The sequence below is a fragment of the Hymenobacter negativus genome (assembly GCF_017571495.1).
Lineage (GTDB): Bacteria > Bacteroidota > Bacteroidia > Cytophagales > Hymenobacteraceae > Hymenobacter > Hymenobacter negativus.
In genome coordinates, this window is the sequence record NZ_JAGETZ010000016.1 from 1 (window position 1) to 115343 (window position 115343).

The 115343-nt window shown below is 59.3% G+C and carries 73 protein-coding genes and 1 pseudogene (1 of these 74 running past the window's edge); 25 read left to right on the forward strand and 49 right to left on the reverse strand.

What is annotated here, in order from left to right; genetic code table 11:
* Positions 1–359: 359 nt before the first annotated feature.
* Together J4E00_RS24515 and J4E00_RS24520 are read right to left on the reverse strand one after the other, a co-directional pair.
* Entirely contained in the window at positions 360–2471 is a 2112-nt protein-coding gene (locus J4E00_RS24515) for an IPT/TIG domain-containing protein (RefSeq protein ID WP_208178016.1), read from the reverse strand.
* A gap of 448 nt (positions 2472–2919) precedes the next feature.
* A complete protein-coding gene (locus tag J4E00_RS24520; RefSeq protein ID WP_208178017.1) occupies positions 2920–10842 on the reverse strand; it encodes a beta strand repeat-containing protein in 7923 nt (2640 codons plus the stop codon).
* 1080 nt (positions 10843–11922) lie between these two features.
* Here J4E00_RS24520 and J4E00_RS24525 point away from each other — a divergent pair.
* The 3 genes from J4E00_RS24525 (at position 11923) to J4E00_RS24535 (ending at position 30515) form a co-directional block, all read left to right on the forward strand.
* A complete protein-coding gene (locus J4E00_RS24525) occupies positions 11923–21555 on the forward strand; it encodes a beta strand repeat-containing protein (protein WP_208178018.1) in 9633 nt (3210 codons plus the stop codon).
* Positions 21556–22058: 503 nt separating this feature from the next.
* The gene (locus tag J4E00_RS24530) at positions 22059–29423 is read left to right on the forward strand and encodes a T9SS type A sorting domain-containing protein (RefSeq protein ID WP_208178019.1); all 7365 of its coding nucleotides are present in this window, start codon (positions 22059–22061) and stop codon (positions 29421–29423) included.
* A gap of 171 nt (positions 29424–29594) precedes the next feature.
* On the forward strand, positions 29595–30515 hold the full coding sequence (locus J4E00_RS24535; RefSeq protein WP_208178020.1) for an NAD(P)/FAD-dependent oxidoreductase: 921 nt from the start codon (positions 29595–29597) through the stop codon (positions 30513–30515).
* Between the two features lie 78 nt (positions 30516–30593).
* Here the strand turns inward: J4E00_RS24535 and J4E00_RS24540 are convergent, their stop codons facing one another.
* Positions 30594–31148 (reverse strand): RNA polymerase sigma factor, encoded by a 555-nt coding sequence (locus J4E00_RS24540; RefSeq protein ID WP_208178021.1) that lies wholly within the window; start codon positions 31146–31148, stop codon positions 30594–30596.
* 345 nt (positions 31149–31493) lie between these two features.
* On the opposite strand from J4E00_RS24540, the gene J4E00_RS24545 reads away from it, so the two are divergent.
* Positions 31494–32201, forward strand: coding sequence for an alpha/beta fold hydrolase (locus J4E00_RS24545; RefSeq protein ID WP_208178022.1), 708 nt, complete (start codon positions 31494–31496; stop codon positions 32199–32201).
* 14 nt (positions 32202–32215) lie between these two features.
* Here the strand turns inward: J4E00_RS24545 and J4E00_RS24550 are convergent, their stop codons facing one another.
* The 5 genes from J4E00_RS24550 to J4E00_RS24570 all read right to left on the reverse strand — a co-directional run bounded on the left by J4E00_RS24550 (position 32216) and on the right by J4E00_RS24570 (position 38358).
* Entirely contained in the window at positions 32216–34525 is a 2310-nt protein-coding gene (locus J4E00_RS24550; RefSeq protein ID WP_208178023.1) for a patatin-like phospholipase family protein, read from the reverse strand.
* Between the two features lie 145 nt (positions 34526–34670).
* Entirely contained in the window at positions 34671–36080 is a 1410-nt protein-coding gene (locus J4E00_RS24555; protein WP_208178024.1) for a histidine kinase dimerization/phospho-acceptor domain-containing protein, read from the reverse strand.
* A 56-nt stretch (positions 36081–36136) separates the two neighbouring features.
* Positions 36137–36829 carry a response regulator transcription factor gene (locus J4E00_RS24560; protein ID WP_208178025.1) on the reverse strand — a complete coding sequence of 231 codons (693 nt, stop codon included), beginning with the start codon at positions 36827–36829 and terminating at the stop codon, positions 36137–36139.
* A 107-nt stretch (positions 36830–36936) separates the two neighbouring features.
* Complete coding sequence (locus J4E00_RS24565) at positions 36937–37755, reverse strand: hypothetical protein (RefSeq protein ID WP_208178026.1); 819 nt, start codon at positions 37753–37755, stop codon at positions 36937–36939.
* A gap of 228 nt (positions 37756–37983) precedes the next feature.
* Positions 37984–38358 (reverse strand): DMT family protein, encoded by a 375-nt coding sequence (locus J4E00_RS24570; RefSeq protein ID WP_208178027.1) that lies wholly within the window; start codon positions 38356–38358, stop codon positions 37984–37986.
* A 357-nt stretch (positions 38359–38715) separates the two neighbouring features.
* Here J4E00_RS24570 and J4E00_RS24575 point away from each other — a divergent pair, with 357 nt between their 5' ends.
* Positions 38716–39912 carry a hypothetical protein gene (locus J4E00_RS24575; protein ID WP_208178028.1) on the forward strand — a complete coding sequence of 399 codons (1197 nt, stop codon included), beginning with the start codon at positions 38716–38718 and terminating at the stop codon, positions 39910–39912.
* A gap of 32 nt (positions 39913–39944) precedes the next feature.
* On the forward strand, positions 39945–40856 hold the full coding sequence (locus J4E00_RS24580; RefSeq protein WP_208178029.1) for an ion channel: 912 nt from the start codon (positions 39945–39947) through the stop codon (positions 40854–40856).
* A gap of 50 nt (positions 40857–40906) precedes the next feature.
* On the opposite strand, the gene J4E00_RS24585 is transcribed toward J4E00_RS24580, so the two are convergent.
* The 3 genes from J4E00_RS24585 to ruvX all read right to left on the reverse strand — a co-directional run bounded on the left by J4E00_RS24585 (position 40907) and on the right by ruvX (position 43254).
* Positions 40907–41884 carry a zinc dependent phospholipase C family protein gene (locus J4E00_RS24585; RefSeq protein ID WP_317196669.1) on the reverse strand — a complete coding sequence of 326 codons (978 nt, stop codon included), beginning with the start codon at positions 41882–41884 and terminating at the stop codon, positions 40907–40909.
* A 232-nt stretch (positions 41885–42116) separates the two neighbouring features.
* Positions 42117–42725: a peptide deformylase gene (gene def / locus J4E00_RS24590; RefSeq protein ID WP_208178030.1), complete on the reverse strand. Its 609-nt coding sequence runs from the start codon at positions 42723–42725 to the stop codon at positions 42117–42119.
* 103 nt (positions 42726–42828) lie between these two features.
* Positions 42829–43254: a Holliday junction resolvase RuvX gene (ruvX, locus tag J4E00_RS24595; protein ID WP_208178031.1), complete on the reverse strand. Its 426-nt coding sequence runs from the start codon at positions 43252–43254 to the stop codon at positions 42829–42831.
* Positions 43255–43793: 539 nt separating this feature from the next.
* Here ruvX and J4E00_RS24600 point away from each other — a divergent pair.
* Complete coding sequence (locus tag J4E00_RS24600) at positions 43794–45470, forward strand: S41 family peptidase (protein ID WP_208178032.1); 1677 nt, start codon at positions 43794–43796, stop codon at positions 45468–45470.
* Between the two features lie 51 nt (positions 45471–45521).
* Here the strand turns inward: J4E00_RS24600 and J4E00_RS24605 are convergent, their stop codons facing one another.
* The 10 genes from J4E00_RS24605 to J4E00_RS24650 all read right to left on the reverse strand — a co-directional run bounded on the left by J4E00_RS24605 (position 45522) and on the right by J4E00_RS24650 (position 62124).
* The gene (locus J4E00_RS24605; RefSeq protein WP_208178033.1) at positions 45522–46808 is read right to left on the reverse strand and encodes a cation:proton antiporter; all 1287 of its coding nucleotides are present in this window, start codon (positions 46806–46808) and stop codon (positions 45522–45524) included.
* Positions 46809–47015: 207 nt separating this feature from the next.
* Positions 47016–48179, reverse strand: a complete 1164-nt coding sequence (gene uxuA / locus J4E00_RS24610) for a mannonate dehydratase (protein ID WP_208178034.1) — start codon at positions 48177–48179, stop codon at positions 47016–47018.
* 156 nt (positions 48180–48335) lie between these two features.
* The gene (locus J4E00_RS24615) at positions 48336–49157 is read right to left on the reverse strand and encodes an SDR family oxidoreductase (protein WP_208178035.1); all 822 of its coding nucleotides are present in this window, start codon (positions 49155–49157) and stop codon (positions 48336–48338) included.
* Positions 49158–49223: 66 nt separating this feature from the next.
* Entirely contained in the window at positions 49224–51485 is a 2262-nt protein-coding gene (bglX, locus tag J4E00_RS24620; RefSeq protein ID WP_236050137.1) for a beta-glucosidase BglX, read from the reverse strand.
* Positions 51486–51725: 240 nt separating this feature from the next.
* Entirely contained in the window at positions 51726–52802 is a 1077-nt protein-coding gene (locus tag J4E00_RS24625; RefSeq protein WP_208178036.1) for an endo-1,4-beta-xylanase, read from the reverse strand.
* A 33-nt stretch (positions 52803–52835) separates the two neighbouring features.
* The gene (locus tag J4E00_RS24630) at positions 52836–53705 is read right to left on the reverse strand and encodes a sialate O-acetylesterase (protein ID WP_236050138.1); all 870 of its coding nucleotides are present in this window, start codon (positions 53703–53705) and stop codon (positions 52836–52838) included.
* 114 nt (positions 53706–53819) lie between these two features.
* The gene (locus J4E00_RS24635; RefSeq protein WP_208178037.1) at positions 53820–55232 is read right to left on the reverse strand and encodes a hypothetical protein; all 1413 of its coding nucleotides are present in this window, start codon (positions 55230–55232) and stop codon (positions 53820–53822) included.
* 54 nt (positions 55233–55286) lie between these two features.
* Positions 55287–57161: a glycoside hydrolase family 2 protein gene (locus J4E00_RS24640; RefSeq protein WP_208178038.1), complete on the reverse strand. Its 1875-nt coding sequence runs from the start codon at positions 57159–57161 to the stop codon at positions 55287–55289.
* A 129-nt stretch (positions 57162–57290) separates the two neighbouring features.
* Positions 57291–58808, reverse strand: a complete 1518-nt coding sequence (locus J4E00_RS24645; protein WP_208178039.1) for a RagB/SusD family nutrient uptake outer membrane protein — start codon at positions 58806–58808, stop codon at positions 57291–57293.
* A 100-nt stretch (positions 58809–58908) separates the two neighbouring features.
* The gene (locus tag J4E00_RS24650) at positions 58909–62124 is read right to left on the reverse strand and encodes a SusC/RagA family TonB-linked outer membrane protein (protein WP_208178040.1); all 3216 of its coding nucleotides are present in this window, start codon (positions 62122–62124) and stop codon (positions 58909–58911) included.
* Positions 62125–62429: 305 nt separating this feature from the next.
* Between J4E00_RS24650 and J4E00_RS24655 the strand changes: the two genes are divergently transcribed.
* Positions 62430–63443 (forward strand): LacI family DNA-binding transcriptional regulator, encoded by a 1014-nt coding sequence (locus J4E00_RS24655; RefSeq protein WP_208178041.1) that lies wholly within the window; start codon positions 62430–62432, stop codon positions 63441–63443.
* 82 nt (positions 63444–63525) lie between these two features.
* Here J4E00_RS24655 and J4E00_RS24660 read toward each other — a convergent pair whose 3' ends face one another.
* Positions 63526–65160: a T9SS type A sorting domain-containing protein gene (locus J4E00_RS24660; RefSeq protein ID WP_208178042.1), complete on the reverse strand. Its 1635-nt coding sequence runs from the start codon at positions 65158–65160 to the stop codon at positions 63526–63528.
* Positions 65161–65402: 242 nt separating this feature from the next.
* Positions 65403–70772, reverse strand: coding sequence for a carbohydrate-binding protein (locus J4E00_RS24665; RefSeq protein ID WP_208178043.1), 5370 nt, complete (start codon positions 70770–70772; stop codon positions 65403–65405).
* Positions 70773–71279: 507 nt separating this feature from the next.
* Here J4E00_RS24665 and J4E00_RS24670 point away from each other — a divergent pair.
* Positions 71280–72485, forward strand: coding sequence for a homogentisate 1,2-dioxygenase (locus tag J4E00_RS24670; protein ID WP_208178044.1), 1206 nt, complete (start codon positions 71280–71282; stop codon positions 72483–72485).
* A gap of 112 nt (positions 72486–72597) precedes the next feature.
* Here J4E00_RS24670 and J4E00_RS24675 read toward each other — a convergent pair whose 3' ends face one another.
* From J4E00_RS24675 to J4E00_RS24695, 5 genes are all read right to left on the reverse strand, one after another.
* Positions 72598–73329: a hypothetical protein gene (locus J4E00_RS24675; RefSeq protein ID WP_208178045.1), complete on the reverse strand. Its 732-nt coding sequence runs from the start codon at positions 73327–73329 to the stop codon at positions 72598–72600.
* A 107-nt stretch (positions 73330–73436) separates the two neighbouring features.
* Positions 73437–74189 carry a hypothetical protein gene (locus J4E00_RS24680; protein WP_208178046.1) on the reverse strand — a complete coding sequence of 251 codons (753 nt, stop codon included), beginning with the start codon at positions 74187–74189 and terminating at the stop codon, positions 73437–73439.
* 121 nt (positions 74190–74310) lie between these two features.
* The gene (locus J4E00_RS24685; protein WP_208178047.1) at positions 74311–75873 is read right to left on the reverse strand and encodes a hydroxymethylglutaryl-CoA reductase; all 1563 of its coding nucleotides are present in this window, start codon (positions 75871–75873) and stop codon (positions 74311–74313) included.
* Between the two features lie 88 nt (positions 75874–75961).
* Positions 75962–76396: a TonB family protein gene (locus tag J4E00_RS24690; RefSeq protein ID WP_208178048.1), complete on the reverse strand. Its 435-nt coding sequence runs from the start codon at positions 76394–76396 to the stop codon at positions 75962–75964.
* Between the two features lie 387 nt (positions 76397–76783).
* The gene (locus tag J4E00_RS24695) at positions 76784–77518 is read right to left on the reverse strand and encodes an energy transducer TonB (RefSeq protein WP_208178049.1); all 735 of its coding nucleotides are present in this window, start codon (positions 77516–77518) and stop codon (positions 76784–76786) included.
* Between the two features lie 346 nt (positions 77519–77864).
* Here J4E00_RS24695 and J4E00_RS24700 point away from each other — a divergent pair, with 346 nt between their 5' ends.
* Positions 77865–78680: a phytanoyl-CoA dioxygenase family protein gene (locus tag J4E00_RS24700; protein WP_208178050.1), complete on the forward strand. Its 816-nt coding sequence runs from the start codon at positions 77865–77867 to the stop codon at positions 78678–78680.
* 80 nt (positions 78681–78760) lie between these two features.
* On the forward strand, positions 78761–79543 hold the full coding sequence (locus tag J4E00_RS24705; protein ID WP_208178051.1) for an SDR family NAD(P)-dependent oxidoreductase: 783 nt from the start codon (positions 78761–78763) through the stop codon (positions 79541–79543).
* A 506-nt stretch (positions 79544–80049) separates the two neighbouring features.
* Here the strand turns inward: J4E00_RS24705 and J4E00_RS30100 are convergent.
* Positions 80050–80763: a phosphatase PAP2-related protein gene (locus tag J4E00_RS30100; protein WP_208178052.1), complete on the reverse strand. Its 714-nt coding sequence runs from the start codon at positions 80761–80763 to the stop codon at positions 80050–80052.
* A gap of 161 nt (positions 80764–80924) precedes the next feature.
* On the opposite strand from J4E00_RS30100, the gene J4E00_RS24715 reads away from it, so the two are divergent.
* On the forward strand, positions 80925–82241 hold the full coding sequence (locus J4E00_RS24715; protein WP_208178053.1) for an amidohydrolase: 1317 nt from the start codon (positions 80925–80927) through the stop codon (positions 82239–82241).
* 219 nt (positions 82242–82460) lie between these two features.
* On the forward strand, positions 82461–84923 hold the full coding sequence (locus J4E00_RS24720) for a M4 family metallopeptidase (RefSeq protein ID WP_208178054.1): 2463 nt from the start codon (positions 82461–82463) through the stop codon (positions 84921–84923).
* A gap of 161 nt (positions 84924–85084) precedes the next feature.
* Here the strand turns inward: J4E00_RS24720 and J4E00_RS24725 are convergent, their stop codons facing one another.
* On the reverse strand, positions 85085–85825 hold the full coding sequence (locus tag J4E00_RS24725) for a hypothetical protein (RefSeq protein ID WP_208178055.1): 741 nt from the start codon (positions 85823–85825) through the stop codon (positions 85085–85087).
* A 126-nt stretch (positions 85826–85951) separates the two neighbouring features.
* Positions 85952–86725: a tetratricopeptide repeat protein gene (locus J4E00_RS24730; RefSeq protein WP_208178056.1), complete on the reverse strand. Its 774-nt coding sequence runs from the start codon at positions 86723–86725 to the stop codon at positions 85952–85954.
* Positions 86726–86905: 180 nt separating this feature from the next.
* Between J4E00_RS24730 and J4E00_RS24735 the strand changes: the two genes are divergently transcribed.
* Positions 86906–87799, forward strand: coding sequence for an alpha/beta hydrolase (locus J4E00_RS24735; RefSeq protein WP_208178057.1), 894 nt, complete (start codon positions 86906–86908; stop codon positions 87797–87799).
* Here J4E00_RS24735 and J4E00_RS24740 read toward each other — a convergent pair.
* The 7 genes from J4E00_RS24740 to J4E00_RS24770 all read right to left on the reverse strand — a co-directional run bounded on the left by J4E00_RS24740 (position 87791) and on the right by J4E00_RS24770 (position 95218).
* Positions 87791–88282, reverse strand: a complete 492-nt coding sequence (locus tag J4E00_RS24740) for a methylated-DNA--[protein]-cysteine S-methyltransferase (protein ID WP_208178058.1) — start codon at positions 88280–88282, stop codon at positions 87791–87793. The two genes, J4E00_RS24735 and J4E00_RS24740, sit on opposite strands and share 9 nt — an antisense overlap.
* On the reverse strand, positions 88279–89517 hold the full coding sequence (locus J4E00_RS24745; protein WP_236050140.1) for an amine oxidase: 1239 nt from the start codon (positions 89515–89517) through the stop codon (positions 88279–88281). The genes J4E00_RS24740 and J4E00_RS24745 overlap by 4 nt, the downstream gene beginning before the upstream one ends.
* Positions 89518–89700: 183 nt before the next feature.
* Entirely contained in the window at positions 89701–90630 is a 930-nt protein-coding gene (locus J4E00_RS24750; protein WP_208178059.1) for a cation diffusion facilitator family transporter, read from the reverse strand.
* A 59-nt stretch (positions 90631–90689) separates the two neighbouring features.
* Positions 90690–91625, reverse strand: a complete 936-nt coding sequence (locus J4E00_RS24755) for a cation diffusion facilitator family transporter (RefSeq protein ID WP_208178060.1) — start codon at positions 91623–91625, stop codon at positions 90690–90692.
* A gap of 122 nt (positions 91626–91747) precedes the next feature.
* Positions 91748–92683 carry a cation diffusion facilitator family transporter gene (locus J4E00_RS24760; protein ID WP_213017985.1) on the reverse strand — a complete coding sequence of 312 codons (936 nt, stop codon included), beginning with the start codon at positions 92681–92683 and terminating at the stop codon, positions 91748–91750.
* A gap of 232 nt (positions 92684–92915) precedes the next feature.
* Entirely contained in the window at positions 92916–93719 is an 804-nt protein-coding gene (locus J4E00_RS24765; RefSeq protein WP_208178061.1) for a hypothetical protein, read from the reverse strand.
* A gap of 77 nt (positions 93720–93796) precedes the next feature.
* The gene (locus tag J4E00_RS24770) at positions 93797–95218 is read right to left on the reverse strand and encodes a hypothetical protein (RefSeq protein WP_208178062.1); all 1422 of its coding nucleotides are present in this window, start codon (positions 95216–95218) and stop codon (positions 93797–93799) included.
* A gap of 209 nt (positions 95219–95427) precedes the next feature.
* On the opposite strand from J4E00_RS24770, the gene J4E00_RS24775 reads away from it, so the two are divergent.
* The 3 genes from J4E00_RS24775 (at position 95428) to J4E00_RS24785 (ending at position 98140) form a co-directional block, all read left to right on the forward strand.
* A complete protein-coding gene (locus J4E00_RS24775) occupies positions 95428–96828 on the forward strand; it encodes an APC family permease (protein WP_208178063.1) in 1401 nt (466 codons plus the stop codon).
* Between the two features lie 114 nt (positions 96829–96942).
* Complete coding sequence (locus tag J4E00_RS24780) at positions 96943–97638, forward strand: helix-turn-helix transcriptional regulator (RefSeq protein WP_208178064.1); 696 nt, start codon at positions 96943–96945, stop codon at positions 97636–97638.
* Positions 97639–97738: 100 nt separating this feature from the next.
* Entirely contained in the window at positions 97739–98140 is a 402-nt protein-coding gene (locus J4E00_RS24785; protein WP_208178065.1) for a VOC family protein, read from the forward strand.
* A 102-nt stretch (positions 98141–98242) separates the two neighbouring features.
* Here the strand turns inward: J4E00_RS24785 and J4E00_RS24790 are convergent, their stop codons facing one another.
* Positions 98243–98890: an NAD(P)-dependent oxidoreductase gene (locus tag J4E00_RS24790; protein ID WP_208178066.1), complete on the reverse strand. Its 648-nt coding sequence runs from the start codon at positions 98888–98890 to the stop codon at positions 98243–98245.
* 690 nt (positions 98891–99580) lie between these two features.
* Here J4E00_RS24790 and J4E00_RS29680 point away from each other — a divergent pair.
* Complete coding sequence (locus J4E00_RS29680; protein WP_236050141.1) at positions 99581–100282, forward strand: hypothetical protein; 702 nt, start codon at positions 99581–99583, stop codon at positions 100280–100282.
* 150 nt (positions 100283–100432) lie between these two features.
* Here J4E00_RS29680 and J4E00_RS30340 read toward each other — a convergent pair.
* A pseudogene (locus J4E00_RS30340) lies at positions 100433–100588 on the reverse strand (winged helix-turn-helix transcriptional regulator); the annotation flags it as partial.
* Positions 100589–101091: 503 nt separating this feature from the next.
* Between J4E00_RS30340 and J4E00_RS24800 the strand changes: the two are divergent.
* Positions 101092–102858 carry a glycosyl hydrolase gene (locus J4E00_RS24800; RefSeq protein WP_208178067.1) on the forward strand — a complete coding sequence of 589 codons (1767 nt, stop codon included), beginning with the start codon at positions 101092–101094 and terminating at the stop codon, positions 102856–102858.
* A gap of 48 nt (positions 102859–102906) precedes the next feature.
* Here the strand turns inward: J4E00_RS24800 and J4E00_RS24805 are convergent, their stop codons facing one another.
* The 9 genes from J4E00_RS24805 to J4E00_RS24845 form a co-directional block, all read right to left on the reverse strand.
* Positions 102907–103413: a GNAT family N-acetyltransferase gene (locus J4E00_RS24805; RefSeq protein ID WP_208178068.1), complete on the reverse strand. Its 507-nt coding sequence runs from the start codon at positions 103411–103413 to the stop codon at positions 102907–102909.
* 160 nt (positions 103414–103573) lie between these two features.
* Positions 103574–105421: a vWA domain-containing protein gene (locus tag J4E00_RS24810; RefSeq protein ID WP_208178069.1), complete on the reverse strand. Its 1848-nt coding sequence runs from the start codon at positions 105419–105421 to the stop codon at positions 103574–103576.
* 197 nt (positions 105422–105618) lie between these two features.
* Positions 105619–106569 carry a DUF6745 domain-containing protein gene (locus J4E00_RS24815; protein WP_208178070.1) on the reverse strand — a complete coding sequence of 317 codons (951 nt, stop codon included), beginning with the start codon at positions 106567–106569 and terminating at the stop codon, positions 105619–105621.
* A 16-nt stretch (positions 106570–106585) separates the two neighbouring features.
* Positions 106586–106900 (reverse strand): hypothetical protein, encoded by a 315-nt coding sequence (locus J4E00_RS24820; RefSeq protein WP_208178071.1) that lies wholly within the window; start codon positions 106898–106900, stop codon positions 106586–106588.
* A gap of 248 nt (positions 106901–107148) precedes the next feature.
* On the reverse strand, positions 107149–108135 hold the full coding sequence (gene hemB, locus J4E00_RS24825; RefSeq protein WP_208178072.1) for a porphobilinogen synthase: 987 nt from the start codon (positions 108133–108135) through the stop codon (positions 107149–107151).
* A 99-nt stretch (positions 108136–108234) separates the two neighbouring features.
* The gene (locus tag J4E00_RS24830) at positions 108235–108768 is read right to left on the reverse strand and encodes a hypothetical protein (RefSeq protein ID WP_208178073.1); all 534 of its coding nucleotides are present in this window, start codon (positions 108766–108768) and stop codon (positions 108235–108237) included.
* Positions 108769–108825: 57 nt separating this feature from the next.
* Positions 108826–109965, reverse strand: coding sequence for an NAD(P)/FAD-dependent oxidoreductase (locus J4E00_RS24835; RefSeq protein ID WP_208178074.1), 1140 nt, complete (start codon positions 109963–109965; stop codon positions 108826–108828).
* A 93-nt stretch (positions 109966–110058) separates the two neighbouring features.
* A complete protein-coding gene (gene rocD / locus J4E00_RS24840; protein ID WP_208178075.1) occupies positions 110059–111312 on the reverse strand; it encodes an ornithine--oxo-acid transaminase in 1254 nt (417 codons plus the stop codon).
* 66 nt (positions 111313–111378) lie between these two features.
* A complete protein-coding gene (locus J4E00_RS24845) occupies positions 111379–111885 on the reverse strand; it encodes a hypothetical protein (protein WP_208178076.1) in 507 nt (168 codons plus the stop codon).
* A gap of 79 nt (positions 111886–111964) precedes the next feature.
* Here J4E00_RS24845 and J4E00_RS24850 point away from each other — a divergent pair, with 79 nt between their 5' ends.
* The 6 genes from J4E00_RS24850 to ftsY all read left to right on the forward strand — a co-directional run.
* Positions 111965–112147 carry a DUF5522 domain-containing protein gene (locus tag J4E00_RS24850; RefSeq protein ID WP_208178077.1) on the forward strand — a complete coding sequence of 61 codons (183 nt, stop codon included), beginning with the start codon at positions 111965–111967 and terminating at the stop codon, positions 112145–112147.
* 84 nt (positions 112148–112231) lie between these two features.
* Positions 112232–112471, forward strand: a complete 240-nt coding sequence (gene rpmB, locus J4E00_RS24855) for a 50S ribosomal protein L28 (RefSeq protein ID WP_044003635.1) — start codon at positions 112232–112234, stop codon at positions 112469–112471.
* Positions 112472–112732: 261 nt separating this feature from the next.
* Positions 112733–114367, forward strand: a complete 1635-nt coding sequence (locus J4E00_RS24860) for an aminopeptidase P N-terminal domain-containing protein (RefSeq protein WP_208178078.1) — start codon at positions 112733–112735, stop codon at positions 114365–114367.
* 246 nt (positions 114368–114613) lie between these two features.
* Positions 114614–114796, forward strand: coding sequence for a 50S ribosomal protein L33 (rpmG, locus tag J4E00_RS24865; protein WP_046245291.1), 183 nt, complete (start codon positions 114614–114616; stop codon positions 114794–114796).
* An 8-nt stretch (positions 114797–114804) separates the two neighbouring features.
* Complete coding sequence (locus J4E00_RS24870) at positions 114805–114969, forward strand: DUF4295 domain-containing protein (protein ID WP_208178079.1); 165 nt, start codon at positions 114805–114807, stop codon at positions 114967–114969.
* Positions 114970–115155: 186 nt separating this feature from the next.
* On the forward strand, positions 115156–115343 hold the 5' end (the start) of the coding sequence (gene ftsY, locus J4E00_RS24875; RefSeq protein ID WP_208178080.1) for a signal recognition particle-docking protein FtsY. Its footprint extends 784 nt past the window's final position; 188 of the gene's 972 nt are visible here — the first part of the coding sequence; the start codon lies at positions 115156–115158; its stop codon lies off the right edge, out of view.

Consider the following 115343-nt stretch of genomic DNA (forward strand, 5'->3'; position numbering starts at 1 on the left):
AACCAGTAGCGCTACTGGCCCGGTCCGGCTTTCGGTTTTTAATAGGCTGTCGAACCGGTGTATGAGCTTTCCTGCAGTGCGCGCGGTGTGCGCGGAGCATTTTTGCGGCGCATTACGATAAGAAGCCGTGACTTTTCAGCGCTTATATAATCGAACAGCCGTAAGGCGGCGACAGAATTAATAGCTGGATGATAAAGCGGTGGGCAGGGTAGCAAAGCGGAGGTGCTTTTTGTAGGTGAAGCGTGCCGCTTAAGTGTTATACATCCCAGACTGCGCTGAAGACACAAGGCCCCGCCCAGATATCCGGACGGGGCCTTATGCAATGTGGGCTACTATTCGGACGATTGTCCGAACAGGCTTTAGTTTTTCTCGATGCGACGGAGGGCAGTTACGTTACCCTGACGCACTTCCAGCAGGTAAACACCGGCCGCTAAGCTAGCGGGCAGACGCAGTTGCTGGTCAGCCGCCAGGGTAGCCGGGGCCAGTACCATGCGGCCGGCGAGGTCGCGCAGTGCTACGGTAGCCGCACCCGGCTGGGGCAGCGCTACTGTCACCCGGTCGGTGGCGGGGTTTGGGAATACGGTCAGGCCGGGCATTGCCTGGCTGGCCACTACTGCCGACACCAGGCTAAATGGCGTGGCGCTGGTAGCGGTGCCACCGGGCGTCACCACCGTCAGAAAACCGTTGACACTGCCCGTACCAGTAGGCAGTACAAGGGTAATGCTGGTAACCGAAACTACTGTGTAGTTGGGCACTGCGAAGCTGCCGATGTTTACCGCTGTGGCTCCGGTGAAATTGGTGCCCGTAATAGTGACGGTGGTACCAGGGCCGCCGGTGGCAGGCGTGAAGCTGGCAATTGTAGGAGCCGGAACGGTCACGGTGAAGGTAGAGGCCACCGAAGTGCCGCCACCTGGGGCTGCATTTGTTACAGTCACAGGATAAGCTCCGGCGGTAACAACCGCAGTGGCAGGAACCGTTGCTGTAAGCTGCGTAGCCGACACGAAGGTGGTCGTCAGGTTCGTCCCATTGAAGGATATTACCGAACCGCTGTAGAAGCCTGTGCCATTAAGCGTGAGCGTAAATGCAGCACTACCGGCAACGGCCGTGGCCGGAGCTAAGCTGCTGATAACAGGCAACGGATTTGGCGCAATTACTGTGAACGTGCCGGTGCTCACGGCCGTGCCGCCTTGTGTGGTAATGGCAATGGTGCCCGAAGTAGCCCCTGCTGGCACCACAAAAGTGATGGTTGCTGCATCGACCACGGTGAAACCGGTAACGGCTACTCCATTTAGGGTGACGGCGCTTGCGTTGGCGAAGTTGGTACCCGTCACGGTGACTGTGGTGCCTACCGGCCCACTGGCGGGCGTGAAGCTGGCAATGGCTGGTGCAGGTGCTACCGGTGCGAAAGCGATGCCTCGAAAAGCCGTATTCGTGCCCGCCGTAGCAATGGCAGTTGGTAAGGCCGTGAGGCTGGGAGCAGTGTTGTAGCCCGAGTTGTCAGTCATGAAAAACAGGCTGCCCACGCTGGTCGCGGCCAGCGAAACGCTGGTACCGGTGGTGCTGCCGTTCAGGCCGCGAATGGTAGAAGTGGGCGTACCGGCAATTAGGCCGTTCAGCACCCAGGTACCTGATGCCAAGCTCCATTTCTGGATGCCGCCGGCCGTGGACCGGTCGTCGCTCACGTATACCACGTCCACGCCGGGTACGGTGGGGCTCAGGTCGGCAAAGTAGAAGCTGTAAGGGCTGGCTCCGGGCGTAGTGGCTGGAAAACCAGGCAGAGCGGTTACTGTTTGATTGCCGGTGGTGGGCAGTCCAGTACCTACCTGGCTCAACCCACGGTAGGGGCTGACGGCCGTTGAGATGTACAGGTTGCCATCTGCGATATTGATGCCGCGGATGTCGGTTGGAGCAGTATCAAGTGGGGTGCTCGTGACGCTGCCAAAGGCTTGGTACTGCACGCCCGAATTGCCTCCAACAGTGTAAAAGCTCGTGCCATCGACCGTGGCCGCAGCGCGGATGCTGACGCCGCTGAATGTATCGCCGACGCTCGTGCTGGTGTTAAAAGTGCCATCGGCGGCCACGCGGCCAATCACACGGGCCACATCAGTTGCCAGCGAAGTGATTACGCCGGTAGTACCTGGGGCCGCGCTGTAGCCCGTCAGGACCAGGTAGCGGCCGTCGACCGAGCGGGTCAGGCCAAGCTCAGAAGTCGCGTTGCCACTGGCCGTGAGAATGCGGTTCACGCTGCCTACTGAGGTCGGCATGTCAATAGTCTGAACCAAGGTGCCACTAGGGGTGTACTCGTCCAAAAAAACTGCCGTAGCTGCCCCCGATAGGGGCGCGGTGCCGTCGCCTACGCGGGCCACCACAATGTTGCCGGGAGTAAACGGTGATGCTTGGCATAGAGCCGGCCATAACAGTAGCGCGGAGGCTTGGCAGACTAACCGCCGAAATGAATAAAAAGGTCTCATAATAAGAAAGGAAGAAAATGTAAAAATACAATTACGAAGAACAGGTTATACTCTTCTGGCCCCAAAGATACCGCCATGGTGGCTTATATAACATCATTTTTGATTTAACATTGGAAAATGCTTGCTAGGAAAAATCCATATCTATTTTATAGCTGGCCTAAGTTTTGGATTGGTGATATCAGCCACGAAATGATAGTATGCTGGTCGGTTTTTAGCAAGGGCCAAGTTCAGAGACACTAAGCGGCACTACAGTGGTGAATAAGAGTGCTACTCTGCGGCAGTACCAGTTAGCTGCTTAAGTCATCCACCACAATACTGTATTCAGCTGAATCTCGCGGCTAAAGTGTTAGACTAGAAAGCAATTCAAAACAGTGTCGTAGGGCGGCAACGAAAAAGCCCCGGCTGCACAAGCGTGCAATCGGGGCTTTCTGTGAGTGGAATCCCGTGCTTATTCCACGGTTACTTTGGTGGTCAGCTTCGTGCCATCGGCCGTTTGCCAAGTCACGAAGTACAGACCGGTAGCCAGGGGACGAGCGGGCTGGATAGTGGTTTCCACCGCACCCGCTGCTGCTACGTGGGTCAGCACGAGGCGACCAACGTTATCGAACATCGTGACAGTGCCGCCGGTGGTGCCCAGGTTAGTGGTGAGCAACTGGAAGCCCTGGCCCGAAGCCGGGTTCGGATAAGCCGCCAGGCTGGGAGCCTGATGCTCGCCCTCGAAGCGCACCGCTACGATAGGCGAGTAAGCGTCTTTGCCATCGCGGTCCACTTGGCGCAGGCGGTAATAGCTCAAGCCACCCATGGGCTTGGTGTCGAGGGTAGCGTAATTGTGGCGGGTGTTGCTGTTGCCTTGCGCTTCCACGCGTTCGATGGTGCTGAAGGTCCGGCCGTCAACCGAGCGCTGCACCTGGAAGTAGGCGCTGTTTTTTTCCGAAGCCGTGGCCCAGGCAACGGCAACGGCCAAGCCCTGACGGACAGCCGTGAATTGCAGCAGCTCAACGGGCAGCGGAGCCGTGCCAGTCAGCGGGTTGTCAACTTTGTTGGTAGAGGCTAGGGCGAAGAACGATGTGCTGTTGATGACAGTGGGGGCCGAAATGGTGTAGCCGCGCGGGGCATCGGGCGAGAATACACCGCCGCCACCTGCTGTGCTCCAGGGGCCGCTAGGACCCGACGATTGCGCGACACGCAGGTTACCAGGCACGTTCACTTGCTCGTCCACCACGTCGGTGTTGAAGCTGAGCTGCACGGTGGGCTGGTTGATGGTGCCGGATAGGAGTTGGATGCGGTAGTAGCGGTTGGCCGAGAGGTTCGACAAGGTGGCATCGACGCTACCTGCCGGGGCACCGTTGAAGATTTCAACCAGAACCACCGGGTTAGCCGACACGCCCTGCGGCTTAATCGTAACCGGGCGGTAGCGGCTACCCGCGCCTACCGGGAACACGCGGATGCTGGCAGCCTCGTTGGGCAGCGTCATGGCCAAGCGGCCAGCTACGTACGACGAAAGGTTTGTGCCAGTGATGGGCTGCGTGGTGGTATTGGTGAGGCTCAACTTGTTGGCAGCGCCCGTCACAATAATGCCGCTTTGCATGGTCATCATATTGGCTACGGTCACATCGGTGCTAGTCCCAAACAGCAGGGCACTGTTGCCCAGTTTCTGTAAGTTATAGAACGTGGTTGCACCAGTCAGGGTCCGGTTGGCATCGGTGATGAGCTGTACCAGGCTGGTACCGGGGTCAAAGTAACCGGTGTTGGTGAAGTTGCCGCGCAACACAATGTTGCTAACATCAGCTATGAAGCTACCAGTGCTTTGGTTGTTGAAGTCACCGGCAATCCGCGTGATGTTGGCGGCGCCGTTGTAAGTACCGGCGTTCGAGAAGCTGCTGTTGGCTGTTACATCGCCGCTGGAGGCCGTGAACGTACCGGTAGCCGTATTGCTGAAATTTCCGGTAGCAGTCAGCGCGCCCATGCCTGCTACATAGTTGCCGCTGTTGGTAAAGGTGGTACCTACCGTGAGGGTACCCGTGCCCACATTGGCGTTGTAGTTGCCGCTGTTGCTGAAGGCTGTGCCTGCGCTCACATTGCCATTGCCGTTGTTGAGCGTTCCGCCGTTGGTGAGGGCCGTACCGATATTCACATCACCTGCACCCAGTACCAGAGTGCCATTGTTGGTGAGGAAAGCGCCTGTGGTCAGGACACCATCGTTGAGGTTGAGGCGGCCGCTGATGGTCGCACCGCTTGTAGCCGAGGTCAGGGTAATGTTCTGGCTAGTGGGGTTGTCGACAATGCTGCCGGTGCCAACGGCCAGTGAGCCGTTAATGGTCAGGTCGAGGTTGCTCAGCTGCTTGGTCGTGTTGCCCGAGAAGGTCAGGTTGTTGTAGGTGTCGCGGGCCGGCAGCTGTACTGCGCCGGTGTATTCCACCGTGCCACCACCAGCGGCCACGAAGGCCGAGTAGTTACCGGCGGGGAACAAAGCCGAGCCAATGCGCAGCGTGCCCGAGCCGGTGATAGTGCTGAAGTTGTTGGCCACGTTGGTGCCCAGGTTCAGCGTGCCCTGCAACACTAGGTTGGCCGAGCCCCGGCCTGCGCCGTTCGAGTTGATGAGGTGGTTGGCCCGAATAACAACGGGGTTTGCCAGGGTCGGGAAGGAAGTAGGCAATGCCAGGGGACCATCCGAACCATCGGCGTTTAAAGTCCAGGCAGTCGGGTTGTCCCAGTTGGCACCAACGGCTAGGCCGGCCGTGGCGTTGCGGCTATAGAACGTAGGCACCGCGCCGAATTCCGAGGTCTCGCCGCCGGTGTAGTCACCGTCGAAGTAAGTAACGGCTGCGTTGGTCAGCGTGTTGGAGCTTGGGAGTACCGCGCTGGTGGTAATGCCACCCTGCGGGGTCCAGGCCCCGTTCAGGAAGCGGCCCAGTTTATAAGAAGCTTCCGTGCCATTCACGTCGTTGCCGACACCGTTGTCGATGTAAGTGAACACCTGCGTCACCACGGGCGCATTGAAGCCCGTGCTGCGTACTTTCCAATAGTAGCCCAATTCCTTGGCAGCCACGTCCGTAGTAGAAGGATGAGCCAAGTCGACGGGTTGCACTGTGAGGGTACCCAGGGCCGTGTTGCTCGTCACGTTCATTTGCACGGGGGTGTACTTGCTGGCTGCGCCAATGGGGAACGTGAAGTTCGAAGCCCCAATGGGGTAGCTTTTGCGCACGCCTTGGTCGGCCACGATACCGTTGGTCCGGATGAAGTTCGTGCTGCCGAAAGTGCCAGCTACTGCGCCAGCAGCCGTATTGCTCAGCCACAGCAGGTTCGAGCCAATGCTTAGTACGCCGCTGGTCAGGGTCAAAACGTTGGTGATTTCCTGGTTGGCCGTGGCGGTGGCACCAGCGGTGTTGTTCAGAATTACGTTGCCGAAGCGGCCTGTGCCATTACCGCCAATGTTCTGGTTGGTGGTGCCGGCCAGGGTTAAACTACCGCTGCCGCTGCTGGTGTGCAGGGCTGAGTTGTTCACATCGCCCAGGGCCGTCAGGGTCTGGCCGTTGTCGGCTAGGGTGCCTTTGGCAATGGTCAGCGAGCCGATAACGCGGGCGTTGCGGCCCAACTGGAACGTGCCACCCGTTTGGGCGTTGTTCACCACTAGACTGCCAAATACAGTTAGGTTAGCCGAGGTGCTTGTGAGTTGCTGCAGCACTGGGCCATTGCCGGTAAAGGTTGTGGTTTGGGTAGCTGTGCCAGGCTGGAAGCCACCGTTGGTCAGGCCCGTATTGGTCGAGGGGTTGTTGTTAACCAAGTTCTGGTCAATGTTCAACCCCAGGCCATTTGCATTGAAATAGGCAAAGTCGTTGGCAATGGTGAGCGAGCCTTTCAGGTTCAGCGGGCTCAGGCCCGTGAGCAGGCCGGTATTGGTGCTGGTGGCATTGAGACCGGACTCTACTTTCAGGTCATACAGCGGGACCAGCGACTCAACGCTGACCGTTACGTTGCCGCTGGTAGTAGTGCCCAGCACCACGGTGCCGGCTGTTACCACCGTGGAATCGGGGCGCAGGTACAGGTCGGCTATGATGGTCGGGCGGGTGTTGGTACCGCGCAGGGCTAGCGTGCCGCCTGTCATCCGGAAGATGCTGCCGGGGCCCTGCACTTCCAGCAAGCCACGCTCGTTGTTCTGGTACACTTCAGCCCGGGCACCGCCGATTTCGACAGTACCGCCGCTCTGGTCGTAGCGCAGCGAGCCGTTAGTATTGGCCGTGGTGCGGCGAATCTGGCCGTTCACATACAAAGTGCCGCCATTGCCTACCCGAATGGTGGGCGTGCCGGCACTAGCGTATTCGAGGTCGTTGCCCAGGCCCGTGGTGGTGCCTACGCTTAGCTTGCCTTGCAGCACTTTCAACTGGCCGGCCAGTTTCAGGTCGGCCGCAGCGCTGGTACCGGTAGCGGGTGCCGTTACGGTGGTAGCCACCGTCACATCAGCGCCGGGAGCGTCCACGGTCAGGCCAGCGTTGTCTGGAATAAGGTACGGGCTATCGGCGTTATGAATGGTGAGGGTACCTGTGCCTTTGGCGTAGCGTAGCGTGCCATTGGTCAGGGTGAGCCAGTTGCTGATGGGTGTGGTCAATGTACCAGCAACGTCTAGGTTTAGGATTGCAGCTTGACCCGTGCCCTTATTCATCGTAAGAGTATACAGGTCGGTGAGGGTACCCGTGGTGCCGGTGAGGCTAGCGTCGTTTTTACCCACAAAGGTCAGCGTGGTACGGCGGCTGCCTGTAATGTTAAAGTCCAGCGTGCCGTTGTTCGTCAGCGAACCGCCTACGGTCAGCGTGTTGGTCACAGCCGTACCGGTGGTGTTTTCGTCAAAGGTGGCCCCAGCGTCTACGCGTACGTCGGTATCGGCAGTCAGGGTGCGTGCCACGACGTTGGCGAAGCGGAACGCGCCGGCCTGTACTGCAATCAGCGAATCGACGCGCAGGTTGCCGTTGGTAGTGCTGCTCAGAAATACAACGCCTGTGCCACCAGAAGAACCTGTTTTCAATTGAGAAAACACACGTAGGTTAAGGTTGGGCAGCGTGATGGTCCGACCCGAAGCCGCATTCAACCACAGGTAGCGGTAGGAATTCAGCGTCAGTGTGCCAGCTTGAGAAGAAATCGGCAGCGTGAAGTTGACCGTGCCGGTGGTATAGTATTCCACCGTGCCGCCGTTTTCTTGTAGGAAGGAGCCGAAGTCACCACCAGGGAAAATTGCGGTGGTAGCGGAAGAACTTACGCGCAGGCGGCCCGAGCCACCCACTTTAGCATCCGGCAGGGCACCGAAATTGTGGCCTGTAGTCGTACCCACATCCATTACCGAGCCCCGGTCAATTACCAACGAGCCCGAGTTGGCGGCGTTAGCAGCTACCGTCACGGTATGGAAAATGCTGGCACTAGCTGAGCCGATGAACACGGGGTTACCAGGACCAGGGAAATTGACGCCAGCAGCAGTGCCAGTAGGCACGGCCGCCCCGGTGTTGCTTGTGGTGCTCCAAGTAGTATTGGTTGCCCAGTTGCCATTTGTGCGGCTGTAAAAGGCCGTTACGGCACCGAAGGCAGCGGGCAGGCCGGCAGTGAACTCACCTTCAAACTGGCCGAGGTTGGTGAATCGGATAGAAGAAGTAGGGTTGCCTTCTACAACAAGGTTAACATCATTGTAGGACGTCCAAGACACTGGCTGGTAGCGGCCGGGAATGTAGTTGGTGAGTGTACCGCTGGCGTCGGCATTGGTCATGGTGAAGCGCATGTTGATAGCCGAGCTCGGAATAGTTCCAAAGCCCGTGCTGCGCACCTTCCAGTAGTAATTCAACGAGCCAGTCGTACCATTAGTCACGAAAGGGTTACGAGTACTTACCGGGCTCACGCTGACTTGGCCGTATTTGGCCAGTGAGGTGGCCAAGGCAAGCTGTATAGTAGCTGGCGCGTACTTGGTGCCTGTTCCTACTGGGAAAATAAAGTTATCGGCCCCACCATAGGTCTTCTGCAGGCCTAAGTCGCTTTGGTTACCGGCGGTTTGGATGAAGCACTGGGTACCAAATGGGCCAGTGATTGCATCAGATGGGCTCACATTGGTTAGTGACAGTCGGTTGGCGCCAATGGCCAGGATGTGGGTACTCTGCAGCGTCAGAGAGTTTGCCACGCTCATATTAGCCGTCATCGTTACGGCCACAGCGCCCACGGCCATGGAGCTGTTGACGTTCAAATTGCCGAACACACCAAGGTCGTTGCCGCTGATGGTTTGAAGCACACTGCCCGCCATGGTAATGCTGCCCGTACCACCCCCGCTGGTGTGTGAGGCCGAGTTCACCATATTGCCCAGTACGTTGATGGTTTTGCCACCGTCGTTGAGCACCCCGTTGAGGAGGCTAAGCGTGCCAGCTGCTGCTACAGTGTAAGTGTTAGCCGTGCCGCCCAGTGTGAGTGTACCCGCCGACTTGTCGACTACCCAGGCATAAAAAGTATTGGGCGTGGCTGCTACCCCAATGCTGCCGTTGTTGGTCAGCACTTGGTCCTGCCCGCCGCTGAACGTAGTAGTGTTGGTGCTAGGCAGATATTTGCCATTCGTACCAATCGTGAACGAGCCTTGGATGTTGACGTTCTGTGCAGCCGCATCGAACGTAGTCGAACTCGTGCCATCAATAACGAAGTTGTTGAGTACCGTCAGCGGCTGCAGGGTTGCGGTTGACCCAGCAGGCGATGTGATGTCCGATAGAATGGCTTTGCTGGAACCAGCAGCGAAGTTCTTCCGAATTGACAGGTTCCACAGCGGGGCCGTCGTCAGGATTTTGCCATTAATGTTAGTGCCCGGCAATACCACCTCGATGGTGCCGCCTGTCACAATGGCGTTGTTGGGGTCTACCCCAATGTGGAATAGGCCATCGGTCCCCTCGGGGTTTTGCACGCGGATGGTGCCACCCGTCATCCGAAACGACTGCGTCGTGTAGGGAATCGAAAAGCGCGAAAACTCTTCTCCAACATTCGACATATCAGTACCCCGGCAGTCAAACAAGCCGCCTGTAATGATGAACGAGCCCCGGTGGTTGAGGGCCGTGCTGGAAGGACGGAATTTCTGCACGTTCACCGTGCCGCCTTCAATGAGCACTTGGCCATCTTCCCGCAATACGGTGGAATAAGACGTGAGGCTTTCAAACAGGCCGCTGCTAACGCGCAGTCGGCCGTAAATAATGGTAGCTAGGGCGGTATTGTTCAGGATAGTTGCGCCAGCCACCCAGAGGGTAGGGCTGGTGCTGGAAGAGCCCAACTCGTAATAGCCGGTGCCAGCTACACCGTTGTTGGCCACCGTACCAATGTGGATTTTCGGCAGGTAAACGTTATTGCCAAACTTCGCAATCCCGTTTATTAATACGAGCACCCGCCCATCGCCAACGTAATTCAAGTGCAGGTTGCCCGTGCCATTGTTAGGGTTTACAGTTGAGGTTACATTTAGTAGCACTTGGCTGTCAATGCCTTTGTCGACTTGCAGACGCCCCAAATCTGTAGGGCCGTTGCAGGCAAAGTTGGCATCGGTTGTGCCCGTGAAATTGAGCAGAGCCACTTGGTTGTCATTAGTGGTCCCGTTGTGCAGATTCACGATGCCGTTGTTAACGAAGCTCCCGCCTACGTTCAACACGTGAGCACCGGTAACGGCTGTCACTCCCATCGACGTGCCTGCACCTACAGTCACGTTACCTTCTACGGTCAGCGTGCGGTTGTTGCTGGCCGTCCTACCCAAGTTGAAGTTCACCAGCGGCGTGGTCACCGTGGTATTAGTTCGCACCAGCGTCAGGCTGCCTTTCAGCGTCAGTAGGCTATTGTCCAGCTGGGCGGTATACGCCGTAGCAGTCGTGTTGAGGAGGCGCAGGTTGTTATACTGGCCCGATACTGGCTGCGGCAGCACAGTAGAGGCCGTTGGCCAGTTATAAAACTCGACGGTGCCAGTGTTGGCATCATCAAAGTCATTGGCATTAGCGGCCACCACTGGGAAATACGGTGCCGCAACGCGCAGGGTGCCTTGCCCAGCTAAGCGGGCCAGGGTGTTGGTGAAAGCGGGTGCTGCTGCAGTATAAGTGGCGTTGTTCAGGTCCAGCACACCACCTTTCTGAATGGTCACGCTGAGGCCGGAGGTCGTAACTGCCGTGTTTACATAGACAGTGAAGCTGTTCGTCACGACCACATTATTGAAAGTCGCATCCGGAACCCTAGCCCCAACACTAGTAGAGCCCGTTGGGTCAGTTGTCCAGGTAGATACGTCGTTCCAATTGCCGGTGGTGCCACCGCCATTGAACGTATACAAGGTTTGTCCTATTGCCAGATTACTCCAGAAAATAGTTAATAGTCCAAGTAGGAATGCTTTCATGAAACTAAAGTTTTGGTAGTAAATATTGAAAAAACGTTATTGTTAAGCCTGTCAGATGGTGTCTTAGATTAAGATTATACGAAGTTCAGGCATTTTATCGAGTATAAAAAATAAGTCGTACCAAGGAAAAGTTAAATTTGATATTATCTACAATTTAGTAAGTACTAACTTGTAATAATGCAACATTATCGAATGTGTTGCGCGTGTTAAAAATTTGAATTAATCATATAATTAATTGGGGTAAATCTCATAATGGCATTGATTCCGTCATGCCGTGTGATGCTGGGAGTGGAAGCTGTTTCGCAAAGCGCAGTTGCTCGCTTGTCCGCACGAAACTCTTCTGATGAGTGCCTCCAAATGGGTTACCTGTTATGTCCGTTGCTACCCCTAGTGGTTGCCATCGCTTGCTCCTGTTTGCATGCCACGACGGTGCTACTATCCTCTGATTGGAATAGCAATAAGTATCATTTATAAATCCGATAAAGCTCCTTTTTCGTTTGTTGTCAAGCTCAAAAAAAGATGTAGTATAATATGGCTTTTCTTATTTTGATTTATGTAAAACAAATAGGCTTGTTCATTAATGACAATTGCTTGATAAAATGATAAACTAGGAAGTCGTTAATGTCAATTTAGTCTGTGAATTTTAATATTTATTCTGTACAGAGCTTTAAGACAAGGTTTTCCAACTAATCAAGAAGCGCATACTGAATGAATATTATCAGCCCACCGCCTCATCCATTCGCCGGGCAAAACGATTGATTCGACGAAAAATCGGTATAGCAGCTTCTCTGCAGAAATAAATTTGTAGAGCCTAAAAATGTGACTTTATCCAGTGCTTAAATGATGCAATTGTTTTTAATACAAAAAGAAAATGTATTCATACACAATACTGAGCGCTAGTTGCATATAAGTTAATACGCAAACATGGTTTAAAGCAATAATTCCTATTTGTACCCTAGTTAAAGACTGCAAACTGTGTACAGCAGGGATATTAACAAGCATGCAAATGACTTGCATTCAGAATTTTAACTTTAAAAATCAATTTTATTTTCACTCTTAAACCTTTCAAATTGAATTGATATGAATTCAATCTTACAATTCCTCAAGCCTGCGCTTAGGCGAGCCTCGTACGCGTCGGGGTGGGGTGCAGCGCTACTGGGGTTCTTACTAACTTGCGGCCCAGCCAGCTGGGCCCAACAAGGCAAGAACGGTCCTGGTACTATCACGGCAGCCAGCACTGTTGTCAACACTTACACCAGTCTGAGTGCTGATGCTACTACAGGGGCTAGCACTATTACAGTCGCAAACAGCGCACTGACTGGCGGCGCCTTTGGCGCCACACCGCTGGCGCCGGGCGACTTCGTGATGCTGATTCAGATGCAGGGCGCTACCATTGATACGGGGACCGGCGCCAGCACTTACGGTGCCATTACCGCCTATAACAACGCTGGGCGCTATGAATTGCTGGAAGTAAAAGCTGTACCCAGCGCCACTTCCATCACGTTTCAATGTGCTCTGACCAATAGCTACACAGCAGCTGGTCAGGTACAGATAGTACGCATTCCACGTTACACAGCGCTCACATTAAACGCTAATACCAGCATTGTGGCGCCAGCTTGGAATGGTAGCACAGGCGGTATTGTGGCGCTCGATGTACAAGGTGATGTCATCTTTAATAACAGTGCGAAGATTGATGTAAGCGGTCTGGGCTTCCGGGGCGGTGCCGTTACCAATGCATCGACTTATCCCAGCGGGGGGACTGCTTATGCTACTACTTCCAATACGCTGGGTGCGGAGAAAGGCGAAGGCATTGCCGGTAGCCAAACGACGTACGATGGCCTGACTGGTCGTTACGGCCGCGGCGCGGCAGCCAATGGCGGCGGCGGTGGCAACACTCACAACGCTGCTGGCGGTGGCGGCTCCAACGTGGGCACCGGCACTTGGACCGGCAATGGCAATCCGGCAGCGGGCTATACCACTTCCTGGAACCAGGAAGCCGCAAACTTTGCCACCACAACTTCGCCCGGTGGCGGTCGCGGCGGCTACTCTTACTCCATCAACAACGCTGATGCAACCACGCAGGGACCTGGCAATACGGCCTGGGGCGCCGACAACCGCCTGAATCTCGGCGGCCTCGGCGGCCGCCCTCTGAATGTGACGAATCGTCTGTTCTTCGGCGGTGGCGGTGGTGCCGGCGATGCCAACAATGGCGGTGGCACTGCTGGTGGTAACGGTGGGGGTTTGATATATATCCTGACAGGCGGCAAGATTGGTGGTGGCCCAAATGCTTCGCTGCTGGCCAGTGGTGCGGCTGCGGCAAATAACACCAATGGCACTGATGCCCCTGGCGGCGGCGGCGGCGGCGGTACCATCGTACTCAATGCAGCCGTCAACATAGAATCGGTGACGGTATCAGTAGCTGGTGGCCGAGGTGGCAATCACGGCGTAGGGACTTCTAATGCAGAAGCCGAAGGCCCGGGTGGTGGCGGCGGCGGCGGTTACTTAGCCTATACGGCGTTCAATGCGGGTGGCCCTCCCACAGTCAATACGACAGGTGGCGCGAACGGTACTACTACTTCAACGTCACTCACGGAGTTTCCACCCAACGGTGCTACTATTGGTGGGGCTGGTCTAACAGCAACATTTACTTATAATACCCAGTGCCGCATTGTGGCCGATGTGGTGACCACGTTGGCCACTGCGCAAACGACGGCGCTGATGGGTACCAATGTTACTTACACAGCCACTGTGCGCAATAGTAGTGCGACTGTGGCTGCCACCGACGTAGCGCCCACCGTACAACTCCCCGCAGGCCTGCTGAATGTGGTGGTAAAAGATAAAACTGGGGTGACGCTGACCAACAGCACCACCACCGGCTACAACCAACTCACGGGCCTCGTAACGTTCCCAACCGAGACCAGCCTTGCTGCCAGCACGACCCTGACGTACAGCATCACGTTCCCGGCACCTAACTACACGGCTACTATCACGGGCCAGGCGCAGAGTACCGCCAGCTCTAATGACTTCGTGCCAACAAACAACAACGGCTCGGCAGCGGCGGCCAATGTGCAAACGGTGGTGTCGTTGCCTAACAATAGTTGCACAGGTACGGCCTACAGCACCGCCGGCAGCGGCCTGTATGCCGAATACTACGCCGGCTACTTCAATGATGACCTGGGTTATTTTGCGGCTAATACACCGGGGGTAACACGCACGGATGCTTTCCTGAACTATTTCGCCGCTGACAGTTGGGGCAACATTGTACCGCCAGGTACCGGCACGGTTTCCAACCCAAATACTTATAGTTCACGCTATCGAGGCAGCATTAAGATAAACACGGCTGGTAGCTATACCTTCCGGCTCACGTCGGACGATGCATCCTATTTGTGGGTAGATGGTGCAGCATTGGCAGCTACGCCAGTATTGGCTTCTGCTGTTATCAATAATGGTAGTCAACACGCCTTGACTTCAGTGACAGGAACAGTTCGTTTATCGGCTGGTTCGCACAACCTGCTGGTTTTCTTTGGCGAAAACCAAGGGGATAACAGCCTTATTCTAGAGTACTCTGGCCCTGACACGGGCAACAACAATATCAATATTCCCAACGCGGTGCTCTGCCCTACGTTGGCGAACGTGCCCCCAGTGGCTGTAGCCGTGACGAATACGCCAGCCATTTCCAACACTGGCGGCGCTGCTACACTGGCTCCCCTGGCAGGTACCGACCAGGATGGCACGGTTACCAACTACTATATCACCACCATTCCGACGGCTGCACAAGGCGTGCTGAGCCTTGGTGGTACGCCCGTAACGGCTGGCCAGACCATTACGGCAGCGCAAGCGGCTACGCTGCAATTTACGCCGTCTACTACATTCACTGGCAACGCGACGTTCACCTTTCAGGCGCAGGACAACAGCGGCCAGCTGTCCAATGACATCGCGACCTATACTATTCCGGTGGTGTTCGGCATCAACGGGATAGTGTTTGAAGATATCAACTACGGCGGTGGTGCAGGCCGCACCATTGCAACGGCCAACGGCGTAACGGCTGGTTCGGCTGTTGGGGTTGGCACAGCTGGCAACGCGGCTACTGCTGCTACGGTAGAGCTGTATGACGGTGCGGGCAACTTCGTAGCCACCACCAAAACTTCGACCACGGCTGGCTCGCTGGGCCAGTACAACTTTACGGTAGCTACCGCGGGCAACTATACAGTACGTGTGGTAAACAGCACCGTGCGCTCGACCCGTCCGGGTTCCGTTGCGGGCCTGCTGCCTGTGCAAACCTATAATGGCAGCACCGACCGTGTGGGTGGCGAAGACCCGGCGCGGGGCGACGCTGCTGCCAACACCGGTACCCAGACTCTGGGAGCCCTGGCCGTAGCGACGGCTGGTGCTACCATCGGTACCATTGCCGAGAGCCAGCAGGCCATTACACTGAGCGGAACCAGCGGCTCGACGGGCCGTGACTTTGGCTACAACTTCGATGTGGTGACCAATACCAACGATGCCGGCCAGGGCTCGCTACGCCAGTTCCTGACCAATGCCAATACGCTGACCAACGCCGGACTGGCCCAGGTAGGCCAGACGGCCGGTAAGGAAGTGTCGATTTTTATGATTCCCGACGGGGCTGCTGACGCAGGCATTCGCGCAGGTGTGGCCTCGGGCCTTACCGCTGGTGTAGCCGTGATAACACCCCTCACGGTGCTGCCGACCATTTTGGACAGCGGCACGAGCATTGATGGCACGACCCAGACCACGAACATTGGCAACAACAATGCTGGCGTTCTGGGCGTGGGCGGCAATGTGGGCACGGGCGCCAACGGCGTGGACGAAACCAGCGGTGCTACCGACGACCTGGCCCTAAGCCAGACCAACCGTCCGGAAGTACAGATACAGGACGGTGCCGCCAATCTGGCCATCGGCCTGAATGTGCAGGCCAACGCTACTACCCTGCGCGGGCTGTCGGTGGTGGGCTTCGGCAACAATGCCAATGCTGATTCCGATGCTAACATCCTTGTTAGCAATGTAACGGGCTTCGTAATTGAAGCTAACTTCCTGGGCCTGTCGGCAACCAAGGCGAATTTTGCGACGGGTACTACTGCTACTGGTACGGGCGATAACATACGCCTTATCAATGGCGATGGCAACGGAACGCTCACCGGCGCTACCGCTAGCATTATCCAAAATAACCTCATTGGTTATGCCAATGGCAAAGGCATCGGCGTAGAAAACGGGTCGACCGGCGTAGTTATTCGCAACAACGAAATCCGCAACAACGGCATCGATAACAACAACCTCGATGGCATTGACATTGAAAACAGTTCCAATACCATCGTGACCGGCAACCTCGTTGTGGATAACGCTGGGGTGGGGGTGGATGGCTTTGGCTCGACTGGTAGCAACACCATCACCGGTAACACCATTACTGGCAACGGCCGGGCTAATGGCGAAACGGCAGGGGTACGGGTGTACGGTGCCGGCACTACGGTTAGCCAAAACATCATACGCGACAACTACGGCGCGGGTATTCAAGTGCAGAGTGGTGCTAGCAATAACACGTTCTCGCTCAACTCCATTTCCGGCAACGGTACGGTGACGACTACCACTGGTGGAGCCGCCAGCGGTCAAATCGGCATCGACTTGCTGTCGGCTACCGACAGCGACACGAAGGGTAATGCGCCTTATGTGACCAAGAACGACAATGGCGACGGCGACACGGGCGGCAATGGCCTGATTAACTTCCCCATCATCCAGACGGCCACGCTCAGTAGTACTACTCTGAAACTGACCGGCTTTGCCAAGCCCGGCGCCATCATTGAGTTTTACATAGCTTCCGCCGATGCTTCCGGCTTTGGCGAAGGCAGCTTGTACCTCAGCACGCAAACCGAAGGAGTAAGCGATGCTGATGCAAATACGGGTTCGTACTCGGGCCTCATCAATGGACTGGACCAGGGGGCTGAAACGGGTCAGAACCGCTACTCGTTCACCATTCCGTTGAGCAGCTTCTCGGCTCTGCAGCTGGCGGCTCTGCAGTCAGGTGCTGTCCTAACCAGCACTGCTACCCTCAGCGGACAGGGCACCTCAGAGTTTTCGGGCAATATCAGCCTGAGCGCCGACGTAACGACAACCATTACCGGCCCAAGCAACATCGCAGCAGGTCAGGTAACGGGTACGTTCACGGCCACCTTCTCGAACGTTGGCAGTGTATCGGCCAGCGCGGTAGCCCAAACGGTGACGCTGCCAGCAGGCGCAAGCCTCACCGGGGCTCAGCTCACTACCATCCAGACGGCTTATCCCGGTACTAACCTTAGCGGCAGCACGCTCACGTTCCCGGCCACCGCTCAACTGGCCGCCGGGGCCAGCAATGTATACCAGTTCGTATTCACGGCTCCTAATACGGCCGGCGCTAACAGCATCGGCAGCAGCGTGACCACCACCACTACCCAGAGCCCCAACACGGCTGCGGATGCTTCGACCTTCCCCATCAACGTAACGAGTGTAGCCGATGTAGTGGCTACCATAGTGGGCAGTGCAGGTACGTCGGTGAGCGCCGGTACTACTGGTACGTTCACGGCTACTTTCTCGAACAGCGGTCCCAGTGCCGCGGCGGGCACCGTGCCTACGGTACAGCTTTCGCCCAATGTGACCAACGTAACCATCGGCGGGGCCGGCCCGACTACAACTGTGGGGAGCGTGGCAACCTATGCGGGCGGTGTTACCTATAACACGAGCACGGGCGTACTAATGGCTCCTGCTGCTACCTTGAACAATGGTGCATCCGTGGTATACACCATTGGCTACACGCAGCCTATGCAGGGTAATGTGACGGCCACGGCGACCATTACCACGACCACCAGCCAGGGCGCGCTGTCGGCTAATGGCAACCCATCCACGGCTAACGATGTGCAGACGGCTACGAACACCGGTTCGGCTGGTTTCGACTTGGTAACTACGCTGGCCGGCCCGACTACAGCCGTAGCCGGCACCCAGGTTACCTACGCGGTGACGACTTCCAACGGTGGCCCAGGCGCGGCTCCCAACGCCGTGCAGACGGTGAGCATGGTAACCTCGGCCGCGTTGACCAACGTGTTCCTGACCAATGGTGGTACTTATTCGTACAGCGGTGGCACCAGCCTGTTCACCTTCCCCACCATCCCATCACTAGGCAATGGCCAGCAGGTAAACAACAGCATCAGCTTCACGAGCCCTGGCCCAACGGCTTCGTCGCTGTCGCTCACGGCGCTGATAACGCCTAACACCAGCGCCGCCGGTGATGCCAACACGCCAAACAACCAGTTCAGCATCTCGACCAACCTGACTGCTGCCCCAGCTGCAACTGGCAACACAGCCAACCTGAACGTATCCATCAGCTCGAACGCTCCCACGGGCGGCGTGGCTGCCGGTGCTTCGGTGGTCTTCACGGTGAAGCAGGGCAACAACGGCCCCAATTCGGCTACTAACGTGGTTACGCAAGTGTATCTGCCCACTGGTCTTAGCGGTGTGGTGGTGAAAGATAAGAGCGGGGCCACGGTTGCCGGAGCCTACAACTCGGCCACCGGCGTGGTTACTTTCCCCACCGAAACCAACCAGGCTAGCGGCATCACGCCACTCAGCTACACCATTACGGCCAATGCGCCGGCCTCGGGTGTGGTGACGGCTACGGCTACTGTAACGGCTGGAACCAACGACCCCGTGCCTGCTGATAACGTGGCCCTCACGACGGTGACCGTCAACCAGCCCATTGCTGGTGATGTGCTCACGACCCTGAACGGTCCCGCTACGGCGACGCCCGGCGAGAGCATCGTGTACACTGTAGCAGCCATCAACAGCGGCACTACCGCGGCTACCGCCGTTACCCAAACCGTGCAGTTCCCCGCTGGCCTGGCTGGCGTGGTGGTGCGCGATGGCAGCGGGAACATCATTACGAACTCGACTACGACGGGCTACAACTCGGTTACGGGTCTGGTGACCTTCGCCCCTGCGGCTACCCTGGCGGCCGGGGCTTCGCTCACCCGCACCATCACACTGCCCGCCCCCAGCAATTCCGGCTCGGCCACGGGTGGCAGCATCGTGCCGGTTGCTTCAATCAGCACCACATCAGCTGACAACGTGCTGACCAATAATTCAGCCAGCATCACGACGGTTATCAAGCCCACCACCGACTTTATGGTGAGCCTAACCGGCCCAGCTACTGCCGTAGTTGGCAATCCCGTAACCTACACTGTGACGGTGACCAACAACGGTGCTTCCATCGGCGACCAGCAGGCCACTCTCCAGCTGCCTACCGGCCTCGATGTAGCGGCTGCCGGTCTGGTACTGCCCACGGGTGCCTCTTATAACACGACTACCGGCGTGCTAACGCTGGCTGCCGTGACGGCGCAGGGCCTCGGCTCGGCCAGCGCGGTAACCAATACGGTGAGCTTCAACATGCCCGCTGGCATCGCAGTACTGGCTCCTACTGTGCAGGTAGCTCCGGCTGCTAACACCAACGATGCCAACCTCAGCAACAACGCTGCCACGGCTACCACGACGGTAACGCCAGCCACGGAAACGGTGATTGACCTCGCCACGACGGTTTTCTCGAACGTGACTACTCAGAACTCGGGTACGGCCATCGTCTTCACGGTGACGAGCACGAACAACACAACTGGCTCCTCGGCTACCAATACCATCCAGCAACTGTCGCTGGCTGCCGGCCTCATCGGAGTGCAGGTGAACGGTGCTTCCGCATCTTCTACCACCAACGGCGTTTCGAACTACGCCGGTGGTGTGACCTACGACGCCAACACGGGCATCGTGGCCTTCCCAGCCGTGACGCTGGTGAATGGTGCGCCCATCTCGCGCACTGTACAGGTTGACGCGCCCAGCGCCGGCCCGCTCGTAGCAACTGCCTCTATCAAAAGCAGCCAGACCGACAACGTTTCGGCCAACAACTCGAACAGCGCAAGCGTGGCCATCACGTCCCGCACCGATGTGGTGACCAGCACCACCGGCCCGGCTACGACATCGCCGAGCACGCCGGTTAGCTACTCGGTTATTACGACGAACAATGGCCCTGCGGTGGCGCTGGGTGTGGTACCTGCCATCACCCTGCCCAGCGGTGCTACCAACGTGGTACTGCCAGCCGGCGCCAGCCTGAGCGGCAGCATCGTAACCTTCGCCACTACCGGCAACTTGGGTATCGGCCAGTCGGTGACCAACACGGTAACGTTCACATCGCCCGCTGCAACCGGTACCTATAACGTAGCCGGCACAGCCACCACAACGACCACGGAAACGACGACGGCTAACAACGGCAGCACGGTTGCGACTACCAACACGGCCCCCACGGCCGCTCCGGTAGCCTTCGATGTGGTGAACAAGACGACTTACAACGCCACCAACGGCACTGTGAACACCCCCAGCGCCAATACGGCTGGTCAGTTCCTGCTTTCGGGGCTGAGCGCGGCGGCTTCGTCGGGCCAGTCGTTGAATAACTACACCATCACGGCCATCCCGACCGCTACCCAGGGCACGTTGTACTACAATACCACCGGTACCACCTACGTCGCAGTGGGTGTAAACCAGGTACTAACTCCCGCCCAGGCCGCCAGCCTGAAGTTTGACCCCGCCGATAACGCTACAACAACGAATTCGGTCGGTGACATCACCTTCAGCTACACTGTGACCGATAACCTTGGCAAAACCTCGAATACCGCACTGTTCACTATTCCGGTGGGCCGCGACAATACCTCGGTATACACCGCCACGCCTAACAAAGGCGGTACTGTGCAGTATCAGACCAACGACGTGCTGGCCTTTGTGATTGACCCCAACGGTGCCGCTTATAACGGCAGCGGCCTGGTGTACAACCCCTCGGGCACGACCACGACCATTCTGGCTGCCGGTGGCAACAACGGCCTCGTGAACCAGCCCAACAGCGTGGTGCAGGCACCTTCGGGCAGCGGCCCGGCTGCCAGCGGCCTGTATCCTGCTAACCCGACCAACGTACTACCCGCCGGTGTAAGCCTCGACCCGACCACGGGCCTGATTTACGTGAGCAACCGCGCCCTGCTGGTGAACAACAACTCGGTGAGATACTACCAGATTAACGTCACCACAACGGACATCTACGGCGGTACCAATGCGGTAACGGCTCAGTTCAGCATTGGTGCCTACCCGCTGCCGGTGGAGCTGACAGTTTTCACGGCCAAGGCGGTGAACAATGCAGACGCGGCGCTGACCTGGACGACGGCCTCGGAGAAGAGCAACGACCACTTCGACGTCGAGCGCAGCCTCAATGCGGCGGACTACGTGAAAATCGGTGAAGTGAAAGGTCAGGGCAGCAAAGCCAGCGCCACGGACTACGCTCTGACCGATGTTGGCATCGGAGCTAAAGCGAGTGGAGTGGTGTACTACCGCCTCAAGCAGGTCGACATCGACGGCACGGCTACCTACTCGCCCGTGCGTTCGGTGAGCTTCACTAAAGCCCTGGCGCCCGCCATTGCCCTGTTCCCCAACCCGGCCACGGCGGTCACGCAGCTCGACCTGAGCCAGCTGCCCACGGGCAGCTACCAGTTGAGTGTACTCGACGCTACGGGCCGGGTGGTGCTCAGTGCCAAGCTGGAGGCTGGCCTGGCCCACGCGCTGGAGCTAAACACTATTGCCAGCGGCACTTACACGGTGCGCGTGCAAGGTGCCGGCATCAGCCTGACCAAGCGCCTCATCAAAGAGTAAGCAAGAGTAAGCACTGGTCGAAAGGCTGCCAGTAAAAGGCCCTCCCCAATTCGGGGAGGGCTTTTTTTATGCCCATTGCCCTCGATGCAAAGCATCAGGAATTGCGGCTTAGCAATGGGTGTGGATAGGGCGCAATAATGAATTGCCGTGCAAAGCCACTTATCAAATAGTTGGCTGACTATGTCGCCAATGCAAACAAAAAATATTTTTTGGATAAGGTAAATCCAGAATATTTTGACTTTCGTAGGCACTTGAAATACAGGTTTAGTTATAATTTTGTGAAAACTTAGATTGACATGTTTAACTGATGTATTTTGAGTTTCACCGTACATATTAGTCACTTAACCTCTGTAATATGTTCGGTTTGGATTCAGAATATATTCTCAAATAATGATTATAGTTCAATTTTTAATCCTGATTTGGGAATTCGATTTCCCCTTTTGAGAATAGCCTTACTGATTTTCCAGATACTAGAATTCATTCATCCTTCACAACTGTTTCTTATGTCAGCAACCCTACGCCTATTGCTTGTGCTGTTGGCTTGGTCAGCACTTCACCAATCGGAGGCCCAAGCCCAATCCTGTACCCAACTAACTACTCTAAACTATACCGCCAACGGTACCGCTACCGGTGACCGGAGGGCCGCTACGGCCACGGTAAACGGCACTACCATCACCACAAGTGGCTATTCGAGCCCGGTAACGGGTGGTAATACCAACGTGTTTTCGGTGGGCACCAATGCGGCCTTGCCTTCAAAAGCCCTAGTGTGGCAGCAGAACACACAGGGAGCTACCGATGCCGTCGCGGGCCAGCCCACTACAGCAGCCACGGTTACCTACACTTTCAGCCGGCCGGTTACGGGCCTGACACTGGTGCTTTCTGACATTGATGCGGATGCCACCGCCGGAAAGTTCACCGATAAGGTGACGTTCGATGGGTATGTGAATGCCACCGATGCTACGCCCATTACGCTGGTAGCATCCGATGTGACCCTGGGCAACCAGAACACGTTTGTAGCTGGCAGCAATGCTGTGCAGGGTACCGGCAACAGCGACGCCGATGTTGCTGACAACGTGACGGTGCGCTTCTCGCAGCCGGTGAGCAAACTGGTACTGAGCTACCAGAATGCCTATCCCTATAATGCGGCCGATAACCGCAACCAGGCGATGGGCATCAACTCAATTGCTTTCTGCTCTGAGGCCGATGTGTACGCGCAGTTCACGGCGGGACCGGCTACGGCCACGGCCAGCCAGAACGTAGTATACACCGTAGCCTTTGGCAACAATGGGCCCGACATTGCGGCCACCACCGTGACGCGTAAGGTAACGGTGCCTACCGGGGCCACCGTTACCAACCTGGGCGGCGGTACGCTGTCGGGCAATGTCATCGATTTCGGCAACGTGTCTTCGCTGGCTTCCGGCACATCGTCTTCGTTTACCTATGCCTATAACCTGCCATCTACGGCGGGCACTTACAACAACACGGCCACTATTACGGCGGGCACTACGGCCACGGCCTACGACCCAACGGCTAACAACTCGGCCAACCGCTCCGTGCTGGTATCTGCAGGGGCAACTCCTTGCACTACGGCCCCGGTTGATTTGGATTTCCGCACGCGGCAAAGCGGGGAGAACTGGAAGGCCAAGGTGCTGGAAGGTGTCCCGGCGCTAGCGTCGGCCACCAAAGTGTCGACTGCCTATTCTTCGGCCGATAACAACAGCACATTCGCAATCGGTACCCTGACCGGAACCACCTTGCGCTGGGGCGTGGATTACAGCGGCGGCAATGGCGGCGACCCCAATTCCTCGACCGTGACCTACACCTTTGACCGACTGGTTTCCAACTTCTCGGTACGGGTGCAGGACATTGATGGCAACGTGAGCGGGGCAGCAGGTTCCATCGGACGCAGCGGCTTTGTGGACCAGGTAGAATTTGCCGCCAGCAATGGTGTTGCGGCCGTAACTCCCATCGTGAATAAAGTGGTGCCGACTTCCAGCACGTTGTCGGTTTCCGGCAGTATTGCCACCGCGGGTACATCGGCTGCTACCAGCGCCGACGACGGGGCCGTTGTTGTCTCCTTTGCCAACCCAATCAAGACCCTGACCATTACCTATCGTAATGTGGTAACTGGCGTTGGCTTTTTGGGAGCGGCTACTACCTACGCCGCGCAGGCCGTGGGCATCGACCTGATGAGCTGGTGCCGTTTGCAACCTGTTGCCAATAACGTGACTACGGCCACGCTGCCCAGCTCGGCTGGTCAGGTGAGCATCAGCGGGCTGAGCTCGGCCGTGGATGGCATGGTGCAGAACTATACGCTGACTTCGGTGCCCACGGCAGCACAGGGCGTCCTCTACTATAATTCCAATGGCAGCACCTACACCGCCATCACGGCGGTGCAGACCCTGACAGCGGCCCAGGCCGCCACTCTGCGCTTCGACCCGGCCCCGGGCGCCAGCGGCAACATCACCTTCGGCTACACGGTAACGGATGACGCGGACCTGGTGTCAAACACCGCCACCTACACCATCCCGGTAAACGACGTGACCTGTACCGTAAATACGACGGCCATCAACTTTGCCACCCGCCCCAGCGAAGACTGGAAGGCGCATCCTGTCGAAGGCTTTCCGGCTGGCTCGCCCCGCACTGCCGTGAGCACCAGCGGCTATACCACGCCAACTTCCGCCACCATCAGCACCTTTATGACGGCCCCGGTGAACGGCGTGCAGACGCTGCAGTGGCTGACGGACTACGCCAACACCACGGCCAAGTCGTCGAGCGTGACTTTTAACTTCAGCCGGGCAGTAAGCAACTTTGCTATTCGTGTGCAGGACATTGACGCGGTGCAGAACGACGGTAACTCGTTTATCGACCAGGTAACCTTCAGCGGTGCCAATGGGGCCACCGTTGTGACGCCGGCGCTGAGCGCCGTGAACCCGGATAATGGCGCGGTTATCATCAACGGCAACATGGCCACCGGTACCGTTAATAACACCAGCATCGACGATGCTTCGGTGGTGGCCTACTTCGCCAGCCCGATTACGAGCCTGACGCTGACATATGCCAATACGTCGACCTACAATACCAACCCCACCCAGCAAGCCATCGGCATCGACCTGATGAGCTGGTGTCAACTGGCTCCTACGGCTGCTGCCGTTGCCAACGCCAGCCTGCCCGCTACTGCCCCGCAAACGGCCATTACCGCGCTTTCGGGCACGGCCGATGGGGTGATTCAGTTCTACACGCTGGGCGCCGTTACGGCGGGTTCGGGCGTTCTTTATGTGAATGGTGTGCCTGCTACTGCTGGCCAGCAGATTACTCCCGCCCAGGCAGCCCAGTTGTCGTTTGACCCCAACCCAAATTTTGTGGGCACGGCGGCCTTTACTTACACTTCTACTGATGGCCAAAACAACACTTCGGCTGCCGCCAACTACACCATCCCAGTATCGGCAGTGGCGGATGTGACTACGGCCCTGAGCGGCCCGGCTACCCTGAACCCTGGTCAGCCTTCGGGCACCTACACGGCTACATTCACCAACCTGGGCCCGTCGGTAGCTGGTGGCGTGCTACAGACCGTGGGCCTGCCCGCTGGTGCTACCAACGTACTAGTAAACGGTGCTGCTTATACGCCAACCGGCAACGTCATCAGTTTCGGGCCGTCCACTACGCTGGCCAGCGGCACCACCAACAGCTTCACCTTCAGCTTCACGCCGGCTACTACGGCCACCGGCACCCTGGGACTGCTGAGCACCGTCAGCACCACTACGCCGGAAGGCACCAATGCCGGCCCCAATTCCTCGAACCTGAGCGCAACTGTGGCTCCGGTAGCTGATGTAGCTACTACCATAGTTGCCACTACTACTTCGGTAGCGGCGGGTACGTTGGCTTCGGCCACCACGCCACCCAAGTACACGGCCACTTTCAGCAACAACGGCCCGGTTACGGCTTCGGGCGTAACGGCTGCCGTGCAACTGCCGGCTGGTCTTACCAACGTGACGGCCACCAATGGCGGCGTGTACAACAGCACGACGGGAGTGATTTCCTACGCGGGCCTGACCTCGCTGGCCAATGGTGCTACCACTACGTCCGTTATCACTTTCGATGCACCCATCGCCGGACCAGTGATGGCCACGTCGACCATTGCCACTACGAATACCGAAGCTACTCTGACGGCTAACAACCAAGCCAGTGCCAGCATGAGCATCACGCCAGCCTTCGACTTGGTTTCGATGCTGAGCGGCCCGGCCTCGGCTGTGCAAGGCAACCTGGTGACCCTAGCCCTGACCACCACCAATAACGGCCCCAGCGCCGCTACCGGCGCTACGCCCACCATTCAACTGGTGGCTGGTCTGAGCAACGTGTTTGTAAGCAATGGCGGTAGCTACGACAGCGGTACTGGCCTCGTCACATTCCCCGCTATTGGTACCCTGCCCAATGGGCAGACGGTCACCAACTCGGTTAGCTTCCGGGCCCCGGCCACCGCTTTCGCCCCCTCGGCGCTGGTAACTCCGAACACTGCCGGTGCTGGCGAAACTTCCATTGCCAACAACACGGGTTACCTCAATGGCGCTGCCACTAGCACCAACCTGACCATTAGCGGCACAACTACTGACCAGTCCAACATCTACACCAAAGTCAGCACCACGACTCCCGGCCCGAATGCTGGCAGCCCGGTGAGCGTGACCGTGGTAACCGGCAACAACGGCCCCATGTCCGCTCCCAACGTGGTGCAAACCGTGCAGCTGCTGCCCGGCCTCGCGGCTTCCATCCAGCTCAATAGTGTATTGGGGACGTTGGCCGGCAACCTGGTGACTTTCGCCAGCGGCGCTACTTACAACAACCTGACCGGCATCGTGACTTACCCAACCATAGCCAGCCAGGCCAGCGGCAGCAGCGTGAGCAGCACCATCACCTTCACAGCGCCGGCCAATGTGGGCAACAATGGCCAGCTACTGGTGATGGCCGCTGTGCGCAACGACAACACCGACCCCGTGCCCGCCGATAACGTGGCCAACACCACGGTGGTGGTAACGCCTACCACTGACCTGACCGCCACCCTCATGGGCCCCACCAGCGTGATTGCCGGCCAGCCCGTTCGCTATACTGCTACGTTTGTAAACAATGGCCCCGCAGTGGCTGGTGGCTACAACGTGGCCGGCACCCAAACCAGTGGCGTGACCGAAACCGTGCAACTGCCCGCCGGCCTAACCGCCGTGAGCATCACCGACGCCGCTGGCACCACCGTAACCGGCGCAACCTATAACGCCACCACCGGCCTCGTTACTTTCCCCACGCTGACCACTGACCCTGTTGGGGCTGTTCAGGCGTTCAACATCAGTTTCGTGGCACCAGCTGCCAGCTTCGTGGTGCGCAGCAACGTGACTACGGCTACTCCCGACGGCAGCCCGGCCGGCAATACCACCAGCCTCGCCGCTACCGTGACGCCAACCGCTGACCTGACGACAACCATCGCTGGCCCGGCTTCGGCGGTGGCAGGCAATGCTGTAACGTATTCGACCACCACGACCAATGCTGGGCCCTCGGCAGCAGCGTCGGTAGTGCCCACCATCCAGCTGGCCGCCGGCCTCACCACCGTAAGCGTGTCCAACGGCAGCTACAACTCGGTTTCGGGCCTGGTTACCTTCAATACCACACCTAGCCTGTTGAGCGGTGCCAGTGTGACCAACAGCGTAACCTTTGTGATGCCCAACCCTGCCAGTGGCCAGATTGCCGGCGTAGCCTCGGCTACCTCCAGCACCATCGACCGCAACGCCGGCAATGGCGCGGCCAGTGTCGCCACCAGCGTGGCCCCGGCCACGGCCGTGGCTGCCTCGGCTACCTCTGCTACTGCCGACGTAGTCGCTGCGGTATCGGCTGCCAGCTCGGTAGCTGCCAACTCGCCCATTACGTTCACCGCTACTTTCAGCAACAGCGGCACCGACGCCGCTGCCAACGTAGTCCCGAGCCTGCAATTGCCAGCCGGCCTCACAATGGGCACCATCAGCAACAGCGGCGTATACAATCCTACCACCGGCCTGGTTTCCTGGCCTGTTATTGCCAGCCTGGCCAACGGCAGCAGTGTCGCCTACACCGTCACCCTGACCGCTCCGGCCACCGGTAGCTTGGTGGCCACAGCTACTACCTCGGCCACGACCAGCGAGCCGGCCACTGCTGCCGCCCAAAGCAACGATGTGGCCCAGGCCACGGTGAGCATCACGGCAGTGTTTGACGAGGTAACGGCCCTCTCCGGCCCTGCCTCGGCCCTGCCCGGCACCAGCCAGACCTACACCGTGACGGCTGTCAACAACGGCCCGTCGCCCACGGCCAATGCTACTATCCAAACCGTCACCCTACCGGTTGGCGTCGTGGCTAGCAACATCAGCAACGGCGGCGTGCAGACCGGTAACGTCATTACCTGGACGATTCCGGCCGGGCAAGTATCCGGTGCCGCCGGTGGAGTGGCCAATACCTTCACCATCGTGCAGCCCGCTGCTGGTGCTTCGTTGAGCGCCGCCGTAGCCGTCACCGGCGAAAGCAATACGGCCAACAGCACCACCAGCTTCACCTCTGCAGCTACCAACCAGCCCCCGGTAGCTTACATGGTAGTGAATACCCTGCAAGGCCCCCGTGGTAACACCGCTGCCGCACTGCCCATCGACCCGCTCCGCGCTTCCGACCCGGAGAATGCGCTCAGCACCACGGCCGCTTTCACGCTGGTAAGCGTACCCACGGCCGCCCAGGGCGTGCTCTCCTACAACAATGGCGCGAGCTACGTAGCCGCCACTGCCGGCCAAACGCTGACTGCTACACAAGCCGCTTCGTTGCGCTTCCAACCCACTGCGGGCTATGTGGGCAATGCAGCCTTCTCCTACCTGACCACCGACAACGCAGGCAACCAATCAATGGCCGTGAACTACTCCATCCCGGTGGCAGCGGACATGAACTCGACCTATCAGGTGTATAACGCTGCCAAAGGTGGCAGCAACAAGTACCAGACCGGTGACGCCCTGGCGCAGGTAGTTGACCCCAACACGGTAGTTTACAACAGCACCGGTGCCGTATACAACACCGCTGGGGTGCTGCAAAGCGGCGCGGCCAACGGCCTAGCCACCACCGGCACCAACGCCGTGCTGGCCTCGGGTACTTTGCCCACGGGCGTCAGCCTTGACCCCGCCACCGGCCGCATCTACGTGAGCAATGCCGCCCTGCTGCCGCGCATCACGACGGCAACCAGCTACCCCCTTACCATCACCACCACCGACCTGAACGGCGGTACCAACACCGTACCCGTAACCTTCACGCTGGGCGCTTACCCGCTGCCGGTGGAGCTGGTGTCGTTCACGGCGCAGGCGGTGAACAATGCGGACGCGGCGCTGGCCTGGACGACGGCCTCGGAGAAGAACAACGCCCGCTTCGAGGTCGAGCGCAGCCTCAACGGCACGGACTACGCCTGGATTGGGCAGGTGAACGGGCAGGGCAGCACCAGCCAGGCCACGGCCTACGCCCTGACCGACGCCGGCATCGGCCCCAAAGCCGCGGGCCTGGTGTACTACCGCCTCAAGCAGGTCGACGCCGACGGCGCGTTCAGCTACTCGCCCGTGCGCTCGCTGAGCTTTGCCAAGAACTTGGCACCGGCCCTGGGCCTGTACCCCAACCCGGCGGCGGGGGCCACGACGCTGGATTTGCGCCAGCTGCCGGCCGGGGCGTATGAGGTGCGCGTGCTCGACGCCACGGGCCGGGTGGTGGTGCAAGTGGTGCGGGCCGCGGGCCTGGCCCAGGCGCTGGGGCTCGAGGCGCTGGCCAGCGGCAGCTACACGGTGCAGGTGCTGGGCCAGGGCCTGCGCCTGAGCACGCGCCTGGTCAAGCAATAGCCCAGGCCAGCAATCGCTGAGGCCAAGAAGCCGAAGCCGAGACCGCCGGCCGGAAAAGGCCCTCCCCACAAACGGGAGGGCCTTTTTTACATTACAGCGGAAGCGCAGCCATAACCCGATTACCAGAATTGGGGTTAAACCCGCTGGCGGCTGGTTTTTCGCCCGAACTTCATGGATTACGACGTATTAATTATTGGCGCGGGCAGTGCCGGGCTGTCGGCAGCACTCACGCTGGGACGCTGCCTGCGCCGCGTGTTGGTGGCCGATGGTGGCCCACCCCGCAACGAGCAGTCGCCCGGCGTACACGGTTTCCTTACCCGCGACGGCATTCGGCCGGCTGAGCTGCTGCGCCTGGGCCAGGAGCAATTGAAGCCCTACGATACCGTAGAAGTAAAATGCCTGCAAATCGACACGCTTGAGCGGCAGGGGAGGGGCTTCCGCGCCACCGGCCACGGCACTGCCGACGATGCGCCTGCTGTCATTACCGCGCGGCGGGTGCTACTGGCTACTGGCGTGTCGGATATCCTACCGCCGTTGCCGGGCTTTCGTGAGTTGTGGGGGCGGGGAGTGCTGCATTGCCCGTACTGCCACGGCTGGGAGGTGCGCCACCAGCCACTGGCCGTGTACGGCCAGGGCCGTACCGTAACGGGTTTGGCGCTATTGGTGAGCCGCTGGAGCCGCGATGTCATCGTCGTCACCAACGGCCCTGGCCACCTCTCGTCCAATGCCCGTCGCCGGTTGCGCCGTGAGAAAATCGGTATTCGCGAAGAGCCCATCAAAGGCCTTGTCGGTACGCTCGGGCGCGATTTGCGCTGCATCCAATTTGCCGATGGCAGCGAGTTGGAGCGGGCCGCGCTGTTCTTGCACGCACCACAGCACCAGCGCACACCATTGGCTGCCAATCTGGGGGCGCGCCTCAACAGCAAAGGCGCCGTGTGGGTCGATTCGAAGCTTCATACTTCCATTGCCGGCCTTTATGCCGCCGGCGATACCAAACCCGGTACTCAACAAGCCCTCTTAGCTGCCGCCGATGGCAATCACGCCGCCATCGTCATCAATGAAAGCCTGACGCGCGAGGAATGCCCACGATAAGTCGTTAATGATTAGGGGTTAATGATTAATGACCCATTGGCATAATCATTAACCCCTAATCATTAATCGTTATAAAGCCTACCGCGCCATTTGGGAGAGTACCTGTATTGCAGCACGGGCCCGGGTTTTCACGGTAGCCAGCGGAACACCAAGTTTCTCGGCGGTTTCGGCCTGGGTGAAGCCGCCGAAGTAGAGCAGGTCGATTACTTCGCGCTGCTTGGGCTTGAGCAGGAGCGTGAGCTCGCGCAAGCCAATGTGCTCGGGGTTGAATGTGGAGGCGGCTGAGGCGCGTTGAGCGCTTCCCACTTCCAGCGACTTGGTGGTGCTGTGGAAACGATGGCGCGGACTCCGCAGCGCATCAATGGCCTGGTTGCAGCACACCCGCACCATCCAGGTGAAGAGACGGCCCCGGGCAGCATCGTAGCGGTCAATACTCAGCCAGACTTTCAGCAAGCCTTCCTGCAACACGTCCTGGGCCAGGGCTTCGTCGTGCACCAGGCGCAGAATTACCGCTAGCAGGTTGCGGGAATACCGGTCGTGTAGAATACGCAGAGCCTGCTCGTCGCGGGCTACAAGGCGCTGCACGAGGGATTCTTCGTCCGTTGCCGGAGGCAACGTCGGAGTTGAATTCATAAAGATGGGAGAGAAAATAGAGGCTTTGCCGACAGGCTGCTGTAGCGGCCTGGTACAATGCCCGGGATGGGATAAACGGAACAGTATAGTAAGGGGTTAGGTATATAATTTGGGGGTTGAGGTGGAAGGAGGAGAATAATGATTAGCTAACAGAAATAGGAATTGTGCCAGAACCTACGACGGATTTTCGGGGCTGGATTGCGGCCCAGCACAAGAAAAACAGGGTTTTATCCCTGAACGCTGCCGTAGTGCCGGAAACAAATTGGCTCCCAATTGCTTGCTGAAGTGCGCAAAACCAGCTCATTAACAGTTGGCATAGTTCATCATTTCCACTACTCCGATAGCATGCCTCATACCATTGTCGCCCTGCACTGCTGGGCCAGCGCCGGCCGCGAATACGATGCGCTACGCGCCCTGCTCCCCGATGCTGAATTGCTGGCCCCCGACCTGCCCGGCTTTGGCAGCCAGTCCGTGCCCGCTGGGTTCGACTACTCGGTGCGGGCCTATGCCGACTGGGTGGCCAAGTACATTCGGGAGCATAGCGTGACCGATTTTACCCTGATAGGCCACAGCATGAGCGGCAAAATGGCGCTGGCGTTGGCCGCTCGGCAGCCGGTGGGCCTGCGCCAACTGGTGCTGCTTTCGCCCTCGCCGCCCGCCGGCGAACCCATGACCGATGACGACCGCGCCGCCTCCTTAGCCGCCTTTGGCAAGCCCGAGGAAGCCGAGAAGACCTTCTGGAAAATCACCTGCCGACCGCTTTCGGCAGCATTCCATGCCCACGTCGTAGCCGATAATCTGCGGACTACCCAAAGTGCCTGGGCCAACTGGTTGGAATACGGAGCCCGCGAGGACATTACAGCCCTGATGCCGCTGCTAACCGTGCCCTGCCATGTGCTGGTGGGCGATGGCGACAAACCCATTCCACCGGATACACAGCGCCGCCTCACACTGCCGCTGCTGCCGGCTGGCACGCCATTTACCGTGGTGCCCGGCGCCGGGCATTTGCTGCCACTGGAGGTGCCAGAAATAGTAGTGGAGGCGTTGGGATAAGGAACGTAGCGTCCCTATTCCAGCGCGCGACTGCGGAAGAGTAGGAAGCCCAAGTGCCCGTAGATGCCAAACCGCTCGGCGGGGTCGTCGTAGAAGCGGGCGTGCAGGGCCAGTGGGCCCACTGGTGTCTGGAAGATGAGGCCGGTGCTGGCCGTCACGCGGGGGCGTTCGAAGCCAGACCGCCGGACTGCCGTTTGCAAATCACCCTGCTTAAGGGCCTGGGCGTTGACGTGTATATATAGCTCGGTGCGCCATTCCAGCTTTTTGAGGAAGGGCTGGGTGTAGCGCACGCCCACGGCGGCGTACCGCGTCGAGCGGTAGCTGTCCAGAAACAGAGTGCGCGAGTCGGGCAGCGGCGCAAATACCGGGGCGGTGGTTTGCGAGGCACGGAGGGTAGAGAAAGTGGGCTGAGTGCTGGCCATCAATTCGCCAAAATAGCCCCAGGCGTGGCGGTCGCCACTGAGGGCGAAATACCGTTCCACGGTAGCCCGGAACTGCAGCCACTCGCGGTGCTGCGAGCTGGCCTCCTGCTCGGCCGTGGAGCCCGGCGTGTAGGTAGAAGAGCCCGTGACGGCGCGCAAGGTATACACGTAGCGGTGGCCGCTGGTAGAGTACTGCTTGCGGTTCAGAGTGTTGCGGGCCAGGCGCAGGGCGGCCGTTGCGCCCCGAAATACGGTTGCGTCAAGCACATCGGCAGAGTTTATCTCTTTGGAATTGGTGTATTCATCCTTGGTCACGAAAGTGGCTACGTCCAGTAGCAAGCGGCTGCGGTAGTTGGGACTAACGCCAAACTGCCCTCCCAGCTTGGTGTCCTGCTGCCGCACCTGAGTGTTGATAACGTCGCGGCCCAGCACCCCGCCGGTATTCTGAAAATCCCACTGGTTGTAGGTGATTTCGGGCTCGAAAAAGAACGGGATTTTGGCTGGTACATTGATGCGAAACGAGCCGTGAGCGCCGTTGTAGAAGCGGCCCAGGCTCACATCAGCCGAAGCGGTGTAGAGCAGCTTGCGCAGGTAGCGGTACTCGATGCCGAAATACAGGTTGTCGATGGGCCGGTTAGAGAGCACGAAGCCCACCTCGGTGCTCACGTTGTTGTTGCGCTGCGCGTCGACGCTGAAGATGTAGCCTTTGCGTGCAGCATCGTAGCGGATGCGCGGGTAAATGTTCTTAAAATAGTCATCAGATGCCAGCCGGTAGTAGCCTTCCTCAATATCATCGAGCGAATACTCGCGGCCGGAATGCGGAAAAAACCGGGCTGCGTATTCGTTCTGGTCGGGCCGCAGGCCGCGCACCTGCACTTCAATAAAGCGCGGCTTGGGTGCCAGGCCCTGAAAAGCCAGCCGCCGCTTTTGCAGCGCCACAGAATCGGCGCGCCGGCCGATGCGGGCCTTGATTTTGTCCATGTTGCGGCGCGCGGCCGTATCGCCTTCGGCAATAAAGTCCTTCACCCGGTCGAAATCGCCCACACCCAGGCCGTCAAGGTCGGGCTGGATATAGATGCCATTTCTGCCCACGCTGCCGGTGTCAGCCACGCTGGTGCCCAGGAAAGCCACGGTGCTGGCCAACAGGGCATCGTCGTTTTTGGGGTATCGCTTGAAGGCTACATCGCCCACGTTCACCCCGATGATGATGTCCGGGGCGAAGGTTTTCTTCATCGTGTTGGTGGGGAAGTTGTCGTACACCGCGCCGTCGTAGTAGTACTTGCCGTCGAGATTGCGAATGGGCCGGAACGCCAGCGGAAACGACATCGAGTTGCGAATAGCGTCGGATAGTGAGCCCTTGCTCTGCTCTACCTCTTGCCGCGTAAACACCTCCGAAGCCATGCAGCGGAAGGGCACAAACAGGTTGTCGAAGTTGTAGTTGCTGCTGGCCGAAGCCGGTGCCAGCAGGCGTGCCAGAGCCAGATTCAGGTTCAAATCATTCACCAAGTTGGTGCTCACACGGGCCTTCAATGTAGAATCGATGGCAATGCCCAGGCGCAGGGCCGAGGGCGATGGTTCGGCGGTGAGGAAATTGAATGTTTTGCTTTCCAGAGCCTTGCCCGACGTCCAGCGCTGAAAGTCGGAGCTGAGCACAATCTGCTCAATCTCATCGGGCGAGTAGCCGGCCGCGTACATGCCGCCAATCACAGCGCCCATGCTCGTGCCCACAATGCAGTCGATGGGAATGTGGTTTTTTTCGAGCTGCCGCAGCACCCCCACGTGGGCAAGGCCCTTGGCCCCACCCCCGCTGAGCACGAGGCCCACTTTCTGGGCCTGGGCAGTAAAAAACCAACTATTCGCCAGCAAAAAAACCAGCAGTACTCTTGAGCAGAAGTGGACCATACAAGGAGAGAAGCTGCGTCTTGTCAAGACGCTGTGTCAGGCTGTTACGCCACAGTGGTCCACGAGGTTATTGCACCGTATTTATTCCTTTTAACTAATTAATATAAAGTAAATTGCTGTTGATAAAAGCTGAGTACCTGTTGCACTACGGAAAACCCACCAGCACGCGCAGGCTCCCCTGCACTTCCTGGAGTTCGAGCGCCAGACCCAGTGCCTGTGCCAGCCGACCCGCAATCCACAGGCCCAGCCCGGTGCCTGGCGCCAAAGGGTCGGCTTGGTACCAGGCCGTACTAAGATGAGCCAGGTGCTCGCCCAAGGGCGTCGCTAGTTCGTTTTCCAGGCTGATGACGGGGGGCTGGCCCACCAGCACCAGGAGCTTCAGTTGGACGCCGGTGCCGGGCCGGGCGTGCTTTCGGGCATTGTCGAGTAGGTTGAGAAGGAGGGTGGTGAGCTGGTCAACGTCGGTTTCGACAATGAGCCGATTGGCCGGCAGGTCCTCGTCGGGCAGCTGAATGGTGAGCGCCCGCCCAGCCGCCCGGAAGCGAGGCAGTTCGCGGTCGGCCAGGTCAAGCAGCAGCTCATCGAGGGCTACGGGCCGGCGGGTGGGTGGCAGTGCAGTGGCATTGCCCAGGCGGCCCACTAGCAGGAAATCATCAACGAGGCGGCCCAGGCGGGCCAGCTCGGCATCGTGGCCGGCTAGAGCGGCGCGGGTAGCCGGCGGCAGGGCCGGGTCGCGCCCGCTTACATCGAGCCCGGTTTGCAGCGTAGCCAGCGGCGTTCGAAGCTCGTGGGCGGCGGCGGCCAGAAAATTGGCCTGGGCTGTGGCCTGTCCGCGCAGCCGCGTCAGCAACTGGTTGAGGGTTTCGGCTAGCTCCTGCACTTCGTCGCCGGTGGCGGGCACCGGAAGCGCCGCAATGTCGGTGGCCTGCTGAATGCGGCGGGCGTGCGCCGCCATGCGCCGCAGGGGCCGCAGCACGATGCCCGCCACCAGCGGCGCCAGCAGCGCCGCTAGTAGTGCGCTGCCCAGCAGGCCCAGCCACAGCGTGCGCCGTACCCGCGCCAGGGCTGCTTCAAGGGGTGCCGCCGGGTGGGCCAGCCAGAGCGTGAGGCGGCCGCTGGGCAGGGCCTCGTCGGCACCTGGGCCGGGCGGCGCAGCTAGGCGGGCCACCGCTACCACGCGCCGCCCGCCCAGCTCAACGCCGGGCATCCCGGGGTGGGGCAGGGCCGCCGTATCAGCCGCCGGCCACCGGGCCGAACGGAACAGCTCCCGGGCGGGCTGGCCAGGCTCTTCAAACACCAGGCGCATGGTTTCGTTGGCCTGGTCGGGCAGGGGCAGGGTCAGGAGCGGGTCGAGGCGAACACGGGTCAGAAATTGGGCGGCGCGCAGGTGCAGGCGCTCATCGTCGGCACGGGCCAGTAGGTGCCCCAGGCTGCGGTATTGGTAGCTGCCGGCTGCCAGCGTAGCCAGCCCAAACACCAGCCCAAACACCAGCAGCAATTGTCCGCGAAGCCCGAGGCGGAAGCTGTTCTGAGATGAAGGTGATGATAAAGCCATCTGGCAGCAGGGATTATGAGAGCAGGAGGAAAGCAACAGCATGTGGCGCTGAAGACTCAGCTGGCGGCGCCGGGCTCGCGCAGGCGGTAGCCCTGCCCAATCACGGTTTCCAGCAGGGCAGGGGCAGGGGCAAAGGCGCGGTCGAGCTTGCGGCGGAGCTGCGAGATGTGTACTTCGATGACGTTGGAACCCATGTCGTAATCCACGTCCCACACCTTTTCGGCCAGGCGGGTTTTGGTAACAACGCGGCCGGCATTGCGCAGCAGCAATTCCAGCACGGCAAACTCACGGTTGGTGAGGCTGAGCGTTTTGCCAGCGCGCGTCACCACCCGGCCCAGCGGGTCAAGCGTGAGGTCGGCCAGTTGCAGGGCTTCGGCCCCGGCTGGGCCAGCCGTTTTGCGGCCAATGATGTGCAGCCGGGCCAGCAGCTCATCAAAGGCAAAAGGCTTGCGCAGGTAGTCGACGGCCCCGGCTTCGAGACCGCTCACTACGTGGCGCGTATCGGTGAGCGCACTCAGAATAATGACGGGGGTTTGGATGCCAAACTCGCGCAGGTTACGCAGCACATCGAGGCCGTTTTGACCAGGTAGCATCAGGTCGAGCAGCACCGCGTCGTAGGAGGTGGTGGCCGCCTGTTCGAGGCCTTCGGGGCCGGTAGCAGCCACCTCGGCTACGTGGCCGGCCTGGGTCAGGCCCTGCTGAATAAAGTCAGCCAGCCGGGCTTCGTCTTCGACAATGAGAATGCGCATGGAAAATTGGGAAACAAGCAGAGGCAAGCAGGGGGCAACACCAGCAGAACGTCCTGCCAAACATTAGTCGGACAGTACGTTCTTTCTTTTTCAACCAGTGCCAGCATTTATCGCACCAGGTACTTTACGCCGGCCAGCGTTAGGGTTTCGGCGCGTACTACGCGGGTGGGAGCCGCGGTAGTGGCGCGGGCTTCGCCGGGGTGACTGATGCGGAGGTTGCCGGCGGCTTCGAGCGTAGCGCCCACTGCCAGTTTGCTGCCGAGCTGCTCCACCGCTGTGGGTGGCAATTGCACCACTGTTTGGTCGCTCAGCACCAGGCCCCGCACATTGCCCCGGGGGTCGCGCCGCAGCTCTTTGATGGTGCCTTTGGCGGTGGCGGCTTCTTCGGTAGGTGGCGTGGCCGGGCGAGCGGGCGGGGCGTCATTCACCGTCTGGCTGCCGCTGGTCAGGCTAACGAAGCGGAAGTGGCCGCGGCCCTCCGGCCCCGTTTCGCGGAAGCCAGTGACCGTGACAGTGCTACCAGCTTTGGCCGCCGCCAGCAGCTGCTGGCCCAGGTGGCGCGGAAACCGCAACGTATCGGCCGCACCGCTCTCAGGACGCAGGACGAAGGCATCGTACACCTGTTCGTCGTTGTTGGCCACGTATGTGGCGAGGGTGCCGCGCAGGTCGGTCAGTACCTGCACGCGGCCGCCTTTTTCGCCGCGCGGGCCGCGGCCTTCGGGGCCCTGCGGACCATGGGGCGGGCGGGGACCTTCGGGGCCTTCCGGGCGCTCACCGGGGGGCGGTGGTAGGGAGGGAGTGGCGTCAGTAGCCGTGCGCTTAGCCGATTTGGTTTTGACTTTGGTTACGGTTTGGGCCTCGGCCTCAAGGGTGCCGGCCAGCAGCGTAGCAGCCAGCAGGGCCAGCGAATAAAAGGGCTTGTTCATGGAATGGAAATGTAGCGGTTGGAAAAAGGAAAGTGCATCGGTCAGCTCCGGTTGCTTTCCGACGCTACAAAATTTCCATCGCCACCTGAGGCCTGACTGAAGGCAGGATTAATTTTTCTTCAGGTACAGGTTTCAGATTCCAAGGAGGTAGCTTGATTCCTGTATTTCAACGGTAAAAACTGTACTGAAGCGCTGCGGGTGCTGAAAGCACAGTAGTTGACAGCCCCGCTACCACTTCCTGAAAATGACGTACACCGCCGCCACCAGCAGGATGAATCCCACCACGTGGTTCCAGCCCAGCTTGTCGGTTTTGAACACGAACACGGCGCATAGCGTGAACACGGTAAGTGTAATAACTTCCTGAATGACTTTGAGCTGAAACAGGCTGAATGGCCCGCCGTTTTCCTCGAACCCCAGCCGGTTGGCCGGCACCTGGAAGATGTACTCGAACAGTGCCAGCCCCCAGCTCACCAGAATGACGCCAAACAGGCCCAATTTGGCAAACCAAGCCATTTTCTTGAATAAGTGCAGGTGCCCGTACCAGGCAAACGTCATGAACAGGTTGGAGATGGTGAGCAGCAGCAGGGAATAAACGCCTTTCATGCGGGAGTGAGTTGAAAAGAGGCTGGTTCAAATTAGGCACCGCCGTAGCGGCCAGCAGCTCCTGTACGCAACAGTGCCGTTTTCAGTCGTACATCATCCAATTCAGTAGCGCGGATTAAAACGCGCATTACTGATGCCCCGGCTGAAAAGCGGCACACCGCCGCTGCGTAGCCGCGAGTTCCCTACTCAACTCGCGAGGTAAAAACGCACGCTGCAACGACGCGAGGAGACACATCGCTGCAGTGTGCGTTCTTTCCGCATTGTCGCTTATGACGGCATTCAGCAGCTTGCAGGGTGTTTTTTAGCGTGCTGCATGTAACCTTTGTTCTGGTTGAATAAGGTCACTATTAGCTACTGATGAATAATTTCCTCCTGACGCTGTTGCTGTTGCCGCTGTTTTCCAGTGCCTGCAGCCAGCATGCCGAATCGGCGGACACATCCGATGCGCCGACCGCCGACATGGGGCCGAAGCTAGTGCGCTCCGCACCGCCACTGCCGCGTCAGGCCCGCATTACGGTCACGTTTGCGGCGGCACCGGCTACGGCCACGGTGCGCATTGCGCCGCTGCTCTACAACAAGACGCGGGTGCTGCATTTTGAGGAAGATGACTCGCCGCTCGCGGTGTTCACCGAGGCGTATCCACTGTTTCGCGGCCTGCACTTCACGGATGGCTGCGGGCATCCCCGGCCGTACACGGGAGCCGTGGCCATCAACGGGCATAATCCTTCCTACAACGGGATAGAATGGCTAAACGACGGCTTAGGGCACGATTCCGGCAAGCTGTTGTGGGCTCAAGCCCAAACGCTGCTGGACCACGGCTGGGACGTGGAAAACCACTCCGACCTGCACACCGCCGACAACCCCGCGCCCGCCCGCCAGCTAGCCGACCTCGATGCCCTGATTTCCAAGCGCCTGAACGGCTACAAACCTTCCGTGTTTGTGGTGCCGACCAATTTTGCCGGCTACCCCACGGCGGCCTTCGAAGCCGGTTACCTGGCCGTAACCAGCGCCAGCCAGGGCGACCAGTTTCTGATGCTCAATCCTTACAACGACCAGCGCATTCCCCTTAGCAGCCTGCCGGTGCCGCCCGATAAATTTGTGTACCGCCGCTACAATGCCGACCTCGCCGCCGGCGAAACCAGCGCCGCCCTAATAACCCGCCTCAACCGCCTGAGCGACGACTTGATGGCCCCCGGCGACCCCGTCACCGAGCAGTACCTGCAGCGGGTTTTTACCCATGGCATCGACCGGAACGTGCTGGCAGCCTGGATGAACCATACGCAGACCATTGCGCACGACCAGCTTTGGGTGACCACCTTGCGCGAGTTCGACGAGTACCGCCGCACCAGCCACGAGGTAAAGAAAACCGAAACCCTGCGCGGCAACACCCTGACCATCGACTTGGATTACACCGGCGTGCATCCGCTCACGCGTTTCCCCAATCTGACGCTGCTGCTTGACAGTCCGGGTTCCATCACCAACATTACGGTGACGGGGGCCGACAGCTCTTCCAGCAACCGGACCACCAAAATGGTCAACATCTTCCGTCATTAACCACCCCTGAGCCGGTCCATTCCCTCCTTCTCATGCCTGAAACCCTCGACCCCGGCATTGGCGAAAAATTCTCGCGCCGTACCAAGCGCGCCATCAACCACGACGGCACATTTAATGTGCGGCGCCGTGGCGGCCCCCACCAGCACGACCCGTATCAGTGGCTCATTACGATGAGCTGGTGGCCGTTTATTGGCATCGTGGTGGTGTTTTTTACGGTCCTGAACGTGGGCTTTGCTTTTGCTTACCTCGGGCTGGGACTGGATGATTTGCCGGGCGTGGCAGCCCCGCACGGCTGGTGGCAGGACTTTCTCAGTGCCCTATTTTTCTCCATTCAAACCTTTACTTCCGTCGGCTACGGGCATGTATATCCCGGGAGTAATCTCACGGGCTTTCTGTCGAGCGTGGAGGCGCTGGTGGGCGTGCTCACCTTCGCGCTGGCCACGGGCTTGCTTTACGGGCGGTTTTCGCGGCCCACGGCGCGCATTCAGTTCAGCAGCACCGCCATCATCAGCCGCCGGCCCGATGGCCAGCCCTGTCTGCAGTTCCGCATCGCCAACCAGCGCAACAATATCCTGATTGACTTACAGGCCCGCGTGATGCTCAAAACCGTAGACTTGGCCACCAATAACCAGACCTACGCCCTGCTGCCGCTGGAGCGCAACGCCATCAGCTTCTTTCCCCTCAGCTGGACGCTGGTGCACGATATCACCCCCGAAAGCCCACTGTACGAGCTTGTGCCCGAAGATTATGAGCGCCTCGATGTGGAAATCATCATCCAGCTGAAAGCCTACGACGACACCTTTGCTCAGGACGTGCACGCCCGCAATTCCTACACCCACGATGAAGTTAAGTGGCACCGCCGCTTCGTCCGCGCCTACGATGTGGCCGAAGACGGCGTCGCTGTAGTCGACCTAGACATGCTGGACCTGACAGAAGCGCTTTGACATCTTTAGCGCACCGATGACAAACGCCGCTCCACTCGCAAGGACAAGACCTACTCGTCGTGCCCCGGTGCAGCTACCACCGGCACGCCGGCCGTTTCTTTGGCTTCGCGTTCCAGTCGCTGCTGTTCGGTTTCGGAAGGGGTGCGGGGCAGCACGTTCAGGTCCGGCGAGCCGCCATCGACCCAGCAGGTAAACCAGAAATTGCCGATGAGCGCTGCGGCGTAGCGCATCTGGCGCTCTACCTGGCCGTTGAGGCGGGCGTGGTAGGCCTTACTGAAATCGCGCGAGTACGCCCGCACCGTTTGGCTGCCACGCTGTTCGTAGCCGAATTTCTGGTCCTCGGCATAGTCAGCAGTGAGTTGTTTCTCGAAGCGCAGCACCGAATCGACGGCCGCGTGCGAGCGAATCACAGCCGCCCAAATGGCATCGGAAGGCCGCTCCAGGTACACCGCCTTACCGCTGAAAAGGTCGTAGTCTGCACTCAGCAGTTCCGGCAGGCGCGACTCCCACAGCCCGTGGATGCCGCGCTGGCCGGTGAGTTGGCCGTTGTAGTTGCGGGTGGTATGCAGCGGCACGCAGGCATCGGCCACGTAGTGCCCCAGGTCGGCCGAAAGGCTCAGGATTCGGTCAGTGTTTTTGGCTTTGAACGCGGCGGTAAGCTGGTTTTTCATGCTCACCACGTTCCAGGGCACAATGCCGTGGCGCAGCAGCGAGTCCTCGCCGTAGCGGGCCACGGCGTCGGCGTATTTGCGGGGCAGCTTGTACTCGGCGCTGTCACCGTAGCGGTCCACGTCGAGGAAGTGCTTGGGCGCCTCGCCGGGCACCACCGTGCGGCGCGAGTCAGGCCGCGTGGCGTTCACGGTGAGGTACTCAATGTTGGCTTTGTAAAAGCCAAACATACCCGGCGGCAAGGTGTACACAGCCAACCGGTTCAGCAGCCGATGCCCGAAAAAGCCCCACGCCTGCGCTTGGCGCGCAATGAACAGTAGGGGCAGACAAATCAGTAAGAGGTAACCGTATTTTTTCACGGCTAACAAGGTACGGAACCGACTGCGGAAATCAGGTGCGGCTGAGGAGGCTTATAAGCTATCGATTGCTGTATAAGTGATATTTTCCCAGCTTCCTAGCTTCCAATAGCCCAGACGTAAATTGTTGGCTGTCGGGATATGATGGATAAAGTGAAAAAACTGGCACACCCGAAGAGGTATGCCAGTTTTGCTTGCATATCATAACTTAAGAAATGTCCGCGTCGGTCCGCTCCTACCGCCGCCGGCCGTCGCTGGGAAATTTCATTCGGTAGTCGTGCTTCACATCGCCCTTGCTGATGCGGGCCAGCTTGCCCTTCAGCAATTGCTTTTTGAAGCCGGAAAGCTTATCGGTGAACAGGATTCCTTCCAGGTGGTCGTACTCGTGCTGAATCACGCGGGCGGCCATGCCCGTGAAGGCTTCCTCGTGCACCTGGCGGTTTTCGTCCTCGTAGCGCAGCACGATGTCGGCGTGGCGGTTCACCAGCTCGCGCACTCCGGGAATGCTTAGGCAGCCCTCCTCAAAGCCCCATTCCTCGCCGGTTTCGCTCACCATCTGGGGATTGATGAAGGCGCGCTTGATGCCTTGTTCGGGCACTTCGCCTTCTTCCAGCTCGGCCAGGTCTTCCTCGTCCAATTCTACCATCGGACCCGAGTCCATCACAAACAGGCGCACGGCCTTGCCTATCTGGGGCGCGGCCAAACCCACGCCGTGGGCTGAATACATGGTTTCGTACATGTCGGCAATGAGCTGCTGCAGCTCGGCGGCAGGCAGGTCGGCGGGGATATTCTTGGCTTTGGTCTTGAGGACGGGGTCGCCGATGGCAACGATGGAGTAAATCATAATGGTTGTCAGTTGTTCGTTGTCAGTTGTTAGGGGTAGTTGTTAGAAGTTCGCAGGCACTTGTCGGCCCGTAGCCTGACAACTGACAACAAACAACCAATAACTATACTTCTCGCATCAGTGGGGATTCGAGAAACGACTGCAAAATTAAGGTTGCGCTCACACGGTCCACGGTGGCTTTGTCGCGGCGGGCCTTTTGGCCAAGGCCACCGGCCAGCATGGCGGCATGGGCCATGCGCGAGGTAAAACGCTCGTCAAGCTCGTGGATGGGCACCTCGGGCAGCGCCCGGCGCAGGGTGCGCAACAGACCCACCACGGCACTGGTCACGTCGGTGGGCTCGTTGAGCAGGGTGCGCGGCATGCCCACTACAATGGCTCGGAGCGGGTCGCGCTGGTGGTAGGCCTGCACGTAGGTCAGCAGGTCCTTGCTGTGAATGGTTTCCAGAGGCGAGGCAATCATGCCCAGCGGGTCGGTCACGGCGAGGCCCACACGCTTGTTGCCGTAGTCGATAGCGAGAATGCGGGCCATGAGCAGGGGAGGGAGCAGCCAGGCACTTTGCCCGGCGGGCTACAAAGATACGGCCGGGCCGCCAGCGTGGGTCCGGCCAGACCGGCGGTGTGGGCAAGCATTGGCTGAGATTGGTGGTCCTTGGTAGGCTGCTCCTGCCGTGAGCGCGGCGGCTGTTACTCCACACCGCACAAATCAATCGGCTCAAAGCCCTATCAATCCAGCACCAACCGGAGGCCGTAGTTGGACCATAAGCAAACTAATCAGCTCACACTGGAAGAGACCAAGGATGTTGCGCAATCAGCAGGCAGAAGCGGAAATATCTCCTGATATTATCAAAATAATTATACATTTTGAATAGATTTTTATCCTGATTATGGCGCTATTATAATTGTAATATCCCGTTAACAACTAACTCATATTGCTTTTTAATGGCAAAATATTGAACTTATGTATGAAACGCCTTGCTTAAATTGGTTTTCAGCTTGCGACTGGGAAAATTTCAATAATTTTGAGTTCTATATACGTCGAGTCTATTCAATATAACTTTTACGCAACGCATGTCTGTCCCCTCACCTGCTACGCCGGAAAACGGTCGCCCAGCTGCTATTCGGCAGCAGCGGGGGTGGCTGCGGCAGGGAGCGTTGCTGCTACTGGCCATGGCCTGCGGGATGCTGGTAGCGAATAACCCCTTCCGGCCCTCATCCGATAATCCCGATGCTACGGCCCGGGGCTACCTGCGCTTCAAGGAGATACTTAGCTACGTAGACCGCGACTACGCCGATTCGGTAGACACCGAAGGTCTGGCCGATTACGCGGTGACGCAGATGCTGGAAAAGCTCGACCCCCACTCCGTCTACATCCCGGCCCGCGACCGCGAAAAGACCGATTCTTTCCTGCAAAGTGATTACGACGGCATCGGCATCGAATTCAACGTCTTCCGCGATACCATGACGGTGGTGGCCCCGCTCAGCAGCGGTCCGGCTGCGCAGGCCGGCGTGCAGCCCGGCGACCAGATTCTGAGCCTCGGCGGCAAGCGGGTTTCGGGCGCACACCTGAGCATGACCCAGCTCACGCAGTTGCTCCGCGGCCCCAGGGGCAGCAGCGTAGCCATGGTGCTGCGCCGCCGCCATCAGGCCAATCCCATCAGCCTGAGCGTTGCACGCAGCCGCATTGCGAATGCCTCTATTGATGCCGCGTATTTGATTGATGAGCAGACAGGTTATATCAAGGTTAGCCGCTTCGCTTCAAACACGTACGACGAGTTTAAAGCAGTACTGGCCGACTTGCGCCGCCAGGGCCTCACGCGCCTCGTGCTGGATTTGCGCGGCAACCCCGGCGGCTATCTCGACCGCGCCACGCGGCTGGCCGACGAATTCATTGCCGGCTCGCGCAAAATCGTATATACTGACGGCAAGGGCGAGCAGTACGACTCCCAGACTTACGCCAAAATAGCCGGCGAATTTGAAGAGGGCCCTTTGGTTGTGCTGGTGGACGAAGGCAGCGCCTCGGCGGCTGAAGTAGTGGCCGGTGCCCTGCAAGACCATGACCGGGCCATCATCGTGGGTCGTCGCACGTTTGGCAAGGGCCTCGTGCAGCAGCCCATCAGCCTGAGCGACGGCGGCGAGCTGCGCCTTACCATTGCCCGCTACTACACGCCGGCCGGCCGCTCTATTCAGAAGCCCTACGGTGCTAATTACGCCGAATACGCCTCCGAATTATCCGGCCGCTCGGCGCGTGGCGAGCTACAGTCGGCTGACAGCATCCGCTTCACCAAAGAATTGCGCTTCCGTACTGACCACGGCCGCACGGTGTACGGCGGCGGCGGCATCATGCCCGATGTCTTTGTGCCCCGCGACTCCCTGGCGCACTCCGCCTACTATACAAAGCTGCTGAGCCACGGCGTGGTTCGGGCTTTTGCTCTGTTCTTCTACCAAACCCATAAGGCCGAGCTGGAAGGCCTGCGCTTTGAGCAGTTCAACGCCACGTTCCGCATTTCGGACGCCCAGCTGGCCAGCTTGGCCACCCAGGCCGCACAGGATGGCGTGAAGGCTGATGCGGCCGCTGTGCGTCGCTGCGCCCCCCTGCTGCGCAACCAGTTAAAGGCCTACATTGCCCGTAGCGCCTACGGCCTGATGCCATACTACACCGTGCTGCGCGAGCAGGATATGGAGCTGCAACGTGCCCTGCATGCCGTGAGCGACAGCACTGCGCAACTGGCTTTGCTGGGGAAGTAAGCAGCATATTGAGCTGTCATGCCGCGCTGCGTAGCAGGCTATACAGCAAGCCTACGCCACTGATGCTTCTTCTGTAGCAGCCTGCGCCAGCTCCGTGGCGGTTTTGCGGCCGTGGCGACGGTCAAGCCAGTTCATAACGGGCGTGGCCATAATGCCGTGCAGCGTGATGGACAGCAGCATGGTGAAGCCCAGAATAGCCCACAATTCCCGAGCTTGGGGAAAGTCGGCGTGCTCCAGGGCGAAGGCGATGTAGAACACCGAACCGATGCCTCGGATGCCGAAAAAGGAGATAACCAGCCGCTCTGCCATGGTGATGCGCGTTGAGCGGGCCAGCGTGAGCATGCCGCCTATCGGGCGTAGCACCAGCACCAGCAAAATGCCCAGCGCCGCGCCCGGCCAGGTGAGGGCGTTAAAAAGCCCGTTGGCAATGGCGCCGCCCAACAGGATGAGGAGAGCTACGATGAACAGCCGCTCCATCTGGTCGGTGAAGGCGTGCATGAGCTTGTGGTATTCATGCTTGCGCTCGCGGCCGCGCAATGTGATGGCTGCAATGAAAACCGCCAAAAAGCCGTAGCCATGCACCAACTCCGTGACGCCGTAGGACGTGAGCGTGACGGCCAGTGCCACGAAGCCGTAGCCCTCGGTTTTGATGCTGACACGCTTGGGCAGGTTGAAAATCAGGTAAGCCAAGAACTTGCCCGACAGCCAGCCCAGCAGCACCCCGGCCCCGATGCGGTAGCCCACATCGAACCACAACCAGTGCACAACGCGGTCGGATAGAGGCGCTGCGGCGGCAGGCAATAGGGCCAGCGCCAGGTACACGAATGGAAAGGCCAGGCCGTCGTTCAGCCCGGCCTCGCCGGTGAGGGCGAAGCGGACGTTGTCTTCGCGGCCCTCGCCGGGGTCGCCCACCTGTACGTCGCCAGCCAGCACGGGGTCGGTAGGGGCGAGGGACGCCGCCAGCAGCAGCGCCGAAGCCGGCGCCAGGCCCACCGCCCACCACCCGGCAATGGCCAATCCAGCGATGGTAAATACCATCAGCACGAGTACCAGCAGCAGCGGCGAGCGCCAAGCCCGCAGCGAAAACGGCCGGTCGATTTTCAAGCCCGTGCCCGTGAGCGCCACAATCACGCAGAGCTCGGACAAGTGCATGACCAGCTTCTTGTGCTCGAGAGGGTCGGCATCGACCAGGTTGATGGGCAGCACGAATACGCCCATTCCGAGCAGAATGTAAAGAATGGGGTAAGAAAGCGGGTATTTCTCTAGCAGTGACGGCAGCCACGCGACGCCCAGAATGGCGACGCCCAGCAGCACCATGATGATGTCGTAGGTAAGCATAAGCAGAAGAATAGGCAGCAGCAAAACGGCAAAACGCTGTTTTACTGCTGCCTATTGGGATGGTGACTTCTACTTGATACGCAGGTTCTGCCTAAAGTGGCCGGTATAGAAACGAGTACCCCGAAGTTTTACTTCGGCGCGCATTGAACGCCTTGCGCCACCGCTCGCCGAAGTGAAACTTCGGGGTACTCGTTATTTTCTGCGTTTTTACAGGCTGCGGCTGATGCCCATTTCCAGGCCGCGCAGCTCGGCCAGGCCGCGCAGGCGGCCGATGGCGGAGTAGCCGGGATTGGTCTTTTTGTGCAGGTCGTCGAGCATCTGGTGGCCGTGGTCGGGGCGCATGGGCAGGCTTGTGTTGCGCTGGCGCATCACCTTCACCAACTCGCGCATTACGCCGTACATGTCCACGTCGCCTTCCAGGTGGTTGGCTTCGTAGAAATTCCCATCGGCGTCGCGCTGGGTGCTACGTAGGTGGATGAAGTGAATACGTTCGGCAAACTGCTGCACCATCTTCGGCAAGTCATTATCGGCCCGTACACCGAAGGAGCCAGTGCAGAAGCACAGGCCATTGCTGAGCGAAGGCACGGCAGCAGCCAGCGCGGCTACGTCGTCGGCAGTACTCACCACGCGTGGCAGGCCCAGGATGGCGTAAGGCGGGTCATCGGGGTGGATAGCCATGTTGATACCCACTGACTCGGCCACCGGCACCACGGCCTGTAGAAATAGAATCAGGTGCTCGCGCAGCTTGGCCGCATCGATGCCTTCGTAGGCGTCCAGCGCCTGTTGAAATTTCTCCAATGTGAAGCTCTCCTCGCTGCCCGGCAGGCCGGCAATGATGTTGCGCTGGAGCAACTGTTTCTCGTCGTCGCTCATAGCGGCAAAGCGGGTTTCAGCCTTTGCTAACTCCTCGGGCATGTAGTCTTGGGCAGCATTCTGGCGGCGGAGCAGCTGTGTATCGAAGGCCACAAAAGCAGCTTTCTCGAAGCGTAGGGCTTTGGAGCCGTCCTCCACTTCGTATGCCAAATCGGTGCGCGTCCAATCGAGAACGGGCATGAAATTATACGTCACCGTGAAGATGCCGCAGGCCGCTAAGTTGCGCAGCGACTCCTGGTAATTGGTGATGTACTGCTCGAACTGTCCGGTGCGGGTTTTGATGTTTTCGTGCACGGGCACGCTTTCCACCACGCTCCAGGTCAGGCCGGCGGCGCGCACGATTTCCTGGCGTTTTTTTATTTCTTCCACGGTCCAGACCTGGCCGTTGGGGATGTGGTGCAGGGCCGAAACCACGTCGGTAGCGCCGGCTTGGCGGATGTCGGCGAGGCTCACGGGGTCGTTCGGGCCGTACCAGCGCCAGCTTTGAATTATGGGCATCTGTTGGGGATTTTAGGAATTATTAAAACGTCATGCCGAGCGCAGCCGCAGCATTTTACGTGCAATAGTAAACCCAATCGAAAGGATTACTACCTCACGCGAGATGCTGCGGCTGCGCTCAACATGACGTTCTTACTTCTTGTTCAGAAAGTAAAATCAGACGCCACTGAAGGCATTGAAGCCACCATCGACCACCACCGTTTCGCCATTCACAAAGCGGGAGGCATTGCTGAGCAGGTAGATGAGGGTGCCGGTCAGCTCCTCCGGCTCGCCGAAGCGGCGGAAGGGCGTGTGGTTGATAAACTTGCGGGCGCGGTCGGTGTGCGAGCCGTCGGCAGCAATGAGCAGGCTGTGGTTTTGCTCGGTGAGAAACACGCCCGGCGCAATGGCATTCATGCGGATGCCCCCGCCGTAGCGCAGGCCCAGCTCGGTGGCCATCCAGCGGGTGTAGCCTTCGATGGCGGTTTTGGCCAGAGTGTAGCCCAGCACGCGGGTAAGGGGGCGTTGCGCCGTGAGTGAGGAGATATTGACAATGGAGCCGCTGCCCTGCTCGGCCATCACGCGCCCGAAGACGGTGGTCGGAATAACGGTGCCGAACAGGTTCAAATCTACTGCCCGGCGAGTGTCCTCAATGCCCACATCAAATAGGTTCTGGGTGGGGGTTACGGTAGCGCCGGGCATGTTGCCGCCGGCCGCATTTACCAAGCCATCGATGCGGCCCCAGGTATCCATGATTTTGTCGCAGGCCGCATTCATCTGGCCCATGTCGAGCACATCGGCCAGAATGACTAGGCACTCACCGCCAATGGCCCGAATGGCTTCGGCTCGGGCTTCGGCGCGCTCAGCGTTGCGGCCCAGTATGGCCACTTTGGCCCCGGCCCCGGCCAGTGCTAGCGACATGGAAGCGCCCAGTACCCCGGTAGCTCCAGTAATAATGACGACTTTATCTTCTAACGAAAATTGATTGGGCGTTGACATGAGCTTGTAGTGGGGGTAACTGTTTGCCCCAATCCGACCATTTGCGGCGGTCGGAACGGGCGTGTTTTAGGGTAGTAAATCCACCGTGCCTTCCAGCCGGATATCGTCCGAAGCGCTGCCCACCATAAGGTTGAATTTGCCAGGTTCGGCCACCCATTCCAGTTTGGAGTTGTAGAAGGCCAGTTTGTCCTTGTCAATGGGGAAGGTGATGGTTTTGCTCTCGCCGGGCTTGAGGCTGATTTTGCGGAAGTCCTTGAGCTCCTTGAGCGGGCGCACAACGGAGGCTACGGGGTCGCGGAGGTAAAGCTGGGCTATTTCCTCGCCGATTACTTTGCCTGTGTTAGTCAGAGTGAAGCTCACCTGTACCGTTTCGCCAGCTTTGAGCTGCGAGCGGCTGATTTTGAAGTCTGAATACTTAAAGCTGGTGTAACTCAGGCCGTGGCCGAAGGCGTAGCGCGGAGTGGCGGGCGCATCGATGTAAGCCGAGCGGTAACGGGTTTCGCTGACTTTGATGAGGGGGCGGCCAGTGTTGTACTGCTGGTTGTAGGCAATGGGAATCTGGCCCACGTTGCGGGGGAAAGTGATGGGCAGCTTGCCCGCGGGGTTGTAGTCGCCATAGAGCACATCGGCCAGCGCGGTGCCGCCCTCTGAGCCGGGCCACCAAGCGAAAAGCACTGCATCGGCCTGGTCGGCAATAGCGTCGAAAATCAGCGGACGGCCACCGAAAACCACGACGGCCACGGGCTTGCCGGTGGCTCTGAGCGCCTTGAACAGCTCTTCCTGCACGCCGGGTAGGTGGATGTCGGTGCGCGACTTAGCTTCGCCGCTCATGTTCCAGCCTTCGCCCACGGCCATCACGACGATGTCGGCCTTTTGGGCAGTGGCCACGGCCTGGTCGAAGCCGGCGCGGCTATCTCCTTCCACGGCGCAGCCTTTGGCGTAGAGCAGTTGGGTGGTTTTGCCGGCGCGCTGGCGCAGGCCGTCGTAGAGCGAGGTGATGCGGGTAGTGTCGGTGTCCACAGTCCAACTGCCATTGAGGTCGCGCTTGGCTTTGGCAATGGGCCCGATAAGGGCGATGCTGCGCAGCTGCTTGGTAAGGGGCAGGGTGGCTTTCTCGTTCTTCAGCAGCACCATGGATTTCTGGGCCATCTGGCGGGCAGCGGCGCGGTTCTGCGGGTCGGCGAGAACTTGCTTCTCGCGCTTTTCGTCCGAGAAGCGATAGGGGTCTTCGAACAGGCCCAGCTCAAACTTCTTGTGCAAAATGCGGCGCACGGCGTCGTCTACGAGGTCCATTTTTACCTTGCCGTCCTTCACCAGCTGGGCCAGGTTCTGGCTGTAGGTATCGCTCTCCATGTCCATGTCGGAGCCGGCCGTAATGGCTTGTTGGGCAGCTTCCTTCTTGTCGGTAGCGTAGCCCCAGTTCACTAGCTCGGCAATGGAGGCCCAGTCGCTCACCACGAAACCAGGGTACTGCCACTGGCCTTTCAGGATGTCGCGCTGCAGGTAGCTGTTGCCAGTGGCCGGGATGCCGTTCAGGGCATTAAAGGAGTTCATGAACGTAGCTACCCCGGCGTCGGCGGCAGCTTTAAACGGCGGCAGGTAGGTTTCCCAGAGCTGCTGGGGGCTGAGGTCAACCGCGTTGTAGTCGCGTCCGCCAATGGGGGCCCCGTAGGCGGCGAAGTGCTTGGCGCAGGCCAGCACGGCATCGGTGCCTCCCAGCTTCTCACCCTGAAAGCCCAGTACACGGGCCTTTGCTATCAGCGAGCCGAGGTAGGTGTCCTCGCCGGCGCCTTCCATCACGCGGCCCCAGCGCGGGTCGCGGCCGATGTCGACCATGGGTGCAAACGTCCAGTGAATGCCGGATGCCGCCGCTTCCTTCGCCGCCACGTGCGCTCCCAGCCGGATGGCGTCGAGGTCCCAGGAGGCCGCCTCGCCCAACGGAATGGGAAAAGTGGTCTGGTAACCGTGGATAACATCGAGGCTGAATAGCAACGGAATTTTCAGGCGCGACTTTAAGGCTTCGGCCTGAATTTCGCGGGTGTCCTTCACGCCCTTCACGTTCAGCATCGAGCCCACTTTACCACTGCTGATGCTGGTGAGCAAGGTGTTTTTGCGGTCGCTGGCCGGGCCGGTCACTTCGCGGCCGGAGTATTGGTTGAGCTGGCCCACTTTTTCTTCCAAGGTCATTTGGGCGAGCAGGGCTGCCACGCGCTGCTCAATGCTGGCATTGGTTGCGGTTGGGGCAGCGGTTTTGGTTTGGGCCAGGGCAGTGGTGCCGGGCAGTAGCAGGCCCATCAACAGGAGTGGTTTGTAAAACAAACGAGTCATTCAGGATTTGAAAAAAGCCAGCATCGTGGCTGAAAAAAGAATTTCTGAGCACTGGCGGCCACCAGCCACAGCCGCTCCGGCCGGCCTCAACTGTACGTTCCCACCATATCGTGAGGCGCAGTGCCGGGGATGCTGTTTGAAGTGGCGCTTCAACGGCTAGCAGCCGCCAGGTAAGCACAGAAGTAACGGTATTTTTTGAAATTGGTAGATGAAGTACGTCGGTGTGAAGGGCGGCGCAGCTTATTGCAAAGCTTCGACTATGCCGTCGTAAGCAGGTTTTTTGGCGTAGTTGTCGTCGAAGGGCAGGGGCCATTCGGGGCAGCTGCAGTAACCGCGCCGCCACGTGTCAGCGTCGCTCACGTTCCAGGTAGTGATGCCGTGGCGCTGGGCCGCAGGCAGCGCTTTGTAGGCCATTACCAAGGCTTTATACTTCACTTTCTGAGCGGCGGCCAAGCTTGCCGTGAAAGTGGTGGTAGCCGTGAAGCTGGGGTTCATCGAGATGTCGAGTTCGGACACGTGCACCTTCAGGCCAGTAGCCGCCGCTGTGTTAATGGCATTGGCAATGTTGGCGTCGGAGGTGTTGCTGCTGGTATGCATTTGCAGGCCGATGCCGTCGATGGGCACGCCCCGGCTTTTCAGGGCCGTCACCAAATTGATAATGCCCGTGCGGCGGGCCGTACTGTACTCGTTACCATAGTCGTTGTAGAAGAGTAACGCGGTGGGGTCGGCGGCGCGGGCGTACTGGAAGGCACGGTCGATGTACCGGTCGCCGAGGTGCTGGCGCCACACGCTGTTGCGTAGCGCCCCTGCGTCGTCGATGGCCTCGTTCACCACATCCCAGGAAGCTACCTGTCCTTTAAAGTGAGTCATCACTGTCTGGATGTGGCTGCGCATCAGGTCTTCCCAAGCCGTGGAGTCGCCCGAAAATGACGTAACCCAGGTTGGCAGCGAGGTGTACCACAGCAGCGTATGGCCGTGCACGCGCATCTTGTTTTGTTGGGCAAAGCTCACCAGGTAGTCGGCATCGGTCCAGTTGTAGGTGGTGGCCGATGGGTGAAGTGCCCCGAATTTCATGGAGTTTTCAGCCGTAATACTGTTGTATTCGGTTGTCATCACGCCCTGGTAAGCTGCCCGGCTACGCAGCAGGCTCACATTAACGGCGGCTCCCATTGGGAACGGCGCCAGCTCGCGCAAAGGCCCGACGCGTACGGGGACGTTTGCTACGGCAGGTGCTTCTTCCGTTTTGCTGCATTGCGTCAGCAACCCCAGGCTCAAGCTCAGGGCACCAAAAAGAAGGACGGATTTTGAACGGGCCATGCGGATGAAGGAATAAATAGTGGAAGCGTGAGGCTATTTCTGGCCGCTGATTTTGCCTTGCAGCCGCCGCATAGCAGTAGCATAGCGCAGCCCCAGCAGGCGGGCCGAAGCCGCATTGAAATGGACATGGTCGCCGATATCAGCTGTGCCTTCGGCGGTGATGTAGGTATAGTTGGACACCCGCTTTTGCAGTTCCGCCACAGCTTGGTTGATGCGCTGGGCGGCTTCGTTCAGGTGCAGTTGGCTATCAGCCCCAATCTTGTTAATCTGAAAATCGGGCAGCTGCCCGGCCACAAAGGGCACGGTGGGCGCTTGTAAATCGGTGCGCAGCTGCTCAATCAGGGCTTTCAGCTTCTGCTCATACACGGCGCTTTTTTCGGAGTTGCTATCTGTCTCGCCCTGGTTCCAGATGATGCCGGCTAGGGTACCCGTATGCATGGCCGTTCTGGCGCGGGCCAGGGCGTCGTCGTAGGGGTGAGTTTGGGTGTCGGCGAAGTAGACACCGGGCGCCCACGCAGCAATGCCCGAACCACCCACGGCGCAGGGAATCAAACCAATGGTGATGCTGGCATCCTGCGCTGCCATCAGCCGGCCAAAGGTGAGGCCCGGCCCCACGGCCGCCACGGCCTTATCGAAATGAATGGGGTCTTTGGCCACTTCCCACTGTCCGGCCCGGTTCAGACGCAGCACACGCTGGTTGGGGACGGTGTCCTCGGCTTCCACCAGGCCGCGCCCGGCCATGTTCGACTGCCCGATGAGCAGGTACAACAGAAACTTCTCCTTTTGTGCGGGCGGCGTCACCATTTGGCGCAGGCGCGGCTTCAAAGCTTGTGCCCGAACTCCAGTCGCTGGCAGCAGGGCCAGTAGCAGCATTTTCAGCAGGAGCAACTGGGGCGGTTTCATGAGGCGGTGGGCCAGGTGTGCGCAGTAGAGACGCATACGGGCGTCTCATCATTAAACGATTCAGTGAATGATGAGCAGTGAACGACGCGGATGATGAGACGCCCCGTTGCAGCCTTACTGCGGCTGGCGCTGGTCGAAGAAATCGGCCAGGTGATACATCTGCTGGTTCAGTTCGCGCATCTTGTCGAGCATGGGTGTGTAAGGTTCTAGGTAGTTGTCTACAATGCCCTTGTTGGCGTTGGTATTCGAGGGCTCGGCGCCCACGATAGTTGGGTCATTATCCTGGTATTTGAACCAGTGCCAACCGATGCAATTCTTCGATTCCAGCAAGCCCAGCGTGAAATTCTGGTAAAATATCCCGCGGTCGGCCTGGGTTTTTACCACCCAGCCGGCGCCGGCGGTATTGGCTAGGCCGGGAGAGTCCTCGCCCTTCACATACCATTCCGTCACGATGAAGGGCTTGCCGGCGGTTTGTTCCCACTCCGCTACCCAGCGTTTTTCGGGAGTCCAGTTATTATAGTAGTTTATGCTCACGGCATCGAGGTACTTGCCGGCCACCTTCATCAGCTCGGGGTAGTAGCGCTGGGCACCGTGGAAACGGCAGCCGAGGTACATGTGGTTGGGGTCGTACTTCTTCATGGCCTTGGCCACAATGGAGAAGTAGCGGTCGGCGGCGTAGGCCAGGAAATCCTGCCGGTTCTGGTCGGTAATGGTTTCAAGAGTGATGTTGCGCTCGTCGGTCCACTTTTTGGCAGCTATGTAGCCAGGCTCGGTCACGGGCAGCTTCAGGTAGCCATCGAGGTTTTTACGCAGCAGCGGCATCTCGTTGTCGGAGAAGTAGCCGAAGAGGTTTTTGTCATTCTTGTTTTGAGCCAGTTCCTTGGCGCGCTCGGCTACGTACTCTTCAAAGCCGGGGTCGAAGGCAAAAATCACGTCGTTCGGGTAGCCTTTGTGGCCGGGCTGCACGTAGGTGCCGCCGCGCTTGTCCCCGTACTTGCTCATGAAATCCAGGTTGATGGTGTAGGCCAGCGGCTGGTCAGCTTTGGCATTCTCCGCCTGAATCTCCTTGGTGGCCGACCACGCCCCTGCGCCGTTGAAGCCGTTGGCAAGAAGGAACTTGCGGGTGGCAGCCATCCAGCCGGCACGGTCGGTGTACTTGTCTTTGAGCGCTTTTTGGGTGCGCTCCGAGCTGCCGGGCTGCACGTCGTTTGGGGCGTTGTGCAGGTAGTAGTAGCCGTCGGGGTCCACGGCCCACCAGCGGCCGTCTATTTTCTTGACGTGGAAGAAGCCAGTAGCCTTGGTCTTCTTATCCAGCCGCCCCCCGTACTTGTCCAGTTTCACCGCAGCCGGGGCAAATCCTTGCAGCGTGGCAATAGTACGGGTGGGGTAGTTTTTATACTCCGAAAAGCCCGCCTTGCCGTCGATTGAAGAATTATTGATGGTTTTTTTAGCGGCTACGCGCAGGGTATACTCGGCGCTGTCGCGGGTCTGGGCCCGAGCGGTGAGGCCCAGGAGCAGCGCGGCCATCAAAACTCCAGTCCGAAGGGATGGGGGCGGCGAATGGAAAAGTTGCTTTCTCATTTATTTCCCGGTGTCGTATTTAGCCGCTTGCTGGCGGTAGTATTCTTGCAGCACGTAAAAAGCCTTTTTCTTCACACCGGTGCTCGAAATCAAGCCCTTGCGGTTGAAGCCATTCTGATATACCGGGTGCTGGCGGCGCGTGGCACGGAAGTCGGCCAGAATCCAGGGCGTCATGCCGCGTAGGCCCTGAATGGTGCTCAGCAGCTTGATTTGGTTCACGTAGAGCGACTCCTGGTACTCCTCGCTCCAGCGGGTTTCGGCGGTGCCGTGGTAGCCAGCCAGCGCGTCGCCACCAAATTCGCTGATGACCACCGGCTTGTTATACTTGATGTCGAACTTGTATTTGGAAATTTCGCTGGGGCTACCGCCCCAGTACCAGCCCACGTACTCATTGAAGCTGGTCAGGTCCAGGAATTCACCCAGCTGGTCGTCCACATGTATCACAAAGTCAGGGGTGCGGTGCAGCTCCAGGGCGGCCGCAATCAGGCGGGTATCATCCAAGGCGCGGGCCTTTTTCACAAGGCTGGTCATAAATTTCAGGCGTGGGTCGCTGAGCGGAGTTTCATTGCCGACAGACCATACGACCACACTAGCGCGGTTCTTACCCATCGAAATCAGGTCTGAGAGCTGGATTTCGGCATTTTGGTAAGTAGCGGGGTTTTGCCAGGCAATGGTCCAGTACACGGGTACTTCGGCCCACACCAGCAGGCCCATTTCGTCGGCTAGCTTCAGCATGGTTTCGTTGTGCGGGTAGTGGGCTAGGCGCACGTAGTTGCAGCCCAGTTCTTTGGCCCAGGTCAGGAGCATGCGCAGGTCGCCCTCGCTACGGGCGCGGCCCGGTATCAGCGGGTTTTCGTCGTGGATGGAGATGCCGCGCATGAAGATGGACTTGCCATTGAGCAGAATATCCTGGCCCTGCGTCTGAATGGTGCGGAAGCCGATGCGGTCCTGCACCGTTTCCGTGCCGTTGCTGAAGCTCACTGCGTAGAGCTTGGGGCTCAGTGGCGACCACAGCTTCAGCTTCTTGGCTGGCAGGCTGAATGCGGCGTGGCCGTCGGCATCGGTTTTCAGGGTTTGCTTGATGCCGGCCTCGGCAATGTTCAGCGTCACGGTCTGGCTGGCTTTGCCGGCTCCGTCGAGCTGCACGTAGCCCATGAGTTTGGTGGGGTCGTTTTTGGCCAGCTGCACCTTGAAGTCCACGATGAAGGTCTCAGGCGTTTCGGCCACGAACACGTCGCGGGTAATGCCGCCGTAGTTCCACCAGTCGGTGTTGATGGTTGGGACTTCCTCGGCGTGTCGGGTATTATCGGCCTTCACCACCACAAAGTTGTCGCCGGTGGCGCTCAGCTGGCTGGTGATGTCGTATTGAATGGGCGTGAAACCGCCCTTGTGCATGCCTAGCTTCTTGCCGTTCAAGTAGATGTGCGACTCGTAATTGATGGCCCCGAAGTATAGGAAATAGCGCTTTCCAGCCTTTGGTACCAGCGTAAAGCTCTTCTTGAACCAAACAGTGCCTTCGTAGTAGAGCAGCTTGGGGTCCTGCGAGTTCCAGTCGCCGGGGATTTGCAGGGCAGGCGAGTGGTCGAAGTCGTACTCAATCAGCTCGGTTTCCTGGGCATTGCTAGGCTTCTGGTTATCGTAGTAGCCGCCCTTGCCACTGGCCGATTTGTCAAATGCCTCGCGACGGTAGTCGTAAAAGCCGTTTTCGTACGGGTCGATGATGTAGTTCCAGCTGCCGTTAAGGCTAAGTACGCGGTGGCCCGGAGCATTCTGAATCAGGCTGGTTTGGGCGTGGGCCGAGGAGCCAGTGCAGATACCGGCCACGCTCAGCACAAGGGCCAGCAGCAGCATTTTCATCGGGTTAGGGTTGGTCATTATCAAAGGAAAAAGATGGCGGAAACCGAGTGAAAAAATGGCGAGGCAGTGAGGCGGCAGCCCCCAGCCCTTGCAGAGGCTGTAACGGGTACTACGCGCGGCTCACCACCTCGCCATCTCACCAATTCATTAGTTGTAGCCCGGGTTCTGGGTCAGAATAGAATTGGTCTGGATTTCCTGAATGGGTAGCGGGAACACCAGGTTGTGCGTGTCAATCATTACGAGGTTGCCCGTCGTGGCATTGTTTGGCCGAATGGTGTACTGCGCGATGTAAGCAGTCATCACCGGAATGGCGCGGCCGGTACGCACCAGGTCGAACCAGCGGTGGCCTTCCATGTTCAGCTCCAGGCGGCGCTCCAGCTCGATGCGGTCGCGCAGCACGGCAGCTGTAGTGGTAGCGGGCAGGTCTACGGTGGGGGCGAGGGTGCCCACGGGCAGGTTGCGCGAGCGGCGGATAACCTTGTTCACGGCTTCCAGGGCGGCGGCGCTGGGGCCGCTGGTTTCGTTCACGGCTTCGGCGTACATCAGCAGTACGTCGGCGTAGCGGAGCACAATCCAGTCGTTTTCAGCATCGAGCGAGGCCGTAGGCGTATCCGTATACTTTTTGGTGTAGTACACCGTGGTGCTGCCCACAGTGCCGGTGCCGTAGGAAGCTGCGCCCCGTACGTCGGTGGCACCACTGGCCGTGAAGGCATCAACCAGGCCCTTATGCAAGGTAAAAAATTGGTCGGAAGTGCCAATACCGCCCACCAGGCTCGAAGCAGTAGCGAAGTTGTTGGCAAAGGGACTGCCGACGCCCAGTGCCCCTTTCGAGTAGCGCACAGCAAACAGGATTTCGCTGTTCATCTCGTTCGTAATCGAGAAGATGTTGGCGTAAGTGGCCTGCAGCGCATAGGCGTTGCTCGTGATAACCGTGTTGAGGATAGTGGCAGCGTCGCTGTATTTCGTTTCGGTGAGGTACACTTTGCCCAGCAGTCCTTGCGCGGCGCTTTTGGTAACGCGGCCTAGCTCGGCGGCTGGCACGGTGGCAGGCAGGTCGGCAATGGCATCGGTCAGGTCTTTCTCAATCTGGGCATATACCTGCGTGACCGGCGTGCGGCCATAGGTGTAGGCATCAGGGATAGTAGCAATCTCGCTGGTCACGAGCGGTATTGCACCCCAGATGCGCACTGCATTGAAGTACGAAAGCGCTCGGATAAATTTCACCTCGGCAGCGTAGCGAGCGCGGGTGGCGGCCGTCAGCTTCACGCCGCCGGCACGGGCCAGTACCACGTTGGCACGGGCAATAGTGCGGTAGGTTACCACCCACTGGCTTTGCAGGCGTGGGTTGCTGGTGGTGATGCCGAAGAAGTCAAACTCGTTCAGCAACTGGCCCGAAATTACGGTGGTGGCATTGTCGGAAGGGATTTCCGAGAACACATACAGGCCGTTGTTCGAACCCGATTTGCCGTAGATGTCCTGCAGGCCGGCGTAGGCTGCCGTCACACCGTTCAGGATGCTCAGCGAGTCGGTGTAGCCTTCGGTGGTCGGAATGCGGGTGGGGTCGTTAAGGTCGATGAAGTCCTTTTTGCACGAGCTCAAGCCCATGGAGGCCGAGCCCAGCAAGGCGGCAAAACCAGCGCCCGTGAGTATATTTTTGAAAGTCATGGTGGGGATGAGTCAGAGAGTTAGTTGTCAGTTGCTCGTTGCCAGTTGCTCGTTCTGCCGTTGCGCTAACAACTGACAACGAGCAACTGACAACTAAAAGCTAGAAGCCGACGGTAACGCCAAGCGTGATGGTACGAGCCATGGGATAAGAACCCTGGTCGACGCCGTAAGTAGGCGTGGTGGTGTTGCCGTAGTTGTTGGCTTCGGGGTTGTAGCCGAAGTATTTGGTGAAGGTGTACAGGTTCTGAGCTGCAGCGTAAATGCTGGCGCTCTGCATCGAAGCCTTTTTCACCAGCTCGGTTGGCAGGTTGTAACGCAGGGTCACATTGCGAATGCGCAGGAACGAGGCATCGTGCACCTGGCGGGAGCTGAACTGGGTAAGCGACGACGACGAAGCGCGCGACACGCGGGGCGTCATGCCATCACCGGGCTCCTCTGGCGAGCGCCAGCGGTTCAATACGTCGGTACGGGCGTTGGACAGGCCGGGGAAGTTGTTCACGTACCGGTCGGCGGCGTTGAGGACGTCGTTGCCCTGCGAGCCTTGCAGCGTGATGCCCAACGATAATGATTTGTAGCCGAAGGTGTTTTGCAGGCCGTAGGTAAATTTCGGGAAAGGGTTGCCCACGATGCCGATGTCGTTCGTGTCAATCTTGCCGTCGCCGTTGATGTCCTTGTACTTGATATCGCCTGGCACGGTGGCACCAGCTGCCCATTTCGGGCTGGCGTCCACGTCGGCCTGATTCAAATACACGCCCTCCTGGGTGTAGCCATAGAACAGGCCGAGCGGCTGGCCGGCCACTACCCGAATGGAGCTGGTGTAGCCAAATACGGCGTCGTAGAGCAGCTGGTCGTTTTGGCCAGCCAGGGCAATCACCATATTGCGGTTAACGGACAAGTTGGCCGAGGTGCTCCAGGTAAATTTGTCGCCTTGAATATTGGCGGTGTTCAGCTGAAATTCCAAGCCGCGGTTGCGTACCTCGCCTACGTTGGCCAGGGCGCGGGTGGCGTAGCCCAGCACGGCCGGGATGTTCTGGTTCAGCAGCAGGTCGGTGGTGTTGCGCTGGTAAGCGGCCACGGTCAGGTAGATGCGGTCCTTGAACAAGCCAAGGTCGAAGCCGGCATCAAACTGGGTGTTGGTTTCCCAGCCCAAATTGCGGATGGCTACACCGTTGGGCGAGAAGCCGAAGGAGCGGGTGCCGGTGTTCACCCCAAATGAATAGTTGGCGGCCGTCTGGTAGCTCTGGTAGTTGTAGTCGCCGATGTTGTTGTTGCCGGTCACGCCGTAGCTCCCCCGGAATTTCAACTCGCTGATGGCTGGGATTTGTTTGATAAACGTTTCTTCGCCGGCCCGCCAGGCCAGGGCCACCGAAGGGAAAGTAGCATAGCGGTTGTCGGGGCCGAAGCGCGAGGAGCCATCGGTACGCAGTGCGGCCGTTAAAATGTAGCGCTCCTTGAATGCGTAGTCGAGGCGGCCGAACACCGAGGTCAGCGAGTTGGCCGAGAAGCCTGCGCCGCCAAAAATCTGGCCGGCACCGGTCACATAGTCCACGCTGGTGTTGGTGTAGGTACCGGTCTGCCCCAACACGTTGCTGCTCTCGTTCTGGTTGTATTGAGCAGCGTAGCCAGCCAGCAGGGTCACGCTGTGGTCGGGACCGAAGTTGCGGGCATACGAAGCAGTATTTTCCCACACCCAGTTCAGGTTGGTGTTATTGAGTTGCCGGGCGTCGATGTTGCTGAGCACCGGCTTCGTGATGTTAGCCGTGCGGGCATTGTTGGTGGGCAGCGTGGCCGGTACATAAATGCCCCGGCGGTTGTTGATGAGTTCGGCACCAAGGTTGGTGCGCAGGTGCAGGCCCTTCACAGGCTCAAAGTCGAGGTAGGTAGAGCTTAGCGCCCGCACCGAGTTGGTGCGGTCCTGGTAAAGCTCTAGTGGGGCTACGGGGTTCAGCAGGTCGGCAATGGAAATGCCCGCCGTGCCGTTGGGATTTAGCACCGAGTTGCTAAGCAGGCCGTAATCGCCGTTGGCCAGGCGGGTAGGCACCAAGGGCGAGATGATGAGGGCCGTGGTGACGGCAGCCGTTTCGCCACCTGGTGCGCTGCCGCCCGAAATGTTGCCGCCGTTGTAGCTGCCCGAGATAGGGCGCACGTCGGTGCGGCTATACGAAGGCGCCAGGTTCAGGCCAAGCTTCAACTTGGGGCTCAGTTGAGCATCGTAGTTGGCGCGCAGCGAGAACCGCTCAAAGCCCGTCCCGATGGTGATGCCTTTCTGATTGAAATAGCCGCCCGATACATAGAACTGGTTTTTTTCCGAACCGCCCGAGGCCGAGAGCTGATAGTTCTGCTGCACACCGGTCTGAAAAATCTCGTTCTGCCAGTCGGTATCGGCGTAGGTGCTGGGGTCGTTGCCCAGGCCCAGCGGCAGGGTTTGGCCGGCGTTGGCGTAAGCGTCTTTTACGTAGCTCAGGTACTGGTCTCGGTTCAGTACGTCTACCTTCTTAGCCACCTGCTGAATACCGCTGTTAGCGCTGAAGTTAAACTTGGTTTTGCCGTTGTTGGCGCCATGTTTGGTCGTCACAATCACAATGCCGTTGCCGCCGCGCGAGCCGTAGATGGCGCAGGCCGCTGCATCTTTCAAAATCTGGATGCTCTGGATGTCGCCGGGCGGAATCTGGTTGTAGTTATCGGGGCTGTTGAGCGGATAGCCGTCCACCACGTAAAGTGGGTTGTTGCCAGCCGAAATCGAGCCCAGACCGCGCACGCGAATCACCGCACCCTGGCCGGGCTCGCCCGAAGGCTCCGTAATCTGGGCGCCGGCCACCAGGCCCACCAAGGCCTCGGAGGGCGAGGCCACCGGAATCAGCTCAACCTGCTTGGCCGAAATAGAGGAGATAGACGTGGCCAGAAGTTTTTTCTCCTGCACACCGTAGCCTACTACCACTACTTCTTCCAGTGCCTTGGCATCCGGTACGAGCGAGTTGCTGATGCTCGTGCGCCCGTTTACTGCCTCCTCCTTGGCCGTGTAGCCCACGAAGGTGAAAACCAGGGTCGCATTGTCGGCAGCCTTGATGGTGTAGCGGCCGTCCACATCGGTCTGAGTGCCGTTGGTGGTGCCTTTCACGATGACGTTGACACCGGGAATGGCCATGCCTTTCTCGTCCACGATGCGGCCGGTGATGGTAATATCAGCCTTTATCCCGCTTGGCGCTGCCAAGTGAGCAAAAGCGAAGGTGGGGGCGCTCAGGCCCATGCTCAGCGCAGGCAGCAGCAACAGGGGCCGCAGGTAACGCCGATAATCGGTTCGTAAATTGTCCGTCATGTGAGGGTGGGGTTTGTGACGATGGTGGGAACGCAGCGGGCCGAGGCTGGCAGTAGAGTGGGGCCGCAACGGGCCCGCTAGCCTGGTCAGTGGGGACTTACCCCGTCGTCTGCTCTGCGAAGTACTGGATTCTTCCGGGCGATTACACCTAAACCACAATCCTTTATTTACGCAAACGTTTTCGGTAGATAGACTGAAACCCTTCCTTTTCCGGTTGTTAACTGTTAGGTTTGTATATACTGCGCGTTCGCTAATCTTTGTAGCAAGTTGCCTTTTTCTCGTTTTTGCTTAATCTCTTTCCTGCCATGACGCCTGTGAACCTCAAGTCGCTGTCTGAGCAGTTAAATCTGTCTATTGCCACGGTTTCCAGGGCATTGCGGGATAGCCACGAAGTATCGGAAGCCACCAAAGTGCGGGTGCGGGCCTTGGCCAGTGCCTTGCACTACGAGCCCAATGCTTACGCCAGCAGCTTGCGCCGCAACATCAGCAAAACCATCGGGGTGGTCATTCCGAAGGTGGCCAACCATTTTTTTGCCCTCGCCATCAACGGAATTGAGGAGGCGGCCCGCCAGAGCGGCTACCACGTCCTCATTTACCTCACACACGATGACTACGAGCGCGAGATGTCCATTGTGCAGCATTTGAAGGGCGGGCGGGTCGATGGCTTACTCATGTCGGTGGCCAGCGGCACGCAGGACTTTGCCCACCTTCGTAGCCTGAAGGACGCCAATATTCCCATCGTGTTTTTCGACCGGGTGTGCGCCGAAATTGAAACGGCTAAAGTCACCACCAACGACTACGAAAGCGGCTATCAGGCCACCGAGCACCTTATTCAGGCCGGTTGCCGCACTATTGCCCACCTGCTCATTTCCAACAACCTTTCCATCGGCCAGTTTCGCCACCAGGGCTACCTCGATGCCCTAACGGCCAACGACCAGGCCCCCGACCCGGACCTGGTAATGAGCGGTGTGATGGACAACGAGCAGAACGTGGCCCTCATCCGGGAACTGCTACTGCGCCGGCCCGACATCGACGGCATTTTTGCCTCAGTTGAGCGTCTAGCCATCAGCGCCTACCGCGTGTGTCATGAGCTGCAGCGCCGCATCCCGGAGGACGTGAAAATCATCGGCTTTTCCAACCTCGAAGCCGCTGCGCTGCTCGACCCGCCGCTGTCCACCATCACCCAGCCTGCTTACGACATTGGTCGCGAAGCTGCCAAAATCCTGCTTCGCGCCGTAGAAAAGAAGAAAGCCGTGCTGTCCACTCAAAGCGTAGTGCTAGAGTCTACACTGTTCGCTCGGCAGTCTACGGGCAGCTGATTTGCCCGTCACCGTAAGCCACCTATCATCTTGAGTATGCTGCTTTAATTGCAGAATGCTCAAGATGATAGGTGATTCTGATTTATTGTTTCGTCACCTTTTGGCGCAACACTTCACCTGCCCCGGTCGTCACCGTGAGCATATACGTGCCAGCAGCCAGGCGGCTGATATCAACCGGCGTGGTAGCGGCCTGCTGCTGCCGTAGCACCTGCTGGCCTGTTAGGCTACGCAGCACCACTTCTACCGGTCCGGCTAGCCCATCGAGGGCGAAACTGCCGGTGGTGGGGTTGGGGTAAAGAGCAACAGCGGCCGTCGCTGGTCCGGCGGTGGCCGCCAGAGCCGTGGGCCGTTGCAGTACAGGGGCCGCGTCGTTGTCGTCGTAGTAGGTTTTTGCTTCGTAGGTGCCCGCCGCTGTGAGGCGGTAGAGAATGCTCATATGGCCGCTAATGGTGCCAGTGCGCAGGTCAGTCGAAACGCCGGTGTAGCCTTCCAACTTGATGCGGGCCGAGGCCGTGCCCCGGTAAGTATTGTCGAGCGAGATGCTGTAGGTGCGGGAGGTCCCCGAGTTATTCATCAGGAGTACGGTGTAGCCAGTGGCATCGCGCATGCCCAGAAACACCAGGTCATCTTTGGAGTAGCTGGCGTTGGTTTCTTGGTCGCCTGGCATGTAGTTGGCCCGCTTGTTCTGGCTCAGCAGGGCGAAGTGGTGCATGGTTGAGCGACGAGAGTTATCGGGGTTGTAAAGCGAGAAATCGGTAGCGCCGTGGTCGCCGTCGTGTTCAAAAATACTCCATGGCGTTACGCAGAAGGCTCTTTTAGCCAAGGCCAGCTTAGTCATCGTTGCCACAAACTGGCCGGCGGTGAAACTGTAAGGTTTCCAAACGCTGGTGCCATTGGCTTCGGTGTTCACTTCAGTCACGGCCATGCGCAGGTCGGTCCAGGTCGCATCGATGTTGTGACGGGTGGTATTTACATTATCCAGATAGCCCTGGATGGCATCAAATCGGCTGGTGAGTACTTGCTCACGATTGCCTTGGCTGTCGTAGTAATGAAATGAAAAGGTGTCGAGCAGCGGAATCTTACGTGTGCCGACCGTCACATACTCATCGCCCACGTCGCTGATAAAGTTGGAGTAATACAGCGAGATTGGCTGGTCATAAAACAGGCGGAAGTCGCCCCCAATAATTTTACAGTTGTTGTTGGCCTGCTTCACCAGTCGTGCTATAGCCTTGAACCGGTCGCGGAACCCGTAGTAGCTCAGTCCCAGATAGGGTTTGTTGTTGGTTACCCAGTCGGTCAAGCTCATTTGGTCGGGCGAGGGGTCGGCCTCGTTGCCAATGGCAAAATAGCTCACGCCGTTGCTTGTGAAGTAGTTGACCCAAGTAGTTACCTGCGCATCAGTCAGGTTGATGGACAATTGCACTAGCGGTTCGCCATTGAGGCTATTCTTGATGTAGTTCACTGACGGCAGCCAGTTTTCTTTTACCGACCAGTCACGCGATGTGCTGGTGTTTCGGTTCAACTCTTCCCCGCCGAGGCGGTAAATTTTCATATTAGCGTTGTTCAGGTCAGCCGTGATGGTGGCATTGGGCTGGCTATACCAGTAGTTGACGCCGAAGAAATTGCTGCTTACGGGTACGCCTTGCGCGGCGGCCGGGAGCGTAGCTGCGCCGGCAGCCAGTAAGGATAAAAGGGCGATGCGAAACTGTTTTTGCATTGATTGTGAGAATTTTGGGATGGAGAAAGAAATAATAGGGTAGGGCATAGCTCCGCCAGGAACAGTGAAAAATGCCCTCAGAATGAGTTGGTTGTGACTTTAAAAAGAGGCGGCCATGCTGAGCGAAGCCGGAGCATCTCTACTGCGTGAGTAATCCAATAAACAGGGTCTACTAGTGCGGTAAAAGATACTTTGCTGTGCCCGGCATGGCCGTTCTATTGGGCCTGGTAGCCCATTTTAGCTTATTCCAGCACCACGCGCTTGGTCAGCGTCTGGCCTTCCGCCTGCACGCGGAGCGTATACACGCCCACAGTCAACGGCTGGGTAACAAACTCTGCCGTAGCGCCGGCTACCGTCAGGCCAATGGTGCGCGTGAGCACCGCTTGTCCCAGGGCATTAAACAAGGTGGCGCGCACCTCGCGCTGGCCCGCCAGTGGCGGCAGCGACACCGTGAAACGGCCGTGGGCCGGGTTTGGATAGATGCTGACCGAGGCCGCGTTCAACTCCACTTTCGTAGCCGTCACATTGGCTGGGCGCAGCACCACGCTGAAGCGGCCCGTGCCGGCCGTGGCCGAAGCCAGCGTGAAGTTGTAGTGGGTGCCCGCCGTGAGAAGCTGCTGAGTGCCCATAATGGCATCACGTAGGTAGGCGGTGGTGGTCCCGAAGTTGGCCAAATCAGCCACTTCGAAGCTGAAATTGCCTGCTTGGGGTGCGCGCAGGGCCAGCGGCACTATTACTTCAGTGCTGCCTAGCGGAGCAAGGCCGTTGATGGCAAGCACATTGTTGCCACTCAGCGAGGCCAAATCTAAGCCGGTGGGGTTGGGCAACTTGGTGGCATCAAAGGCAGCCTCAGTGCCTGCCGTAGCGCCTTGCTCCAAATAGATGAAAGCGTCGTCGTTCAGGCTGCCGCCGGTGAGTGTGAGGTGGAGCAGAGGCCGCGTATCGACTACCCCGCGCCCAAAAGTAGGTTGCGCGCCGAAGGTGGTGACGCGGTTAGCGTTGGTCAGGTTCACGGCGCCGGGCGTGCCAGTGGCGCTCACCCGGGCGAAGTAGCCCGAGCCGGCCACAATCAGCGGCGAGGTGCCGATGCCGTTGGCGAAGCTACGGTAGGTGCCAGCATATTGGCCGGTGCTCTGGTACACGTACATAGCGGCATCCATGCCGGGGCGTTGGGAGGCCGTCACGGTGTTCCAGTCGAGCGGAGAAGGGTAGGGGTTACCCAGCAACTGCCAGCCAGCGTTGGCATCATTGCCCCGGTTGAGGGGGCCGGAGGCCTGCGCGGCGTTGTTGAACGTGCCGGTGAAGGAAATGGGGGCAGTCGTGGCCAGTGCGTTCACGGTGTAGCCGTAAGAAGGCAACATGATATCCGTGGCGCTGGCAGGTGAAAACCAGCCTTTGTCAAATGCGCTGTAGTTCGACGAGACCGTAGCCAACCGGCTTTCATCATATCCAAACACTGTGGGGAAGGGCGACACCGAACTGGGTGTAGCGCTGCTGTTATAAGCTGTATTGAAGGTAGGCGCGAAGCCTGTGGTAGCGAGGCTGCTGAATGGCACACTAGTCACTGGCGAGCTAAAGTGGCGGTAAGCCGCGCCCGTTACCGAACTGGTGACTGCACGCTGCATGGTGCCTGCACCGCTTACCACGCCGCCGCTGTTATCAACCAGCGCCGTACCAGTAGCCGATGAAAGAAGCACGAATGGCTGACCGCCGGTGGCCAGGTTGCCGCTTTGCAGGCGGGCTACTTGGGCTACACTCACAGCCTGGCTCAGGGTGAGGCCGAGGGCGTTGTTCACCGTCAGGTTACGCACCTGGCCGGGTAGGCCTGCGCCGGTGGCCTGGGTTGCCGTGCCATTGTAAGTGTAAGAGGCATCGGGCGAGAACGTGCGGGTGCCGCTCACCTGAACAGCGCCCGTAGCACCCGTGGCCGCAATACCAGCCGGGTCGCAGATTTGCAATTCGGCACCGGCTTGTAGCGCAAAAGAAGCACCGCCGCTCAGTGTCTGGCAGTTGCTGATGAACAAGCCACCAGTCTGCACCTGCACCGCGCTGGCCACGGTGGTCGGGCCCATTAGTGTGAGCGTGCCGCCACTCAGCACCGTAATGCTGTTGTAGCTGCCGCCGGCCCCCATCGTTTGGCCATTGGCTACTACCAAGTCGGGGCCGGTCACGGCGTTGCGCAGGCTCTGGATGTAGTCGATGTTGGGCTGGCCGAAGCCGAAGCCCCAGTTGAAGGCCGTGCTCTTGCTAAGCGCACCCTTGGCCCCGTTGAAGGCATTCACATCCTGGGTGGAGTTTAGCGGATAGTGGAAGGTGCCGCCACCGGCATCGGTTCCATCGGGCGAAGTCATCTTGGCGCCCGTCACCGACAGGTAAAGGGCCGAGGGTACACCTGCATTTCCGCCTCCCTTGGTAGCATAGGTATGAATAGCTCCACTTACGCCCGCCGCCGTTCCAGTTTTTATCATCACCATGTCATACTGCGTGATGTTGAACGAGTTGCTGGTGGCCAGATTGGTTAGGTAAGTTGCATTGTCTAGCAGCAGGTCCAGCGTGAAATCTGACGCATCCACATCGGGCACGTAGCCGGTGGGGCCAGCCAAGCGGCGCAACACAATGGTAGTGCCACTACGCAGGTCGCTCCAGAAAGGTGTGTTGGCAAAGCTGTACTTGCCGCCGTTGTCGGCCGTGTTGTTGGTTTCGAAGTCCTTCACAATCAGGTTGCGCACGTCGAGGTGGTCCTGAATAACGAGCAGTTCCATGCCGTCGGTGTTGCCGTTGGCATCATTCGAGCCGTTGTACACACGGTTTACTACGATGCCGGGCGGTGTGAATGCTTGGTTACGAAGCAGTTGGATGTAGCTGATGTTGCCAGTGCCGAAGCCGTAGCCCCAGTTGCGGGTGGTGCTGGTGCTGCTGGCTGCGCTGGTGCTATTGTAGTCGGCCGTAGTCTGGGCCGGGTTCAGCGGGTAGAGGAATGCACCCGTGCTCAACACGGTATTGAAAACCAGTTTTGGGCCAGTCAGACCGGTGTAGAGGACGTTGGCGCTGCCGTTGTTCGAAACCAAGGCATGCACCGGGTTGTCGATGCCGCTGGCGAGGCCGGTTTTCAGCAGCACCATGTCGGTATTGGTGAGGTTGAAGTTCTGACCCGTGGTCGACAAATCGGCTAGATAGGTGGTGTTTTCCATCAGCAGGTCCACTGTGAAGTCCGACGCATCGGTATCCGTCACGTAGCCGGCGATGCCGGAAGCTAGCCGGCGTAGTACGATGGTGGTGCCAATGCGCAAGTCCTTCCACAGCGCATTGTCCTTAAACTGAATCTTGCCGCCCGTATCACTGGTCAGGCTGCTCTCAAAGTCTTTCACAATCAGACCACGAATGTCTAGGTGGTCCTGCGTCACAAGCAGTTCCGCGGCATCGGTCGAGCCATCCGACGTCGAGCTGCCGTTGTACACGCGGTTCACCACGATGCCCGTGATGGGCTGCTCTACAAACGTCAGCTTTGAGAAGTTAAGGCTGGCACTCACGATGTCAAACTTGAGCGTCGCATTGGGCGAAGCTTCCAAGTACACATTGTTGATAATCAAGTCCTGGTAGGTGCCAAAGCCGCCCGTTGCGGGTACCACGACCACACCGGTTTTGTCCACATCATCTGCCGACAGCCGTAGCGAGCCTGTCGAAGTTGCTCCTGTCGAAACCCGCACTGTCACGCGGTACAGGCCAGTGCGCAGGATGTTCACGGTGTATTTCAACCATTCGCCCGTGGCCGAGTAGCCCACGTTGGTATAGCCGCCATCACCATTCTCGGTGTCCACGCTTTCCGTGGAGCGGGGCACGGTGGGGTCTACGGCCGCACCGCGGTTAGCCACATCCGAGTCGTTGAAAGCGACACCCTGGCCGCCGTTGTCGTATTCCACGGCTTTTATCACGCCCGGAATCACAGCCGCCGTGCCGGTGTAAGGGGTGCGAATGCAGGTACTCACTTGCACGTAGTTGGCCTTCGTTACCACGATGGTGGTGTCCGAATTTACCAGCGTCATGGTCACGGTGGGGTTGCCGGCGATAGAATAGGTCACGGCTGGCGGATTTTTGCCGGTACCGGTGGCGGGCGTTGCACCTGCTCCAAAGTTCCAGTTAATCGATGTGGATTCGCCCAGCACCATGGCCGAATACGTTACGGCTTCGGGAGCAACGCAGGTAAAGGTTTTATCAGCTGTGAAGTTAGCCAGCGTGAAAGTCTGACCGGGACTGAGGTAGGTGGGCGGCAGCGTTTGTTGCGCGTGCTGCAGCGAATACACAATTTTGCGTGTCAGCGCACCTTGCGCGTTGAACAACAGCACCAGCGTCGACTGCGCATAAATCTTGTCGTTATAAGCGGCGTTGATACCGGCCGGCACGTTGATTTTGAGGGCTGCTGCGCCCGGCACGGTGTTCCCGTTTAGCTGCACCGTGAAATCGTAGTCCGTCACGTCGCTTTCGTTCAGCACCATCACGGCCGTGGTGCCGTTGTCGGTGCTGCAGAGTTCCTTCACCAGCGTCTGGTTGTCGGTGGCGTTGAGGTTGGTGCCGTGCAGGTTTTCCGACACCAGCATCTCGTGCCAGAAAGCGGAGCGTGGCTTCACAGTAGCAGCCGTTGCCCCATCGAGGTAGCCCAGGTCGCCCGCACCCCGGGCGCCGCTGCCTTCGTGAATGGACCATGCCTGCATCGATACCCCCTCGTACTTCATACCCACCCCAAATATTTCGGCCCAGAACTGGCCATTGAGGAAGGAATGCACGCCTACGCCTTCCACGGTATTAGCGGTCGGGTTGGCATAGTCGACGTTGAATTCGGTGAGGGCCCAACGCAGGGCGTTTGCCCCGGTGCGGTTGTGCAGGGTATTGGCGTTTGCCATCAACCCTAGCAAGCTAACCACATTGTTGGTCAGGTTGGTGGTGCCACTCGTCACCTGGGCCCGCGTTTGGGTGCCTGCAAAAGGGTAGGTGTGAAACGAGATGATGTCGATGTAATAACGGCCGTTGGCATCGGTGCCAGTGATGTCGTTCGCACCGCCGACCAGAGCGGGGAAGTAGCTATTATAGGAGGCGTTTTCCGGGCCCACCGTCAGAATGGTGGGGTCTACCGCTTTCATGGCCGAGGCAAAAGCCTTGATGTAGGTTTCCACACCCGCTACGCTCACCGGATTGGACTGTGTAGCATTATTGAGGTCGGGCTCGTTGCCAATAATCCAGTACTTGACGTTGCGGCCCATAGTGATGTTCACGTGTTGCACCACCTGCGCGGCCTGCGCGGCCGTGAAGCGGCCACGTCCTTCCGAAACCTGCACCATCGGCTCGGCCCCAATACGCCGTACAGAGTCAATCAGGGCAATGTATTGGGCGTTGGTCACCAGATTGGAATTTACGCCGTTGCCGCCAATGCGAATCATCTGGACTTTTGACTGCTTCACCATTGGCCAAAGCCGGTCGAGCTGTCCGTTGAAAACCTGTGTGCCGAGGGCGGTGGGCAGCCAGGCATTCTGGCCCGTGAGGTAGGGCGAAATGGCCTGGCCGTAGCTGGTATTCAGCGCCAGCCAGCTAAACAGTAAAATTGATAGCAGTTTCTTCATGGAGGTGGGAGTTTGGGTAATTTGAGAGCGGTAAAGAGCAGCGAAGCCGGCGCAGAAATACGTCGGGGAGGGCCAGCTGAAAAACATCAGTGGCGCATAGTTTCCAGAAAATGAGGGACTAAAGCTGAGAAAGGCAGCTTCAGTTAGTTGCCAGATAGCTTCGAATCTGGCGCATGCACATATTGGGCAACATGGCCGGGCAGAAACTGGCCAATGGGAGTAACAAGCCATTAAAGGTATCGGCCTGCTTTGCCTAAAAGCTAGAATACTACCGGATTTATCTACGAAAACGTTTGCGGTAGTTTGCGGGTCTAGTTTCCGGCCGGCTGGCGTTGGGCAATAGGCAAATACCGCTTCAACCAACCAAGCTGCTTATATTCATTCTCTCATGGGCTGGTTTGCAGCCAGTCGCTGCCGCGCCGTGAGTCCTCACCTTTGGCCCGAAACTAACCAATTGAAATTGGAGGAAGTTGTACCTTCACTGCTCCAATCCCACCCCTCAATAATATGGCTTATTACCACCGCCTCGGCCAGATTCCGCGCAAGCGCCACACCCAGTTCCGTCAGCCCGATGGCTCCTTGTATTCGGAGCAGCTGGTGGGCACGCAGGGTTTTCATGGCGTGTCGTCGCTGCTGTACCACGTGCACCCGCCTACTCAGATTAAGCACGTAGGCGAGCCCAAACCCTACGCGCCCAAGCTGCTGAAGGACCGCCCACTCCAGCCCGAGCACTTGCGTACGCTAGCTCAGACCAGCACCGGTGGCGATTACCTGGCTGCTCGACAAACCTTGTTGGGAAATGCGGATGTCACGATGAGCATCTGCAACCCCACGGAGAAGCGAATGGGGTACTACTACAAAAACGCCCAGGCCGACGAGGTGATTTTCGTGCACGAAGGCCGCGGCGAATTGTGGAGCCAGATGGGCAAAGTAGCGTTCGAGCCCGGCGATTACGTAGTGGTGCCGCGCACGGTCATCCACCAGTTTCACTTCGAAGAAGGGCCAGTGCGGCTGCTCATCATCGAGTCGTTCAGCCCCGTGGAAACGGTGCGGCGCTACCGCAACCACTTCGGCCAGTTGCTGGAGCACTCGCCCTATTGCGAGCGCGACATTCGTCCACCAAGTGAGCTGCTGCCCCACGAGCAACCCGAGGGCGACTACGTGCTACACGTTAAGAAAGAGGGCCTGCTGCACGAGTTGACTTACGCGCACTCACCTTTCGATGTGGTGGGCTGGGACGGCTATTTCTATCCTTACGCCTTCAGCATTCACGACTTTGAGCCGATAACCGGCCGCCTGCACCAGCCGCCGCCCGTGCACCAGACGTTTGAGGGGCACAATTACGTCATCTGCTCCTTCGTGCCGCGCCTGTTCGACTACCACCCGCTCAGCATTCCGGCGCCCTACAACCACGCTAACGTCGATTCTGACGAGGTGCTGTATTACGTAGCTGGCAACTTTATGTCGCGCAAAGGCGTCGATTTGGCATCCTTCACCTGGCACCCCACCGGCCTGCCGCACGGCCCGCACCCCGGTACCGTGGAAGCCAGCCTTGGCAAAAAGGAAACCCACGAGCTAGCCGTAATGGTCGATACCTTCCGCCCGCTCTACCTCACCGAAGCTGCCCTGCCCTACGTGGATGGCCGCTACCCCATGAGCTGGAACCCCGGCTTCGTGCCCGACCCACCCCGTTCAGCGGATATGATGGACTAACTAAGTAACTAACGGTAAAAAATCAATACTGTAAATGAGGGAGGGGCTGTTCAAAGGTGCTATGTGCGCCCTTAAACAGCCCCTCCCTCATTTACGGCATTATCCGCCCTTGCTACTTCACCACCGCTACCCGGTTATAGTGGTCGATAATGCGCGCCACATCGGCGGGCTGGTCGTATTTCAGGTGTTGCGCCTCGGCAAACTTGCGCATATCGTCGTCGCGCTTGCCAAACAGGCGCAGGACGGCTGCCTGACTGAGGTCGAAGGGGCGCAGGGGCTCGTCGGGCTCGGTGCCAGAGCCTACCAGCAGCAGAGGGGCCAGCGAAAGACGGCCCGCCGCAGCATCGGCGCCCGAAGAGTAGAGCCAGGCCAGCAGCAGCGGGCCGGCATCCACGGCAGTCAGCACCTCCACAAATTCGCGTCGCGTGCCGATGGTGCCTTCCTTCACTAGGCGCGGGCGAAAACGCCGGGGGGCCTCTGCCCCTTTGCCACCGGCCTCGCCCAAGTCGAAGCCGCGCAGGCTGCCTACCGGCCATAGGTGGGTCGAGTCCAGGTCAATCGAGTCCTGCGCTTCCAGCAGACGCAGGCCGGCATGGTAGCGCAGGCCCTGTACCGGGCGGTATCGGCCATCGAAGGTGCGCAGGGCGCCGGGCTGAAACGTGCCATCGCCGAAAAAGCCGCTGGTATGTTTGGCTAGGTCCGCGCGGAGCGCGATGGTGTTGGGTTTGGTATTGGCTTGGCGATAAATTGTCCGCGCTTCGGCAATGTCATGCGCAGATTGGGCATGGGCACCAGCCGCGCTGGCTACCAATGAGAGGGCAACTAAATAGCTGAAGAGTTTCACTAACGTAATTCCAAATAAAAAATAAGCAGAAACCGAAGGTCAAAACTACGAGATATGCTTCGGTTTATGGGCATTACCAAGCACTGTGCCAGCTGCTTGGTAATGGCTTATTTTCCGGGGGCAGCAGTAGCCGTGCTATGTCGGTTGAAGTACTCCACCAAGTGTAGCACATCGGGCAGGGTGGTGTAGCTAAGGTGCTGTTTCGCAGCATATGCCTGCACGTCGGAAGCAAAAGGCACGAACAGCTTGGTTACGTTTTTCTCATTCAGCGAAAGCTCCCGGAGCGGCTCTTTCGATTGGCCCAGACCTGCTACAATGACTTGGCCGATTTCGGTGCGGGCGGCCTTCGTTTCGGTGCGCAAAATGGGGTCCAGCTGGGCATCCTCGTGCAGGTAGTGGTGTTGCAGGCCCAGAATTACGGGGCTATTGTCGTTGGGCGTCAGCACTTCCACAAAATCCGTCTTGGTGCTGCCCACGCGTACTGACAGGCTGCGAAAGTGGCGGGCATCAGGTCCCCGGCCCAGGTAAAAGCCGTCAAGGCTGCCGGGCGGCCACACGTGGCTGCCGGTCGAGTCGCGGGCTTCCAGCAGGTGCAGGGCCACGTTGTACTTCATGGCTGGAATACGCACCCGGCGTTTGTCGAGCAGCACCAGTGTTCCCGGCTGGTCGGTGCTTATGAGGTAGGCTTCGGGGGCATTCACCAGGTCCTTGCGCATGCGCGCCAAGGCATCGGGAGAGTTGGCCCGCTGGTACAGGTCAAGGCCTATTTCGGTGAGGTCGCGCTGGGCCTGGGCGTGCGCCGCAGTGGTGGTCAGCAGTAGGGCCACCAGCGAAAGCAGAGTTTTAGCAGATAGATTCATGTTTGGAAGGTAAGCAGCAGAGGTGTAATCAGCTTGCTGAATATAAAGAACATCAGGCGGAGCCTCAGTACGATGATGCTGAGGCTCCGCCTGACGGCTCCACTAATTTGTGATACCGGGTTTACCGGTTGCGGCCGTACTGCTCGTGACTGCTCACCCAGTCGGAGCTGCTGATGGCAGCCCCCAGGCTTAGTTCGCCGGCCAGCACCACACCGGCTACAATTTCGGCAAACTTGCGCACCGTGCCCCGGCCCACGCAGCCCAGCATTTGCAGGCATTCGTTTTGGGTGGCCAGGCCGGTACCGCCGCCGTGCGTGGCCACAATGAGCGAGGGAATGGTGATGCTGATGTAGAGGTCGCCGTCCTTGGTCACTTCCGAATACAGAATACCAGCCGACGACTCGCTCACGTTGGCTACGTCCTGCCCGGTGGCAATGAACAGGGCCGTGATGCCATTGGCCGAGTGAGCGCCATTGTTGTTGGCCCCCGATATGAAGGCGCCCACATTGCTGACTTGGCCGTGGTAGGCCAGTTGCTCGGGCGTCACGCGCATGCGCTGCATCAGTACGTCGCGCTTCACCACGGCTTCGGCCACCACGCGCTTGCCGCGGGTGCGCATCACGTTGATTTGGGAGGCTTTTTTGTCGGTGGCGAAGTTCGATTCGAGGTAGAAGTGCTCAATTTTCGGGCCCTTATAGTTTTCCAGAATCCAGGAGCAGGCTGCAAAGGTGGCGCGGCCCACCATGTTCTGCCCAGCCGCGTCCCCGGTGCTGAAATTGAAGCGGAGGTAGGCGAATTTGTTGCTCAGATAGGTGTCGATGTATTGCAGCTTGGCCACGCTCGACGTGCTTTCGGCCTGCGGCCGAATCTGGTCGATATTGTCCGCTACCCACTGCCCGAAATCCCGCGCCCCGCGCGCATCGTCGAACACAAATACCGGGGCCCGCTGCATAGCATCGCCCACCACGGTGCACTTCACGCCGCCACAGAGGTTCAATACCTGAATGCCCCGGTTGTAGCTCGCCACAAGGGTTCCCTCGGTGGTGGCCATTGGAATTAGGAAATCGCCCTGGGCGTGCTCGCCGTTCACCGTCAGTGGGCCGGCCAGGCCCACCGGAATCTGGGCCACGCCCATGAAGTGCTCGCAGTTACCCTTTAGATTATGCGCGTCGAAAGAGTAGTGCTTAAGGTGCTGGAATTCCTTGCCCGAAAACTGCTCGGCAAAGCGCTGGCGGGCCGCGATGGCAGCTTCGGAGTAGTCGTCTTCCTCGGAGCGCGGAATGCGGGGCTTAGAGTTGGCCGCGCCCACAATGGCATCCTCCACTTCCACGTGCAAATCACCAAAAGCATCGGTCGAAAACCAGGCCTGCACGGCGTGGATGCCCTCGGCTAGGGGCGGGGCATCGAGCACTATAAGCAGGGCGCGGCCCACGGGCAACTCAATGACTTTATCGCTGGCGTTGATTTCGCAGGCTGCCCGCCGCTCCCCGTTGCCCAAATCCACCTGGATTTTCTCGGCAGGCACCACCATGTCGCCAATCTGCACCTTCGTGAAACCGGTCACCTTCACCGTATCGAGCCGGTTTTTGATGCTGAAAGCCACGCCCTTGTTTTCGGGTAGGTTGTGCAGGCTGCCGCGCGTATACAGCAGCTTGAGGAGCATTGGGCTGGGGGTGAAAACCATCGGAAAGCGAGGTGGGAATTAAGTGAATGAACTGTGTGGCGGTGAAGGTGCGGAATTTTAGCCGGAATCGCCAATTAATGCCTTGGCATTATTTCAGGCAGATGGTAATGGGAACCATGATTTTTACATTGACTGGTACCCCAGCCTGCTGACCCGGTGTGAGGCGAGGCAACGTCTGAATGGCGCGCACTACTACAGCATCCAAGCGGCTGTCGAGGCTTTTGATAATGGATATATTGCTCACATCTCCGTTTTTAGTGACGGTGAATTCGACCACCATCCGGCTCCCGGGAAATTGGCCCTTGGCATCAAGCGGTGGGAAGCGCAATTCTTTTCCAATGGCCGCACATATAGCCGCATTGCCACCGCCACCGGGCAATTGGGGCATCTGCTCCGCGTATGTGTACACTGTGGTGTCGGCCACGGCGGCCGGTTTTGCGGTGCTGGCTGGGTTGGGTGTTTGCGCCTGCACTGTGCCGGTAGCCAAGGCAACAGTGAGCAGCATCAGCCACAGGTGTTTCATAGGTAGGCAAGATTAAAGAAAGCAGCCAGAGGCTCGGGCTATTGTATCCGAAAGGTAACCGGCACGATGAAGCTGACCGCGACGGGCTGCCCGGGCGTAAAGGCTGGTAGCGTTTAAATAACGCGCAGGGTCTCTGTATTTAGTAGCTGGACGAGCCCTTTCACTATTTTGACCTCGTGCACCGAGCTGTTCTTACTTACAATGAAGGTGGCATACACGCGCCCTTCCACCTAGGTCCGGTTTGCGCTTGTGGACAACGTCCGCGAGCCGGGCTCACCGAACAAACATTGAGTGTAATATTGAAAGTAGGTAAATGATATATTATAGTTGGGAGAAATGAAGGGTGGGAATTGCAAAACAGGTGCACGGATGTAGGACTCCTGTGTCCTATTCCAGCTTGAAGCTGACCGGCACGGTAAAGCTGACGGCTACAGGTTGACCATTTTGCCTGCCGGGTTTAAAACCTGTCAGCTGGCGGATTACCCGCAATACTTCAGCGTCAAGCAACGGGTCCAAGCTTTTTACAATATGTGCATCGTGTACCCGCCCATCTGCTCCGATGGTGAAGCTGGCAAATACCCGGCCTTCGGCGCAAACCCGCCCTGCCGCTTTGGGCCACCGGATATGCTTTTGGATATAGGCCACCAACTCTCTCTGGCCACCGCCCCTAAAGCTGGGCATGAGTTCAACAATGGCGCCGTACACCACGCCAGAATTTTCATCAGCTACTGCCGGTAGGGGAGTAGGGACGTTTTCGGGTAAGGAAACCGTCCGCATATTATGTGGCAACGGCTTGCTCACCTGCGCTAGCGCCTCCCGCGCTGTCAGACCTTGCCCTACCACCAGCACCAGAGACATCAGAAACCAGCGCAACCGCCGCGACAGCGTCGGTGCGGTCGGCACTAACACCTGTCCGCGCTGAAAGCTGCCGCACACCCGCCCGTCGGGCGAAGCGGCGCGGGCGGCGGCTAAGTCAACCGCAGGGTTTTCGGAATGGCTGAAATCCTGCACTACGCGCTGGCAGCTGCTGCAAAAGTGACCTTTTTCATGGTTGGTAAAGGCGGCCGCGCTTACCGAACAGGGGGCAAGCAGGGCTTCGAAAACAGGTAGCTGTAGCAGCATGAGCGGGTGGGATACAGGAGAAAAAACGGTGCCAGCCGGCTGGCATGATGGCAACGCTGCGGCCGCCGGGAAAGTATGCGCCGACGGCCCATCCCGGTGCGTAGCAGCTATTTAATGGCTTGGGTAAAATAATTTGCTGTGAAGAACGTCGGCTTCCATGAAGCCGAATTCATAATCTGTTCACCCAGCCCGCTCGTATTTGCCTCATTAAAAAACCCTGATGGGACGGCGCGGTTATAGCCCCCGCGCTAACGCGGCGCTTATATCCAAAAAAGGACAGGGGCCGCGCCGGACGTATTACCTTTGCGTGTCGTCGGGAACACTCGCCGGCCGCCACTTTTCTGCTATGGCCTTACCTTTTGACTATCCACGCTTTACACTCGGCAGTAGCCTAACCGCCGAGCAACGAGCCTTTTTTGCTAAATACGGCTTCCTCCATTTCCGCCCTTTTGCTTCTCCCGAGCAAGTGGCCGAGATTCTTAAAGCCACCCAGGAAGTGCAAGCCAAATGGCTGGCTGATGGGGTGGAAAAAGTGAATGGCGTGCCCATCAAGTACGGCAAGGATGTGGACGGCTCGCGCATTGTGCAGCGCTTCGCCTTTGCCTCGCAGCACCACCCCGTGCTGCACGACTTGTTGCAGGACGAGCGGTTCAAAGCCCTTTTTCCGCTCCTCGAAGCCGAAGGTGGCCGCGTGGGCGAGAACGAGAAGGACGGCCTAGTCGTGAACCACTACGTGAACGTGCCCGGCTCCGAGTTCAGCCAGATGGGCTGGCACACCGACTCGCTGCGCGACGTGTTCTATGGCAAGCGCATCGGTCCCATGCTCAACGTGGGCCTGCACCTCGATGGCACCAAAGCCACCAACGGCGGCCTGCGCGTAATTCCGGGCACCCACCGCCAGGGCCTGCACAAGATGCTCTTCCGCAAGAAGTATTACAAGGACGTTTTCTACGACCCCAACGAAATTGCCATCGAAACCGAGCCCGGCGACCTCACCGTGCATGACGGCCGCATGTGGCACCGCGTGGCCCAGTCGCCGCTCATTGGCGAAACCAGCCGCCGCCGCGTCATGTACGTGCCCATTATTTCGGGCAAGTACCAGCCCAAGAGCGAAGACAGCCCCACGCCGTTCTACCTGCGCTTTTTGCACCTTGTTAAATAGTGACTGGGCGGCTGAGTGACTGAGTGGAAATTCATTCGCCCTGACTCAGTCATTCAGTTACTTAGTTACTAATTCACTCAATGGCATATGCCCTCGTTACCGGCGCTTCGCGTGGCATTGGCCGCGCCATTGCGCTTCAACTGGCCCAGCGCGGCTACGACTTGCTGCTGGTGGCGCGGTCTGAAAACCAACTCACCACCCTGGCCCTGGAAATTGGGGCCAAATACCAGCACCAAGCCCATGTATTGGCCCTGGACCTGGCCGCTCCCGGCGCTGCCGAAACCGTAGCGACCTGGGCCACTCAGCAAACCGACCAGATGGCTGTGCTGGTTAATAATGCCGGCTATGGCCTCTGGGGTCGTTTCGAGCAGCTGGGCCTGGCCGAGCAGCAGAACATGATGCAGCTGAACATGAGCCTGCCCGTGGCCCTCACCCACGCGCTGCTGCCGGCCCTGCACAAGGTTCCGAAAGCGTACATCCTAAACGTATCGAGCACGGCTGCCTACCAGGCGGTGCCGTCTCTGTCGCTCTACGCGGCCAGCAAGGCTTTTCTGCTGAGTTTCAGCCGGGGCCTGCGCTATGAGTTGAAAACCAGTAACATTTCGGTGACGTGTCTGAGCCCCGGCGCTACCACCACTGGCTTCACCGACCGCGCCGGCATGGGGGCCGAACTGCAAGCCACTGCCAACAAAGTGTCGATGACGCCTGAAGCCGTGGCCCAAGCCGCCGTGGCCGGTCTGCTGGCTGGCGAGGCCGAAATTGTGCCCGGTGTGCTAAACAAAGTGTCGGCGGGCCTCACCAGCATTGTGCCTAAAGGCATTGTGGAGAAAATTGCGGCCGGGATTTACGAAAAGTATCTCTAGCTATAGTTGCGATGCGGGGTGCTGAGCACCTAGGGCATCAGCATAAAGCTGCCTGCCCATCACCGGCCCCGGTAGCTTTATGCTGATGCCCGGCGCTATGCTGCGCATTTGTAACCCGGATGGCATTGCGGGAACGGGGGGCTACCGGTGCTGTGCAGTTCACGAGCAACCGCACTTACTACCTATGATTCTACCTATGAGTACATCGGCGGCCCACTGCTGCAAGTATCCTGTTTACGGCTGTAACTGCTATTGCCCAGCCGGACAGCGGTGGCCCCGGTCCCGGCATACCCACCGTCGACTCTACGGACGTCCCTATCGACGTTGGGGCCGGCTGCTGGTGTGCCTATGGCCTTAAGCGCCTGCGCGCCATGCGAACTGCTAAAGCTAAAAAATAGGCCCATTCCGACCCTTTTAAAACAGAAAAGCCCCGCCGTTTTGGCGGGGCTTTTCTGTTTTTGTGACTGTCTTAGTAGGGGTGAGGCCCTCTATCATGACGAACTGTTTTAAAGTGCTCCGTTCATCCAGCGGCCGTGCAATACCCGCCCGGCCAGCCAGTAGGCCAGCCAGGCGAAAAGGGGGGCAGCCAGCACGTCGTAGGAATAATGCACCCGCTGCACCAGCACCAGGACACCTACGGCCACGGTCATGAGGCCGAGAATCCAGCGCCACATCTTGCCCCGGCCGACCAGCAGCAAGAGCACCATGGTGGCGGTATGGCCCGAAAAGAACAGGTCGCGCACGATGGGCTGCGTGGTTACCTCAAAAATGCGGTCCATTACCGGGTCGTGTAGAATAACCAGCGTGGTAGGCGGCTCCAGCGGCACCAGCCACAAGGTGAGCATGCGCAGCAATTGAAGGAAGTAATAGGCCCAGAATGCCCGCAACAGCAGCTGCGGCCGGGGCAGCAGAAACACCAGGGTGGCCACAATGGCCCCATAAATCAGCGCGAATGTGGGCGTCGATACGTCGTGCACCGGCAGCAGCGCCAGCAGCGGGTCGGCCAGCGGGCGGCCGGGCCGTGACTGAATGAAATGGTAGAACCCCGGCACTACCGGCAGCAGCCCCAGCAGTAGCATCACCACCAGCCCCAGCCGAATGCGGAATCCCACCGAAGCCCAGGCGGCCGGCCAGCGTATTGTTTCGGGCTGCGCCAGGAGAGGCTCAGCTTTGGGGACGACGGGTTGGGATAAATCGAGCGGTTTCAGGATTGTAGCCACGGGCAGAAGGCAATCAAGTAATTATCAGTGGATAAAAACAAAACGCGAAAATACGCCAAAGCCTGAACAGTGGCGCAGAGTTGATAACCAGGGCGTAACATTGCCAGCTGGCCAAAACGTGCCGTACCATCCGTAATCCGTCATCAACTGAGCTCTTTTTTATGCGATTTTCCATTTTTACTCTTGCGGCCGGGGCTACGCTTGGCTTGGTTGCTCAGCCAGCCCTGGCCCAGAACGCCACCCTCAATGCCCGCATTGCCCAGCTGGCCATGCAGGAAGAACCCAAAGTCATTGCCTGGCGGCGCGACATTCACGAGCACCCCGAACTGGGAAATACCGAAACCCGCACGGCCGCCCTTATCGCTGCTCACCTCAAAAAGCTGGGCCTGGAAGTGCAGACCGGCGTGGCCCATACTGGCGTGGTGGGCATCCTGCGCAGTGGCAAGCCGGGACCTGTGGTAGCCCTGCGCGCCGACATGGACGGCCTGCCCATCACCGAAAGCAACGGCCTGCCTTTCGCTTCCAAAGTGAAAACCACCTACCTGGGCCAGCCCGTGGGGGTGATGCATGCCTGCGGCCACGATACGCACGTTGCCATGCTCATGGGTGCCGCCGAAGTGCTCAGCCAGGTGAAAGCCGAACTGCCCGGCACCGTGAAATTCATCTTTCAGCCTGCCGAGGAAGGTTCGGTGCCCGGGATGGAGGGCGGTGCCAAGCTCATGGTGAAGGAAGGAGTGCTCGACAAGCCCGAGGTGGAAGCCATATTCGGAGTGCACATTCAGGCCCAGACCGAGGTGGGCACGCTGGCCTACCGCTCGGGCGGCGAAATGGCGTCGTCTGACCGATTTACCATTAAGGTGCACGGCAAGGGCGCGCACGGTGCCTATCCCTGGAACAGTGTAGACCCCGTGGTGACGGCCGCTCAGATTGTTATCGGTCTGCAAACCATCGTGAGCCGCGAAGTAAAGCTGACTGACGATGCCGCCGTGGTAACTGTCGGGACCATCAACGGTGGGGTGCGCTACAACGTCATCCCGCCCGATGTGGAGCTGAGCGGTACCATTCGGGCTCTCAACCCCGAGGTGCAGCAGCACATCTGGGCATCTGTGCGCCGTATTGCTACCAACATTGCCGAAAGCGCCGGGGCCACCGCCGATGTCAACATTGAACCCTATGTGCCCGTCACCAACAACGACCCCGCCCTCACGGCCCGCATGCTGCCCACCCTGCAAGCCGTAGCCGGTTCGGCCAATGTGCGGGAGATAAAGCCAGTGACCGGTGGAGAGGACTTTTCCTTCTATCAACAAAAGGTGCCGGGGCTGTTCCTTTTTGTGGGTGGCATGACCAGAAGCCAGGACCCTGCCACTGCTGCCGACCACCACACGGCCGGTTTTCGCATCGATGAAAGCGGGCTCACTCTGGGGGTGAAAACCCTAGCCACATTGGCGATAAATTACCTGAACGCTAACAACCGTTAGCAAAAATTATTCCGTTTTTTGTTATTCCGTTTAAAGAAATGTTTCTATTTGGCTAAGTGCAATTCCATTTAGTATTGGCGTGTAAAATTCGGGTATTTATAAATAATTTTTTAATTGAAAGTTGATTTTGTAATGAAAGTTACTAGGTTGCGTCCGCTACGATGTAAAATATCCAAAATAGCGAAAACTTAATTCACTCACTTACGCCACACTTTTTACATGAGAAAACAATACTCAGCTGCAGCATTGCTAATGCTCGGCACTCTGGCTGCTACCACGGCCAGCGCTCAGGATGCCGCCCGCATCCAAAGTAAAGTTCTCGGCGACGACAACCAGCCCGTACTGGTGCAGTTCAATGCCGAAGGCAAGAAGGCCTTGCAGGGCCTGAGCGGTGACCAAGTGCTACGTCAGCAGCTTGGCCTCGGCAACGCCGACCAGATGGTGCAGCGCACCGCCGAAACCGACCAACTCGGCTTCACCCACCAGAAATTTGCCCAATACTACCAAGGCATCCGCGTGGAGCACGCCGACTACACGGTGCACTCCAAAGCGGGCGCCGTGGAAAGCATCAGCGGCGACTTTGAGAAAATTCAGGGTCTGAACACCACGCCGTCGCTGAGCGTAGCGGTGGCGCTCGACCGGGCAGTGGCGCACGTTGGGGCCCGCAAGTACATGTGGCAGACCAACGATGCTGATGCCGCTTCGTTTCGGCCCACCGGCGAGCTGGTGGTGGTGCGCGATGCCCGCGTGGAGAACGGCCCGCTGGTGCTGGCCTGGAAATTCAACATCTACGCTGCCGCGCCCATCAGCCGCGCCTACGTGTATGTGGATGCTCGTACTGGTGCTGTGGTCTTGCAGGACAACATCATCAAGCATGCGGCGGCTACCGGCACTTTTGCTACCGCCTACAGCGGCACCCGCACCATTGCCGATGGCACTACCTCGGGCGGCTACTTCCTGCGCGAAGGCACTACCCGTGGCCTGGGTATCGAAACCTATAACTGCCGCAAGAGCAACAGCTACACTTCGGCCGTTGACTTCATTGATGCCGACAACAACTGGACAGCAGCCGAATACAACAACACCAACTTCGACAACGTGGCTGGCGACGCCCACGTGGGTGCCCAGGCTACCTACGACTACTGGAAAAACGTGCACGGCCGCAACAGCTACGACAACGCCGGCGCCAAAATCAAGAGCTATGTGCACTTCGACGACGTGCCCGGCGGGGCCGGCTACGAAAATGCCTATTGGGACGGCGTGCGCATGACCTACGGCGATGGCGCCACCCGCTTCCGGCCTCTCACGGCGCTGGATGTGTGCGGCCACGAAATTGGGCACGCCGTGTGCGAAAAAACTGCTAACCTGACCTACGCCAACGAATCGGGTGCCATGAACGAAGGCCTGTCCGACATCTGGGGCGCTTCGATTGAGGCGTATGCCGTGGCCAGCCTGGGCTTCACCTCGGGCGGCGTGAAAGCGAAGTCGACTTGGCTGATTGGCGAGGAAATCGACAAGCAGCAGGCCGCGTTGCGCTCAATGAGCGACCCCAAGTCACTGGGCCAGCCGGCTTACTACAAGGGCCAATACTGGGCGGCTACCACTTCTTCGCCCTCCAATGCCAACGACCAGGGCGGCGTGCACACCAACTCGGGCGTGCTGAACCACTGGTACTACATTTTGGCGGTGGGCAAATCGGGTACCAACGAAGGCGGTGGCGTGTACAGCGTAACCGGCGTGGGCATTGATGCAGCGGCTAAAATCACCTTCCGCATGGAAAGCGTATACATGACCGCCAGCACGACTTACGCCCAGGCCCGCACCTACGCCATTCAGGCGGCTACGGACCTGTACGGCGCCGGCTCGGCCCAGGTAACGGCCGTAACCAACGCCTGGTTTGCCGTAGGGGTGGGTGCTGCTGCGGGCGGTGGCACTACGCCGCCCACCAGCACGACCTATTGCACCATCAAAGGCACCAGCCAGTCATATGAGTGGATTGACCTTGTGAGCCTGGGCAGCATCAGCCGCACCTCCAGCAAAGACGCTGGTTACTACAACGGTACGGCGCTGAGCACGAGCATCGCCGCCGGTTCCTCACAGACCATCAGCTTCTCGGCGGGCTTCACCAGCACGGCATACACCGAGTACTGGAAAGTGTACATCGACTACAACAAGAACGGCGTATTCACCGACGCCGGCGAGCTGGTAGTAAGTGGCAGTAGCAGCAGCGCCGGCACCCTCACCGGGACCTTCACAGTGCCCACCACGGCCCGTAGCGGCAGCACGGTATTGCGGGTGCTAATGAGTGACAACAGCGCCACCAGCAGCTGCGGCACCTTCAGCTACGGCGAGGCCGAAGACTACACCGTGAACATCACGGGCGGCGCGGCCCTCACCGGTGGCATTGCTTCGCTCACCGGCGGCGACTCGACGCCGCTGGGCAATGAGCTGGCCCGCACCCTGGAAATCTACCCCAACCCAGCCACCGACGTGGTGCGCATGGTGCTGCCCGGCAACGCCGAAGCTACCAGCGTGGTCGTGACCGACGTGCGCGGCGCCCGCGTGACCAACGTAGCCTTCGCCAACGGCACGCTGCAAATCAGCAGCTTGGCCAAGGGCATGTACACCCTGAGTGTGAGCGACGGGCAGAAAGTATTCCACCAGCGCTTCGTGAAGCAGTAACAGTCTTTCTGAGCTATTAAAAAAGGCCCGTCAGCATTGCTGGCGGGCCTTTTTGGTTTTTTAAGTAGTGGTCAGGACGCGCTGACTACTGGTGCAGGTGTGATAAGACTCTTCGCTGTGCTCAGGATAACAGATGCTTCCAGCCACTTATTCGCCCATGCCTACTTCAGCGAATACTCCAGCTTCAGCATTACGGTGCCGAAGCCGTCGTTGCTTTTGGACGCTTCGCCGAGGCGCAGGCTGCTCACGTCGTCGAACTGGTCGGTGGTGGTGAAGTAGTAGTTGGCTTCGACGTTGGCGCGCAACTCGCCGGTGAGGCGTATGCCAAAGCCCGCTCCTACCGGGGCCACGCCAGCCAGCGCCGGGTAGTCGTTGCGCTCAGATGGCAGGAAAGCCGGGTAATCGGTAGCTACGCTGGTGGTGCCAAAGTAGGAGTGGGGGTTGTAGAGCAAGAGCCCTGCACCACCCTGCACAAAGATTTGGAAGATGGGCGCTTCGGCCATGGAAGCAGCGAAAACAGACTCATCAGGTAGCAAATCGAACCGGAAAAAAACCGTGCCCAGTCCATTATTGCTAATGAATGCTAGGCCGCGCTCCTTGAGCTTATCGCGGGCGCCAACTTCCACATACGAAAACTCGCTGCCGATATGCAGGTGCGGCGTAAGGCGGTAGAGCACGCCCAGGCTCGCGGCCGGCCCGAAAAAGTTGTCGCCGGGGCTGTTGCCGAGGTCACCGTTATACAGCGCCGTGCCGCCGCCCAGCGTGAGGCGCAACGGCCCCGCATAGTAAGCCCGGCCCTGGCTGTTGTAGCGGCGCACATGCCGCTGAAACTGCGCCTGGGCCGACTGACCCCCGAATATGCCCATTACCAAGGCACCAATAATCCAGGCTCGAAACTGCATACTGATTAAAAAATGGAAGAAAAACTACCCCAACGTCGCTAACGCGGCGGAGAAAGAATTAGTCTGTTAAGGTCCATCCAGGAGTACTTAGGGCCAGTACCTGGAGCTAATTACTCCTTATGCTGGCTATTTAAAGGTCCCCTGTGGGTCGGGCAGCTTGGCCAGCAGTTCACTGATGAGGTCGAAGTCCAAGCTGCTAACACTGGCGTTCTGGCCTTTATGCACGGCATCCCAGGCCTCGGGATATTTCTCCTGGTAGTAGTAGCCGCGGGCCAGCTGCTGCCAGGCTACGGCGTTGGTGGGCTCCAGAGAGGTGGCCTTTTGCAGCAGCTCCATGCCAGCGGTGAGGTCTTTTTTCTTCTTGGTCTGGCTGTAGCGAATGAGGTAGCTGGCCCCTAGGTCGCTCATGAGCAGCGTGCTGCTAGGCGAAATGGCGAGGCCCTTCGCAAGCAGACCAATGGCCGCGTCGGGGGTGGGCTGGTTGCTGGCAATGATGCCTAGGCCGCGGTAAGCTTCCGCATTTTGGGGGTTGAGGAGCCAGGCCAGGTTGAAGCGGTAGGCCGCCGTGTCGGGCTGGCGCTCGCGCAGGTAATCGAAGCCTTTGGTGGTGAAAAACGTGCTGGCCTCAGCCGTTGAAGCGAAACTGGCGGCAATGGCTTTGAGCCGGGCCTCCCCTAGCAGCTGCGTGGCCTGGGCGGGGGTGAGGCCGCCAAACAGGGGCTGGAGGCGCGCTGGCTGAGCCGCGGGCACAGGCGTGGTGGCCAGGCTGCCGTCGGGGTTGACGGCCGCCGTGGCGCGGCCCTTGCGCTGGGCATGGGCTGGGGCCGCCGTCAGCAGCCCCAGCAGCAACACGGCAGCCAGCGACTGCGAAACGGTTTTGAGCGAAACGGAAATCAACACGGATGCGGACAAGTAAGAATGATGTGAGGACGCCACGCCTCAAAAAAGGGGTGGGCTGGGTAGTTGGCAAAGATAAAGCCAGCAGCAGTAGCGCGGACTTTGGCAAACTGCACGGGCCGCCAGGGCGTAGGTGAGGCAGGCTGCCAACCGTTGGCGGCTGCCTCCCGGTTCCAGATTTATATGCGTCGTTTCCTTTTGCTGACACCCCTGGCCGTGTTGCTGGCTACCGTGGTGGTCATGCTGGCCACCGAATACGTGGTAGCCCGCCCCAGCCACCGCACCAAGGATGTGGCCTACGTGGCCGCCTCGGCTCCCGATTTTGACAAGGAACGTCACATCCTGGACGTGTATTCACCCAAAAAAGCTGCTCCCAACGGTGTGGGCTATCCGGTGGTGCTGTTCATCCACGGCGGCAGCTGGACCAGCGGCAACAAGAATATTTACACCTTCATTGGCCGCCGCCTGGCCAAGCAAGGCGTGGTGGCTGTGCTCATAAACTACCGCCTCGCGCCCACCGTGCATGTGCCTGAGCAAGCCGCCGACTGCGCCCGCGCCCTGGCCTGGACCGTCAATAACATTAAGCAATACGGCGGCGACCCCGCGCGGGTATTCGTGATGGGCCATTCGGCCGGTGGTGGGCTGGCAGCTTTATTGGCCACCGATAACGAGCTGCTAGTCCGTAACGGCCTGCCTGAGAACCCCGTGCGCGGCGCCATTATGAACGACCCGGCCGGGCTCGATATGTACAGCTACCTCAAGGAAATGAAGTATGAGGGCGATGCGCAGTACAAAGTACCCTTCGGCAACGACCCGTCTGTGTGGAAAGAAATGTCGCCCATCTACAAGATTAAGCCGGGCCTGCCGCCGTTCATTTTCTACATCGGCGGCGAGACGTACCCCAGCATCAGCGGCAGCTCCGGCCGCTTTCGGGATAGGCTGAAAGCCACCGAGCAACCTGCGCCCTACACCATTATCCCCGGCCGCCATCACGTGCCCATGGTGCTGCAACTGTATTGGCAGCACAATATTATTTACCAAGGGCTGCTGAAGTTAGTGGGGGCGGGGCTAAAATAACCCGCCTTGCCGCGTGGGCTGCTCAAATTCCAGCAGCCATTTTTTGCGGTGCATGCCGCCGGCGTAGCCCGTCAGGCTGCCGTCGGCCCCGATGATGCGGTGGCAGGGCCACACCACGGCGAGCGGGTTTTGGCCATTGGCCGCGCCCACGGCCCGAACTGATTTTGGGTTGTTCAGCAGCTTGGCCACGTCGAGGTAGGAAGCGGTGCGGCCGTAGCCAATGCTGGTGAGGGCCTGCCATACCTGGCGCTGGAAATCGGTGCCGAATGTGGGCGCGTAGGTCAGGTTGAACTCGCGCAGCTCGCGGGCAAAGTAGGCTTGCAGCTGGCGATGGGCTTCCTGCAAACAAACGGGCACCGCCGCAAAAGCTGTGGCGGTGCCTGTCGTATCGTTGAGAAAGCCAATGGTGCTTACCCCGGCTTCTGTGCCCGTAATGGACACCAATCCCAAAGGAGAGTCAAGGTAAGCGGTGGCGTGGTTCATGGCTTAAAAATAGGCGCGGCCAGCGAAAGACTGGCTTGCTGGCCCGCCTGAGCCGACACCCGGCGGCGGGGCGGCTTGGCGGCACTTACCACGGCCTGGGCTTGCAGCAGCGCCTCGGCGCTGGGCTGGTGTAGCACGCGGGCCGGGCCGGGCTGGCTGAGGTCGGCGTCCCAGAGACCGGAGCGGTGCCACTCGTGCAGGTGGTCCCAGTCGGGCCGGTCGATGATGGGGTAGATGCAGGTGCCCCAGAGCGGCAGGCCCTTGCGGATGACGTGGGCGCATTCCTCGGCAATCATGCGCCACCACAGGGGGCGGTCGACGCCGGGATGGCTGGTTTCGGTGATGGCGAAGGGGCGGCCGTAGCGCTGATAGGCCTTGCGCAGGAGCTTGTGCAGCGGCACCCAGCGCGGGTCCATTTGGGGGTCGTTCCAGCCCAGCTTGCGGTAGGGGTGTAGCTGCCACTGGTTGTCGTAGTAATAGTTGAAGCCCACGATATCGAGTAAATCGGGGTTGCCGCCCAGCTCGGGGCACAGGCGACCCGAGAGCATATCGGTGGCCTGAAACTGATTTTCGTGCGACTGGCGGGCGTCGCGGCGGTGCTCGGGCCAGGAGTTGGGTGGTGGTACAATGCTGATGAGCGGCTCGGTGCTTAGCAGGCGAATGCTGGGGTCGGCTTCGCGCAGGGCGTAGCTGCCCTCGATGTAGGCTCGCATCAGGCCGTATTTCACGCGCCAGCCCTGGCCGTGGCAGTAAGGCGAGGTGCCATTGGCATCGCCGCCGAGCCACGACATAAAGCTCACCTCGTTGATGGGCGTGACGATGAGCACATCATCGGGCCGCACTGAGCGGTAGAAATCCACGAAGGCGCGGCACAGCGCAGCAAAGCGCCGGGCAAACATGGGGTGCAGCGGCGTGAGGTCGTCGGGGTAGCCGAAATGGCACAGGTCCCAGATTTGCTGGATGCCGTGGCGCTGGCCGGCATCAAGCATCGTCTTCACGGTGCTGAAATCGTATTGGTAGGGCGTTTTCTCAATCATGGCCCAGCGAATGCCCTCGCGCACCGTGCCGATGTTGAACGGCTTTTGGGCCGCATAGTCTTCGTCAATCAGCTGCAAATGGCCGGTGAGGGGCAGAAAGTCGACGCGGTTGCCGAAAGCATTAAGCTGGTCGGTGCACTCGTAGCCGCCCCACCAAAACGAGCGAAAAGGATTAGAATCGGAGGTAAGAATTGCCATAGAAGGAAGCAGAGTAATAGGCGAATGCCCGCGCCGGCTGGTTGAGCTGGCGCGGGCACAGGTTAAGCTTAAACCGGAAAAATGCCTTTGGGGTTAAGGAGGAGCTTATTTGTAGCGCGAACTTTTAGTTCGCGTCCCCGCGCCGTTCGGGTATCGTTCGCAGACGCGAACTAAAAGTTCGCGCTACTTGCCGGAGGCCTGCACCAGGTTTTTCGCTTCGATGAAAATGCGTTGTACCTCTGGGTGCTCGGCCCGGATGGCATCCTGCAAGTGCTCCACCGCCATTGCCACTTGGCTGGACGTGAGGTCGTCGGCAAAGTCCACATCAAGGGCCATGATGACGTCGTTCGGACCGAGGTACATGGTGAGGGGCGAGCGGATTTCGCGCACTTGGGGCGCGGCCCGGGCAATGCGCTCCAGGTTGGCCAGGGTGTCGGCATCCACGCCGGTGCCCACCAGCAGGCCTTTGGTGCGGCCCACCAGAAATACCGCCACCAGCATCAGCAGCAGGCCAATGGCAATGGATGCGCCGCCATCGAAGTACGGGTTATTCAGTAAGTGGCCCAGAAATACGCCGATGCCCGCTACCGCCAGACCGACCAATGCCGCCAGGTTTTCCATCACCGAGGCAAATACGGCCGGGTCGCGGCTGGTCTTTAGCATTTTTACGAAGCCCACGTTGGCGTCAGCCTGGGCCAGCAGGGCCTTCACCGACAGGTAAAACGCAATGCCTTCGAACAGGAAGGAAACGCCCAGCACCACGTAGTTCCAGCCCGCGTCTTCAAGCGGCTCGGGGTGCTGGATGTGTTTGATGCCCTCATAAAACGACATGCCGCCGCCGATGGCAAAAATCAGCACAGCCACAATCAGACCCCAAAAATACAGCTCTTTACTGTGGCCGAAGGGATGCTCGGCATCGGCCGGGCGCTGGCTTTGGGCTGTGCCGTAGAGGAGCAGGCCGCTATTCCCGGTATCGACCAGCGAGTGAATGCCTTCGGACAACATGGCCGACGAGCCAGTGAAATACGCCGCTATGAACTTGCTGATGGCAATGGCGACGTTGGCGGCAATGCCGCCATAAAGGGAAAGTTTGGATGCGTTAGCGTTGGCCATGCGGCGGGGTAATGATATTAGGGGAGTTCAAAGAAAGGTGGCGCGGCGCGGAGGTGAGGTTATGCTGCTGGTGTCCGCTCGCGGCTCGACAGCGACTTGGCTTCCACGAAAATGCGCTTCATCTCCGGGTATTTGGCCCGGATGTCGTCTTGGATTTTATCGATGGCTAGCTCAATTTCGTTGGCTGTGAGCTGTTGAGTGAATTCCACATCGAGGGCCAGAATCACATCGGCTGGCCCGAGGTAGGAGGTGAGGGGCGGGCCGACCTGCACGATGTTGGGGTGCGCTTTTACGATTCCCTCGATATCGTCAATTGTTTCGTCGTCTACGCCGGTGCCTACCAGCAAGCGCTTGGTTTTATAAATGAGGAACAGCGCTACGCACACCAGCAGCACCCCGATGGCAATGGAGGCCGCGCCGTCGAGGTAAGGGTTGTTGAGCAATTGCCCAAAATATACCCCGGCCAGTGCTATCACGAGGCCCAGCAGGGCAGCCAGGTCTTCGAGCAGAATGGCGAACACCGAGGGGTCTTTGCTGCGGCGCAGGGTGTCCCAGAAGCCCGCGTCGCCCCGGTCGGCGTTGAAGGCTTTGAACGCCAGGAAACAGGAAATGCCCTCGAACACTAGGGACAGGCCCAGTACCACGTAGTTCCAGGTGGGGTCGGAGAGGGGCGCGGGGTGTTGCAGGTGCGCTATGCCTTCGTAGAACGACATGCCACCGCCCACCGAAAACACCAGGATGGCCACAATCAGGGCCCAGAAGTACAGCTCCTTGCTGCGGCCAAAGGGGTGGCGCTTGTCGGCGGGCTTCTCGGCCTGCTTCACGCCGTAGAGGATGAGGATGCCGTTGCCACTGTCCACGAGCGAGTGGATACCTTCCGACAGCATAGCCGACGAGCCAGTGAAAGCCGCTGCCACAAACTTGCTGGCGGCAATGGCGACGTTGGCCCCAATGGCTCCGTAAATGGCAAATTTGGAACTGTTCGGTGAACTCATGGCGGGACTTACGCAGCAGATTAGGCTGGCGTTGGAATGTTGTAGCGTGGACGCTGCGAGTCCGCGCCTGCTAAAGGCTGGTATGGCTTTGTTCGTATTCGCGCGGAATCACAGCGCCCACGTTATAGCGGCACCGCTTTCCTCGTGTGCCCGCCGAGTGCTGAAGCCTCAATAAAAATCTGCCGAAACTCGGGGTATTGGGCTTTGATGGCGGTTTGCAGGCGCACTACGGCTTCTTCTACTTCCACAGCCGAAAGGTGGTCCTGAAAGGCAACGTCGAGGGCCAGAATGCCATCGGCTGGGCCTAAGTACATGGTGAGTGGGGCCTTGAGGTGCTCCACGGCGGCATCCTGGCGGGCCAGGGCTTCGAGGCTGCGCAGCACGTCGGGGCTGGCTCCTTCGCCCACCAGCAGGCCCTTGGCTTCCTTCAGCATAAAGACGGCCATGCCCACCAGCAGCGCCCCGATGGTCATGGAAGCCGCGCCGTCGAGGTAAAGGTTGTTGAGCAAGTGTCCGAAGAAAATGCCCGCCAGCGCAATCACGAGACCCACCAGCGCGGCCAGGTCTTCTAGCAGAATGGCAAATACGGCTGGGTCGCGGCTGGTGCGCAGGGCCTGCCAGAAGCCCTGCGCACCCTGGGTTTTGCGGAACTCCCGGTAAGCCAGCGTGCAGGCCACGCCCTCGAACACGATGGCCAGGCCGAGCACCCAGTAGTTCCAGGTGGGGTCGGTGAGCGGGGCAGGGTTGCGGATGTACTGGTAGCCTTTGTAGAGCGACATGCCGCCGCCCACCGCGAAGATGAGCACGGCCACAATCACCGTCCAGAAGTAGATTTCCTTGCTGTAACCGAAGGGGTGACGCTCATCGGCGGGTCGGGCGCTGCGGTTCATGCCCAGCAGGATGAGCAGGCCGTTGCCGCTGTCCACAAGCGAGTGGATGCCTTCCGACATCATGGCCGCGCTGCCGGTGAAGGCCGCTGCCACAAACTTGGAAACGGCAATGGCCAAGTTAGCCCCAATGGCGCCGTACACCACGATTTTAGAAGAACTACCCGCCATTTAGCCAGATGAAGAATGGATGAAATATGGGCGGGCTTACGCGACGCAAGGGCGTGGGTTGGCATTGAGGGTCGGAGTAGCTTCGTAGCCGGGACTCCAAAACGCCCTCGCTATCATCTGCATCGCAGGCTGTGACGGGTTGCTCCACGCGATATTTTGCCGAGGGCTTGGCCCTGCAAGCAACCACATTCAGGCAGGTAGCCGTGAATGAAACCTAAAATGCTGCCTGGCTTTATTTCCGGGTAAAGCCGTTGTTGTTCAGCTTAAACGCAGTTAAGTCCATGGCGTATTGCTTTTTGAACAACGTTGCTACGCCCTGCCGAAAGGCTGGCAGGTTCTGCCCTTTTATGGCCCCCTGCCAGCCTACGTGTACGATGGCCAGTTGCAGCTTCATATCCTCGCCCGCCTGTGCTGCCACGGCGGGCGTCATCTGGGGGTTGGAGGCCAGCACTGGACCAAACTGGGCTCGTGCGCCCTGCACCATGGCCGGCGTCACGGCTTTGTCATCCACGTTGTTGACTATCATCCAGCCCAGCGTGAGGTAGGCCGCCAGGGCGTCGGCAGGGTTGTTGGCGCGCAGTCCGTAGCCACTCACAACGTCTTGGTAAACAGTGTTGTAATCGTGTTTGCCCGGTCCGAAATAGGTTGCCACAGACTGTGCAGTAGTTGGGCTACTGGTTTGAAGTTGCTTGACGTAGCGTTGCAGGGTTTTTTCCTTGAGCGCGGGCGTCACATTATAAGAAAGGGCGGCGCTGTTGGCCGAAGTGGCGCGCGGCATACCAGCGTTGCTGCCCCGGCCCGCTTTGGCGCCAGTCCGGCCCGCTACTTTACTCCGCCGGCTACTGGAGCGGGCATTGTCTTCCAGCACGTTGTTGAGCGAAGCGTTATCGATGGCCGAGCTCGTAACAGCGCCTATAGTCGCGTTGTAATTGCTCATTATCAAGTCATTTGAAATCTGGGCGTGGGCGGCCGGAGAGGCTAGCAAGCTGGCACTCAGGAGCAGAAGCGAGGCTGATGCATGCAGCAAGCGTTTCATAAGCCAGAGAATGAGGTGATGGGGAATTGGGTGCAAGTACAAGCCAGTAGCTTCAGCGATGGATAATTACAAAAAAATTATTCGTCGGTATACGCGTCGCCGCCGATGAAAATGAGCTTGCTATCCGGGTGGGCGGGGGTGCCGGCGGCCCCCAGCGCGAAGGATTTGCGCACAGTGCGGCCGTCGGCGTAGGTCAGGGTGAGGGTGTGGCCTTGCAAGCGGTAAGTCCCACTGCCGCTGCGCTTGCTGCCACCCGCCGCGTTGGAGGAAATGATGCCCGCGTCTTTGCCTTCCTGAAAATGGGTGCCGTCAAGAAACTGGATTTTGCTTATCACCAGGCTGGTGGCCACGCCTACGCTGCCGCCGCTGGCGTTTTGGTAGGCCCGCTTGAGCGGCACGGCCCCAGCTGGGTAAGCCGGAAACCAGCTACCGCTGCCGAGGGTGTAAGACGCGGGCCGGCCCTTGTAATCGGTAAGGACGAAGGTGCCGCCATTCTTGCGCCAACTGCCCCAGGCGGCGGGGCGTTTGGCCTTATCGGCGGTTAGGTTCACGGCTTCCAGTGGGTCGCTGCCGAGGTCTACGTACTGTCCGTTGGCCAGCAGCGCTACCGGTTCGAAGCTAATGCCGCCGCTGCCACTGCTTACGGCTCGGAAAAACCACTGCGCCCCGGCGGCCAGCCCGCTGCCGCTGGCTGTGGCGGGCGTTGCGGTGGAAGCTACCGCAGTAGTGCTAGTTGTCCCGCTGGTGGCTGGTTTGCTGGCGGTGGTCGAGGCATTTTTGGCCACAAAGCCCTGGGGCGTGAGCTTGAGCTGGCTCAAATCCAAGCCGTACTGGGTTTTGAACAAGCTAGCGGTGCCCTGGCGGTAGGCCGGCAGCGTGCCTGCCTTAACGGCCGACTGCCAGCCACCCTGTACGATAACGCTTTGCAGCTTCATTTCCTCGCCCACCTGGGCTGCCACGCCGGGTGCGGCCAGCTTGGCGTTGGAAGCCAGTAGAGGTGCCACTTGCGCTCGTGCGCCCTGCACCATGGCTGCGGTCACGGCCTTATCATCCTGCACGTTGTTCACAATCATCCAGCCCAGCACTATATAAGCCGTCATGGCGTCCACGGCGTCGTTTTCGCGCAGGTTGTAGCCTTCTATCAGGCCCTTATACACCTTGCCGTAGTCGTACTTGCCCGGCCCAAAAGTGCTGGCCACGGCTTGCGAGGCAGCCGGATTTTTGGTTTTGAGTCGGTCGACATATCCCTGCACCGTTTTTTGCTTCAGCGCAGCCGATGGCACATAGGCCAGGCTTTTGGCGGTAGCAGTCGCGGCGCCAGCTTTGTCGCGGGCGATGCGGCCGGTGGTGGTAGCAAACAGCAAGTCATTCATGGCCAGTGAGCCGGCCAGTCCATCGAACATCAGGGGCATGTCTTGGGCTCGGGCGGTTGATGTGAAGGCCAGCAGCAGAGCCAGGAGCAACTGCAGATTCCAGGTGGAGGGGGACGGAGTTTTCATCACGCGAAAAGGAAAGGTTTGGGCAGTTCGCCGCGCCGTGGTGGAACCGTCGGCTGCCGTGGTGCACGTATGTTTTCGTCGGGAAGCGGCCTTGGTGGTAGGCGCCGGCCGCATAGAACTTCCTAGCAGCCTGTACGGTGCCGCTTCCAGGCTGGTTATGGCCGGCCAGTGCGTGGGGCGTACTGCCGCCCGTGGGCTACTTTCGTCCCATGTCGCAACCTACTTTGCAGCGCCGCCTCGGCCTGGTGCAAGCCACGGCTTTGAATATGATTGACATGGTGGGCATCGGGCCCTTCGTGACCCTGCCGCTCGTGATGGGCTTCATGGGCCCGAATTTCCTGCTGGCCTGGCTGGTGGGTGCCGCCCTGGCGTCCGTCGATGGCCTGATTTGGAGTGAGCTGGGCGCTGCCTACCCCGAAGCGGGCGGCAGCTACCGCTTCCTCAAGCTAGCGTATGGCGAGCAGAAGTGGGGGCGCTACATGTCGTTTCTTTACGTCTGGCAGACGCTCATTCAGTCGCCGCTGGTGCTGGCCTCTGGCGCTATTGGCTTTGCCCAATACTTCGGCTACCTCGTGCCCCTCACCGAGTGGTGGCAGCCCAAGGCCGTGGCCGGCACGGTGGTGTTGCTACTCATCGTGCTGCTCTACCGCCGCATCGAAGACATTGGCAAGCTGGGCGTGGCGCTGTGGGTGGGTGTGCTGAGCTTGATGGGCTGGCTGATTTTCGGCGGCGTCACGCACCCCAACCACCACGTCGATATTTTCCCCAGCGGCGGGTTTTCGGCCTTGCCAGGCCTGCTCATTTCGGGCGCGATGGGCCAGGCGGCGGTCAAAACCATCTATTCCTACCTGGGCTACTACAACGTATGCCACCTTGGGGCCGAAATCAAAGGTCCGGAGAAGGTGATTCCGCGTAGTATTTTCCTGAGTATTCTAGGCATTGCGGCACTGTACCTGCTGCTGAACTGGAGCGTGGGCACGGTCATTCCGTGGCAGGAAGTGAAGGAATGGCAGGCCGGCGCCGGCGACAAGTCGCAGTTCATCATTAGCGTGTTTATGGAGCGGCTGTACGGGCCCACGGCGGCCACCATTGCCACGGGCATGGTGCTGCTGGTGGCGTTTGCGTCGCTGTTTGCGGTGCTGCTGGGCTACTCGCGCATTCCCTACGCGGCGGCGGCCGATGGCGAGTTTCTGCCCGTGTTTGGCAAGCTGCACCCCACTAAGCAGTTTCCGTACGTGTCGCTGCTGCTGCTGGGTGGCGTAGGCTTCGTGTTCAGCCTGCTGTTCCGGCTGGGCGAGGTGATTTCGGCCATCCTAGCCATGCGGATTCTGGTGCAGTTTGTGGGCCAGGCCGTGGGGCTGATGCTGCTTCGGCGGCGGCGCGGCACGGCGGCGCTGCCGTTCAAAATGCCGCTCTACCCGCTGCCTGTTATTCTGGCCATTGCGGTGTGGCTGTTCGTGTTCGTGGGCATCGCGCCGGCCGAGGTGGAGCTGGGCGGCGTGCACTTCAAGCTGTATTTCCAGTTCGCGGCCGTGGGCATGATGGCGCTGGGCACAGTCGCCTTCCTGCTCTGGAGTCGGCGGCTGGGGCGTTGGCCTTTTGCACGCTAGCACCAGCGCATCGCTGCTGGCGCTACCTACGTCAAATTCCGCATCTCCTTATTCAACGCCTGTGCAGCGGCTTATTTTGCATCGTGTCCTTCTTTAGTCGGGCATGCCTGCACCATGAACCGTATCGACCGCCTGTTTGGCATCACTACCCTGCTGCAAACGAAAAAGCACGTGCCGGCCGACCAACTGGCCGCGCATTTCGACATCAGTGTGCGAACCGTTTACCGCGACATCAAGGCCTTAGGAGAACAGGGTATTCCCATTAGTTTCGAGCCAAATCGGGGTTACTTTCTGGTGCAGGGCTATTTCCTGCCGCCGGTTTCCTTCACTTCGGAAGAGGCCAATGCTTTGGTGCTGCTGGAAGCCATTGCCGGTGTCCTGGCCGATACTTCCATCCGGGCTCATTGCGCCACGGCACTGCACAAGGTGAAGGCGGTGCTCCGCGCGCCGGAAAAAGACCGGCTGGAGCAGTTCACCAGCCGCATTGAGCTGCACGTGCCCGAGTATGCGCAGGGACCGGCCGACTACTTGGCCCCCTTGCAGTCGGCCATTGCCAGCCAGCATATCGTGGAAATGGCCTATTGCGACAAAAGCGGCGTCGCCAGCCAGCGCCGGGTCGAACCCATTGGGCTGGCCTTCTACAACTTTGCCTGGCACTTGGTGGGGTGGTGCCACCTGCGGCAGGATTACCGCGACTTCCGGCTGACGCGCATTCAGCGGCTGGTGGCTACGGCCAGCCCGTTCACGCTGCCGCAGCACATCACCCTCACCGAGTACATCTCCCGCCTGCCCCGGCCGCAGGTGGTATAATTTTTTTCGGGGCGAAAATCGGACTGCCATAGGGCTGTCAGTGGGGGGCGCGTGCTTTGGGGCATCAATCCCAAACCACCACTTTTTAACCGTTTTCCAGATGAATTTCGCTTCCGTCCGGGTCATTACCGCCGACATCGACCGCCTCCTGCCGTTCTACGAGCAGGTGACCGGCCTGCCCGCCACCCGCTACACTCCTGATTTTGCTGAGCTGCGCACGCCCACGGCCACGCTGGCCATTGGCAGCACGCGCACCCTGCAGTTTGAGGGCGGTCAGGGGGCCCGCGCCGCCAGCAACCAGTCGGCCATTCTCGAATTCCGCGTCGCGGATGTGGATGCCGAATACCAGAAGCTGGCCGAAAGCCTCCGTGACTTCATCGTGCAAGGTCCCACCACCATGCCCTGGGGCAACCGCTCGTTCCTGTTCCGCGACCCCGATGGCAACCTGGTCAACTTCTTTGCTCCCGTCACGCCCGAAGCCATTCAGCGGTTTGATGGGTAGGGGAGCCTGCAACCTCCAATCTAAACCGCTGCTACAGGTAATAAAAAGCCCCGCCAATAGTTGGCGGGGCTTTTTATTACCTGTAGTTTGCATGGTCTGGCACTACCCCGGATTGGCTACAAAAGGACATTGCCGCAAAAATGTGTCGCTGGTCAGCTGCCCGAGGAGGAACTCTGCCAAATCAGTAGCGGTAATTTGCGGCCCCGGTCGGTGCGTCAGACTTGTTTGTACAGCCCCGGTGGCGGGGGCATCCACGATGAGCGGCAGGCGCACGCAGGTCCAGGCCAGGGAGCTGCTGGTTAGGAGTGCCAACTCGCGGTACCGGTCGGCCATAAAAGCGGGGAAATGCTGCTCCATGTAAGCGGCGGCTTGTTGGGTGGCGGCGTCGAGCTGGGGCTGGCCAGTATCGTAGAGACTGGTCACAGTCACATAGCGGCTGACGCCCAGCATGGGCAGCAGCGCCACAAGGTGGGCGGTGACGCTGCTCAGGATGGGTGTGTTTTCACCCCGCGGATTGCCCAGGGTGCTAATAAGTGCTGTGCTGCCCGCCAGCAGCTGGCGCAGGGTGGCCGGGTCGCGGGCATCGCCTTCGATGATGGTAAGCTGCTCGTGGCGCAAAGCGAACTGCGCCGGGTGCCGGAGCAACAAGCGCACGCGGTGGCCGGCTTGCAAAGCGGCCTGCACCAGTGGCAGGCCGGCTTTGCCGGCGCCGCCCAGCAGGGCCAGAGAAAAGAAAGGAAGTGGATTCATGATTGCTAACTGAATAGGGGCCGCGCCCAGCAGTGACTAGGCCGACCAATAAGAGGGCCTGAGCTGACATGCCGGACCTTTGGCCAGCTATGTCCGCTTCGTTGATGCCCAAAAAAGTGAAAGCAGCGGCCCCGCCCAAGGCGGGCAAACGGCAGCGGTCGTTTGGGCGCAGCAATGCGCCGCGCCTGGCCCCGCGCAATGGGCGAGACACTGTGGAAACGACGAAGGGGGAGTTAGCAGCGTTTGATACGGCGAAGATATGTGCTGGCTATGGACGGAGCTACAGAAATACCTGCGGTGTTTGGCTAGCAGGCCATCGTTCGCTGAGCAAGCGTTTATGGTTCGGCATGAAGGTTTCCTGTTCGGCAGCAAGGTTTGTGCTTCGGAAGGTGCAGGCGGCGCTTCGGCGGCCGGGTTCGTGGTTCGGAAACGGTTGGCGAGACTTCGGAAGGCCGGGTTTGTGCTTCGGAGCCGATTGGCGGGCGTTCGGAAGGGAAGGTTTGTGCTTTGGAAGCAGTTGACAGGCGTTCGGAAGCAGTTGGCGGGCTTTCGGAAAGGGTTGATGGTGCTTCGGAAGCGCGGGTCCGGCGTTTGGTGGGCAGGGCGGGGCTTTGGCAGTGTATAAAAGCACGGCAATACCAGAATATTTCCTACGTTTGGCAGATACATCTACCCCTAACGCTCAGCGATATGGACAACAACAAGCTCGACGCCCAACTCCGGCGCGACACCGCCACCGCCAACGGCCTGCAAGCCGACAAGGCCCTCTATGCCGCCCTGGAAGACGACCTCGCGCCCCTGCGCGACGAGCACGCCGCCAACCTGGCCAAAGCCCGCGACCTGGAAGCCGCCGTGATGAGCGACGACGCTGGTACCGTGGCTGCGCAAAAAACCAGCGCCAAGGCCCTGCTCAAGCCCTTGGCCTACCGCTTGGCCGCCGCCCTGCAAGGCTACGCCGCCAGCAAGCTCAACCCCGACGGGGACCTGGCCGGCCGCGTACGCTACTCGCGCAGCCAGCTCTCAGAAGCCAGCGATGCCAACCTGGCCACCATGGTGGGCGCCCTGCTGAAGGAGGCCCAGCCCCTGGCCGCGCCGCTGGCCAAGCGCGAGTTCACGGCCGCGGACCTGGCTGAGACCACCCGTCTGCTGGCCCGCTTCGAGCAGAAACAAGCCAGCCACCGCCTCACCCAAGTGGAGGGCAGCACCGAGCGCAAAACCCTCATCGCCCTGCTGCGCCGCAACGCCAACCTCATCAAGGAGATGCGCACGCAGCTCAAGGCCTACCAAAACTCGCCCACCAAACACGAGGTGTGGCTGCGCTTCCAGGGCTACACTCGGCTCATCACCCTCGGTGGGGGTGGCCCCAAAGGCGATACTACCACCTTGCCGTAAGTGCCCGAATTTGGGTAACAACAAGCCCCGCCAGTAGCTGGCGGGGCTTTTTTGTCTGTGACATTGGCTAAATGAGTAGCACCGCCCAGCTAGCAGCCTAATAGTACACCCAAGGAGGCCGCCCTGCCAATAAATTGGCGAGTGGTGCTCGTTGCTCCAGTGGCCCAGCGCTGTGAGCAACGGCAGCAAGGATTCGCCCAGCGTCGTCAGGTGATACACTGCTTTGAGTTGGCTTTCCGGAAAGGGTTGCTTGCGCAGCAGCTCGTGGGCCACCAGCTGCTTGAGCTGGAGGATGAGGACGCGCGGGGTAGCCCGGGCAAGCGCTGGCGCAGTTAACTAGGCCGGCGCAGACCCTGCCCGATGAAGTAGAACATACTGGTTTTCCAATTCCCAGCCGTGACTTCCCCGAGCAAGTCGAGCCCACAATCGAGGATAACCGAGATTTTGCGTTGTACACGCGGCAGTAGCCAAACAGAGAGTCGAAGAGCAGTAGGGGTTTCACCCCCCCCTGATTGTAGGCTAGTTGGAAGCGCCAGACATTAGTTGAAATCTACAGCCAACACCCTCCAAGTATGTCTTTTTCCACGCTTAACTAAGCGTTTCGTGAACGTATTTTCCAAGCGTGGATGCGGCCGAGGCATCTGACTACTGGCCTGCTTGTGGCGGATATTGGAAGTGGCGACCACCGCTTTTCGCTGGTTCGTGAGTAGATTTAGATTGATAGGTCTTTCCTTAACTAACTATCTACTATGACTTTTAGTGTTGGGTTTCAGCGTAGGGTTATCATAATTATTGGCGTAGTCCTAGCTGTGGCAGCCAATTTCAGTGGGCCGGCGGCGGCCCAAACGAAAAGTGCGAAGCGCGGTCTGGCCTACGGCTACCACTCGGCGGCCGATATGCAGGCCCTGGCCCCCGGCCTAAGCTGGTGGTATAACTGGACCTCGCGCCCCGAAGCCAGCGCGGCGGGCGTGTACGCCGGCCTCAACGTGGACTACGTGCCCATGCAGTGGGACGAAAACCTGAACGGCACCACCGTAACGGCCGCTGCCCTGGCCGCCAATATCCCGGCGGGTGCCCGCTTCCTGCTGGGTTTCAACGAGCCCAACTTCCTCAGCCAGGCCAGCCTGACGCCCGCGCAGGCGGCCGCCATCTGGCCGGTGCTCGAAACCGTGGCCCGCCAGAAAAACCTGCGACTGGCGTCGCCGGCCGTCAACTACTGCGGCAATTGTGTGTCGGCCAACGGCGTGACCTACAACTCGCCGGTGCGATACCTCGACGACTTCTTTGCCGCCTGCCCCAGCTGTCAGGTCGACTACATCGCCGTGCACACCTACGTGTGCGAGGAGCGGTACCTGCGCGAGAAAATCGCGGAGATGAAGAAGTACAACAAGCCCATCTGGCTCACGGAGTTTGCCTGCGGCGACATGCCCGCCAACCAGATTACCCTGCCCGTGCAGCAGAAGTACCTACTCGATGCCGTGAACTACCTGGAGAAGGAGCCCGCCATCTTCCGCTACGCCTGGTTCTCGGGGCGTAATACCGAAATTCCCTTCATCAACCTGCTGGCTCCCACTTCCGGGCAACTCACCGCCCTGGGCCAGGAATACGTGGGGCTGCCTGCGGGCTGGGAGCTAGGACGCCTCACGCCCGTGGCAGTGACGGCCACGTCGCAGGAAAAAGCCACTACCGGCCCCGGCAATGCCACCGATGTTGACATCAACAGCCGCTGGGCCAGCGCCTTCTCCGACCCGCAATCCCTAACCTTAGATTTCGGCAGCGTCCAGTCCTTCGCCCGCGTGCTACTCACCTGGGAGGCCGCCTACGCCGCCGACTACCGCCTGGAAACCTCACTGAACGGCACCACCTGGACGCCCCTGCTCACGGTGCTAAATAGTGATGGAGGCGTGGAAAACCTCACGGGCCTGACCGGGAGTGGGCGCTTCCTACGCCTCACCGGCACCCGGCGGGCCACTGCCTACGGCTATTCGCTCTGGGAGATGGAAGTGTTTGGGCCTGCCGCGCCGCTGCCGGTCACGCTTACGTCGTTCAAGGCCATAGCCCAAAGCCAAGCGGTAGCGTTGCATTGGGCCACCGCCACCGAACATCAAAACGAAGGTTTTGCCGTGCAGCGCTCGGCGGATGGGGAGCAGTTCACGGACCTGGCCTTCGTGCCGGGCGCGGGCACTAGCCAAACTCCGCACCAGTACGCCTACTTCGATGAGCACCCGTTGCGGGCGGCCACCAGCTACTACCGCCTCCGACAGCTGGATGCCGCTGGCGCCGCTACTTACGGCCCAGTGCAGGCCGTGCAGGCTGCTACCGGGGCCGCCACCGCATACCCCAATCCCACTAAGGACGTTGCCACCGTCGAATGGGATGCGGCCACCGAAGGCCCGGCCCACTGGACGCTGACCAACACCACCGGCCAGGTAATGCGCACCGAGCCTTTGGTAGAGCATGCGGGCCGCAACGTTTTACCGGTAGACCTGCGCGCTTACCCACCCGGCAGCTACATTCTCACCCTGGATGGCATGGGGCACTCGCGCCACCACTTGCACCTCTTTAAAGCAGAGTAAAGCCACCGATTATGTAATGCATTCTCCTGGCCCGCAACCGGCCTTCCCCTAGGCCAGCTGCTTCTCGTAGCAGAAGAAGCGCAGCCCCGGTCGAAATGCCAGCGTGATTTCGCCCGCAAACCGGTAGCCCAGCTTCGGGAAGAGCCGCTGCGTGGCGGCATTTTCGGAGTTGGTATCTACTCGCAATACCTGCAATCCTTGCGCTACTGCTTGTTTTTCGGCTTGCTCCATCAGGGCCAGCGCCACGCCCTTGCCCTGTGCGGCTGGGTCCACGGCCAGGCGGTGCGTTACCAGGGCCGGTTCGGTCACATCCCAGTCGGCCTGGGCGTACTCGTCGTCCTGGTCCTGGGTGAGAGCGGCTACGCCAGCCACCGCGCCATCTAACTCCGCCACCCAGAGCTGATTTTGCTCGATATCAGCAAGGAAAACGCCTTCGTTTGGATAGTCGGCTGACCATTGAAAATTACCGTTGGCCTGCATCAGCGGCACCAATCGGCGCACGAGGGCAAGAATAGCAGGAACATCAGCCAAAGCCGCGCGGCGAACAAGAAGCATAGCAAAGAATTTTAGTTGCCAAAGCACACAAGGGCTTCGGCAGAGTTTCGACAAAATAAGCAGCCCGGAAGCTCCTGATACGTCAGGGCCCCCGGGCTGCTTTTACTGTTATTGAACGCACCTCCGCTCCGTCGGAGAGGAAGCTGGGGTGAGGTGCCCCTTACGTCGTCTGCACGAATTTCTTAATGTCGCCGCTGGCAATGTAGGACTTGCCATCCGGCGCGGTGTTCACGTGCTCCACCACAAACAGCGTGCTTTCGTCGCGGATACCGCGGGGGAAACGCATGTTCCAGTTCGGGTCGAAGCCGTCGCTCACCACACGGGCGCGCAGCTTGCTGCCGTCCTTCACGCACTGAATCAGAATGCCCGAACCGATGGTGTCGGTTTCCTCCAAATCGGCCAGTGTGGTGGCGGGCTTGGCTGCCCGCGTGCTGCCACCGCTGCTGCTCCGGCTGCGCGACGAGCCATAATGACCACCGGCCAGCGGGTCGGTTTCGCCCGGCCGCACGAGGCGCGTGATATTGCCCTTGGCCCGGTAGAACGTGCCGTCCGCACTGCGCTCCAATTCCTCCACGATGTAGTGCGCGCCCTCGGCCCGAATAGCGCGGGGGAACTGAATGTTCAGGTCCTCATACCCATCCGAAACCACCCGCACCCGCAGCTTGCCGCCTTCGCGGAAGCACATCAACTCCACGCCCGCACCGGGCTCGCTCACCACCGGCAGTGCGTGCGCCGCTTGGTCCACGCTCACGCCGCGGCCCGCCAAGTCGGTTCGCGCCCGCCGGCCCTGGAAAGCCTGGTCGCGCAGCTCCTTCCGGCTCTCGTTGTCGAGGTGGCGGCTGGCGATGCGCTGGGCGTAGTGGTTAATTTGGTCGATTTCCTCGGCAATTTCGAAGTGCTCGTGCAGGCCCTTGGCGGTTAGCTCGGCCACCAGCTGGTGCAGCAGGGCTTCGGCCTCGGCGTGCTTACTGGCATCGGCAAGGTCCACGGCCCGCTCCTTATCGCGGGCAATCCGCAGACGGGCCAAATCCAGCATCACACCTCCATCCGAAGCAGCTGCCACTGCCTCAATGCTGCCTGCTGTGACCTGCACCGTATGCTCGCCTGTAATGGCCTCGATGCCGCCGTTGCGAATGGCATCGGCCCGGTAGGCAATGTGCAGCAGCTGGTGGGCACCAGCGGGCAGCGCCGGTAGCCGCAACTGCAGGCCCAACAGCTTGTCCTCGTTCTCGTGCACATCGCCCAGGTGCAGCACCATGCGGCCATCGGGCTGCGCTTCCTGCCGGGCCAGGCTCAGAATATCGTCAATTTCGGCGCTGCCGATGGGCGTGAGCGTCACGGTCAGGTTCTGGGCCGCAATGGCCTTGAGGCTGTCCAGCTCAATGCCAAACACGTCGGCCGCATCGTCCAGCGACTGAATGAAGTAGAAGTTGCCACCAGCTGCGCGGGCCATACCAATCAGCAAATCCTCCTCAAAATGGCTGCCAAAACCCAGCGTGGTGGTCGTAATGCCTTCCTCCGCCTTCGTGCTGGCCGTCTTGATAAGTACCGCCGGATTGGTGATGCCGTTGTTGGCCTGCCCGTCCGTCAGGAGAAGTACGCGGTTTACGTGCTGGTCGGTTTTGTGCTTGGCAATCAGTTCGCAGCCGCGCAGCCAGCCGCCGCTCAGGTTAGTAAGGCCGCCGGCCCGCACACCCTTCAGAATGTCCTTGATGGCGGCCTTATCCGTCACCAGTTGCGCATCAAGCAGCGTGCCTACCACGTCATCATACACCACAATGCTCAGCCGGTCATCGGGCGTGAGGCGGTCCACAAAGTCGGACGCGGCTTGCAGCGCGTAGCGAAGCGGGGCTCCGGCCATGCTGCCGCTGCGGTCAATGACGAGGGCTACGTTGAGCGGCCGGCGCTGCGGATTGGGTACGTCTTCACGAAAATTTAATAGCAGACTGGTCGTGTCGGCCATGTTTTCAAGAAGCACTGGGTTGGTGGGCTGCTGCGTTATTTGCATAGGTGAAAGGAAAAAAGGTAAGATTGTAAAGGAAACGGCGCTCCGGCTCGCCATCCGAGCCAGGAGCGAGGAAAAGTAGTCAGAAAGCTTGGATTTCAGCACGCGAGTGCCCCGTAGCGCGGACTTTCAGCCCGCGACTTTGCCCAGTTTGGCAGTTATCCCGTAGTGTATCAATGGATGCGGACTAAAAGCCCATCCTACGTTTCAATCAGCGGCTGATAGTCGTGTTCGTTCTCGAACCCGGCTAGCCAGGCCGCCGCCCGGCGGCAGCTACGGATGTGTGGCGGGACCCGTAGCACGTAGGTATGCGCCGTAGATGGGCAAATCACGCGTAGCACCACAATGGCCTCATCGCCCTCCAGCGGAATGCTGATGAGCTGCCGTTCCCCACCCGTGTCCCGGTCGCGGTCGATGATGAGGCCACCCACCTCCTGCACAAACCGGTCGAGGCCGAACCGCTCCAGTAGCACGCGCCGGCGCGTCACGTTGCGGATGTTCAGGATATCCACGCCCTTCAGGTCTTCGGGCCGGAAGGCGGTGCGCTCATCTACCGCCGTGCCCTGCCAATGAATGTTGACACGCAGGCCGCCGGGCAGCCCAGTCAGGCCGCTGCCAGCCACCTCTATCCAATGGGTGAGGTGCACCGTTGCCGGCAATTGGGTTAGTAGCGCGCAGTTGGTCACATCCAGCGAGCGGGCCGTGAGGCGCTCTGGCAGCCGGCGAAGCTGCCGGCTGCCGCTCAGGTTCACGGTTTCGCGTACCAGCCAGTCTCCAGTTAGCTCCCGTATGGCGGTGCGGGCCGCCTGCACGCTGGTGGCTCGTAGGCGCTCAGGCATCAGCTCCAGGTTGGGGCAGTCGTTCACCTCCAGGTGCGTACACTCCAAGAAGAGAGGTAATTCGCGCAGCCGCTGCTCGCCGTTCAGCCGCAACGCGCCGCTCACAATCAGCTCATCCGGCATCCGACCCGACAGCAGCAGGGCCCGCGCCGCCTCGGGTGTCGTCCGCACCGGGCCCGTAGGCTGGGTAGGGGCGAAGGCCGGCGGCGGGCTGGCCGGGCGGGGGCTGAAAGGCGCGGCCGGCTCCGCGGCTTGCGGGGCGGGAGCGGCTGGCCGGCGCAGTTGCCGGCCTCGGGCGTTGATGCTGAACATTGAGCGGCAGGTTTTTTTAGTCTACTACGGTTCGGATGGCCGTGGGGGTATACTCGCGCTGCTGCCAGACACGGTACACGCCCACCGGCAGCTCAATAGGCCGGTGCTCCTCGTGGACCACCGTGGCCTTTGGGCCCGAAACCAGCAAGTAAAGCTCTTTGCCATATACATACAAGCTCGCCGCGCCAAACTCCTGAATACGGTGGGTGTGGCCGGTGTGCTCTCCATGCGCCAGCACCAGCCCGGAACGGGGCGAAGCACCAGCAGGCAGCGCATTAACCGGAGCAATCAATACATCGCCGTGGCGATACAGAAAACGGGACTGAGTCATGATGGTTTGCTAAAATGGTTTGCTGAGATTGTTTCATTCAAGGCCATTGGAAGATGGTTTAGCCTTTGATGCTACAATATTACGCATTGCAATTTAAATCAGCTACAGATTTTAGTTTTTAATACCAATATTTTTAGTAAATGGTTTCCCGTCAGAATCAAAAAGGCCGCTCTGGTTACCAGAACGGCCTTTTTGATAGCGTTCAGATTTTAGCTTAATCTGAAGCTTGTGTCAACTCCCGAATCAAATCAGCCGCGCCGTAGCACCGCAGCAGCTTCCTTGGCGAAATAGGTCAAAATCGCATCAGCCCCGGCGCGTTTGATACTCATGAGCACTTCCATCATTGTGCGTTCGCCATCAACCCAGCCGTTTTGAGCAGCGGCCTTTATCATGGCGTATTCCCCGCTCACGTTATAGGCCGTCACGGGCAGGTTGGTGTGGTTTTTTACTTCCCGGATGATGTCGAGGTAACTTAAAGCGGGCTTAATCATCACCATATCGGCACCTTCGGCTTCGTCCAGCGCCAACTCGCGCAGGGCTTCGAGGCGGTTGGCAGGGTTCATTTGATAGCTCTTTTTGTCGCCTTTCTTGGGGGCCGATGACAAAGCGTCGCGGAACGGACCATAGAAAGCCGAGGCGTACTTGGCCGTGTAGCTCATAATGCTAACGTGCGAAAACCCATTCTCATCCAGCACCCGCCGAATCCAGGCCACGCGGCCATCCATCATATCACTCGGCCCAATGATATCAGACCCGGCCCGAGCCTGCGCCAGGGCCATCTGGCCCAGCACTTCCAAGCTGGCGTCGTTGAGTATTTCGCCCGAATCGGGGTCCACCACGCCGTCGTGGCCGTCGGAGCTGTAGGGGTCCATGGCCACATCGGTCATGATAACCACCTCCGGAAACTGGCGCTTGATGTCGGCCACCGCTTTCAGGTAGAGACCTTCGAGGTTGGTGCTTTCGCGGGCCATGGGGTCCTTCAGCACTTCGTTGATGTTGGGGAAGGGCGCGAAGGCCTTCACGCCTAGTTCCACGCAAGCCCCGATTTCGTCAATCACCCGGTCGGCTGTGAAGCGGTGGATGCCGGGCATCGACTTGATTTCCTCGGCCTGGTTCTGGCCTTCGGTGATGAAGATGGGGTAGATGAAGTCGTGGGCAGTGAGGCGGGTTTCCTGCACCATGTCACGGATAACGGCGGACTTGCGGTTGCGGCGGGGGCGGTGGGTTGGGAGCATATTCTGGAAGGGCAAGGCCATGAGCCAACCCCTGAAAATGAAAAAAGAACGTTACGTACAAAGCAGAAACGCGCCGCAAAGTTCGCCCCAAACCTCAGACTACCGCCCAAACGGGTCGATGTAGGCCACCAGCACCGCCAGCGCTGCCGCACCCGCCACAATGGCCCATACCAGCCCGCCTCCGCTAATGGCCAGTCCAATCAGGGCAATAGGCAATACTACTAGTCCCAGTACGCCCAGTACCGTAGTGCCCAAGCCCGCTTCGGCAGTACTGTGCGGCCGGTGTAGTAGTGCCCGTTGCGACGAGGCCTTCGAATGACCGACTTTAGGAGCAAAAACTGCTTTTGCTACGGCCGCTATTCGCGTGACATGCACCGGCTGCCGTGCCTTTCCCTGTGTCTGCGGCACGTGCGACGCACCAAGGCTGGTTGCTGCCACAGCTACCGTTGTCGCAGCGGAATCTGGCGTGGCAGCTGCTGGAACAACTGTTGTTACCGGGGGCGTCCGGTTTGGGGCTGGCTGGAAGGCAAAGCTGGCCCGGCTGGTCTGGCAGCTACTCACCAAGCCCGCTGTTACTAGCAGCAGTGGTAGCAAGTGAGATGAAAACAACCGGAGATGCGTAGCAACGGGCATAGGAAAAAGCCGAAAATGAAATCTGAACTGTGCTCTACGAGTTTTATTGGGTTTTCGCTATGCACCGGCTAGCATTTGGGCGGCTCGCCAGCCGGTGCCCGCACCCAGCGCCACGCCCATGCCATTGCACCGCACGGCGGCCAACACGCCCGGCCGTGCCCACTCTATAATCGGTGCCAGGGCCGGTCCGAAACCCATCACCCCACTCCAGCGGTAATCGATGCGGGGCTTCCGGCCGGGCATAATCACCTCATGCAGTAAATTTTCGAGGTAGCCTTGCACCGCCGTGGTGAGGCCGGGGGCAGTAGTTGCTTCGGCCGCAAAATCCAGATTGCGCCCACCGCCCAGCAATATTCTATGGTCGGCCAGTTGGCGGAAATACGCATAACCGCGGTCGTAGTGAAACGTGCCCGGCAGGTTGATATCCGGCAGCGGCTCCGTCACCAGCACTTGGCCGCGGCCGGGCGTCACGGCCAGCTCCGGCAGCAGCTCCGCCGCAAAGGCATTAGTAGCCAGCAGCACTTGCCCCGCCTCAACCGTAGCCCCGTTCGCAAGCCGTAGCAGATGCCCGTTCGTTGCTGTTTCAATGGTTTCTACTGCGCAGTTGGTGAGCACCGGTATGTTGGCTGCCCACACCCGGCCCAATAGCGCCCGCATCATACGGCCCGCATCGAGGCTGCCTTCGTGCTCGTTTTTAAGCAGTGTCTCCACGCCTCCAAAGCCAAAACGTGCGGCCTCGGCGCTGGCATCCCGAAAGGTGTAGCCGTGGCCCACTACGGGAGCCAGCAGGGAATTAAAGTAGTTGATTTTCTCGCGGCATTCAGTTGCCAATGCTGCTTCTTCGTGCCGGAAAAGCTCGTAGCCACCCACCGGCTGGTAGTTGAGTACGGCATCGCCAAGCAGTTCGCGCAGCCGCGCCAGCCCTTCCCAACGAGCAGACACCACGGCCAGCAAGTCGCCGCGCTTTTCCTGCTCAATCAATTCCGAAACCGACCCAAAACAAGCAAAGCCCGCATTCTTGGTCGACGCGCCACTTGGCAGCGCCCCGCGTTCCAGCACCACCACGCGCCAACTGGGCCGGCGCTGTTTCAGGTACAGCGCTGCTGTGAGGCCCACCAGTCCCGCCCCGATAATGGCCACATCAGCGGGGCCGAAGAAGGATTGATGCTCCCAGTACGATAGCGCGGAGTTTCGCAAGGTTAAAAGAGGTTTCGTAAATAGAGCTGATGAACGGAGTCAACACAACATCAAACCTAGCGAAACCTCTTTTAACCTTGCGAAACCTCGCGCTCAGAAGGATAGAATAACTTCCTCAATCACGTCACAGGCTGCGTGCAACTGCTCCTCCGTAATCACCAAGGGCGGGGCGAAGCGGATAATGTCGCCGTGCGTGGGCTTGGCCAGTACACCGCGTTCCATCAGGCTTACGCACACGTCCCAAGCAGTACGGCCGTCTTCAGCAGGAATGATAACCACGGCATTCAGCAGGCCTTTGCCGCGCACCAGGTCCACAGTTTCGGGGCGTTTGGCCTGCACTTGGCACATGCGCTCGCGGAAAATTTCGCCCAGTCGGGCAGCGTTGTCAGCCAGCTTTTCATCTGCCAGCACGTCCAGCGCCGCCCGCATCACGGCGCAGGCCAGTGGGTTGCCGCCAAAGGTAGAACCATGCTGTCCGGGCTGAATGGTGAGCATAATAATGTCATTGGCCAGCACCGCCGACACGGGCAGTACGCCGCCGCTCAGGGCCTTGCCCAAGATGAGGATATCAGGGTCAACGCCCTCGTAGTCGCAGGCCAACATGCGACCCGTGCGGCCGAGCCCGGTCTGGATTTCATCGGCAATAAACAGCACATTGTGCGCCTGGCAAATAGCTGCTGCCTGCTTCAAATACCCTTCCGAAGGCACCATCACGCCGGCTTCTCCCTGAATGGGCTCCACCAAGAACGCGCAGACGTGCGGTTCCTTAACTGCCTCTTCCAGCGCCGCCAAATCATCGTACGGCACCACCTGATAGCCCGGCATATACGGCCCAAAACCACCCGTGCTATCGCCGTCAGTACTAAAGGAAATGATGCCCGTAGTACGTCCGTGGAAGTTATGCTCGGCCACAATAATGCGGGCCATGTTTGGTGCAATGCCTTTCTCCTGATAGCCCCATTTGCGGGCCAGTTTCAAGGCGGTTTCCACGGCTTCGGCTCCGGAGTTCATGAGCAGAGCCTTATCATAGCCAAACAGCTCGCACAGCTGCTTCTCAGCCGCGCCCAACTGGTCGTTGAAAAATGCCCGTGACGTAAGCGTAAGCTGCTGGGCCTGTTTGGTGAGTGCCCCAATAATGCGCGGGTGGCAGTGTCCCTGGTTGACGGCCGAATACGCCGAAAGGAAATCATAATAGTGCTTGCCGTCAACGTCCCACAGGTTCACACCTTCGCCGCGGCTCAGCACCACAGGCAGCGGGTGGTAGTTGTGGGCACCGTATTGGTCTTCGAGCTGCATAAGCTGCTCGGCACGGCTGCTGGTGGCGGTGGGGGAGGAGGACGTATTCATAAAGCAGGTGGGAAAGTTGATGAGCCCACGAAACTACGATTTTCCCGCCCGCAAGGTGGCATCAGTCTACCGAAATGGCATGTTCTCTACCTGCCGCGACGTATCAATGTACCGTCCCACGTAGTTGCCTTCTTCGCGGCCGCTGGCCCGCAGCAAAGTCCAGTCCACTACCGCTGTCTCGGGGAAGCTCACGGGCGTCGGCTCTGTTTTGGGAGCTGCATCAGGGCTTGGCAGTAGCAGCGCCTGCACCGTGTTGCCGTGCCAGCCCAGCACCCGCGCCGAAGCCTGCCGGAAGCTGGTATCCGTCGCAATCACCCGGACCGATAGTAGGAATTGGTCGCCGATAGGCAGGCCGGCCAGAAACTTCTTCTTGGCCTGCGGGAGTGTGCGCAGGGCCTCGCGCACGGGGTCGGCCAGTGCGGTTTCGTCGCGGGACAGGGCCGGGCGTACGCCGGCTGGAGCGGTAGCAGCCGTCAACACCACTGGTGTAGGCCCCTGAGCAGCAATTGGCAACGCCAGCAGCAGAGTTAAGCCGGCCAACAGCGACTGAACAGAAGAAGTAGACGTTTTCATAGAACGAATGTGTAGATTGCTGGAACAAGGTACGGCTTGCTACTCATTCAACGCACCCGGTCCTAACTTTGATTCATCCATGCCCGCGCCCGTTCCTCAGCCGCTTCAGCCCGGCGATTTCTACTACACGCCCGAGGGCTACCTTGTCTTCACCGAGCAATACCACCTGCGGCGGGGCACGTGCTGTGGAAGCGGCTGCCGCCACTGTCCCTGGAAATTTAAGCCAAAGCCAGCCCGTCCGGGCCCTTCTGACCAGAAATAAGCCCGGGTGTTTGGTGAATGCCAGACTTTTGCCGATATTTGCGGCCCGTTTCCCTGCTTTGTAACTAATTAACCCTCCGATATCATGGCCCGTGTTTGTGATTTGACCGGCAAGCGTACCCGCGTTGGTAACAACGTTTCGCACGCTAACAACAAGACCAAGCGCAAGTTCTATCCGAACCTGCAGAAAAAGCGCTTTTACATCCCTGAGCAAGACGCTTGGGTTACTCTGAAAGTAGCTACCTCCACCATCCGCACCATCAACAAGAACGGCATCATGTCGGTCCTGAAGAAGGCCAAAGAGCAGGGCTTCATCGTTTACTAAATAGTAGTAGGGAGTACCGGGTAACAGCACGGATTGCCACAGCAGTCAAGCGCATTACTTTATACTTCTCACCGATTATTCTACAACGCCAGCGCCGATACAGTTGTCTACCCAGGCAACTGTATCGGCGCTGGCGTTGTCTGTTACCGGCTATCTTGCACTATCACCTGGTTTTACTTGTACTGCCTGATTTTTATGCGGCACCGTTTCTCTCCTTCTTTGCCAGCGCTGCTGAGGCTGCGGTCTGCTCATCAGTTTTGTATGGGAGGCTGCTTGCTGCTGGCAAGCTTCACTGCAACGGCCCAAACGCCTACGTCTATTCCCGAGCCCATTGTGGAAAACCCGGCCCCGGCCCGGCCCACCGATTTTCTGTCGCCTGCTTTCCACAAGCAGCGGCGCGAGCTGCTGCGGGCACAGTTGCCGCCGCACAGTGTTGCTGTACTCTTCGCTGCACCCGTTCGCAACCGGGCCAATGACGTAAGCTACGTCTACCACCAAAACCCCGATTTCTATTACCTCACCGGTTACGAGGAGCCCGATGCTGTGCTGCTGCTCTTCAAGGAGCCACGCACCGTGGGCGGCCAGGCCGGCGTGACCGAAGCCCTGTTCACCCAGCCCCGCGACCCGCGCCGCGAGTCGTGGACCGGCCGCCGCCTAGGCGCCATAGGAGCCAAAAACCAACTTCAGTTCCAGTTTGCAGCCGATAACAAGGACTTTGAAGCCGCCGGCATCAAGTGGGCTGACTTCGACAAAGTATTGTTCGATGGCCTGCCCACCGATGCCCGTGACGATGCCGAAAATCCCGCCGACCTCTATAGCCTAGTGAATACCTTTCGCCAGCAGGCTGGCCTCGCCAACAACTACAACCCCACCGTTTCCGAAGCCGAGAACATGACCCGCCGCTACGGGCTACGCGATGGCAAGGCTGCCAGTGGCTTTATCAGCGAAGCCATTAAGAAAAACCCAGCGCTGAGCGCTTCCCCTTTGCTAAAAGACTTCTTGGCCGCTACCACCGATGCCTCCCGCAAAGCCGCCATCGAAGCCCACCCGCCCGGTCGCCTCGACGATGCCACGTTGGGCGAAAAGCTCGACGGCCTGCGCGCCATTAAAACGCCTGAAGAGCTGGCCTTGCTGCGCCGCGCCGTTCGCATCAGCGCCCAAGGCCAGCGCGAAGTACTGAAGCTGCTGCGCCCTGAAATGGGTGAAATGGAAGTGCAGGGCCTGCACGAGTACGTGTACCGCCGCTACGGCGCCGAGTTCCAGGGCTACCCCAGCATTGTGGGCGGCGGGGCCAATGCATGCATTCTGCACTATGAAACCGACGACCGCCAGCACCTCGACAACGACCTCGTGCTCATGGACTGTGGTGCCGAATACCATGGCTACTCAGCCGATGTCACGCGCACCGCGCCGCCTTCTGGCACGTTCAGCCCCGCTCAGCGCCAGGTTTACGAGCTGGTGCTGGCCGCCCAAGAGGCTGGCTTCGCTGCCTGCCGTCCCGGCGCCGAGTTCAACGCCCCTAACAAAGCCACCCAAGAAGTGGTAGCCTCCGGACTGGTCAAGCTCGGCATCATCAGGAAAAAAGAGGAATTCCGCAAGTACTACCCGCACGGCGCCAGCCACTACCTGGGCCTCGACGTACACGACCGCGGCAACTACGCTCCCCTGCAAGCCGGCAACGTCATCACCGTCGAGCCCGGCATCTACATCCCTGCCGGCTCGCCCTGCGACCCCAAATGGTGGAACATCGGCGTCCGCATCGAAGATGATGCCCTCATCACCGCCACCGGCTACGAAAACCTTTCCGCTGAAGCCCCCCGCACCGTGGCCGACATTGAAAAACTCATGGCCGAGCCCAGCGCTTTGGAAGGGTTTAAGCTGCCGGAGTTGAAATGAGGGTGAATACATGCCCAAAATCAGCCCGTCATGCTGAACGCAGCCGAAGCATCTCGCTTGTGGTGGCAATTCAATCGTTAAACGAAGCGGGTGGGGTACTTCGGTTGCGCTCAGCATGGCATTCTTGCACATAAGATTACCCCCGTTCTGCTTCTCCGACTGAAAGTTGCGGCATAACGTTTTGCCATTCCCAAAAATCCCTGTACCTTTGCAGTCCTAAAATTAAAAACATACACCCCCGTCGAGATGGCCAAGAAAGGAAACCGGGTGCAGGTTATCATGGAATGCACCGAGCATAAAAACTCGGGGATGCCGGGCACCTCGCGCTACATCACCACCAAGAACCGCAAAAATACCCCTGAGCGCATCGAGTTGAAGAAGTTCAACCCCATCCTCAAGAAAATGACTGTTCACAAGGAAATTAAATAACCTGAACAATGGCTAAGAAAGTAGTTGCTACGCTGAAAACCACCGAGAATGCCAAGAACTGGGCTAAGGTGATTCGTGCCGTGAAATCGGAAAAAACCGGTGCCTATACCTTCAAGGAGGAAATGATTCTCCTTGACAAAGTGCAGGACTATCTGGCTACCGGCAACAAATAAGTTGTCAGCCAATCTGGTTTTAAAAGTTTAAAAAGTCCCACCTTCGTGGGACTTTTTGCGTGTAATACCCCTGTCATGCTGACGAAGGAAGCACCTTATCACGGCAGCTTTCGTCAGCGCCCCCTTCTAATCCGAGTACTGCGAACGTGATAAGATGCTTCGCAAGCTCAGCATGACAGAACCCCCATGGGCCTCTTCGATTTTTTTAAAAAAGACAAGGAAACCCCCGCCCAGCAAGCCTCGCTTGATGCCGGGTTGGAAAAAACCAAAACGAGTTTCTTCGAGCAGCTTAGCAAGGCCGTGGTGGGTAAAAGCACCGTGGACGAGTCGGTGCTCGACGACCTGGAAAGCCTGCTAGTACACGCCGATGTAGG

What these genes read in the sequence shown, in the direction of transcription:
- J4E00_RS24515 (WP_208178016.1), bottom strand. Translation starts at nt 2,471, where the DNA reads ATGAGACCTTTTTATTCATTTCGGCGGTTAGTCTGCCAAGCCTCCGCG.
- J4E00_RS24520 (WP_208178017.1), bottom strand. Translation starts at nt 10,842, where the DNA reads ATGAAAGCATTCCTACTTGGACTATTAACTATTTTCTGGAGTAATCTG.
- J4E00_RS24525 (WP_208178018.1), top strand. Translation starts at nt 11,923, where the DNA reads ATGAATTCAATCTTACAATTCCTCAAGCCTGCGCTTAGGCGAGCCTCG.
- J4E00_RS24530 (WP_208178019.1), top strand. Translation starts at nt 22,059, where the DNA reads ATGTCAGCAACCCTACGCCTATTGCTTGTGCTGTTGGCTTGGTCAGCA.
- J4E00_RS24535 (WP_208178020.1), top strand. Translation starts at nt 29,595, where the DNA reads ATGGATTACGACGTATTAATTATTGGCGCGGGCAGTGCCGGGCTGTCG.
- J4E00_RS24540 (WP_208178021.1), bottom strand. Translation starts at nt 31,148, where the DNA reads ATGAATTCAACTCCGACGTTGCCTCCGGCAACGGACGAAGAATCCCTC.
- J4E00_RS24545 (WP_208178022.1), top strand. Translation starts at nt 31,494, where the DNA reads ATGCCTCATACCATTGTCGCCCTGCACTGCTGGGCCAGCGCCGGCCGC.
- J4E00_RS24550 (WP_208178023.1), bottom strand. Translation starts at nt 34,525, where the DNA reads ATGGTCCACTTCTGCTCAAGAGTACTGCTGGTTTTTTTGCTGGCGAAT.
- J4E00_RS24555 (WP_208178024.1), bottom strand. Translation starts at nt 36,080, where the DNA reads ATGGCTTTATCATCACCTTCATCTCAGAACAGCTTCCGCCTCGGGCTT.
- J4E00_RS24560 (WP_208178025.1), bottom strand. Translation starts at nt 36,829, where the DNA reads ATGCGCATTCTCATTGTCGAAGACGAAGCCCGGCTGGCTGACTTTATT.
- J4E00_RS24565 (WP_208178026.1), bottom strand. Translation starts at nt 37,755, where the DNA reads ATGAACAAGCCCTTTTATTCGCTGGCCCTGCTGGCTGCTACGCTGCTG.
- J4E00_RS24570 (WP_208178027.1), bottom strand. Translation starts at nt 38,358, where the DNA reads ATGAAAGGCGTTTATTCCCTGCTGCTGCTCACCATCTCCAACCTGTTC.
- J4E00_RS24575 (WP_208178028.1), top strand. Translation starts at nt 38,716, where the DNA reads ATGAATAATTTCCTCCTGACGCTGTTGCTGTTGCCGCTGTTTTCCAGT.
- J4E00_RS24580 (WP_208178029.1), top strand. Translation starts at nt 39,945, where the DNA reads ATGCCTGAAACCCTCGACCCCGGCATTGGCGAAAAATTCTCGCGCCGT.
- def (WP_208178030.1), bottom strand. Translation starts at nt 42,725, where the DNA reads ATGATTTACTCCATCGTTGCCATCGGCGACCCCGTCCTCAAGACCAAA.
- ruvX (WP_208178031.1), bottom strand. Translation starts at nt 43,254, where the DNA reads ATGGCCCGCATTCTCGCTATCGACTACGGCAACAAGCGTGTGGGCCTC.
- J4E00_RS24600 (WP_208178032.1), top strand. Translation starts at nt 43,794, where the DNA reads ATGTCTGTCCCCTCACCTGCTACGCCGGAAAACGGTCGCCCAGCTGCT.
- J4E00_RS24605 (WP_208178033.1), bottom strand. Translation starts at nt 46,808, where the DNA reads ATGCTTACCTACGACATCATCATGGTGCTGCTGGGCGTCGCCATTCTG.
- uxuA (WP_208178034.1), bottom strand. Translation starts at nt 48,179, where the DNA reads ATGCCCATAATTCAAAGCTGGCGCTGGTACGGCCCGAACGACCCCGTG.
- J4E00_RS24615 (WP_208178035.1), bottom strand. Translation starts at nt 49,157, where the DNA reads ATGTCAACGCCCAATCAATTTTCGTTAGAAGATAAAGTCGTCATTATT.
- bglX (WP_236050137.1), bottom strand. Translation starts at nt 51,485, where the DNA reads ATGACTCGTTTGTTTTACAAACCACTCCTGTTGATGGGCCTGCTACTG.
- J4E00_RS24625 (WP_208178036.1), bottom strand. Translation starts at nt 52,802, where the DNA reads ATGGCCCGTTCAAAATCCGTCCTTCTTTTTGGTGCCCTGAGCTTGAGC.
- J4E00_RS24630 (WP_236050138.1), bottom strand. Translation starts at nt 53,705, where the DNA reads ATGAAACCGCCCCAGTTGCTCCTGCTGAAAATGCTGCTACTGGCCCTG.
- J4E00_RS24635 (WP_208178037.1), bottom strand. Translation starts at nt 55,232, where the DNA reads ATGGCCGCGCTGCTCCTGGGCCTCACCGCTCGGGCCCAGACCCGCGAC.
- J4E00_RS24640 (WP_208178038.1), bottom strand. Translation starts at nt 57,161, where the DNA reads ATGACCAACCCTAACCCGATGAAAATGCTGCTGCTGGCCCTTGTGCTG.
- J4E00_RS24645 (WP_208178039.1), bottom strand. Translation starts at nt 58,808, where the DNA reads ATGACTTTCAAAAATATACTCACGGGCGCTGGTTTTGCCGCCTTGCTG.
- J4E00_RS24650 (WP_208178040.1), bottom strand. Translation starts at nt 62,124, where the DNA reads ATGACGGACAATTTACGAACCGATTATCGGCGTTACCTGCGGCCCCTG.
- J4E00_RS24655 (WP_208178041.1), top strand. Translation starts at nt 62,430, where the DNA reads ATGACGCCTGTGAACCTCAAGTCGCTGTCTGAGCAGTTAAATCTGTCT.
- J4E00_RS24660 (WP_208178042.1), bottom strand. Translation starts at nt 65,160, where the DNA reads ATGCAAAAACAGTTTCGCATCGCCCTTTTATCCTTACTGGCTGCCGGC.
- J4E00_RS24665 (WP_208178043.1), bottom strand. Translation starts at nt 70,772, where the DNA reads ATGAAGAAACTGCTATCAATTTTACTGTTTAGCTGGCTGGCGCTGAAT.
- J4E00_RS24670 (WP_208178044.1), top strand. Translation starts at nt 71,280, where the DNA reads ATGGCTTATTACCACCGCCTCGGCCAGATTCCGCGCAAGCGCCACACC.
- J4E00_RS24680 (WP_208178046.1), bottom strand. Translation starts at nt 74,189, where the DNA reads ATGAATCTATCTGCTAAAACTCTGCTTTCGCTGGTGGCCCTACTGCTG.
- J4E00_RS24685 (WP_208178047.1), bottom strand. Translation starts at nt 75,873, where the DNA reads ATGGTTTTCACCCCCAGCCCAATGCTCCTCAAGCTGCTGTATACGCGC.
- J4E00_RS24690 (WP_208178048.1), bottom strand. Translation starts at nt 76,396, where the DNA reads ATGAAACACCTGTGGCTGATGCTGCTCACTGTTGCCTTGGCTACCGGC.
- J4E00_RS24695 (WP_208178049.1), bottom strand. Translation starts at nt 77,518, where the DNA reads ATGCTGCTACAGCTACCTGTTTTCGAAGCCCTGCTTGCCCCCTGTTCG.
- J4E00_RS24700 (WP_208178050.1), top strand. Translation starts at nt 77,865, where the DNA reads ATGGCCTTACCTTTTGACTATCCACGCTTTACACTCGGCAGTAGCCTA.
- J4E00_RS24705 (WP_208178051.1), top strand. Translation starts at nt 78,761, where the DNA reads ATGGCATATGCCCTCGTTACCGGCGCTTCGCGTGGCATTGGCCGCGCC.
- J4E00_RS24715 (WP_208178053.1), top strand. Translation starts at nt 80,925, where the DNA reads ATGCGATTTTCCATTTTTACTCTTGCGGCCGGGGCTACGCTTGGCTTG.
- J4E00_RS24720 (WP_208178054.1), top strand. Translation starts at nt 82,461, where the DNA reads ATGAGAAAACAATACTCAGCTGCAGCATTGCTAATGCTCGGCACTCTG.
- J4E00_RS24725 (WP_208178055.1), bottom strand. Translation starts at nt 85,825, where the DNA reads ATGCAGTTTCGAGCCTGGATTATTGGTGCCTTGGTAATGGGCATATTC.
- J4E00_RS24735 (WP_208178057.1), top strand. Translation starts at nt 86,906, where the DNA reads ATGCGTCGTTTCCTTTTGCTGACACCCCTGGCCGTGTTGCTGGCTACC.
- J4E00_RS24740 (WP_208178058.1), bottom strand. Translation starts at nt 88,282, where the DNA reads ATGAACCACGCCACCGCTTACCTTGACTCTCCTTTGGGATTGGTGTCC.
- J4E00_RS24745 (WP_236050140.1), bottom strand. Translation starts at nt 89,517, where the DNA reads ATGGCAATTCTTACCTCCGATTCTAATCCTTTTCGCTCGTTTTGGTGG.
- J4E00_RS24750 (WP_208178059.1), bottom strand. Translation starts at nt 90,630, where the DNA reads ATGGCCAACGCTAACGCATCCAAACTTTCCCTTTATGGCGGCATTGCC.
- J4E00_RS24755 (WP_208178060.1), bottom strand. Translation starts at nt 91,625, where the DNA reads ATGAGTTCACCGAACAGTTCCAAATTTGCCATTTACGGAGCCATTGGG.
- J4E00_RS24760 (WP_213017985.1), bottom strand. Translation starts at nt 92,683, where the DNA reads ATGGCGGGTAGTTCTTCTAAAATCGTGGTGTACGGCGCCATTGGGGCT.
- J4E00_RS24765 (WP_208178061.1), bottom strand. Translation starts at nt 93,719, where the DNA reads ATGAAACGCTTGCTGCATGCATCAGCCTCGCTTCTGCTCCTGAGTGCC.
- J4E00_RS24770 (WP_208178062.1), bottom strand. Translation starts at nt 95,218, where the DNA reads ATGAAAACTCCGTCCCCCTCCACCTGGAATCTGCAGTTGCTCCTGGCT.
- J4E00_RS24775 (WP_208178063.1), top strand. Translation starts at nt 95,428, where the DNA reads ATGTCGCAACCTACTTTGCAGCGCCGCCTCGGCCTGGTGCAAGCCACG.
- J4E00_RS24780 (WP_208178064.1), top strand. Translation starts at nt 96,943, where the DNA reads ATGAACCGTATCGACCGCCTGTTTGGCATCACTACCCTGCTGCAAACG.
- J4E00_RS24785 (WP_208178065.1), top strand. Translation starts at nt 97,739, where the DNA reads ATGAATTTCGCTTCCGTCCGGGTCATTACCGCCGACATCGACCGCCTC.
- J4E00_RS24790 (WP_208178066.1), bottom strand. Translation starts at nt 98,890, where the DNA reads ATGAATCCACTTCCTTTCTTTTCTCTGGCCCTGCTGGGCGGCGCCGGC.
- J4E00_RS29680 (WP_236050141.1), top strand. Translation starts at nt 99,581, where the DNA reads ATGGACAACAACAAGCTCGACGCCCAACTCCGGCGCGACACCGCCACC.
- J4E00_RS24805 (WP_208178068.1), bottom strand. Translation starts at nt 103,413, where the DNA reads ATGCTTCTTGTTCGCCGCGCGGCTTTGGCTGATGTTCCTGCTATTCTT.
- J4E00_RS24810 (WP_208178069.1), bottom strand. Translation starts at nt 105,421, where the DNA reads ATGCAAATAACGCAGCAGCCCACCAACCCAGTGCTTCTTGAAAACATG.
- J4E00_RS24815 (WP_208178070.1), bottom strand. Translation starts at nt 106,569, where the DNA reads ATGTTCAGCATCAACGCCCGAGGCCGGCAACTGCGCCGGCCAGCCGCT.
- J4E00_RS24820 (WP_208178071.1), bottom strand. Translation starts at nt 106,900, where the DNA reads ATGACTCAGTCCCGTTTTCTGTATCGCCACGGCGATGTATTGATTGCT.
- hemB (WP_208178072.1), bottom strand. Translation starts at nt 108,135, where the DNA reads ATGCTCCCAACCCACCGCCCCCGCCGCAACCGCAAGTCCGCCGTTATC.
- J4E00_RS24830 (WP_208178073.1), bottom strand. Translation starts at nt 108,768, where the DNA reads ATGCCCGTTGCTACGCATCTCCGGTTGTTTTCATCTCACTTGCTACCA.
- rocD (WP_208178075.1), bottom strand. Translation starts at nt 111,312, where the DNA reads ATGAATACGTCCTCCTCCCCCACCGCCACCAGCAGCCGTGCCGAGCAG.
- J4E00_RS24845 (WP_208178076.1), bottom strand. Translation starts at nt 111,885, where the DNA reads ATGAAAACGTCTACTTCTTCTGTTCAGTCGCTGTTGGCCGGCTTAACT.
- J4E00_RS24850 (WP_208178077.1), top strand. Translation starts at nt 111,965, where the DNA reads ATGCCCGCGCCCGTTCCTCAGCCGCTTCAGCCCGGCGATTTCTACTAC.
- rpmB (WP_044003635.1), top strand. Translation starts at nt 112,232, where the DNA reads ATGGCCCGTGTTTGTGATTTGACCGGCAAGCGTACCCGCGTTGGTAAC.
- J4E00_RS24860 (WP_208178078.1), top strand. Translation starts at nt 112,733, where the DNA reads ATGGGAGGCTGCTTGCTGCTGGCAAGCTTCACTGCAACGGCCCAAACG.
- rpmG (WP_046245291.1), top strand. Translation starts at nt 114,614, where the DNA reads ATGGCCAAGAAAGGAAACCGGGTGCAGGTTATCATGGAATGCACCGAG.
- J4E00_RS24870 (WP_208178079.1), top strand. Translation starts at nt 114,805, where the DNA reads ATGGCTAAGAAAGTAGTTGCTACGCTGAAAACCACCGAGAATGCCAAG.